The organism is Runella sp. R0.1_18 (assembly GCF_057652155.1).
The window spans coordinates 353,543-468,885 of the sequence record NZ_JBYFCK010000003.1; the positions used below are offsets into that span (position 1 = coordinate 353,543).

The following is a 115,343-nucleotide window of genomic DNA, read 5'->3' on the forward strand; positions in this document are numbered from 1 at the left end:
TCACCTAAGTAAGTAAATAATTTCTTTTTGCGGTTTTATAAATAATAACCTATCGTGTTCGCTGAAGGATAGGTTTTCAAGCGGTTTTTTAATTCTCCTTTCATGTTTAACATCATCACAAAGACTATCAACCTGCCCGATGGTCGTATCATTACAATTGAAACAGGAAAGCTTGCTCGTCAAGCCCACGGTTCAGTCGTGGTTCGCATGGGTAATGCCATGCTCCTAGCTACAGTTGTATCTAATCCCGAGGTAAGACCTGGTACAGATTTTTTACCACTATCGGTTGATTACCAAGAAAAATTTGCTTCGGCTGGTCGCATCCCTGGAAGTTTCCAGAAGCGCGAAGGTCGTTTGTCAGATCACGAAGTTTTAGTGAGTCGTTTGGTGGATCGCGCTTTGCGTCCTATGTTTCCAGATGACTTTTATGCAGATACGCAAGTCAACGTTTTCTTAATCTCAGCAGATTCAGAGGTTTTACCTGATGCTCTTGCTGCGTTGGCTGCTTCTTCAGCATTGATGCTTACGGATGTACCTTTTAATGGCCCAATTTCTGAGGTACGTGTAGCCAAAATCAATGGTGAATACATCATCAACCCGCCTACATCACAACTGAAAAATGCTACTTTAGACCTTATCGTAGCGGCTTCGGAGAAAGACATCTGTATGGTGGAAGGTGAAATGAACGAAGCCTCAGAAGAGGAAATGGTGGAAGCCTTGAAAGCGGCACATGAAGTAATTAAAATCCAATGCGCAGTTCAAAAAGAATTTGAAGCAGAGGCAGGAAAAACGGAAAAACGCTCTTTTGAGTACGTAGTACACGACGAAGAGCTCCGTGCTAAAGTACGTGAGGCTTGCTACGATAAAATTTATGCAGTAGCCCGCCAAGGCAGTGCAAATAAGCAAGTGCGTAAAGATGGCTTCAAAGCCGTTATTACTGAGTTTTTGGCTAACTTCAAAGAAGAAAACCCAGAAACGTACGACGAAAAAGTAGGTCTTATTAAACGTTATTACCACGATTTGGAGTGGGAAGCGTCGCGTCGTTTGGTGTTGGATGAGCGTACTCGTCTCGACGGCCGTGCCTTGGACCAAATCCGACCAATTATGTGCGAAGTTGACTTTTTGCCTACTCCACACGGTTCGGCTTTGTTTACACGTGGTGAAACGCAATCGTTGACCACCGTAACGCTAGGTACAAAACTTGATGAGCAAATCATTGATACAGCCATGTTTTACGGATATGGCCGTTTCTTGTTGCATTATAACTTCCCAGGCTTTTCAACGGGTGAGGTAAAACCAAACCGCGGCCCAGGTCGCCGCGAAGTGGGTCACGGAAATTTGGCGCACCGTTCGTTGAAAAAAGTATTGCCTCCTGATGAAGAAAATCCATATACGATTCGTATCGTTTCGGATATTTTAGAGTCAAATGGCTCGTCATCAATGGCTACTGTTTGTGCAGGTACACTTGCTTTGATGGACGCTGGGGTGAAAATCAAAGCGCCAGTGGCAGGTATTGCTATGGGCTTGATTACGGACGAACAAGGAAAATACGCCGTACTTTCGGATATTTTGGGCGATGAAGATCACCTTGGCGATATGGACTTCAAAGTGACAGGTACTGAAAAAGGTATCACTGCTTGCCAAATGGACTTGAAAGTAAACGGACTTTCTTACGAAGTATTAGTAGAAGCACTAGACCAAGCTCGCCGTGGACGTTTGCACATCTTGGGCGAAATGAAAAAGGCGATTACGGAAGTTCGTCCAGAACTCAAACCACAAACACCTCGTGCGGTAGTAATTCAAATTGCGCAAGACCAAATCGGTGGTGTTATTGGGCCAGGTGGAAAAGTGGTTCAAGAAATTCAGCGCGTATCTGGAGCAACCGTTACTATCGAAGAGCGTGATAGCATGGGCTATGTAAGCATTTTTGCAAACAATGCCGATAGTATGGACATTGCCGTAAAACGCATCAAAGGTATCGTGGCGATTCCAGAAGTTGGTGAAGTTTATACTGGAACTGTCAAAACACTTCAACCTTTTGGCGCCTTTGTAGAATTTATGCCAGGCAAAGATGGTTTATTGCACATTTCCGAGATTACGTGGGAGCGTTTAGAAACCATGGATGGGGTTCTTAATGTTGGTGATGAAGTACAAGTTAAACTTGTAGAACACGATAAGAAAACAGGTAAATTCCGCCTTTCACGCAAGGTTTTACTACCAAAACCTGAAGGATTTGTAGAAAGACCACCCCGAGAAGATCGCGGTGATCGCAACGATAGAGGCGGAGATCGTCGTCGTGATGACAATCGTCGTCGCGATAAGTAGATTTTTGTTTTTTTAACTTAAATTAGAAAGTAAAAAATCAACTTTTGATTCGCTTTTTACGTTACACTCTTGTAATAGTACAAAGCACCAAAGTAAAGATAGATGAGACAGCTTAAAATTAGTAAGCAGATAACCAACCGCGAAAGCCAGTCGCTTGACAAGTATTTACAAGAGATTGGTAAGGTGGATTTGCTAACTCCTGATGAGGAGGTGACTTTGGCGCAGCGAATTCGAGAGGGAGACCAACAAGCTTTGGAACGACTTACCAAAGCTAACCTTCGATTTGTGGTATCTGTAGCAAAACAATACCAAAATCAAGGTCTTTCGCTTGGTGATCTTATCAATGAAGGAAACTTAGGTTTGATTAAAGCCGCTCAACGCTTTGACGAAACCCGTGGTTTTAAATTCATCTCGTACGCTGTATGGTGGATTCGTCAGTCAATTTTGCAAGCGTTGGCCGAACAATCTCGTATTGTCCGCCTTCCACTCAACCGTGTTGGGTCATTAAATAAAATATCGAAGACATTCTCAGATCTTGAACAAAAATTTGAGCGTGAACCATCACCCGAAGAATTGGCCGAAGTATTGGATATTTCAGCCAATGAGGTTGTGGACACACTCAAAATTTCTGGCCGTCACGTTTCGATGGATGCGCCTTTTGTTCAAGGAGAAGAAAATAGCCTCCTCGACGTTCTTGAAAACGACATGGAAGAAAAGCCTGATCAAGGGCTTATCAATGATTCTCTTCGGAAAGAAGTTGCTCGCGCACTATCAACGCTCACTCAGCGTGAGTCGGATGTGATTGCGCTTTATTTCGGATTGAACGGAGAACATCCCATGACGTTGGAAGAAATCGGAGAGAAATTTAATTTGACCCGCGAACGCGTTCGCCAAATCAAAGAAAAAGCAATTCGTCGCCTACGACATACTTCACGCAGCAAAGCGTTGAAGACGTACCTCGGTTAAAAGACGTACATACATTTCAAAAAAAGCCACTCAACAGTGGCTTTTTTTGTACCTTGTTCCAACCTTTTACCGCAAAAAAAAGTCATACTAAAAAAATATGGCTATGAAAAAGACAATGAAAGCATTTATGGTTGGCTGTTTGGTCGCAGTGCTGGGAGCTTGCGAAAGCCAAAACGTAGAACAAAAAGCCCAAAAGTTAGAAAATGATGAACTTGCAGGGACTTGGGTGTTGAAAAGTATCCTACTGGGCGATATGATGGATTTGCCATGTGGCATCCCCAATGAAGGAAAGTTTGAGCCGATCACGCTGGAATTGACTACAACCAAAGACGAAACTGGGGCTGTTCTATTATTAAATGGTCGCTCGTCGGTGAACCAGTATTCTGGTAGTTATGCGTTAGAATCGTACGACGAAACTACCAAAACTGGCAAACTTAAAATGTCTCCAATTGGAAGTACAAAAATGGGAGGATCACCCGAGTTGATGCAGTGTGAATCCCGCTATTTTTTATTATTAGGCCAATCGGTTGATTTTCAGTTGAGTACTGCCAATGGGAAACAGCAACTTGAGTTGGGGGTTTTGAGTACGCAGAAATCGGCGGCATCCATCGGAGGAAAAGGAAATTTTTTGATTTTTGAAAAACAATCCAAATAGGTGGAACAAGAAGCCTGGCTTCGTCATTTTGCTAGGTCAGGCTTCTTTATGAACTTAAACATACCATTCGAGCACTTTGGAGTGCAGTTCATGGATTACCCATTTTGAAATGTAGGGGAGAAGGTAGTTTTGTAAGGTAATTTTAATTTAAAACGCCTTATGAAACGAATTACACCCCTCTTAGTTGTTTCTTTGCTGATTCTGTTCGTTGCTTCTTGCGAACAAAAAAACATTCTTGAGCCTGTTACCAGTATCCCTGACCAAGCACACGCAAGTACGCGCACTGATATTCTTACCAAAAAACAGTTGGAAGAACGGATGGCTGCCATTGCCCTTAAAAACAACGACGAATTTGATTGGCGTTTGGCAGATGATGTCATGATTTATTCTGGGCTTAAACACGCCAAAGACGGAAATGTCTTGATGATTGGCTACAAATTACCCACAATCAAAGGCGATTACAGCTGGGATTTGAACCAAAGCGCGACCAAAGATTGGTTGATGGTTCGAGAAAAATTACTCAACATTGCTTTTGAAGAAGAGCAAAAATCCAATCCTAAGTTGAAGAGTCCTAGCGACATTTTAGTGGCTGCCAGTAAAGAAATGCCGAATTTTGATTTGCGCATAACAGCGTTAAGTACCATTCAAAAATTGCGGGAAACTGGGCTTATCCGTTATATGGAACCTACGTTTGTTCCCGATGATTACATTGGTTCGGAAAAAGGACAGGCCAAGAGTGGAGGCGGTTTTGGATGTGGAGATAATACAGGAGTTCATGGACTTCAAATAAACGAAGATTATTATTCGCCCCCCCAATACCCTTTGCGCAAAGTCTCATGGCAGCTACGTGACCATAATATGCAATTTGCTTGGTTTTTAAATGCCAATGGCTATTCTCAGACAGCCAACAAACGATTCACCATTGCGTACATAGATACAGGGTTATCGTCGTTACAGCCTATTATGAACCAAAACTTTGACGATGGCGATTCCCAAGGTCGTTTTGTGGCTAGTTTCAGTACGTTGCCCAATGGCCGTGGGGGAGTAGTATCGCCCGAAGATGTGTGTGGGCATGGTACGGCCTCGGCGTCGATTGGTACTTCGCCTTCGTACGATAATAAATTGCTAGGAGTGGCCCACAAAGCCAATTTAGTATCGGTCAAAGCCTCTCATGATGTTTTGTTCTCTGAATGGTCGGAGTATCGAGGTGCTGCGGATGCTTTTTCTGGCCTTGCACGTACAACAGTAGATGTTATCAGTATGTCGATGGGGACGGTTTTAGTGCCTCAGTTAGCGAATGTTGATGGAACGTATCGAATGTCGGTCAATTCCATTCGGGATGGCGTGATGCTTGCAAAATTTAACAACAAAATTATCTTTTGCGCGGCAGGGACGATACCGCCAGCGGTAGGAACGGTGATGGAAAATTTACCAAGGTATCTACAACATCTTGATATTCGCCGCCAAATTATCTTTCCAGCTTCTATGAATGATGCGGTGTATGCGGTAACAGGAGTACAGCGCCAAGTAGATAATAATAATTATGGACTAGGTTTACGGCAGTATTCAAATATCACTACTTGCACTTCGTGTTGTTATCATAATGACGTTGACTTTGGGGTCGTAATGCAAAAACGAACTGGCGCTTCAAAGGTTATTTTATCCCTACAAAACGCTAATAATGATATTCCTTCAAATTTTGGAGGTTCATCGTCGGCCACGGCTACGATGTCGGCGATGGTAACGGCGGTTTGGTCGAAGTATCCTACCTTAAATAGTACTGAAATCATGAATCACGTCAAAAATTACTGCACGCACAATGGGGTTCTACATCCTAAAATTGGGAACGGAATGCTGGATATGTTTGAAGCAACTCGCTATTCACAGCCTGCGCGTTAGGTGAGCGGTTCAAAAAGATTTTCGGAAACTTCTATCTGTAGAAAGGTAGAAGTTTTTACTTTTAAGGAAAATCGACACAAATGGCTTGGATTATCGATACTCGTCTGAATAAGAATATCTTACAAATATTGTTTTGGGGAACCATTTGGATGCAATATGGTTGTACGCGGCCCTCGCCTCCTGTATATGCAGGTGCTAAAATGAAAGGCGTTAATCTGGTTGCGCCGCCAGAACCGATTGATTCTTCCGTTTTTGTACCCTTACGTTCTATTAATGCGGAATGGGTGGCGGTGGTTCCCTACGGTTTTTGTCGCGAGAATGAGCCACATTTTTACTTTAATTCCAACAAAATGTGGTGGGGAGAAACCACGGAAGGGATAGCAAAAACGATTGAGCTGGCCCATAAAAATGGCCTAAAAGTAATGCTCAAACCCCACGCGTGGGTGGGCAGAGGTATGTACACCGGCGATTTTGATTTAAAATCAGAGGCTGATTGGCAAATCTTTGAAAAAGACTTTGGTAATTACATTTTGACCAATGCGCGAATTGCGGATTCTTTAAAAGTGGAATTGTTGTGCATCGGTACTGAAATGGACAATTTTACCCAGAAAAGGCCTGATTTCTGGAAAAATCTAATCAAAGAGATTCGGACAATGTATCACGGACAAATTACGTACGCCGACAATTGGAACCATTATCCCAAAAACCCGTTTTGGAATGAACTCGATTTTATCGGAATAGACGCTTATTTTCCCTTATCTTCTGAAAAACACCCGAGCATAGCAACTTTGCAAAAAGGTTGGAAGGCACATTTGAATGAACTAGAAAACTTTGCGGGAAAACACCAAAAACCTATTTTATTTACTGAAATTGGCTACAGAAGTGTTGATTTTGCGACTGAGAAGCCGTGGGAGTCGCATGACGAAAAACCCGAAAATTTAACATTACAAGCCGATGCATACCAAGCATTTTTTAATGAAGTGTGGCCGAGAAAATGGCTCGCGGGTGCTTTTGCTTGGAAGTGGTTTTTACAACAACCCAAGCGGCAGTTTCACCGTGATACGTTTTCTCCACAATTTAAACCTGCCGAAACTATACTCCAAAACGCCTTTGGAAAACGGTAATTTATGAGGGCATTTTTCGGTCTTTCACGACCAAATATTGCTCATTTTCGAGGGGTAAATAGCCATATTCATACACAAAAACGTACGTAGCACCTTTTTGGGTGGTTCGGGTACTGGTAAAATAAGTAAAGTCAAAACCTTCTCTCAGCAACGCACTTTTGGAGATTTTTCCCTTGTCATCTTCTTTGCAGGCCTCCTCCAAGATTCGGCGATTTTTACGGAGTGTGTTATTGATGTTCCGAACAAAATTGTTGGAGTCCGAATTGAGTTTGTTGTTATAGGCATTTCGGCAAGCATCCGAACAAAACTTTTTGTCGGAACGTCCCATTATTTTTTCTCCACATTCTAAGCAGGCTTTCATTGCTCTTGTCGTTGTTTCTTTTGCAATATACACATACTTATCCGTTTGTAAACGGTTACAAACGTTTTTATCCAACTAGAAACGCGTACGAACCGAATCGAGTAGCGACGAGGCTGCACCTTTGTATCGTCGATTGAGAGACAGTTGACAAAACAAAATCAAATCACTCAAATACAAACTTTTAGGAACATGAACAAGGTAACATTAACAGGCAACGTAGGTAAAGATTTGAACGTACGTACATTTGAAAACGGAAAGTTGGCGTCTTTTACGATGGTGACCAAGGAAACCTACAAGAATCGTAAAAACGAAGACGTGGAAAGCAAAACGTGGCACAACCTCGTAGCGTTTGGCAAAGTGGCGGAGGTATGCGAACGCTTGATTACGAAAGGGAAAAAAGTGTCGGTAGAAGGAAAACTGAATTACCGCTCGTACAAAAACAAAGAAGATAAAACCGTCTATGTGACCGAAATTCAGGTCTATAAAGTGAACGAAGTAGAATAAATGGAAATGTCGAGTGCAGAGTGCAGAATGTCGAATAAAAAATTAGCCATTAACTATTCGACACTCTGCACTCTGCATTCGACACTCAAATTAATGGGCTTTTTCCACTGCGTGGCCGCCGAATTCGTTGCGAAGTGCCGCTACAACTTTGCCCGTAAAGGTATCATCTTGTTGTGAGCGATAACGCATCAACAATGAAAGTGCAATCACTGGCGTTGGAACACCCATGTCGAGCGCCGTTTCCAGCGTCCATTTTCCCTCACCCGAAGAGTGCATCACCCCTTTGATGGCATCTAATTTAGGGTCTTTTGAAAAAGCCTTTTCGGTCAGTTCCATCAACCAGCTGCGTACCACTGAACCGTGGTTGAATACGCGCGCAACCTGTTCTAAATCAAGGTTATAGTTTGATTGTTCCATGACTTCAAAGCCTTCTGCAATGGCCTGCATCATGCCATACTCGATGCCGTTGTGAACCATTTTGACAAAGTGGCCACTTCCTGGACCGCCTGCATGAAGCCAACCATTGGGAAGTGAAATGTCGTTAAAAACAGAAGCGCAATAGTTGAAAACTTCATCTTCCCCGCCAATCATGGTACAGGCACCGTTTAATGCACCGTCCACACCGCCGCTAGTGCCGCAGTCTAAGTAATCAATTCCTTTGGCTTTAAGGTATTTATATCGACGTATTGAGTCGTTGAAGTTGGAATTGCCGCCGTCAATAATGATATCACTGGCAGATAAAAATGGAATCAACGTCTCAATGCAGTCATCAACGGGCTTTCCCGCAGGAACCATCAGCCATATTACCTTTCTGCCATTGAGCTGTTGACAAAGTTCTTCCAGACTGAAGGCAGGAGCAATACCTTCAAGAAGAATATTTTTGACGTTTTCAGTTGCTACATCGTACGCAACTACTTCATAACCGTGACGATGCAGGTTAAGGGCCAAGTTGTAACCCATTTTGCCAAGACCAACAAATCCAATTTGCATTAAAGATGACGTTTTATAAGTGGATAGATGAGTGGGAAAGGCAAAAATAGGAGTATAGTTACTCAATCCCCACTCATCAGCAGTTAAAATTATTTATCCCACCAAACTTTTGTGTCCAAATCGTCAGCTCCTTGGCGAGCAATGGCCTCTTTCACGTTAACCGTATTGGCTGAAATCTCCGAGTTAGGATAGGTCAAACGTTTGATAAATTCTCCTTTAATGCTCTTTCCTGGAAATGGGTTAGGTGCAAGTTTAGGAAAACCGCTCCGACGGAAGTTAGCAAAGGCTTCTGGGCCGTTCAAGAACGAAGCTACCCAATATTGCGTGTTGATTTGTTCTAAAGCAGTGGCTGCAACATACGGATTTGCTTTCAAATAGGTGTCAATATCTGCTGCTGCTACCGCTGAGTTTGCGTCAAACAGTGCCATTTGTTCCATGTGCAGACGCACACCACGGTTGTAGTACGTTTCGGCGCTGGTACCCGTTACCCAGTTTCTTTGTGCTGCTTCGGCCAACAAAAGCTGTGTTTGTGCTGCTGTTACTAAAAACGATGGTGCAGTCATTTTGACCATACGGGTACGGTCAACTTGCGTAAAATCGTAGAAACTAGCCAATTTGTTTTTCGTTACTTCGGCCGAAATGGTGTTGTTGTCAAATCCTAATGGCATACCAATTTGGACGGCTGGGTCGGTTGAAGCGCGCGAAGCTACTTGTTCTGGCCCTGATTTGGCCCCCACGTAACGCACTGCAATGGACTTGAGGCGTGGGTCGTTGGTTTTTTTGAGGTAATCCACAAAAGGTGCAGCAAGGTAAATATTAGCTGCTTCTGTGGCATTCAACATGTTTCCAATCCCATTCACGTAGTTAGCGTCGTGTTTAATGATCGCGTTATCAGCGTTTGATTCCATCACACCGCCTTGCAATGCCTTGGCAACCACTTGTTGGGCTTGAGCTGCGTCCACCTTACTTAAACGCATTCCTGCACGTAGTAGTAGCGAATTGCCATACTTTTTCCAAAGGGCAATATTTCCCGCAAAAAGTACATCGGCAGATTCAATGGCCTTAGTCGCATCTAGGGCAGCGGTAGCATCCGTCAATTCCTTAATAATGCCTGCATAAACAGCTTGTTGAGTGTCATATTTGGGTAAAAATATTTGTTCAGTGTAGCCTTTTTCTGCCTGACTGTAAGGTATATCGCCGTAAGAATCAGTCAGAATCATGTACGCATTGGCTTGGATAATGCGGGCCATGTTGTACAAATTGCTTCGTGTAGCCACCGACTGCGTTTGATTGATAACATCTTGTGAGTTACGAATCACGTTGCGGTAGTATTTTTGCCAGTTTTGAACGGTATTGTCGCGGCTATCTTGGTTGAAGTTAGCGCCTGTAAGTACCCCAGAGTTGGGTGAAACCATTTGCTGTACAATGCCCATTTCGTAGATAACTGAACCCGTCGTAAAGGCTGAGTTGACGGTCGCATTGTTCAAAATAAACACTGGGTTGACCGAAAGCGCGGCGGTTTTGTTGATATTCAGTTCGTCAAAACCTTGGTCGCAACTTACCATTCCGACAACAGTTGCTGCCCAAAGTGGGAGTAAAAGGGCTGATTTTTTTAATATACGTTTCATTGTTCGTTTCTTTTTTAGTGTTTCCGAAAGCTTGGTGATAAGCCCCCTTCAGGGGATATTAAAACTTCGCATTAAGGTTAAAACCAATACTGCGAGTGGTTGGCAAACCAGTTGATTCCATTCCGACAAGGTTGTCTGACGAATATCCGAATGAATCTGGATCAATGTTGTCAACCCACTTCTTAATCAGGAATACATTGTTGGCAACTGCACTAAGCTTTAGGTTTTTAACGGGGAAGTTTTTCGGCAAAAAGCGGGTAAAATCGTATCCTGCTGTGATTTGGCGAAGTTTCCAGAAGCCACCATCGTAAATAACTGGTTCGATAAGTGCAAGTGAGCGCACTACTGACCAATAATCTTGAACAGGTGCTTTTACGGTATTTGTCTCACCTTTGGCATTGACACCTACACCTAACACACCACCTTCGCGGCCTACTAGGGTCATTTTGTGCAATCCGTGGCGTACTGCGTTGAAGTTGGTACCTGAAAGCATCATGTTCCCAAGTTTGAAATCAACCAAGAATGATAGGTTAATGCCTTTGTAATTGAAGGAGTTGTTGATACCACCGTTCCATTTTGGTAGGGCAGAGCCGTACGAAATGAGGTCGTCGGTGCGAAGCGGGATACCGTTGCCACCAAACATCATTTGTCCGCTGGCATCACGCTTAAAGCCGAAACCATAAATCTGACCCATTTCTTGACCAACCACTTGACGAAGCTCGCCGTTGAATACGTGGGTGCCCACTGTGATACGTTCGCCTGGGGTGTCTGTCAACAAACTCAATACTTTGGTTTTGTTGTATGAACCATTAAGGGTTAAATCCCACTGGAAATTAGGGGTTTTAACGGGAACTACATTCAACAACATTTCAAAACCACGGTTTTGGCTTTTTCCACTGTTGATAAGGGTCGTAATAAAGCCCGAAGCATCCGAAATTTGCGCCGAAACGATTTGGTCATTGGTAATTTTGTTATAGATCGCAGCATCCACTGAAACGCGGCTATCAAACAATTTAAGCTCTAACCCAAGTTCGGTTTCTGCTGTACGCATTGGGCGGAGGTTGGCATTTGGAAGGGTCGTTGTTCCTGAAGAACCACCCACAGGCTGCCCGCCGAAGAGGTTGGCATTGATACCGTAAAACAAGTTGTTTGAGTAAGGGGATACGTCGGTATCGCTTCCCACTTCAGCATAAGCAGCGCGGAGTTTTCCAAAGGTGAGCCAAGTAGGAACACTGTTGAATGCTTGTGAAAATACAAAACTACCCGAAACTGACGGATATAAAATGCTTCGGTTGGCGGGAGAAAGGGTTGAAAACCAGTCATTACGCACTGTAGCATTGACAAACAAAACATTTTTGTAAGAAAATTCGGCTGAACCATACACCGAGTTAACGGCACGTTCCGAAAGCCCATAAATAGGGTCTTTTACCCGCCCGTTCATCACTGTGTATAAACCTCTTACGACAAAGTCTTGTACTAGAACGCTGTTTAAATCCGAACGGCGGTACATTTTGTTTCCACCCACGTTGAAATCAAATCCAAAATCACCAAACTTTTGTGTCCCAGAAATCAAGATATCCGTGTTTATCTCTCTGAATCGTCTTGACTCTTGGGTATATGTCCCATTCACAAAACCAGCTGGCGCGGCGGCAATGGAAGCTTGTCCTGTTGGGAAGTTGTTGTAATCTTGATCGCGCGACCAATAATCTTGCCCCACACGACCTTGTACAAACAACCAAGGAAGCAGGTTGTATTTTACCGAAATGTTGCCAAAAATACGGTCACGGACAATATTCTGAAACTGTTCAGAAAGAGTAAAGTATGGGTTGGTACGGTTTTGGAAACGCGAGTAAATGAACTCATTTCCTGCGGCGTTGAATTTCTTTGCCTCTAACAAATCCAACGGCATTGAATTGGCTAAGTTGTAAAGCGCTGTTGGAATTGAGTTATCTTGGTTAGCGATGTTTGGTGGGTTTTTGTTGTCCTCGTGCGAATAGTTGATGTTTCCCGAAAAGCTCAACTTTTTTGATAACTCGTAAGAATACCCAAGGTTAATAGTTTTGCGGTTGAACGAGTTGTTAGGCACAATCCCCTTGCTGTCCATGTTGGCAAACGAAAGGTTAAAACCACCCTTCTCACTGGCTGACGACAGGCTTACGGTGTTGGTGAAGTTTGAACCGTTGCGGAAAAACTTACGAATGCGGTTGTAAACAGGCTCGTAAGGAACGGTTACGTTATCAAACAATACTTGCGTCATACCTGGTTGGAATTTCTCACCAAACGACCACTGACCCGAGGTTGGGTTGGGAGTCGTTGGACGAACGCCGTTTTCACCTTGGCCGTATTCGTACTGATAATCCGTAAAATCAAGCGGCGTTTCGTTGGTGTAGTTGCTATTATAGCTTACGCCAATACCTTTGCCACTTCCCTTTGTTTTGGTTGTGATCATCAATACCCCGTCTTTTGCCCGTGAACCGTAAAGAGCTGCGGCAGTGGCGCCTTTCAAGACCGTCATACTCTCGATGTCGTCAGGGTTGATAGAAGACAAACCGTCTCCACCATCCGAGGTGTTTCCCCCTCCACGAACACCAATTGAGTTATCAGCAGCGGCATTTCCTGGGTTAGTACCGAAGTTAGTGTTGTCAATTGGGATACCATTGACGACAATCAACGGGTTGTTTTGTCCTGAAATTGACGACTGCCCGCGAATCCGAATTTTGGAAGTACCCGCTGGCCCCGTACCTAGTCCCGAAATATTTACCCCTGCAATTTTCCCTTGCAATGAGTTTATAAAATTGGGCGTACGGTTTTCGGTAAGCGCGTCGGCGTTGATAGTTGCTGTTGCATAACCAAGCTTTTTTGCTTCTTTTTTGATACCCAAGGCCGTCACTACGACTTCGTTGAGGGCCTCGGCACTTTCGGCAAGCGAAATGTCAATGCGCGTTTGGTTCCCTACTGAAATTTCCTTTGAACCATAACCAATAAAGCTAAATACAAGGGTGGCGTTATTGGGAACAGAAAGGTTATAATTTCCGCTACCGTCGGTAGATGTTCCTGTGGTACTTCCTTTTACAACAACTGAAACTCCTGCGAGGGGAGATTTGTCGGCGGAATTTGTCACCGTTCCGCTAATTCGATTTTGGGCCCAAAGTGTGGTTGTGAGTGCCAGAAAAGTCATCATTACTAAAATGACTTTGGGCAAGAGTAGAAATTTTCTCATCTTCATGTTAAATTGTTGGTAAGTTAAAAGGGTATGTTGAACAGTACTGATAGGATAAAGAACTGAGTGCAAAAAAATAGCAGAGTAGTGCAAAAAACTTCTACGAATGGACGATGTTGGATTTTGTAATATTTTGATGATTTATTTAAAAAATTTAATAAATAGGTTTTCTATAAATGAATAAAACCACACTGACCCACCTTCCTTCTTCCGAGTTTTCCCACATCAGGGAATTGGTTCGTGTTAAAAATCAGACAGTTAAGCTGAATGATTGGCCTGTGCAAGTAAGAGGTGGAATCTATATTTTGTGTGTATTAGAAGGGAAATATGAGTGGATAATTGAGCACCAACGCTACGTTTTATACCCCAACGACGTGGTTGTTTTATGCCCTTGGCAGCAGCTTGGGAGTCCCACAAATACATTAGAAATTGGAAGTTTTGTTTGGCTAAAACTAGAACCAGCCATTTTTGAGCCTACAAAAGAGTTACAATTAGGCAATTGGTCGGCGATTCACGAGAACGAACAAAAACTAATGGGGCGTCTCATGGGTACGCACGCCCCGATGGTGCTGAACCAGCTAAAACAGGTCAATGAACTGATTACAAAAATTGAGCAAGAGCTCAAACAGCTAGAGTTTGCTTACCAAACCCGTGTGAATCAATTGCTGGATGAGCTGCTAGTAACGATTGTACGGCAGCAAAGCCAGCAACAAAACCAACGACGCGATTTTTCGCAGGCATTTGAACAGCTCGAAAAAATGCTTCGACAAAGTTTGGATCACCCTTGGACAGTGGAGGAAATGGCGACTGTCGTAGGGCTAGGAAGTACGGCTTTTACCGAAAAAGTAAAAGCGTATTCGGGCTTTTCTCCGCTTAACTATTTGATAAACATTCGTATTGCAGAGGCAATGCGCCAACTCCGCCAAACCGATAAAAGCTTGACTGATATTGCCCTTGATACAGGCTTTTATTCATCCCAACACTTTTCTACGACCTTTAAGAAACTAACAGGCTATACCCCTGGGCATTATCGAAAGCGCCAAACGGGGGGCAACTAAATTTATTTATATCATAAATCTATATGGAGTGTGTCATAACAATTGATATTGGTACAACAAAAGTCAAAGCATCGGCATTTGATTTTTCAAATAATTTGATTGGGGCGCGGCAAGGGTCGTACCCAACATTTCATCCGCAGCCTGATTACAGCGAGCAAGATCCTGAACAAATATTTTTGACTGTTTTGTACGCGTTAAAAGGACTAATTAACGATGAACTTTCCAAAAAATATCGTCCAGTAGCCCTGGTTTTTAGTGCTTCGATGCACAGTGTATTACCTATCGACAAACACGGCGTACCGCTTCGTAATGCAGTCATTTGGGCTGATAACCGAGGGCGTGATGAAGCGACTACCCTTAAAAATTCTGAACTAGGGGCGAAGTTGTACGACCAAACAGGCACCCCGATTCACCCCATGTCGCCTTTGGTCAAAATTCGGTGGTTTGGGACAAACTCCCCAACGGCTTGGTTTGAAAAAGTCTTTAAGTTTATTTCTATCAAAGAGTATATTGTTTATCAATTGACGGGGCAGCTGGTTGTTGATCATAGTTTGGCGTCTTCCACAGGCTTATTTAATATTCATCATTTGTCTTGGGAAGCATCGGCGCTTGATTATATAGGAATAAAAACCCAGCAGTTGTCAGAACCAGTAGCCATTGATTTTGACGAACTTAAACTTAAAAAAGAATACCTGCGGCTATTCCGCTTACCCAATACCCTCAAAGTAATTGCGGGGGCGAGCGACGGCTGTTTGGCAACGCTTGGGGCAGGCGTAGTCACAGAAGGAGACGCTACCATTACCATTGGGTCGAGTGGTGCTGTACGGGTGGCAGCTAAACAGGTGTTGGTGGACGAAAAACAGCGTTTTTTTAACTATATTCTCACCGAAGGAACCTACATTTCGGGTGGGCCAACCAACAACGGAGGTGTGGTTTTTGAATGGTTTGTGCAGCAATTTGGCACCTCAGGACTCCATTTTGACATGGACTACGCCGTCCAGCAATTGTTGATGGAAGCCGAACGTGTTCCAGCAGGAGCTGGGGGACTTTTATTTTTGCCTTATCTGTTAGGCGAACGTGCCCCGTTGTGGAATGCCAATGCCCGAGGTGCTTATATGGGAGTAAATATTACGCACGAACGTCGGCATTTTATTCGGGCAACCGTCGAAGGTATTGTGTATGAGGTATATAGTATTGGTAAGTTACTGCAACAATACCGTTCGATTCAAAATCTGTACATCAACGGGGCCTATGCTACCCTGCCGTTGTTTGCCCAAATTCTGTCGGATGTATTTGGGAAAACGGTCTATATCAATGACAAACACGACAGTGCAAGTGCAGGTGCAGCACTGTTGGCGTTGACGAAGCTTGGGAAATATGAAGACTTAGTAGCAGCTGCTCAAACCATCAAATCGGTAGAGACGTATTCGGCCAATGATAAAAACCACCATCGTTATGGGCAATTTTCTGAAATTTTTGACCGATTGAGCCATAAATTGGCCGATGATTTTGACGCATTGGTGGCTTTGCAAGGGTAATTGTGAGTTGGCATGATTTATGATAGATACTGTTGAGTGTTTATAACTAATCATGTCAACCTCAACGACCCATGAAAAAATTAATCATCTCTTTTTTGATTGTCATTGCTACCATCATTGCCGTTTGGGGGCAAGATTCGCTCTCTGTTTCGTCAAAATCTGAGTGGCGAGTCTCAGCCGAAGGCAAAATTGAGCGCCTAGCCAACGGAAATTGGGCGGCAGCTTCGGTTCCTACTTCGCAAACATTTTCCTCTTTGTACCTGCTTTCGGCGGATTTTGGCTGGGCTGTGGGCAAAAATGCGACGATGCTGCGTTGGGATGGTGAACTGTGGAGCGAAGTATTGGTTTTTGCCAACGAAGATTTGAACTCTGTGTTTTTGTTGAGTCGTGAAGAAGGTTGGGCTGTGGGGAACAAAGGCACCATTCTTCGCTGGAACGGCATAAGTTGGGAAGAAGAAGTCGCGCCAATTACCGAAAATTTAGTCCGAGTAGAGGCAATTCCGACGGGTGGTGTGCAGATTTTCGCCGAAAATGGCGCAATCCTCCATCGTTTTGGGAAAAATTGGCAACTCCAACCCGCCGCCACCGCTCCTTTGAGTGCCGTAAAATTGTCTGCTTCTGCCAAGCACGTTGAATAAGGCGTTATTTTAAGAAATTTTTAGCTTCTTTGAGCGTACCCTTGTATTCTGCCAAATCACTTACGATTTTGTAGTACTCCGTGGCTTTTCTTTTATCTCCTGCCCGAATGGCAATTCGGGCCAAACCTGCATAGGCAAAAGCATGATATTCTTTGGTATATTCCTCGTCACGTGGCTGACGAATGGCCGTTAAGTACAACCGTTGGGCAGCTTGGTCGTTGCGTGAGTGTTTTTCCAAGTACATCCCCTCCAATGTGTGTGACACGAGCGAAAAGAAAGGTTCGTTGCGCTTTTTAAGTTTTTCAAGAAAAGGTTCTGCTTCATCATATTTTCCTAAAAGCAACAACGCCTCGGTGTGTTTCATCAAAAAAATAGGGTTATTGGGGTATTTCTCTACGAGATTTTCCAAGTAGCTATTGGCTTTGTCGTAACGTTGCTCGTGTTTGAGATAAATACGGGAAAGATAGAACGAAGATTCGGTGCGTGTAAACATCCCTTTTTTGGACGCAATATCCATTTGACGAAGCCCTTCCTCGCGGTTTCCGTCTTTGAAAAACAGCACAACGGGTTTAACGATTGGATGATCTTCGGGGTAACGAATCATGTAGTAGTTGTAGAGGCCAGAGGAAAAGTAAAACTCAGGATTGTGGTTCATGTATTTGAATCCTGCCATGACATAATCGTAGGCTTTTTTTGCTTCACTTGCAGCCTTCATCTTCTCGTCATTGTAGTTGTGAATCAACGCAATATAGCCATGACCAGCCATTGAGAAAAACGCAGCTTCGGGACGTGTTTTTTCGTTTTTTTCTAACACTTTTGCTTTGGCAATACATTCCTCAAGGAGTTTTGCGTACTGCCCACTCATGGCTTTATTGTCTTTTACGGGTAAGTATTGCCACTGCATTTGCATGGCTTTGAGCATGGCATTCACGGGGTGGTTGGGGTATTTGGCCCGTATTTGACGAGCAACGGGTTCTACCGCCGCAAATTCATAATTGTAAATATGGTCGATGGCTTCCAGTACCAATTCTTGCGTGGGCGTATCGTATAAAATTTGTGCGCGAGCAGGAAGTTGAGGAAAAGATAATAAGATGAATAAAAAAACAACCAATTGAGTCACTACTAAGAACATTCGTTTCATGGAGCTGTACCTGCGAAATAGATAGAAAATGCTATTTTTGGGCGTTGGGTTAGAAACCTTTCGCTTTGGTTCTAACGTTAGACAACCAACAAAGAGTTTATTAACTTCTGTTTTTTTGATAGATAATTATTTTCAATGATTCACTACGACCATTTTACCCTTGACAACGGGCTCAAAGTATTTGTCCACGAAGACCACACAACTGCTTTGGCTGCTGTAAATATTCTCTACAATGTGGGTTCTCGCGATGAAGAGGAAAAACGTACTGGTTTTGCTCACTTGTTTGAACATTTAATGTTTGGGGGGTCGAAAAATATTCCATCCTACGACGAACCTCTTCAAACGGTGGGTGGAGAAAACAATGCGTTTACCTCAGCCGATATTACCAATTATTATATTACGCTGCCAGCCGTCAATCTTGAGACTGCCTTTTGGTTAGAATCCGACCGAATGATGAGCCTTTCTTTTGACCCAAAAGTACTTGAAATTCAACAAAAAGTGGTGGTGGAAGAATTTAAACAGCGGTATTTGAACCAACCCTACGGCGACGTATGGCTAAAACTTCGGCCGTTGGCTTATCAAGTGCATCCGTATCGTTGGGCTACGATTGGCAAAGAAATAAGCCACATCGAAGATGCTACGATGGACGATGTCAAAGCGTTTTTCTACAAATATTATTTGCCAAACAATGCCATCATGGTTGTGGCAGGGGATGTCACTGTTCCACAAGTGAGAGCATTGACCGAAAAATGGTTTGGTTCTATTCCTGCGGGTGAGCAATACGTACGCAATTTACCCTTGGAACCCGTTCAAACTGCTCCTAGATTTTTGGAAACTGAAGCCAAAGTGCCCCTAAATGCGCTGTATAAAACGTACCACATTCCTGGGCGTTTTGAGGACGACTTTTACACGGCAGATTTGTTAAGTGATATTTTAGGAAGAGGAAAATCGGCGCGTTTATACCAAAAACTACTGAAAGAAAGACAGGTATTTTCAAATATCAACGCTTACAATACTTCTTCCATTGACCCAGGTTTGTTAGTAATTCAAGGAAATCTCAACGCTGGAGTAACGTTGGACGAAGCCAATACCGCCGTGGAGGAAGTTTTGCAGGAGTTAGTAGAAATTGCGTTGGATGAAAAAGAATTGGCAAAAGTGAAAAACCAAGCGGAGTCAACATTGGCGTTTTCGGAAGTTGAATTACTCAATCGTGCCATGAACTTGGCCTATGCCGCCAACGCTGGCAATCCTGATTTAGTCAATCAAGAAGCGGCTAAAATTCAGGCAGTAACGGCCAAAGATATTCAAGAAATGGCCCAAAAAGTACTTTCTAAAAACAATTGCTCAACGATGTATTACCGCGCTGTAAACTAAAAAAACGTATGAAATATAGAATTGGACAAGGCTACGACGTGCATCAATTGGAGGAAGGGCGTGATTTTTGGTTGGGTGGTATTAAAATTTCCCACACCCACGGAGCCAAAGGGCACTCAGATGCTGATGTAGTTTGTCACGTACTTTGCGATGCTCTGCTTGGTGCAGCCAATATGCGCAATATTGGGTACCATTTCTCAGACAAAGACCCCCAATGGAAAGGCGTAGATAGCAAGTTGTTGCTGGCAAAAGTCATGGAAATGATTCGGGAAAAAGGCTACGAAGTTGGAAATGTTGACGTGACCGTTGTACTTCAAGAACCCAAACTCAATCCACACATTCCGACGATGAAGGAATGCCTTTCGAAGGTAATGGCCATTGATATTGAAGATATTTCCATCAAAGCCACGACTTCTGAGCATTTGGGGTTTGTTGGCAAAAAAGAAGGCATTGCCGCCCATTGTGTTGCGTTGATTTATCGTGAACTCTAGTTTTATGATGAATATGTTGAATAATACAATTCAAAATCTGGCTTTAGAATTTAAGGAAAAACTTGGCGAACGTTATGGTGAGCGATATGCTATGTTTGAAGAAGCGAAAGTTTTTGTAACACAAATTGAAAGTTATCTAAATTCCTTGACACAAAAATAATGATGAAAAAACACTTCACCTTTCTGTATTTATTGGGATCACTTACCGCCGTGGCCCAGACCAACGGAGGACAAATTGAGCAACCTCTGGGTTTTGAAGAGTACGACCCCGTCTCGACGCTGAAAGTATCAGAACATAAGCTTACCCGTTCTAAATACCCTTTTATCGACATTCACAACCACCAATACAGCATGTCAAACCAAGATTTGTCAAAATTGGTGGCAGATATGGATGCACTAAATATGGGCGTAATGGTCAATTTGAGCGGGCGCGGATGGTCGCAGCAATGGGAAGAAGGGACAGCGACCATAAAGGGGATGCTCGACAACGTAAAAAAGAACTATCCCAAGCGTTTTATGGTGTTCACCAACCCTGAGCTAAAAGGTGTGGGTTCGCCTGGCTACGGTGAAAGAGCCGCTAAACAAGTTGAGGAAGATGTGAAAGCGGGAGCGGTAGGGATGAAAGTATATAAAAGTTTGGGTTTCAGTGGAATAAAAGATACCGATGGAAAACGCGTTGCCGTAAGTGACCCACGACTAGACCCTATCTGGGCAAAGTGCGGTGAACTTGGTATCCCCGTCATTATTCACACGGCCGACCCTAAATCGTTTTGGGATCCCCTCGATCGTTATAACGAACGTTGGTTAGAGCTTAAAACCCATGCAGGACGCAAACGTGGGAACAATGACCCCGTTCCGTTTGATTCATTGATGAAAGAACAACACGCGGTTTTTGCTCGTCATCCCAAAACCAAGTTCATCAACGCCCACATGGGTTGGTATCCTAATGACCTTAAAAAGTTGGATAGTTTGATGACCCGTTTTCCTAATATGTACGTAGAAATTGGCGCTGTTATCGCCGAATTGGGGCGCCAGCCCCGTGCAGCCAAGCAGTTTTTTGTAAAATGGCAGGATAAAATTCTTTTTGGAAAAGACAGCTGGGTACCATCTGAGTACGCTACTTATTTCCGAGTATTGGAAACGGAAGATGAGTATTTTCCCTACCATAAAAAATACCACGCTTTCTGGCGCATGTACGGAATGGGGCTACCCGACGAAGTATTGAAGAAAGTGTACTACAAAAATGCCATCAAACTCATCCCAGCGATAGATAAATCTCAGTTCCCTGACTAAAATTCGACACTCGACCATGTCTCAAACCCTTGCCTCCGTCCAGACTTTGCTCCAAACTCGGGGATATATTGCGGATGAATACGTCGCAATGTCGGTCTATTTAGCCATGAAACTCCGCAAACCTTTACTCATCGAAGGACCTGCGGGGGTAGGCAAAACGGAGATTGCAAAGGTGATGGCGCAGGCACTGGAAACGGAACTGATTCGTTTACAATGTTACGAAGGACTAGATGCTAACCATGCTATTTACGAGTGGAATTACCAACATCAGTTGTTGTATTTGAAGGTAGCCTCCCAACCCCCAAAAGGGGAGAATCACGAAGACTCGCCTTTTAGCGCTTGGGAGGCTGATTTATTTAGCGAAAAATTTCTGTTAAAACGACCGCTGTTAAAGGCGTTGACGCAGCCGAAAGCCCCTGTGTTATTGATAGATGAGGTGGATCGGGCTGACGAAGAATTTGAAAGTTTTTTACTGGAAATGCTGTCGGATTGGCAAATTACAATTCCTGAAATTGGTACAATAAAGGCGACGCATATTCCACACGTGATTTTGACAGGAAACCGTACCCGTGAACTATCGGAAGCTCTTCGGCGGCGTTGTTTGTATTTGTGGATTGATTATCCACCGTTTGAAAAGGAACTAGCGATTGTCAAATCGAAAGTGGAACAAATTGACGCAACCCTTGCACGTCAGATTACCGCCTTTATGCAAGAGCTTCGTCAACAGCGACTTAACAAAGTGCCAGGCATCGCTGAAACCCTTGATTGGGCTGAAGCTTTGGCGGGAATGCACATCCAACACCTCGAAAAATCGTTGGTGGAGTCAACCCTTGGCGTAGTGCTAAAAGATTGGCAAGATATTCGTCAGACCCAGTTAAGTTTGTCGGAGCTTTTTGAGAAAGTAGGAATCAAGTCGAAGTGGGAGGATGCTTAGGTGTTGTTTAACCCGATAAAATCGCCCATTTTTGTGCGTAAAATTTGCGATTATCATGCAACTTTCATTAAAGTTTTACCCGCTGATTGGCGCCGACTGAGAGCCGCAGATAACGCAGATTAATGGGTTCATGAAGTCCTTTTTCAGCGTTAATCTGCGTTTGGATTATTCTGCGGGTGAAACAAATGAAATTATTTACTTAACAATGTACTGAATCAATTATAAAAAATGCAAAAGAAAATCGTTCGCGTAGGCGATATTGAGTGCGGAACCGATGAGTTGTTCTTGATTTCGGGGCCATGTGTCATTGAAGACGAGAAAATTATGATGACCGTGGCGGAACGTTTGAAAGAAATTTCGGAACGTTTGGGAATCAAAATCATTTACAAGTCTTCGTTTATGAAAGACAACCGCAGTAGCCTAGACTACTACATGGGGCCAGGGTTGGATGAAGGTATGCGTATTTTGGCAAAAGTAAAGGAGCAATTTGGCTTCACACTTTTGACCGATGTACACTATCCCGAACAATGTGCTCCCGTAGCGGAAGTGGTTGATGTGCTTCAAATCCCTGCGTATTTGTGTATGCAAACGACCCTCGTGGTAGCTGCTGCCAAAACAGGTAAAGTGGTGAATTTGAAGCATGGTCAGTTCTTGGCACCTGAGAACATGAAGCACCCTGTGAAAAAAATTGAAGATAGCGGCAATGACCAAATTATCTTGACAGAACGTGGTTATACGTTTGGTTACAATGATTTGATTGTGGATCCACGTAGTTTCTACCACATGAACAAGACGGGTTACCCTGTGGTGTTTGACGTGACCCACGCCATTCGTAAGTATGGTATTCCGTCGAAAGACAGCAAAGGAGGCGCGCGTGAGTATTTACCCGTATTGGCACGTGCAGGCGTGGCCGCAGGGGTAGATGGTCTTTTTGTAGAAGCGCATACCTGCCCGTCGGAGGCACTTTGCGATGCCGCTAGTCAGTTGGATATTAACTATTTAGAAGAATTTTTGAAGCCGCTTATTGAGCTTCACAACGTAGAAGTAAAATACCGTCCTTCGGCCCAAGAATTAGGCTAATAAAACCAAACCTCACAGGTAGCTATCTCAGGTAGAAACCTGTGAGGTTTACTTTTTAAAATAGTTATTTTTTAGAAAAGACTCACTCGTTCCGATGCCCTTTCGGAGGCCAAACGAAGCTGAAATTGTTTGGGTGTTTCACCCACTTCTTTCTTAAATAGGCGCACAAAATAGGAGTAATCTTCATAGCCTAAATAATCGGCAACGGCATTCACTGAAGTATCGCTGTGGACCAGCATTCGTTTGGCTTCGATGATGATACGGGTCAAAATCAATTTCCCTGTACTTTGATTGAGGCTTTGCTGACAAATCCTATTTAGGTGGCGAGTGGTTATGTTCATGGCATCCGCGTATTCCTTGGGAAGTTTTAGAGTCCTGAAATTTTCTTCAATCAATTTTTCCAATTTTTTGATTTGAACGTAATTGTGAGAGTAATAATCGCCTACAGGGCGATTGTCAGTATAAACGCGCGCCAATTCGATATAAAGCACATCTATCAGTGAGATAATTTTTTGGGATTTGAACGGACGTTCGTACTTTGATTCCTCATAAATCCATTGAAAAATAGGGGAGAGGATGGCTTGCTCTACCGATGAAAGATAGACAACGGGGTAGTTGGTCTGCAGGTAAAAAAAAGGAAAATCGCTTATTTTTCGGGTTAAAAACGCATTGTTATAAAAACCTTCGGTATGAAAAATAACAAACCCGTCGGCATCATCTGATAAATTCCAACAATGCACTTGACCAGGAGTAAGTAAAAACAAGCTACCTGGTTGTACGGGATAGGTTTGGAAATCAATTTCGTGCGAGCCTTCTCCAGAAGTAAAAAAAACTGTTATGTACGTACTGTGTTTGTGGGGGTGATTGACAAATTGGTGGGTAGCTAGGTGTTTTTTCAGGTTATTGACATACAACACCTTTGAGAGGTCTGCTTCGGTAAACTCTGTGATGCCATAAATAGGAATATCTTTCATGTTTATTTCAATGATGTCTGTATTGTCCTATTTTTTGCTACAAAAGTAAACCAAATCTTTCTGTCCTTGACCGTATTTTTGTATTTCAAAAAACAAATACAACCATGTCACTCATTCACGTCGTTCAAAATAAGTGCCCCAAATGCCACCAAGGTCAGGTTTTTTCAACCAGCAACTTACTAACATTTCGCCCTGCGACGATGAAAGAAAGTTGTGCGCATTGCGGGCATAACTTTAGTAAAGAGCCTGGGTTTTATTGGGGGGCTATGTACGTTAGTTATGCCCTTGCTACCTTCGAAATGGCCATAGTTTATGCCATTTGCATCCTGGTATTCAAGTTTGACGCCTTGGCCATCTCCAACTTAATAGCGAGTATCGTTGTCGTTTTGGGATTATTTCCGTTCAATTTCAGAATGGCGCGCTTACTTTGGCTTTATTTGTTTTCGGGTGTTGTGGAATAAAGAGCTATTGATTGGCGTATTTGTCCCATTTCTCCAGCACTGTCCTAAAATCCTCTGGCAATTCAGAATCAAACTGCAACCATTGTTTGGTACGAGGATGCACAAAGCCCAGCGATTTGGCGTGAAGTGCCTGCCGAGGCATAATTTGCAGACAATTATCGACAAAAGCCCGGTAGCTTCCGCTCGTCGTTCCGCGTAAGATTTTATCGCCGCCATAGACAGGATCACCGAAAAGCGGATGGCCCAAAAATTGAAAATGCGCCCTGATTTGGTGCGTCCGCCCCGTTTCTAGTTTGCATTTGATGAGTGATACATATTTATAGGTAGCAAGTACTTCGTAGTGGGTAACGGCGTGTTTGCCCTGACTTCCATCGGTATAAACGGCCATTACTTTACGGTCGCGGGCGCTTCGGCCAATGTGCCCCACAATTGTCCCTTTTTCTTCTTTGGGAATCCCCCAAATGATGGCATAATATGTGCGCTCCGTGGTGTGTTCAAAAAACTGTCGGGCCACGTGTGCCATCGCATATTCGGTTTTTGCAATGACCAAAAGCCCCGATGTGTCTTTGTCGATTCGGTGGATCAGGCCAGGACGCGCTTCTCCGTTTCGCCCCGTAGGTAAATTTTCAAAATGATATAAAAGTGCATTGACCACCGTTCCGTTCCAATTGCCGTAGGCAGGGTGTACGACCATACCTGCGGGTTTGTTGAGTACCAGTACTTCGGGGTCTTCGTAGGTGATTGAGAGTGGAATATTCTCGGCCAAAATCTCCGTAATCCTCGGCGGATGCGGCATCGCAACCGTTATAATATCAAACGGTTTTACTTTATAGCTTGACTTTACAGGTTTATCATTAACTTTGACCGATTCAGTCTCAATCGCATTTTGAAGCTTAGTCCGTGTGACTCCCGAAAGATGATGCTTGAGGTAGTGGTCGATGCGCATCAAGGTCTGACCTTTATCGGCGACAATGCGGTGATGTTCGTAATATTCTTCTTCCTCGTCTTCGTTGGGGGGGAGCTGATTTTCTGACATTGAATTTTTTGTTATTTTTCGCAATAAATTCCCAAGGCTCACGTTTCTTGGGCGGTAACTACTCTAACTAATTAACAAACATTATGGACTACAATCAAGGACAAAAGAATGACCGCAAAAGCCTGCTCCTTGCTGCACTAGCGATTTTAGCGCTGCTCAACGTGGTGTTAATTTATTTTTTCTACAAAGAACGGGAAAAGAATAAAGAACAAGAAACGGTGATTGCGGCAAAAACCGAGGAAGTCGTGGCTACCAAAATGAAACTTGACTCAATTTCAGCTCAACTAGACCTGAAAATCGCTGAAATTCAGCAATTAGGAGGACAAGTGGATTCACTGATTACATTGAAACAACAACTTGACCGCGATCGGGCTGCGTTGAAAAATTCAGCAACAGCGGCCTCAGTGGATGTGTCAAAATACAAACAAAAAATAGCCAACTACGAAGCAATTTTGGCCCAAAAAGACCAAGACATTGCAAAGTTGAAAGAAGAGTTGGGTATTGTAACCGCTCAGAATCAAGAACTTTCAAGCAAAGTGTCGGGGCTTGAGGGCGAAAAAGCGAATCTACAACGTACGTTTGAAGATTCGGTGGGTAATTTGAGTACCAAAAACAAAGAACTCGCTGATAAAGTAACGATTGCCTCTGCGTTGAAAGCCGAAAAAATTGAAGTAAACGCAGTTTCTTCAAAAGGTAAAGAACGCGACGGTGGAAGCTACCGCGCAAAACGCATCGACAAGTTGAAAGTAGATTTTGATTTGGCGGGTAATCCAATTGCGAAAAACGGAAACCGTGACGTTTATTTGAGAATTCTTGACCCTGAAGGAGCAGTTATGGCAGACATGGCGACGGGTTCAGGAACGTTTTTGTACAGTGGCCGCGAGACTGTATATACCGCAAAACAAGCACTAAACTACAGCAATGACGGTTCACAAGGGTCGATCATTTACTCAAGAGCAGGTGTTCCGTTGAAAAAAGGCGAGCACACGATTGAGTTGTACTGTGAAGGTTTTCGCATCGGTACTACGACTTTCAAAGTCAAATAAGCAGGAAGTTTCGCAAGAAATTTTAACTTTGCACTAAATTTTAAACTTTTTTCACCAAATTTTTGTAGAAAATTCAACTATTCGTTAGTTTTCGCATCAAACACAAGATTACCATAATTTAATTATTGAATGGCTCAACAACAACGCAGACCTTTTCGCCCAGTAAGACAAGAAGAACCGTATCGTATTAATGAACGTATCCGTGTACCACAAGTGCGGATGGTTGGAGAAAATGTTCCACAAGGAATTTTTGATATCCAACAAGCACTTAAAATGGCGGAGGAACAAAACTTAGACTTGGTAGAAATTTCGCCAAATGCTGTTCCACCTGTTTGTAAGGTCATTGATTACTCAAAGTTCAAATACGAGCAAAAGAAAAAGCAAAAGGAAATCAAAGCCAATGCTCAGAAAGTAGTGATTAAAGAAATTCGCTTTAGTCCAACGACTGATGATCATGATTACGATTTTAAATTGAAACATGCCCTTAACTTCCTCAAAGAAGGAGCCAAAGTGAAAGCGTATGTGCAATTCTCTGGTCGTGAGATTGTGTTTAAAGATCAAGGTTACAAACTCCTTGAGCGTTTTGCCAAAGCATTGGAAGAGGTGGGGAAAGTAGAACTTGAACCAAAATTGGAAGGTAAACGCATGAGTATGATTTTGACGCCCAAGGCGTTGAAAAAGTAGTTGCGTATCATCTATATCTTTAAAAAGCGTGGGTCCATTTCGGTCTCACGCTTTTTTTATAACTGATAAAAATGGCTTCGTACAACACACTTCATCAATGGGCTCGTAAGGCTTGCTGGTTATGCCTTGCCTTGATGGCTCTGGGTACTGCAATGGCCCAACCTAATGCTCAAAAACTCGCTACCCTCGACTCCTCTTTAACCCTACTCCATCAACGTGGTATGTTGAATGGGACATTTTTGGTCGCCAAAGAAGGAAAAACGGTCTATAAAAAAGCGTTTGGAACGGTAGCTGCCAATGCTACTCAATCCTTAACAACGGCCTCTGCCTTCAACCTAGCTTCGGTGTCAAAGCAGTTTACGAGCATGATGATTATGATGCTCAAAGAAGAAGGAAAGCTCCAATACGATGATAAGCTCAAACAACACCTGCCAGATTTTCCCTACGATACCATTACGATTCGGCATTTGTTGAACCACACCCACGGGTTGCCCGAGTACTTCGATTTGGCAACGCAGTACAACACTACACTTGATACCTTAACAAATGAAGGGGTGTTAAAATTGCTCAAAAACCACCGCCCACCGTTGCAGTTTCAACCCAATTCCCAATTTTCGTACTGCAATACGGGGTATATTTTGTTGGCATACCTAATCGAAAAGTTGACTACAGAACCTATTCAGCGCTATTTTGAACGGAAAATTGTGCAACCCCTGGGATTAAAAAACACCTACATTTACACCCTTACCATGCCCAAATCGCCCGAAAATAGGGTATATGGCTCCAAACGAGTAAATGGAAAATATGTATCCAATGATTTGATTCGATTAGATGGAGTTTGGGGAGATGGAAATGTGTATTCGTCGGTGGAGGATTTATTGGTGTGGGAACAGGCGCTGAATACGGAAAAGCTGGTGAAAACAGCAACATTAAAGGAAGCTTTTACGCCTGCGACGCTCAATGATGGCTCAAAATCTTGGTATGGATTTGGTTGGGGATTAGACAAAGACGGTAGAAAAATTTCACATACGGGAGGCTGGGTTGGTTTTCAAACGATTATTGAACGGCTCCTAGCACCGCAATGGACGTTTATTGCCCTCACGAGTTCGGAAGATGGAACGGCGATTCGGGTAGCGCAACAGATTTTAGAAGGAAAAATAGCCAAACTCCCAACTACCGAACTGATTACCAACGCCAAAATAGTGGATGGAACGGGCATAGCTTCTTATGCGGGTGCTGTTCGTATCAAAAATAACCGTATTTGGGAAGTTGGTGATTTACAGCCTTTTGTGGGAGAAAAAGTGACCAACGCCAATGGATTGGTGTTAGCCCCTGGGTTTATCGACGCCCACAGCCACCATTTCGGAGGACTAGAAAGTCGCCCTGATGCCGAAGCCTTGGTGAGTCAGGGAATTACGACCATTGTGATTGGGCAAGACGGAAGTAGCTACCCGATAGACACCCTGCAAAAACGAATGAAGCAACAGCCCGTGGCAGTTAACGTGGCGACATATACAGGACACTCGACCCTACGTGCCAAAGCGATGGGGGCGAAAAGCTTGTTCCGAACCGCTAAAACAGACGAAATTGAGAAAATGAAGCTCGACCTCAAAGCCGAAATGGAAAAAGGTTCTTTGGGGTTAGCGACGGGCTTGGAATATGAATCAGCTTTTTTCTCCAACCGTGATGAGGTGTTGCAATTGGCCAAAGTTGCTGCCAAAGCGGGCGGCAGATACATGAGCCACATTCGTAGCGAAGACATTGGGTTTGATGAGGCGTTGGACGAAATCATTGAGATTGGACGGCAAACCAAAATGCCCGTCCAGGTTTCTCACATCAAAATAGCCAAACGCGATCAGTGGGGGCGTTCGCGGGAAGTGTTGGGGACATTGCAAAAAGCGAGAGCGCAAGGAATTAACATCACAGCCGACTGTTATCCCTACGATTTTTGGAATTCGACCTTGCGGGTGTTGTTTCCAAAACGGGACTATACCAACACCGAAAGCGCCGAATTTGCCGTAAATCAATTATTTGACCCCTCTGGTTCAGTATTGGTGAGGTATGCCCCCAACGCCGCTTATGTAGGTAAAACAATATTGGCTATCTCGCAAATGAGAAACGAAACAACGTCTAAAACGCTCATGGGGCTGATTGCGGAAGCGGCTGATTTTGACGAAAAAAATCCTGATTTTAAGGGAAGTACGGAAACAATCATGGGTAAATCAATGAGCGAGAGCGACGTGGCTAATTTCCTCGCTTGGCCGTTTACGACCATTTGTTCTGATGGTGGTTGGGGTGGGCACCCGCGTGGATACGGGGCATTTACTCGGGTGTTGGGACATTATGTCCGTGACAAACAACTCATGTCCCTAGAAACGGCGATTCAGAAAATGACTTCCTTGACGGCAGAAAATTTGGGCCTTCAAAATCGTGGGCTCATTCAACCTGCTTTTTATGCTGACTTGGTATTGTTTGACCCCAATCGAGTCAATGGCAATGCGTCCATTCAAAACCCAACGGCGTTGTCTTCGGGCATCGAACGGGTTTGGGTAAATGGAGAAGAAGTGTATCACGCCCAAAAATCGACGGGGAAGCGGTCGGGGGTGTTTGTTGGGAGGTAAGGCCAAACTAATTTTTCGTTGAATGTTTTTTGAATTTAAAAAAGAGCTAAATTTGTAACCAATATATAATGTTTTATAATTTGGTTATGGATGAATTTTTGACACTCTCTGAAACAGCTGAATTGCTTGGAAAAAACAAAGAAACCCTAAGACGTTGGGATAGAGAAGGAAAATTGTCAGCCGTAAGAGAGCCTATGAGCAACTATCGTGTTTACAGAAAAACGGAAGTTTTAGAGTTATTCTCTGATTTTGTCCATTTGGATACCCGTGATGCGGTTTCTAATTATGTTTCGCCCCAAAGAGACTATAAAGTTTTGGAGTTATTTGCAGGCGCTGGTGGGTTGGCCGTAGGAATGGAACAGGCAGGTCTTAAATGTGTTGCCTTGAATGAAATAGATAAATTCGCTTGTTCAACCTTGCGTAATAACCGCCCAAATTGGAGAGTTCTGGAAGGGGATATTAAGAATTTTGACTTTTCAGAATTTAATGGACAAGTAGATGTTGTTACGGGTGGTTTCCCGTGCCAAGCATTTAGTTACGCAGGGAAAAAACTGGGATTAGCAGATGCGAGAGGAACGTTATTTTATGAGTTTGCTCGTGTAGTAAAAGAAACTAATCCATTGATCTGTATTGGAGAAAACGTAAGAGGATTATTGAGTCACGATAACGGAAAAACCCTTCAAGGAATGATTTCAATTTTAGATGAAATTGGATATAGGGTTGTTCCTGTTCAAGTTTTAAAAGCCATTCATTACAAAGTTCCGCAAAAAAGAGAGCGGTTGATTTTAGTTGGCGTAAGAAAAGATATTGAAACAGAATATCTGTACCCAAAACCATACAAGAAAATATATAATCTAAAGGACGCTTTGAAACAAGGTGAGCTGTTTGATTGTGATGTTCCAAAGTCAAGCGGAGCGAAATATCCGATGAGTAAAAAGGCTGTTTTAGATTTAGTACCACAAAAAGGTTATTGGCGTGATTTACCGCTTGAAATTCAAAAAGAATTTATGGGAGGCAGTTTTTATTTAGGAGGTGGTAAAACAGGAATTGCTAGAAGAATTGGTTGGGACGAACCCTGTTTAACACTTACTTGCAGTCCGGCTCAAAAACAAACGGAACGTTGTCATCCCGAAGAAACTAGACCATTCACCGTGCGTGAATACGCTCGTATTCAAACTTTTCCAGATGATTGGGAATTTGCTGGTTCTTTAGCGCAACAGTATAAACAAATTGGAAATGCAGTACCAGTCAATTTGGGTCGTGAAGTTGGGTATTCTATTGTTAAGTTTTTAAATGAATATCATAACTCATTAAAACCCCAGTAATAACTGTAGTTTTCAAACGTAATTTGGTCAAGAATCGAACGTTTTGACTCGTCTATTTCAGATTTTATTTCATCTAATGCGGAATTTTCGGCTACGATATTGTCCGCATTTACAGCGTTGAGGTAGTCTTTTATTGCTAATGGCAATGCTTTATACAATTGAAAAAGGGCATTAGGTTGTCCAGACAAAAGGGCATAAAATTGGTCACCAGAAATTTTAAATACCCGACTATGGCTATATTCTTTTCCATTGATTTCGCCTTTCCAATGTTCATTAAAGCTTCCTTTTGACAAGATTTGAACCCAGTAACATTTGGCTTTTTTGTAATCGTCTGCGTATCGAGCTAGTTTTTGGAATAACGCTTCAGACGAACTACTATTCATCGTATTATGCTTGTTTTTGATGTCAGCGAATAGTGTATTATCTGTTGCTTTAATATCAAACCCACTTAAATTTCCAATTTCGTAGCCATTTATTCCACCTAAAATTTGCTCATGGAAAGTACCAATAGAATTGTTAATGGACTTATCTATTTGTCTTAGAATTTCAGATTGAATTAAATCTTCTTGGTTGATACCATTAAATTGAGCATCAAAAGTCAGTTTAATGGTATCAACTTTGTTACTATAAAAGCTCTTTTTTGTAATATTATTTTTGGCTTTCAAGTAAGAGCTATGTAAATTTTGGATGCAATTGAGCAAATGCTCGTCAGAAATAAAGTCAACGTATTGGTGAGCCATATCAGTAATTTGAAAAACTAAGCCACCAAGTTACATTTTTTGGGAGAAATTGTCAAAATCGAAAGCTGTCGTCAGAAAAAGCAATAAGTTATGAACATTGAAGATTTTTTAGTTTTGCATAATGGAAAGGCAAAAACTATGGATGTTTTTGAAGCTCTTGAGTCTGATTCCAAAATAAGCCAAAAAGACATAGAGTTCGTCGAGAGAGACATTGGTTGTAAACTCCCCAAGAAATATATTGATTTTTGCTCATTATTTGGTGGTGGCTATTTCGGCTTCACAATTATTCACTCAATGGATAGGCAAAGCGATTGGTACATAGATACTGTTTTTAAAAAATTCAAGCATTATTTACCAAATGGCTACATCCCGTTTTCTGACGACCAAGCAGGAGGGCTTTACTGCTTTAGAGTTATTGATGGTATATCGTTAGACAAAGTTTTTTATATTGATGCTAATGGCAAGGTTCTAAGTACTGAATATGAAGATTTCTTAGATTATATAGCGGATAATGCCTATTCTTTTTAGCCAATAGGTTAAATTTGATGATACATTAGTCTGAAAGTACTACAGATTTAAAAGAGATTGATAACTCTTAATTTTATGTAATTTGTAATGATTTTTTCTTTGAGTTTGAGCCGATTTTCTAATTGGTTATCTTTACCTTCACGAGTATTACCTTCAAAATATATTGGGCATTAAAAGCACATTTAAAATGGACAAATTAGCAGCATTAATAAAAAAATATGGGCCTTTTTGTGATGTAGTCATAGAAAGGTTAAATTATAAGCTCGAATACATTGAAAATTTAATCGAATTAGAAGTAATTGCAAGAAATATTGAGCATTCTAATTTTAACGTATATGAAAATATTTTAATCAAATTTAATAAAATAAAGGAATTCAAGTTTTACGAATCTATGGGGTCTACTAATCATATTACTGTATTAGATTGTAATATTCTAAGAATAAATGGCTTATACGTTTTTGATTTTATTCCTTGGGGTGAAAATTTGACGGATTTAGATGATATAAGGAAATCTAATTTTTATATAATTTGTGAAGATTTTGAATTTACAAGTTCCCCTGTTGTTCGGGCTGTTCCGAATGAAGATTAGCGTAAAAGTTGTGCGATATTTGCAATCCCAGCTCGTCGTAGTGTTCGGCCTCCGTTGTGCGTAGTCTTCAAGACTACGCACCAAGAATAAACAAAGTGTCTGTGACACGGTAAGTGCCTAAAAAGTGTCTCAAAACGAGGTAAAAGTTCTTTGATACAAAATAGTTAATTTTAGAAGACTACCCGTGTGGTAGTGAGTGGGCAAGGCGAGGTACTCCAACGGAATGATTATTACGCTTTTGGATTAGCCATTGATGCCGTAGATAGAGGGGGCAATCTAAGACCTAAAATGAAGAATCCTTTATTGATTGTCAACCAATAAAGGATTCTGTAATGTCTGACTATATTTACCAAACCTTCTTCAAATTCGAAATCGTTTCGATGGGGTCTTGGGCGTTGAAAACAAAGCTACCTGCGACCAGCGCTCTTGCACCTGCGTGGTAGAGGAGGGGAGCATTTTCTTGGTTGACACCACCATCTATTTCTATTATGGCTTTACTTCCCTGCTTCTCAATCAATGCCGCAGCTTGGCGTACACGCTCGTAGGTACGTTCGATGAATTTTTGCCCACCAAAACCTGGATTGACGGACATAATCAGTACCAAGTCCAAATCGGCAATGACGTCTTCAAGAACGCTTACGGGCGTATGAGGGTTAAGTGCAACCCCTGCTTTGGCTCCTAAGTCCTTGATTTGTTGAATAGTACGGTGAAGATGCGGGCAAGCTTCGTAATGAACCGTCAATACTTCGGCTCCTGCGTCACGAAAGGCAGCTAGGTAGCGCTCTGGTTGCACAATCATTAAATGGACGTCCAACGGTTTTTGAGCGTATTTTTTGATCGCAGCCGTAACGGGTAATCCAAACGAAATATTGGGTACAAACACGCCGTCCATGATGTCAATGTGAATCCAATCAGCTTCGCTCGCATTGAGCATTTCAACATCGCGTTGGAGATTAGCAAAGTCGGCGGCCAAAACCGAAGGGGCAATAAGGGGAGAAGTCATGAAAAAAGAAATCTTGATTTTGGCCGCAAAGTTCGCCTTTTTTTTAAGAAATCTGGCTCATTTCCCAGCCCAAAATTGCCTTTTTTCGGGTAATGCCCCAGCGATAGCCCCCAATTCCCCCGACTTTTTGCAAAACTCGATGGCAAGGAATGAGATAGGCAATGCGGTTACTTCCAATGGCAGTTCCTACGGCCCGATGGGCATTGGGTTGACCTATTTGCTTGGCAATTTGTTCATAACTAGCTAGATGTCCTTTTGGAATGGATAGTAAAGCTTCCCAAACTTTGATTTGAAAATTGGTGCCGCGCAACAGAACCGTAATGGGTTGTGTCATATCACGCGTAACATCAAAAATCTGATTGACCGTAGATTGGGTGATTTCAGGCGCGTAGATCCAGGTTGCATTCATCCATTCCTGTTGGAGCGAATGGGTGAGCGGTTCGGCTTCCTCCTCCTCCAAAAACCTTAATTCCATCACCCCCCGAGCCGTGACTGCAATGAAACAAGCTCCGAAAGGCGTTTCGTGGATGCCGAAGTGGATGGTAAGCCCTTCGCCTTTGTGTTTAAACTCAGCGGGAGTCATGGCTTCATAGGTTACAAACAAATCGTGCAGGCGACTAGTGCTAGATAAGCCTGCTTCGAGGGTAGTATCAAGAAGGCTAGCCGACTGGGCGAGGCGTTCTTTGGCAAATTCTTTGGTTAAAAAACGTAAGAATCGCTGCGGACTTGTCCCCGCCCAACGGCTAAAAAGTCGGTTGAAATGAAACTCCGACAACGCTACGTGGTCAGCCATTTCGGCCAATGACGGTTGTTGATGAAAATGAGTTTCAATAAAACGAATTGCTTTTTCAATTCGATGATAATCAATGTTTTGCTGTTCGCTGATAGTGTCCATTTCTGGGGAGATTTCTTTCAGCAAAAATAGGTAGAAATCAGCATTGCATTCAATCCGAATCTTGCTCAATTGGTCTCATTGGTCGGTCGAGTCACTCAGCTCGTAGCGCACGTAAGGCGCGGAAGTATCGGCAACCATTAGGCTTTTTTTCTGGGTTTTGTTTCGACTTCGGAAGGTAGGTTGTTTGTAATTATTGGGCTGACTTTTAACGGATTTGACCGAAAAAGTAATCCCGCCTACCTGTTTTTTACTCATCTGAATCTGTTTCTGTTCTTTGTACGACAAGTGCGGCGAAAAGACAAAAGGTACTTTGTCCACCCTAATGGTGGTTTTGGGGTTGTTTTGTGGCGAAGGATAATTATTGCGGTCTTCTTTGTTGTGTTGTGCGTTACTGAAATGGGAATTTAGAACCCACAACAAACACATAACCGCCATGCTTCGACATGGAGTTAAGGTACGCTTCATGATGGTACTTGTTCTGTTTGGAATACACTACTTAAAGTACCAAAGATAAGCGGAATTACCTGTTTTACTCAAAAAAAGTACTTAATTTTTGTTTACGTGCCATGCGCATAATAGACTCCGAATTGTTGTAATTTGCTACATCTTCCAGCGGAACCCATACCAAGTTTTTTGATTCATTGTTGATTCTCAGGGGTATAGATTTATTGGCACGAAGCATGAAACGGATGTCGTAGTGAAAATGGGCGGAATCTTTGGCGTTTGCAGGGATTAAGTGAACATCCACATCATAGATTGAATGAGACACCACTTCAACAGATGCCAAACCCGTTTCTTCTTGTGCTTCCTTAATCGCTACTTGTAAAATGTCCCATTCGCCATCGGCGTGGCCACCTGGCTGAAACCAGCGGTCAAGTTTTCGGTGGTGCATCAGTAAGACAAAATGCCCTGTTTCGTCCACTACCCAAGCAGAACCTGTGATGTGACCAATCTGGAGTGAGCGTTCAAAACAGGCAGGATTCTGTTTTACAAACTCAATGGTTTCGAGCCACATGCGTTGTTCTTCGGTGTCGGTGGGTTGGTATGCTTGGAGGAGTTGAAGGAGTGGAGTACGGTTCATACGTTTGTTAAAATTGCACAATATTCAAGGACGAAGGTATGGAATCTATCACATTCTTTTCCGTATCTTCGCCTCGAAAATTTCCCAAATTTATCTATTAAAATACCTAAAAAGATGAAAAAATCGTTGGTAATCACCGCTTTAACTTTTGTTGGCGGTATGGCTATGGCCCAAATCCGTACCCCACAACCTAGTCCAGCAGCGACAGTGATGCAAACTGTAGGAGTCACTGACATTACAGTAAAATACTCTCGTCCAGCCGTAAAAGGCCGTGAGGTATTTGGTAAACTTGTTCCTTATGGTCAGTTTTGGCGTACGGGTGCTAACCAAGCAACGGCCATTGAATTTTCAACTGATATTATGTTGGATGGTAAAACCGTTCCAGCAGGTAAGTACTTCCTTTATAGCATTCCAAATGCTGATGCGTGGACGGTAATTATCAATAAATCAGCCGCAACTGCGCCAGAACAATACAAGCAAGCAGACGACGTAGCCCGTATATCGGTAAAGCCTGAGCAAGCAGCCATGACGGAATCGTTTGAAATTGGTTTTTCCAACATTACTGACTCTACTGCAAACTTAGACATCAAATGGGACAAAGTAAAAGTAAGCCCATTGTTGGCCATTCCTACGACTAAGATTGTGGAAACAGCCATTGATAAAGCTGCGGAAGCAAGTGCTAACAACATGAATGCGGGCGCAACGTATTTGTTGGGCAAAGGAAGCAATCTCCAAAAAGCCCTTTCGATGGTCAACCAAGCGGTAGCTTACAAAGAGACATTCCGTAACGTTTGGACTAAAGCCCAAATTTTGGCCAAGTTGGGTAACTTTGCTGAAGCAGCACCGTTGGCGAAAAAAGCGTTGGATTTGGGCCAGTCGAGCAACGATACTTCTTTCCCATTCTTTAAAGATGCTATCGAAAAAGGCGCCGCTGAGTTTGCCTCAAAAATTCCAGTGCCTGTGTTGCCTACTAAGAAGAAAAAATAAAACGTTCATTGTTTAACAGAAAAGCCCCGATTTGGTCGGGGCTTTTCTGTTTGGGAACAGTTGATAAAAATAATTCCCTTCTGCTAATTCCGACGTGCTATTTCGTCACGAATTTTAGCTGCTTTTTCGTATTCTTCGTTGTTGAGAGATTGCTCCAACACTTTGTGAAGCTCTTCTAAACTCATGTTTTTGATTTGGTCAGTCCACGAACGTGGCTTTGACGACTGTACAATTTCTTCTATAGGTTCGTCGGCGTCAGACTGTGAACCAGAGGTGATGCCTGCTTCCGACAAAATGGTTTCGTACGTATAAATGGGCACATTGAAACGCAGTGCAATGGCTATGGCATCAGAAGGGCGTGCATCAATCACCGTATCACGAATGCCATCAGTGCATTGCAAACGAGCGAAGAAGATGCCTTCTTTTAGATCCGAAATGATAATCTCACTGACTGAATAATTGAATGCCTTTGCAAACGACTTGAACAAGTCGTGGGTCATGGGACGATTGGGCTGGATTTTTTCTATTTCTATCGCAATGGCTTGCGCTTCAAACATCCCAATAATAATCGGTAAACGACGGTTCCCGTATTCTTCTCCCAACACCAAAGCAAACGAACCAGTTTGGGATTGGCTCGGGGAAAGCCCCAAAATTTCAAGTTTTATTTTTTCCACTATGATAAATGCTAAAGCACGGCTTTTTTTAGGACACAAAAATAGTAAACCTGCGGGGATTTGAAAAGGCTTTCTTTTCTCCCGCAGGTTTGTAACATTGGAACTTTCGACGAAGTTTCAAAATAATAAAAGACAAGTAGCAAATTTCAGAATGGCAAGAAGTAAGGGGCAAAGAGTAAGTCTGCATTTGCCTACTTACCTTTTGCCCCCTTACTTCTTGCGTCTTATTTACTTTCTTTCACCGCTTTGGTCAAGCGAGGTAAAATGTCAAAAACATCACCTACGATGCCGTAATCGGCGGCTTTGAAGAATGGCGCTTCGGGATCTTTGTTGATGGCCACAATCACTTTGGATGAATTAACACCTGCTAAGTGCTGAATAGCCCCCGAAATTCCGCAAGCAATGTACAAATTAGGTGCCACTTTGATACCTGTTTGGCCAATGTGCTCGTGGTGAGGACGCCAGTCAAGGTCAGAAACTGGTTTTGAACAACCCGTAGCGGCACCAAGTGACTGTGCCAAGTCGAGAAGCGGTTGCCAATGTTCAGGGCCTTTCATTCCACGTCCACCCGATACCACAATGTCGGCTTCGGTTAGCGACAACTCGCCGCTGGCTTTTTCTTGGCTTACTACTTTGGCTACAAAATCGCCACTGCCAAGGGCAGGAGAGAAGCCAACAACCTCGGCACTTCCGCTGCCAGCAATGGCCTCAATGGCATTTTTCTTAATACCCAAAATTTTGATTGCTCCTTTTACCGCGACCGTTGCAAAAGCTTTTCCTGTATAAATACTGCGTTTTACTTTAAAACCGTCGGTCAAATCGGGCAGCTCAGTTACTCCTGATACAATGCTTGCCCCTAATTTAGCGGCGGCACGTGCCCCCATCGAATCACACAAACCTGATTTTGGCAGAATAACTACCTCGGCTCCTTCCTGCTGAACTGCGGCGGCCAATACCGAGGCGTAAGCCATGGCATTTTCAGTGGCTAATTCTGAGGCGTTTGCGTGCAAAACCTTGCTGGCACCGTACGCACCTGCGGAGGCCAATTCCGACGTTTCGGCATTGCCAATGGCCAATACTGTGGCGGTAGTTCCTTTTACTTTGGCAATTTCTGCGCCGTATGCAACGGCCTCCAAAGATGTTTTTTTGATACTACCGTTATCGAGTTCTACAAATATTAATATTGACATGATTTTGAAGCCCCCTAACCCCCGAAAGGGGGACTTTAAGTTTATGTTTTATAGCTCCCCCATCGGGGGGTGGGGGGCTATTACAACACCTTCGCTTCTGTTTTGAGCAATGAAATGAGGGTTTCCGCTTGGTCGGCAGGAATCATCTTGCAAGCACCTTTAGGGGCGGGCAAGGTGTATTTGTCCAAGGTCGCAAGCTCGTCAACGGCCACTGGTTCAACCACTTTTAGGGGCTTCGTACGGGCAGTCATAATGCCACGCATGTTAGGGATTTTCCACTCAGCGATGGGCTCTTGGCAACCAAGTACCAAAGGAAGCGGTGCTTCCAAGTTTTCTTTACCTCCTTCAATTTCACGGGCAAACTTGGCGGTTGAACCTTCAATGTCAAGTTTCATGACAGGAGAAAACGACGGAATACCAAGCATTTCGCCCACCAAACTATGAACAACGCCGCTGTTGAAATCAATGGATTCGCGTCCCATCAAAATCAAATCATAGCCGCCTTCTTTGGCAACGGCCGCAATTTGGGCAGCGGTAAAGTAGGAATCTTGTGGGTCGCAATTGACACGAATGGCATCGTCGGCACCAATGGCCAATGCTTTGCGGATTTGAGGGTCACTTTCAGCTTCGCCTACGTTTAAAACGGTGATGGTTCCTCCCAGCTTTTCTTTCAATTCAACGGCTCTGGCAAGGGCGTAGTCATCGTACGGGCCGATGATGTACTGCACGCCTGCTTTGTTAAATTTAGTGTCATTGTCGGTAAAACTGATTTTGGCCGTTGTATCAGGTACGTTGGTAATGCAAACTAAAATTTTCATGTGCTTCGTCGGGATTATTTGAAATATAACTTTAAGGAGATTTATTTTGTTGGTGCAAATATATAAAGCACAAGGTTTAAAAATAGTATGCTTGCATAATAATTTTTTATGAACAATAACCGACTCGAATTACTGCTTCAATTTTACGAAGAAGATTCTCAAGACCCTTTTAATGCGTATGCGTTGGCGATGGAATATCTAAACAAAGACACTTCAAAGGCCAAAGTCTATTTTGATATGTTGCTGGACGAGCATCCTTCGTATTTACCAACGTATTACCATGCTGCGGCGTTGTATGCGGCCCTCGAAAACCTCGAACGAGCTGAGGCATTGTACCAAAAAGGGATGGAATTGGCTCTCCAACAACAAAATACCAAAACATACCAAGAGCTACAACGCGCACACCGCCAATTTTTGGATGAACAAGAAGACTGGTAAAGCGCATCAATCTGGAAAGAGAACTCCCTTAAAGTTTGTTAAACTCTGCCACTTTGTCAGTTTTGTCGTCTATAATTTATACCTTTGTGGTTCAATTTTTTTTTAACGAATTATTGGAATGATTACCTCAACACTAAAAATATTGTCGGAAAGCGATAAAGAGGCGTGCGAAGTCGTGAAAGTGAGTGAAGAAGAATTGGCAGCAGGTAAAAAACGGCTGTTTATCGAAAGCTATGGCTGTCAGATGAATTTTTCGGACAGCGAGATTGTCGCCGCAGTCATGCGAAATGCTGATTTTGCCACTACTTCTTCGGAAGACATGGCCGATGTCGTTTTCTTAAATACCTGTTCAATCCGTGATAACGCTGAGCAGAAAGTTAGAAACCGATTGAAACACCTCAACACATTGAAGAAAAAACGCCCAGGTATGATTGTGGGGGTGTTGGGATGTATGGCAGAACGCCTAAAAACCAAGCTCTTGGAAGAAGAGAAAATTGTGGACATAGTGGCAGGCCCCGACTCATACCGCGATTTGCCACGGTTGGTTGAGGAAGCAGAAACGGGCCAAAAAGCAGTAAACGTATTTCTTTCTCGCGAAGAAACTTATGCCGATATATCACCTATTCGCCTCAATTCCAACGGAATCACGGCTTATATCAGCATCATGCGTGGATGCGATAACATGTGTAGCTTCTGCGTAGTACCTTATACCCGTGGACGTGAGCGTAGCCGTGATCCTTTTAGCGTAGTTCGTGAAGCAAAACAACTCTTCGATGAAGGCTACCGTGAAGTAACGCTTTTGGGCCAAAATGTGGATTCTTATAAGTATAGCCCCCCAACTCCCGATGGGGGAGAAGGGCAAATGGTGAATTTTGCGCAATTGTTGGAAATGGTCGCGACCATTAGCCCAGATTTACGCGTACGTTTTAGTACTTCACACCCTAAAGATATTACCGATGACGTACTTTGGACGATGAAAAAGTACGAAAACATCTGTAAATACATTCACTTGCCAGCGCAAAGTGGGAATAGCCGCGTGTTGAAAATCATGAACCGCACGTACGACCGTGAGTGGTACATCCAAAAAATTGACCGTATTCGTGAAATTTTAGGGGTAGATTGTGGTATTTCAACGGACATGATTACGGGTTTTTGTTCTGAAACGGAAGAAGAACACCAAGATACGTTGACGCTGATGGAGTACGTAAAATATGATTATGCGTACATGTTTGCTTACTCAGAGCGCCCAGGAACACCTGCTGCTAAGAAACTTAAAGATGACATTGCGGAGGACGTAAAAAAACGCCGTTTGCAAGAAGTGATTGCGGTACAATTGCAGCACTCAGGCGAGCGTAATCAACTGGCCGTGGGTAAAACCCATAAAGTGTTGGTAGAAGGGCCATCGAAGCGCTCGGATGATTTCTTGTGTGGCCGCAATGACCAAAATAAAGTGGTAGTATTCCCGAAAGAAAATTTCAAAAAAGGAGACTACGTACAAGTGTTAGTAACAGAATGTTCGTCGGCTACTTTGATTGGCCATGTGGTAGAAACAGTTTAGGATACAATGACAAACCCTGAAATTCAATCCATTAAAAACCGTTTTGGCATTATCGGGAATGCGCCTGCTCTCAACTACGCCCTTAACGTAGCGATGCAGGTAGCTGCCACCGATTTGACGGTGCTTATAACGGGAGAAAGTGGAAGTGGGAAAGAGTCGTTTTCTAAGATTATTCACAATCTTAGTTCACGTAAACATGGCCCATTTATTGCCATCAACTGCGGCGCAATTCCCGAAGGAACCATTGACTCTGAGTTGTTTGGCCACGTGAAAGGTTCGTTTACGGGAGCTATTGAAGACCGTAAAGGATATTTTGAAATTACCAATGGTGGTACAATTTTCTTAGACGAAATTGCAGAAATGCCCGTAGGGACCCAAGCACGTTTATTGCGCGTATTGGAAAACAAGGAATTTATCCGCGTGGGGTCATCGGCAGTACAAAAAACCGATGTTCGTGTGGTAGCGGCAACAAACGTTAATTTGATTGACGCAGTGCAGCGTGGTAAGTTTCGGGAAGATTTGTATTATCGACTCAATACAGTGCCCATTGCGGTGCCACCCCTTCGCGAACGTGGAAGCGACATCGACTTGTTGTTTCGAAAATTTACCTCAGATTTTGCAGAACGGTACCGAATCGCACCCGTGACGCTTACGAACGAAGGGAAAGAAATGCTAATTAGTTATAATTTCCCAGGGAATATTCGTCAGTTAAAAAACATTGCCGAGCAAATCCAAATCTTAGAAGCGGAAAATAAAGTACCAATTACGCCGCAAGTTTTGGTAAAATACTTACCCAATTACGCATCAACGACGCGCTCGATGACGTTTTTAGGAGCAGGAGGTAACAATGCCGCAGCGGGAGAATCATTTAATGAGCGGGAATTGCTGTACAAAATTTTGTTTGACATGCGCCGCGACATGAATGACCTCAAGAAGCTGGTATTGAAGCTGTTGAGCGGCGATGCCCACCACGGAGAGATTTTACGCGAACATGGTAGTCTATTTAGTAGTATAGAAGCCGACACGCAGCCTTTATCAGAAACCACGAAACTGTTGCCAAGCGGAACAGCCCTCAACGCATCCACAACGCAGCATTCATCTGGGCCAATGTCGAATAATACGCCCAATATTATTCAGATTTCCCCTTACGATAGCATTGAGAATGAGGTAGTGGATATTTCTCACGAAACAGCGGAGGATGAGTCGCTCTCCTTGGAGCACAAAGAGAAAGAGATGATTGTGAAGGCTTTACAACGCAGTGCTGGCAAACGAAAATACGCAGCTCAAGCCCTTGGGATTTCAGAACGAACATTGTATCGTAAGATAAAACAGTATGATATTGAAGAAGATTAGTTTTCTGTTGCCTGTTTTGGGTTTTCAGTTTGGTGTTTCCCGTTTAGTGTTTAGTGTTTCGGGTTTAGTGTTTCGGGTTTCGGGTTTCAAACTCCAAACCTCAAACCGTAAACTTCAAACTCTAAACCCCAAACCAAAAACCCTAAACCTACTACTCCTAACGACCCTTTTATTGGCGTTGTCAGGTTGTTATTCTTTTAGAGGAACAACTCTTTCCCCCGATATTAAAAGTGTGACGATTACTAACTTTACAATGGGCACAGCAGGGGGGCCAGCCAACATGGCGTTGCAGTTCAATGAAAAAATGAAGGAGTATTACCAGCGTAATACCAGTTTGGCGTTATTGCCGCTAAACGGCGATTTGCAGTTGGAGGGGTCTATAACAGCCTATGAAGTTACTCCTGCGGCACCCACTGCCAATGACCAAGCGGCCTTAAACCGACTTTCTATTACCATTCAGGTAAAGTTTACCAACAATAAAGATGAAGAAAAGAACTTCGATCAAAGTTTTTCATTCTTCAAAGATTTTCCTCAAAGTCAGACACTAAGCCAAGTGGAAAGCCGACTTGTACCCCAAATTTTGGATCAAATTGTCCAGGATATTTTTAATAAGTCGGCAGGAGACTGGTAGGTTTTGTATAAAACGACCCCATATATGAGTAATCGTTACGTAAAAGAATCATTTTCGTACTGGACGTCGCATCCAGACGATATTACAGAGGCTGACATTCCTCACCTCAATGAAGCATCCGATTTGTACCCTTATTGTCAAACATTACGGGTATTGATTGCCAAAGCAACGGCACTTCATCAGCCAGAAGTGGCGGAAGTTCCTATTCAGAAAGCCGCAGCGTATTCAATAAGTCGAAATACATTGCGAAAATTAATCCAAAACGAATTTCAATGGTCGCCCAATCTCAAGAGTAAAAAATTTGAAAATGTCTTGTGGCCAGCTGATTATCAGAAAAAGGAAGTGGAATCATTGGCAAAACCCCGATGGAACTTGCCTGAATTACCAAAAATTAGCCTTTTTGACGAACCATTAGATTCATTACAGCAGAAAACATTGATGCCAGAATTGCCACCTATTGACGACACGACATTGCGCGAGAACGTACTACAGAATGATTTAGAACAGATTGAGAGTTCAACAGCCGAAGAAAATGTAAAGTTAGATCGAGAACTTGAACGCCAAATTCAGATGGATATCATTGATAGTTTCATCGAAAATGAAGCCCGAATTGGTCCCATCCGCGCTAATTTGAACGATGTAGTTAATGTTGAGCCTGAAGATCTTGCCAAAAAGCGAAACTCCACTGTAAAAAGAGAGGTAGTAAGCGAAGGGATGGCGAGAATCATGGTGCGGCAAGGAAAAATTGAACGGGCCATTGAAATATACGAGCAACTGATGTTGAAAAAACCAGAAAAAAAGGCGTACTTTGCCGAAAAGATAAAAGACTTAACCACGGAGTAGCAAGTGAAAGGTCAATCTTGAACTAGAAAACTCATAACTGAAAACAAAAAAATGTTTACCGTATTTATCGTTGTAATTGCTATTATCGCTGTATTGTTGGTTTTAATCGTATTGGTTCAAAACTCAAAAGGAGGCGGTTTAGCAGGAGAATTTGGAGGAAGTGGGGCAAGCCAAATGTTTGGTGTAAAACGTACAACTGACCTTTTGGAACAAATCACTTGGGGATTGGCAGGTGCGATGGCTATTTTGGCGTTGGTTTCGCATTTGTTCATCGGTGAGCCTCAAGCAGCAGGTGGAATCAAGAGCGTAAACGTAGAGAAAGCGAACCAACGTTCGTTGCCTGCGGCTCCCGCGCCTACAACGCCTGCTCCAGCAACTACACCAGCTCCTGCACAACAACCAGCGCAGAAATAAGTCAGTGCTGTTGCTTCCAATCGGAAGCCCAAAAAGCTCGAAGAAACCATTCTTCGAGCTTTTTTTGTGGATTATTGTTGGTTTTAGCCCCAAAAAGCATGGTTTGTTAATGCTTTTAAACGTCAGTCCTTCTTTGAAGGTGACTAATATTTCATTGTTAGCAGTGTTGTTTAGGTACAGGAATAATTCGGAGCATAACTGTTGAAATTAGGCGTAAGCGCTAAGGTAACTTTGGAGTGTCCCCCAGTATTTGTGGGGAAGGGTGATACGGACTCCATCAATTTGGCAATAAACCACTTTCCTAAACAAAGAAGTTTTGAGTTCCCAGTGGCGTAATTGGTGCCAAGGAAGTAGCAAGGGTGTATGACCGATTTGAAAAAATGGCATTATGTGCAAATACAATCCTTTTTCGGTAAAAGCGATTCGGAGTAAGTTGTTGTAACTGACCAATCCTACCCGCCCACTTACGTTGGTATAAAAACCTTCGTAGAGGGGAGGCGCGGCGTACTGGCTCGCTAAATTTTGCCAACCGCTAAAGTGAGAAAAACCAAAAACGATGGCCGACCACAGGGCAGTAAAAAAGAGGCAAAACGCGATGATGATACCAACAATGAACAATGCCATTTCCATGAGTTTAGCTGGCGATTCGGTGGGCACGTTGAAAAAAATGATACACTTGCTGAAACACTTTGCGTTTACGGCGCGCAATAGGTAGGCACAACCCATTTTGAAGATGAACTTCGTATTCAGGAAAATCACAAGACGTAATCGAATCAAGATTGACCAAAAACGATTTATGAATGCGGGCGAAAGAATGGGTCTTTAGTTCTTGGTTGTATTCTTTTAAGGTTTTAGCTACTAGAAAACGCCGCCCGTCTTTTAGGTAGATATTGCTGTAGTTTACATCACTTTGGATATATAGTATCTGAGTGATTGGAATACTGACAAAGCGATTCAGGTAGGGCAACGTGAGTTTGGGAATGGAAACTTTCCGCTGAGGAGGGGTTTTTACAAGCAGAGGCAAAGGCGGATGAGTGAGCGCGTTCATAACTTCAAGGGGTTTTGTTTTTTGATGACTCAAAAATAAATTGGACAAAACCCCCGAAAAACTACCGATGAATAACTGGTAGCATCTGTAAAAAGGTGGCGGACTTGGATGTATTTTTGGTAATTTGCTACTTTGGGGATTGTTCTAAATAGTGATTGGAAAAACATGCGTCTTAAAGGCGGGCTTTTGTTGTATTTGCTAGGGTGGAGTATCCCGTCGCTGTTTGCGCAGGTGTTTCAAAATGCTTGGGTGGAAAACTTTGACAACCGAAACGGCCTTTCCCAAAATACAGTGTGGAGCATTAGCCAAGATAGTCGGGGTTTTCTTTGGGTAGGTACCGACGATGGACTTTTACGGTACGACGGGTATCAGTTCAAACCCTATCGGGCACAGATTGGCCAATCAGTGGTGGGGCTTCCCAGCAATAGTATTCGGCAGTTATTCCACAACGGCGATGAGTACCTTTGGGTAGGGACTCGGAATGGCATTGCTCAGCTCAATATATTGACGGATTCTATCCGTACGTTTTTGCCAAACGTTAGAATACGAAAAATCCTGCCAGGCGCAAAAGGGAATCTTTGGGTATGTAGTAACAAAGGTCTTTATTTCCTAGATACCAAAAGCAAACGTACCTACTGCAAAATTCCTCACCTTAACATACTAAATGCTGCACAGCTTGATACCAACAGGCTATTGATTTCTACCAGTGAAAACTATTGGTTGTTGGACGTCAAAAAAAACAAGTACAAGATAGTCTCTTTTGGGCTGACTTCCGATAAAGACATTCGTCCGATGCAAGTATATAATAATTTGATTTGGATAGGGGTCGAAAATGAAGGCGTTTGGGTTTTTGATAGTCATTCCCTGAAATTGGTGAAAAAGTATTCTTTACGAACTCTCTTTCCTGAGCTTCTTACATTTCCAATTCGGTCGATGACAATTGGCAAAAACGGGAGATGTTGGTTGAGCCTACAGTCGGGGTTGGTTTGTTTGGATACCAAAACCGAAAAAATGGATTTTCTGCCGTCCGATTTGACGTACCAGCGCCTCAACAGCCTCAAAGGGGCGCCGCTCAACGATATTTTTGAAGATAATTCGGGCTTAGTATGGGTGGGAAGTAATAATAGTGGGCTGAACAAAATAAATCTTCGATTGGGTAAATTTCGGACGATAAATCAAGATAATGGGCTGAATTACAACTTCGTTTTGTCTTTTGCCGAAGCGGGCGACAATCTGTTGGTAGGAACAGATGGAGAAGGAATCAACGTTTGGAATAAGAAGACAGGAAAAGTGAGGGTAAGTAAGCCAGAAACAGCAGGCCAAAACCAACTCTATGCCCTGACTGAGGTAGAGTCGGGCCTGTTTTGGGGGGCAACGGGCAATGGCTTGGTGCAGTATGATGCCTCAAAAGGAAAGTTTACCGCACCTTCGCTTGCGTGTAAGCCAGCGTTTGATACGCTCCAATCAACTGCCATTCGGACGATTTATATGGATAGTCGAAAGCGGATTTGGATGGGGACAGCCAGAGGGTTATTTACATTTGACTATCCGACAAAAACGTTTCGTTTTTGGGCCAATGGAAGCGGATACGACGATTTGATAAACTCATTTAAAGAAGATTCAAAAGGAACAATTTGGATTGGGAGAGGTGTAGGCCTGCAAAAATATTCGCCTATAAATGAGACGATTGAGCCTGTGCCACTGGTGATACCCTCCACTAATATAGAGGTGGGGGACGTGAGTAGTGTCAACCTAAGTAGTGATTCAGTTCTTTGGATTAGTAGTTATCGGGTAGGTTTTGGGAAATACAATCCGTTGTCTAAGCAATTTAAGCTATATACCACCGACGACGGCCTGCCAAACAGCATTGTGTATGGTTCGTTGGTGGATGACAATGGTCAAGTGTGGATGAGTACCAACATGGGGCTGGCACGGTTTAATCCTAAAAATGAGACTTTTACGACTTTTGATGTACACGATGGAATTCAAAACAATGAGTTTAATGGGGGAGCGTACTTTAAGTTAGCCTCTGGCGAGATGGCGTTTGGGGGAGTTAATGGCTTTACTATTTTCCAACCTTCTGGGTTACAACGCCGTGGTAGTTCTTCACCTGTTGCCATAACAGAAGTAAAAGTGATGAATCATTCGGTGAATATTTTTGGGAAAGGTATGATCGAAACGAGCTATACAGAAAACTTTTTGTCGTTTGAATTTGCCGCGCTAGATTTTACTTCACCCCAAAAGAATCAGTATGCGTACCAATTGGAGGGAGTTGATAAAAATTGGATATACAGCGGAAACCGTCATTTTGTGAGCTATTCGCAAATTCCTCCAGGAGAATATGTTTTTAAGGTAAAAGCGAGCAATTCGGACGGAGTTTGGAACGAAACCCCACTGACGCTGAAAGTACGAGTGACCGCTCCTTTTTGGACAAAAGATTGGTTTAGATTTTTGGCGATTATGGCGGGTGTTGCGGCTTTGGTGGTGTTCTTCACGGGAAGAATACGACGTATTCAGGAGAGAGAAAAAGAAAAAGCTATGCTCAATCGTCAGATTGCAGCCTTGGAAATGAAGGCGTTACGGGCGCAAATGAACCCCCATTTTATCTTTAATTGCCTCAATTCCATCAATAATTTCATTTTACATGACCAAAACCACCAAGCGTCGAAATACCTCACCAAGTTTTCAAAATTGATTCGGCAAATTTTGGACAATACCGATATGCCACTTCAGCCCATCGAACGAATTGTAACTTTTATGAATCTTTATGTTGAGTTAGAACAAATGCGTTTTGGGAAAAATAAGTTTGATTTTGAAATTAAAGTAGATTCCCGCTTGGAGGCCCACGAAACCGTTTTTCCCACCATGATGATACAACCTCACGTCGAAAATGCCATTTGGCACGGACTGATGCACCGCACGGAACAAGGTAAAATTATCCTCTCGTTTCATCGAGAAACTACAACGTTGGTTTCGTGTACCATTGAAGACAACGGGGTTGGGCGGGTAAAGTCAAAAGAAATAAGTAAACAATTGTCGCCCAGCCGAAAATCCAAAGGGACTCAAAACGTACTCGAAAGCATCGAAACCTTTAACCGTCAGTACAATACCGAAGGAGCCAAAATCATCATCGACGATTTGTACGACAAAACGGGTGAGCCTTCAGGAACAAAAGTAAAAATAGTTTTGCCAGACATTGCTCAAATCAAATTATGTTAAAAGCGCTCATCGTTGACGACGAACTCATGGGGTGCCAAGCCCTTAAAAAACTCCTCGAACTGTATGCCCAAGACATTTACGTTATGCAGTTTTGCCATTCGGCCGACGAAGGTGCCCGCGCCATTCAGGTGCTGAATCCTGATTTGGTTTTTTTGGACATTCAAATGCCTGGTAAAAGCGGATTTGACATGCTCGATGGCCTCGAACGGATTGATTTTGAGGTGATTTTTACCACAGGATTCGACCACTATGCCGTAAAAGCCTTTAAAATTGGGGCAGTTGATTATTTATTAAAACCTATTGATGGCGACGAACTTGAAGCCGCTATTCAACGGGCCGCTGAGCGTATAAAAACCAAAAAATCATCGGCTCAAAATGTAGAAATACTTTTGCAAAACCTTCGAGGAGGGCAGTCGGAGAGTATGCAAATGGCGCTTCCGACGCAAGAAGGGATTTTTTACGTACCAATTCGGGAAATTATTCGCTGTGAATCAGATGCGAATTACACCATTTTTCACTTTATGGGTCGAAAAAAAATAATGGTATCCAAGAACTTAAAAGAATACGAAGAATTGCTAAGCCCGTATGGCTTTGTACGGGTTCATAATCAGTATCTTATCAATTTGCGGCAAGTGCAGAAATACATAAAAGGGGAGGGAGGAACGGTAGTGATGAACGACGATGCTCAGATTGAAGTCGCCCGCCGTCGAAAAGAGGTATTTTTGGCAGAGTTGTCGAAATTGACCATTCGATAACCCGCTTTTTGTTGTTAAAACGCCAAATACGTCGTTGTTTTGTAGCCGAATCAACTAGCTAAAGACATGAACCAAGTTTCGTATTGGCTTCATTACACCATTTTAGAAAACAAAATCAGCGATTTACTTTGGTTTGTAGGCATACTGGGTTTAGGAATCATCCTTCGGCGTGGACTTTCCTTTACCGTGAGTCGTACGATTTACCGTTTTATCAAAAGTGAGGCTGGCAATATCCCCGTGGCGGAATTTGTGCGTCTTACTCGCCGTCCTTTTGAGGCGCTTATCACCCTTGTTATTTTATATTCGGCCTTTTATCACCTCAAAGTGCCTTCCGAATGGAATTGGGCTTCACCTGAAAAATTTGGCTGGCGGATGATATTGGAGCGCGTTTATCAAACAATGTTGTCGGTCGCCATCGGCTGGTTAGGAATTCGTTTGATAAAGTTTATTTCCTTGATATTCAAGCAGCAAGCTGCCGAAACGCCCTCGGCCTTAGATGACCAACTCGTTCCTTTCTTCAAAGACATTGCCATCATTTTTTGGACACTGACGTGTTTTTTTGTCATGCTCCACAAAGTATATGAAGTGAACGTTTGGGCACTAATTACCAGTTTGGGAATTGGGGGAGTGGTGATTGCATTGGCGGCCCGCGAAACGCTCGAAAATCTTATTGCTTCGATAACCATCATGCTCGAACGCCCTTTTTTGGTGGGGCAATCGGTGGTGTTGGATAAGATTTCGGGAGAAGTAGAACAAATTGGGTTTAGAAGCACGCGCGTTCGTTCGGACGATGGCAGTTTGATAACCGTTCCCAATCGTTTGATGGTGACCCAAGCCCTCGAAAACGTCTCACAACGGACCCACCGACGCGCTAAGTATTATGTTCGGTTGGCTTATGATACACCTTCAGAAACCATTGAAAAGATCATCGAGGAAATTCGTGAGTACTTGCTTTCTGAGTACATCACTGGGTCGAAAGAACCCACCGTGCGGTTAGAACTTTTGAGTGAAAGCTCGTTGGACGTAGTAGTAATTTACCACGTGGGTACGTCTGTTTGGAAAGAATTTATGCGGGTAAAAGAAGAAGTGAATTTCAAAATTTTAGAAATCGTGCGCAACCAAGGCGCTACTTTTGCTTTTCCAAGTCGTGCTTTGTTTGTGAGAGGAGTGGAGCACTTATCGCAGGACTAACTCACTCAAGGGATAAACGTTTTAGTAACTCCTCCTTATAGGTCGCACCAATAGGGAGGAGTTTTTGTTGAATTTCAACTTGGTTTCCCACGATGGCTTCTAAAAATTCCAACTGAATAATGTATGATTTATGAATACGTAAAAAGTGCGGCGTTGGTAAGAGTGTTTCAAGGTTTTTGATGGACTGGAGCGTAATAATGCGTTGTTTATCAGTGGTATAGATGCTGACGTACTCCTTGAGGCCTTCGATGTACAAAATGTCTTCGTAGCGTACTTTTACCAGTTTCCCGTCCGACTTTACAAAAAAATGCTCCGATGTCGTTGAAGGTGTTTCTGTAACGTTAGCTTTAGGTTGCTGTCGAAACCGAACGAAGTCGGCGGCTTTACTAACGGCTTGCACAAATCGTTCAAACGAAAAGGGTTTTAGTAAATAATCGACCGCATTGAGGCGAAACCCTTCCACGGCATGTTCAGAGTACGCCGTTGTAAAAACAATGGCAGGTTTTTGTTGCAACGTTTGGACAAAATCTAAGCCATTCAAATGGGGCATTTGAATATCTAAAAATAAAACATCGACTGATTCTGTTTTGAGTCGATGAAACGCTTCCAAGGCATTTTCACACGTACCGACAAGGTTTAACTGCGGAACTTTACGTACGTATTCTTCCAATAAAAGACGAGCCATGTATTCATCGTCAACAATTAGGCAGTTCATGAGTAAAGAAATTGGTAGTTTTGGAGGATGAATGGTAAAATGGACTAAAACCGAAGAAGTAAGCTAATCTTAAAATGAGACGAGTTTTGTTCGGTGGCTAGATGATGCCGTTCGGGGTAAATAAGTGATAAACGTTGCCGAACATTTTGCAGTCCAAGCCCCCCTACTTTGTCCTTACTTGTGCTATCTCCAACGCTATTTTCAACTTTAAACAAAAGTTCATTTGGGTCAATTTTAAGGAGAATCTTGATAAATCCTCTGGGATGATTCAGGTTGCCGTGTTTAAAAGCATTTTCGATAAAATTGACAAAAAGCATGGGTTCTATCTGTAAGTGAGGGGCTTGGTTACTTATCTCAAACTTGACTTTGGGTCGGTCGGTTGGGTTAAGTACCTGAAGTTCAACGTAATCTTGTAGGTACTCAATTTCCTTTTGAATGGCAACTTTAGGGGCATCGCAGTCGTATAGCATGTACCGCAACATCCCCGACAGTTTGAGAATCATTGGGGCGGCCAAGTCTGATTTGAGGTAGGCCAATGAATACACATTGTTGAGGGTATTGAACAAAAAGTGTGGATTGATTTGAGACTTCAAAAAACGCAATTCTGAGTTTAGCTGAGCAGTTCGAAGCTCATTTTCAAGCTGCATGGTTTTAATGCGGTCTTCCAAAAGCCTAAAAAGAGAGCTGAGAACCCAAATACTTAAAAAGGAAAAAGCGATAAAAATTAAGCGTAAAGGTAAAATGGTCGTAACCGTAGATACAATGTAGGAAGGAAGGTTTTGTTCAATCAAATAGCGAATGAAAGCCAATCCAAAGAAGCACAAAATCGAAACCGAAAAATAGTAAAAGTATTTTTGGTTGAGGAAAAAACGCGGGATGAGCCAAAACCAATTAAAATACGCAAAAGAGACGTGAAGTACTAGCCCCAAAAAAACGCGCGTTTGGGCAGACCAAAATGGCATGATTTGCCCAAACGTGTACGACAGCACCAAAATATAGGTTAGCCAAAAGGCTACATGCCAAACCCAGCGATATTTTTCTGTGAATAAAATCATGTTCGAAAATACGGGCAAAATCAATTTTTATGCGACTTTTTCAACGAAAATGCACTTTTCTTCTACGAAAACTCCCTCACCTTCAATTTACTGCTAATTCGTTTGCAACTGCTGGGAAAGCTCTCAAGAAACTTAAAACTGTGAGTTGATTGAAAAAAGGGAGGGGTTGGTTGAATTGTTTTCGGTAGCCCAGCGGCATCCCCCAATTTTGGAGCATCAAACAAAACAAATCGTTTACTAAAACGCAGCAATGCTTCAACTTAAAAAACTCCAATCATGAAACGGTTTTCAATTGCAGCCCTTCTTACCGCTACTCTTTTGACGTCTTGCAACAAAATTGACTCGGTCAACATTCAGCCAACCGTCGATTTTTCTCAAATGGAAAAAGCCATGCAGCAAAATACAAAAGTGCAGGCTTCACTCCAAAATGTGACAAAAATGGTCAATGATATTATGGACAGGGCAAAAGTAAACGGCCGCACTATCGAAAATAACCAAGTGCCTACCTGTGCTACGATTCAAGCCGATGCCAAAATTAAAACCATTTCGGTCGATTTTGGAGCGGGGTGTACAAGTCCGTACGGTACAGTGAAAGGCTCCTTAACGATTGTTTATTCGGGTACTTTTGGTCAAACTGGAGCCACGATTACGGTGAAAATGAATAATTTAACCCTAGGTGATGTAACCATGAATGGTACCTTCGCGGTGGCTGATTTTAAGTTGAATGCGGCTAATACGCTCGATTACAAAATCAACGTAACTGCCCTCAGTGTCACCACGTCGTCGAGTAGTGTGACTACGACCGTCGCTTTGGCCCAAACCTGGAAAAACTTCCTAACCCCAGCTACGTCAGACGATGAAATTTCGACCTTGATGACGGGTAGCTTCAAATCAGGGGAGGTAGATTATTCCGTAGAGACGACCTCTGCAATGATCACCAAAGGGTCTTGCGAAACCAACGTGCCCGTTAGTGGGGTCGTAAAGCTGTCCTCCAATAATGTAACTGGGACGTTAGATTACGGCTTAGGTATGTGCGATACCGAAGGGACGTTGACAGTGGCAGGCCAATCAAAAACTATTCAATTAAAGTAATCAACCATAAACGTTATAACCATGCAGAACCTATTTTTTGTAGCTTTAGTAGGAATGGTGGTTTGGGGGAAATGGAGCGATGAGTGCGAAGCCTTATTAATGAAGGCGCGCGCTCACAAAGAACATTACGAACGAGTCGAAGCCATTAAGTACTATGAGCTAGTCCTCGGAATTCAATCCTAGGCATCCCGAAAGTTGGGGAGTATTGGCCAGTTGGCATTTCAAGATGACGACTCTTAATACGTTTGAAAAAATGGTAGTAGGTGATGCCGCCAAGCTAGCTAGTTTAACGGAAGGGTTAAAAGCAGTAGAAAAGGCGATTGAGCTCAGACCTTCCAATCTGAAATTCTATTTGTTAGCGGCTCGCTTTTGCGATGAATTACAACAAACTCCCGCCCGAAATGGGTACCTGAAAAAAGCCCTTGCCTTGAAACCAATGGCGTGGGAAGATGCACAAATTCAAGAAGAGTGTCGTGCGTTGTTAAAAAAATAAATTCGAAACAACTACTTATTAATCAGTCATGGAAACATTTCAAGAAGTCGATATTTTGAGCCGTTTTTCGCTCACCTTTTTCTTTCAGTTGGTTCGTTATGTCTTGGTAGCAGGAGGAGCGTATTGGTTATTTTACCACCTCAAACGCCACGAATGGTTGTACTTTAAAATTCAACAAAAATTCCCCAAAGACAAAGATGTTCGTCGCGAGATAGGTTATTCGCTGGTGACGATGGTTATTTTTTCGGTAGTTGGGCTGTTGATTTATTTTCTGCGAAAAGAAGGCCTTACCCAGATTTACATGGAAATAGAAAGCTTTGGGTGGTTGTATTTTGGGGTAAGTATCATTTTGGCAATTTTTTGGCACGACACCTATTTTTATTGGACGCACCGAATGATGCACCATCCTAAATTATTCCGTTATTTCCACAAAGTACATCATCTGTCGCACAATCCCACCCCGTGGGCCGCGTTCGCCTTTCACCCCTTAGAAGCAGTAGTCGAAGCAGGCGTTCTTGTGTTTATGGTGCTTTTGATACCGATGCATCCTCTAGCTATTTTGGTATTTTTAATTTTTATGGTGGTAATGAATGTACTTGGCCACACGGGTTACGAAGTATTTCCTCCCCATTTTATTCATACTTGGTTTGGCCGTTGGCAAAATACTCCGACTCACCACAACATGCACCATCAGTTAGGGAAAGGAAACTACGGACTGTACTTTAATTTGTGGGATCAGTGGATGAATACCAATTTTAAACACTACGAAGCTACTTTCGAGAAAAATGCGTTAAGGAGGACTACCACTTCTGAAGCCAAGCCGCTAAGTCCATCAGCCAAGCTACTCCCACATGAACAATAATGCCGCCCCAGATACTTCTAGTTTGAAGGGCTAACACACCAAGAATATAACCTCCGAAAATAGAGCCGATGGTTTCACCTAGGGGCTTCCCAAAATGTAAAGAAGCATAACAAACGACCATTGGAATGATGACTCCTCGACCTAAAAATTGAGCCATTCCAATGGTTAAAAATCCTCGAAAAAGCCACTCCGTAATGCAGAAATCAAAACCATAACAAACCTCATAAAATAAGGTAGTAACCCAAGGAGCTACCCCAAAAAACTCATCGGCGTTAGAGCCTTTGTAGGAAGGGTAAGAGCGCAAAAAATCAGGTTGAAACGAAGCCCAACTAATAAGGGGAACCATAAAAATAACCAAAAGTAAGTAGGGCTTTACAACGAACCATTGGGGGCGTAGTCCGTAAAAATAAGAAGGCTGCTGCTCAATGAAATAATAAAAGACTGAAAAGGGAAGTAAGACTGTTAAAACCGAAAAAAGGTTTGACAAACAGTGGAAAGCAAAGATGTAAATTTGTCCATCAAATAGCTCTTTACTCCATTGGTTGTACGCATAAAAGCCGCCGTCTAAACCCAGCACTCCCAAAATAAATAGACTATACAGCCAGAAATTGGGTGTACGCAGTGCGGAGGTTTCTTTTTTGCAAAGGGTATAAATAAAAACGCCTCCGTAATAAGCGAAGGCGTATAATAAAAAATACCAGAAAATGCGAATAGGGTTGCCACGATAACTATCAATGATGCCCCGTTCTAAATTTATACGGTAATTGATGGCAATAATTACCATTAAAAAAACAGCCGTAAAACCATACGTTTTAGCATCAAAATCAGCTTTTACGTGCTCTTTAAGGCTGTTCCAGATTTTATTCATGACAAATTGCGCCCAGCTTCAACAGCATTGCGAACGCTTCCGTGGGCATCCAACAGCGCTTGTGCTTGTTCGGGGGTTATGTGTGGCAATTCCTCTCGTACCATTCGGATGGCGCGCTGAACGAGTTTAAAATTAGTCATTTGCATATCCACCATTTTGTTGCCTTGCACGCGTCCAAGTTGAATCATGACCGAAGTGGAAATCATATTGAGGGCTAATTTTTGGGCCGTTCCTGATTTCATGCGCGTACTACCAGTAACAAACTCGGGGCCTACGACGATTTCGACGGGATATTCGGCCGCAGCGGCTACTTTTGAGCCTACATTGCACACAATACACCCCGTTAAAATTCCAGCATTTCGAGCTTGATTGAGCCCACCAATTACATACGGTGTACGGCCCGAAGCAGCAATGCCAATCAATGAATCTAGTTCGTCAATATCATAGGCTTGGAGGTCAATCCAAGCTTGATTGGGGTCATCTTCGGCATTTTCGACGGCTTTGCGGATGGCACTGTCGCCGCCCGCCATGATACCGATAACCAAATCAAAAGGTACGCCGTAAGTTGGGGGACATTCTGAGGCATCTACCACACCTAAGCGACCACTTGTTCCTGCACCAATGTAAAAAAGGCGACCACCTTGTTTCATTCTAACGACGATTTGCTCAACCAATGCCTCTATTTGAGGAATGGCTTTTTCGACGGCGTGAGGAACTGTTTTGTCTTCGTTGTTGATGTTAGTGAGCAACTCCCGAACACTCATCTGGTCGAGGTTGTCATAATGTGAAGTAGATTCTGTCGTAGATAGCATGATTTTTAATGTCGAGACTTATTTTAAATGTGCTAACACCGTGATACCGCCCGTTGTTTTTTCTTCAAGATTTACTTTAATATCAGCATCAAGTGGTAAGTAAATATCGACGCGTGAGCCAAATTTTATAAATCCCATTTCGGACCCTTGGCTTACTTGTTGACCTTCTTTTACGTACCAAACAATGCGTTTTGCTAAGGCACCTGCAATTTGACGAAAAAGTACTTCAACTCCGTTGGGTGCTTTTATAACGGTAGTTGTGCGTTCGTTTTCTGTACTAGATTTGGGATGCCACGCTACCAAGTATTTGCCTGGGTGGTATTTGAAATAGTTAACCACGCCAGCAATGGGGTTCCAGTTGATATGGACATTGATGGGTGACATGAAAATAGAAACTTGCCGACGTGGGCCTTTAAAGTATTCTGTTTCAACCACTTCTTCAATGACTACCACTTTGCCATCACAAGGGGCGATTACGTGGTTGGGATGAATGGGCGTAATCCGCGTTGGTTTACGGAAAAATTGAACAATAATAAAAAAGAAGACGAGTGATACCACAAGCCAAGTGGTTGTTAGCCATTCGATTTCGCCTATAAAGTAGCGCAAGAGCCAATTGGTAATTAATACAAATGCGCCTGCTAAACCGATACTAGCGAAACCTTCTTTATGAATTGTCATACGTACGGGGTTTTTAGATAAACGTTGCAAAAGTAGGCAAACCGCTTCAATTTTTCTATCTTTACTTTATCATCAAAGCGACAATTGTATGACAGCTAGATAAAAAGGGCAAGTTACAATTAGTAACTTGCCCTTCTGAATGATGGCGTATTTTAAAGGAAATACTAATCTATTATCTAATAACCACCACGGTACTTATAGGTACTTGCTACTTTGTCGATAGCAACAATATAAGCCGCAAGTCGCATGTTTACTTGGTATTTTTGAGAAGTAGCATACACGTTTTCAAAAGCATCTTTCATAATGCGATCCGAGCGGCGGTTGATGCGTTCGAGGTTCCATTTGTAACCAATACGGTTTTGAACCCATTCAAAATATGAAACCGTAACACCGCCCGCATTGGCTAAAATATCGGGAACAACCATAATTCCCTTTTCATTGATGATGTCATCGGCACTGGCAGAAGTAGGCCCGTTGGCACCCTCAACAATCATTTTAGCTTGGATATACGCGGCATTGTCGTGGGTAATTACATCTTCTTTGGCCGCAGGGACCAGTACATCTACTGGAAGCGAAAGGAGTTCTTCGTTAGTTATTTTATCTGCCTCCTTATAACCCTCCATAATGCCACCATTTGCTGCGCGGTACTTCATGGCATCCTCAATGTCGATACCTCGGGCATTGAAATAACCGCCCGAAATATCACTAATGGCTTGGACTGTTACGCCGCGTTCGTGCATAAGCGAGGCAGCATACATACCAACGTTTCCAAAACCTTGAACGGCGGCCGTTGCTCGGTACGGATTGATGCGCATTTTTTCCATGGCAGCCAGTGCCGAAACCGTTACGCCACGGCCCGTTGCTTCGGTACGGCCAAGTGAACCACCCAACACGAGCGGTTTGCCCGTTACGACACCGTGAACGGTCATACCCATAGCTTTGGAGTATTCATCCATCAACCACGCCATTTCGCGGGGGCCTGTCCCCATATCGGGGGCGGGAATGTCTTTATCGGGGCCAAAAACATCAAGCATCGACAAGGTGTAAGCGCGCATGAGGCGTTCGATTTCACCTGCGGACATCGTACGAGGGTTGCAAGCAATCCCTCCCTTTGCCCCGCCGTACGGAATATCCACTACAGCACATTTCCAGGTCATCCAAGCTGCAAGGGCACGCACTTCATCAATGTTGACGGCCATATCAAATCGAATACCTCCTTTGGCAGGGCCAAGGATGGTAGAGTGAATGACACGATAACCTTCAAAGACTTTGATTTGGCCATTGTCCATCGTAACGGGAAGACCGACTACGACCTGTTTGCGGGGGACTTTGAGAATGTGGTACATTTCATCGCTAATACCAAGGAGTTCGGCCGCTTTGTCAAAACGCGACATCATCGACTCCAATGGATTCTCCTTATCTTTGATAGGAGCAGGCTCAATGTAAGTCATAATTTTAAAGAAATCTGATTATTTGGAATGTTCGTTTGATGAAAAAATCTCAGTACACAAGAAACGTCTGAGCTTCTTGGCGCAAACTTACTATTATTACAACAAAAAATACAAAAGGATAGTTTTTTCTTGATATAGTGCAATTTGCTGGTGTAAAATGAAATAGAACTCTTTATGAAAAGGTTGAAATAGTCTATAGGTTCTTGGGGTATTATCCAAATATTACTTGGTATTTATTGGAAAACATAAAATCGACAAAAAATAAGTTTTTATTAAACGGTCGTAAAAATGGTTTGACAGAACCGAATAAAACGTATTTTTGCGGCTTAATTGACTTCCGCCATTAAGTTGTACCCCAAACCAAGGAGTTTTATTATGTCAGCACAGGAAGAAAAAAAACGTTACTCTGAAGAAGAGTTGAAGGAGTTCGAAGAAATCATCAACACAAAACTTGACGTTGCGCGTAAAGAATTGGCGTACATTAAGGACACATTAAGTCGCAAAAATGACAGTGGTACCGACAATACTGGTGCAGCGACCAAATTGATGGAAGATGTGGACACAAGCGAGCGGGAGCAAATGAGCCAATCGGCTGGTCGTTTGCAAAAATTTATTACGCAGCTTGAAAACGCACTTATTCGCATCAAAAACGGTACGTATGGCATTTGTATTGATACTGGAAAATTGATTCCAAAGGAGCGACTACGCGCAGTGCCACATACGCAACAAACGATTGAAGCAAAACTTCGTCGCGTATAATCGACGCGCGAAACGAGTGAATAAGTAGAGGCGACAAAGCCATTTTTCTTGCCAAAAAGCAAGGACGTGGTTTTGTCGCCTTTATGTTCGTGCTTGACTACTTAAAAATGGCCTCACGTTTCTGCATCTTAGCCTGAAATGCTTCCATTAAGTCGTCCGATAAAAGCATGGCGGCATTCCACGTAGCCATGTACTCTAAGCCATCGGCTACAGAATGGTCACGGCTGTAGTTCATAATGGCTTTAGTCCCTCTGATGGCTAACGGTGACTTGGCCGCGATTTGTTGAGCTACTTTCATCACTTCGGTGTACATTTCTTCGGCACTTGGGTAAGTTCGGTTGACCAGCCCAATGCGTTCTGCTTCCATTCCTGCTACATTTCGACCCGTAAATGCCAATTCCCGTGCTATTCCTGGAGGAATTATTTTGGGTAAACGCTGTAAAGTTCCTAAATCTGCCACCATGCCCATGTCAATTTCTTTGACGGTAAAATACGCATCATCGGTGCAGTAGCGCATATCGCAAGCACTTATAATATCCACTCCACCACCAATACAGCCTCCTTTGATGGCCGCAATGACGGGTTTACTGCACTGCTCGATGGCATTGATAGGGGATTGTAGGGCCAGAATTTTTTTGCGAAGTTGTTCTCTTTTTCTCCCTTCACAAGGTTGTGATAATTGGGCTACGTTCATCAGAAGCTCCAGGTCGATTCCTGCGCAAAAATGCTTGCCGTGCCCACTTAATATGATTACCCGGATGTCGTTGTTGTCATCCAATTCTTCAAAAAGTGCCTTCATTTCATTCCAAGCCTTTTGATTTAGGGCATTGGCACGTTCTGGGCGGTTAATATAAACCCAAGCAATTGAATCCTCAATACGAAGGTCGAAAGTTTCTAAGGTTGTCATGAGTCGAAAAGGGCTTATTTTACGAAAATAAATGGTATGCTTGCATACTATATTACAAACCTACGCAACTAATTTTTGATTCAAAAAGATTTGGAGTAAAATTGTAGAGTTAAAACCCACTTACTACGTCTGATGAATTTTGAAACCTTAGTCATTAATAGTACACGGTACCACGATGCCAATGCCAGTGCGGTGGTTCCACCTATTTATTTGTCAACTACCTTTGAGCGTGAGCCCGATAGTAGTATTCCGCACGGACATATTTATACCCGAGCCAGCAACCCCAACCGAAATTCATTGGAAAATGCCTACGCGATATTGGAAGGTGGGGAAGTTGGGATGGCTTTTGCGTCGGGTCAAGCGGCTACGGCTACTATTTTTCAGTGTCTTTCTCCCAATGACCACGTCATTGTCCCTGACGATGCTTACTATGGAACTCCCGCTTTATTGCAGGAAATCATGTCCGTTTGGGGGTTAAAATACACTAAAGTGGACATGAGCGATTTAGCAGCGATTGAAGCGGCTTTTTTGCCAAATACCAAATTAGTATGGATTGAAAGCCCGTCGAATCCCCAACTCAAAATTACTGACATTGCGGCGGTAGCTGCTCTCGCTCGACAAAAAGGCGCTTATACCGTTTGTGACAATACATGGGCAACCCCCGTGTTACAGCGTCCGATTGATTTGGGCTGTGATGTGTCGATGCACTCAGCTACCAAATACTTTGGGGGCCACAGCGATTTGTTGAGTGGTGCATTAATTTTTAAAGAAAATGGGCCGTTGGCCGAAAAAGCGCGAATGATTCAGGCTTTAGGTGGGGCTATACCTTCGCCGTTTGATTGTTGGTTGGTTTTGAGAGGACTTAAAACTTTGCCTTTGCGGGTGCGGCAGCAAACGTCGAATGCGGCACAGCTGGCCGAATTTCTGAGTGCGCATCCTGCATTGGAAGCTGTTCATTACCCTTTTTTGCCTAGTCACAGTGGAGTAGCAGTGGCCAAAAAACAAATGAGTGCGGGGGGAGCGATGATGTCGATTCAAGTGAAAGGAGGAGAAGAGGCGGCATTGGCCTTGAAAAGCAAAGTAAAAGTGTTTATTAGGGCCACGAGCTTGGGAGGAGTAGAAAGTTTGATTGAACACCGAGCGACGGCGGAGGGAGTTCATTCAGTGAGTCCTAAAAACCTGCTTAGAATTTCGGTAGGGCTAGAACACATTGATGATTTAATTGCGGATTTAAAGCAAGCATTGGAATAATTTTAACAAATTGATAATCAGCAAAAAGGGCGTTTTTAAGCGCTCTTGAGCTTATTTTTATGATTTTTTCTGAGAAAAAACTTGACAAAGTTGCGTAATAGTCCTACTTTTGCAATCCCAAACGACGAGTAAGGGAAAAACAAAGAGAGATGGCAGAGTGGTCGAATGCGGCGGTCTTGAAAACCGTTGACTGTAACAGGTCCGGGGGTTCGAATCCCTCTCTCTCTGCACAAGCCTGTAAATCACCGATTTACAGGCTTTTTTTGTGACTAAATTTATTGAGAGAAAATATTTTAAAATTGTACTTGACAGATTAGAATAAAGTTTCTACTTTTGCAATCCCAAACGACGAGTAAGGGAAAATAAAGAGAGATGGCAGAGTGGTCGAATGCGGCGGTCTTGAAAACCGTTGACTGTAACAGGTCCGGGGGTTCGAATCCCTCTCTCTCTGCACAAGCCTGTAAATCACCGATTTACAGGCTTTTTTTGTGCTATTTATTTCCGCATTTATGGCTAGATGGTGAGAATAAAACAAGTATTCGAACTTAACTATCTTTCTGCTTTTATTCTCAGTGCCCAGGGTAACAGAAGCAAAAAAGGTAGAGCGTTTCCGTAGTTTAGCTGGTCGTAATCAGCCCCTAAGTGAATATTTTTGTAGTAAGATGTTAGACGTTTTTGATAATTGCACTCCGACTGAATATACCAAGCGACATCACCAATCATAGCCGATAAAAACCATTTTTCCATCAAGCGAGCAGTACGTCCGTTGCCATCGGCAAACGGGTGAATCTGTGCCATCCGAAGGTGAATCTGTGCTGCAAAATAGAAAATCTCGTTGTGGGTTAAATCTTGGTCTATTAGAAATGCAATATCAGTAAATAACCGCTCCATTTCGGATTTGAGAATGGTTTCGTTAGCTGCTCTATAGACCACTTTTTCAGTTTGAAGGTTATAGACACTAGCGGGTTTGTCGCGATACTGGCCCTGGTACATTGGGTTGTTATGAAGGATAGTATGCGACAGTACCTTGTGGATTCTCAACATGTTCTTTTCGTTCAGGTTGAGCTTTTGAGCCATTTTGTAGGCATTGATAAGGTCTTCTATTTCACGAATAGGCTTGGTTTTTCGTAGCCCCATTTCCTGATGACGATAGTAGTCATTGATACTAATGGGGTTGCCTTCTATTCGGCTTGAAAAAATTGAACTTGAAACCAAGTATGAAAATGAATCTAAAGAAGGTTCAACTTTTCGGAGCGTAGCTATGTGCTTATGAATGGTAAGTGGTTGCCTATCACGGTAAAAGGGTAAATATTCAGGTTTGAGTATTTGCAACTGATTAAACTGGCTCATCGTCCTAAAAAGGTGAATTAGGCGCTAAAAATAAGGTTTTTGCAGGTAGATTGCTAACCCTAAGCAGATTGATGCACGTCAGACATTGTAAAAACACAAAAATGGCAGCTAAAGAATCAGCGGTGTCAATTACTACAGCCTACCGTTTTGGTCTCAACCTTGGCTGACGAAGGCAAAATCGTCCCATTCTGGAAAAGCACAGACTTCTTGGCATTGAAAACTGCTTTTATCGCTGGATTTACGGGTTTGTTGACTATTATTCTGCCGTTTGTTTCAAAAAGATACGTTTTGGAAGTCAGTGGAATATCTATGACAATGTCACTGGTAGGGCATTGGTATTCGTAGGCACCTGCGTCGGGACGGAAATTTTTAATCCGTGTTTTCCCCGCTAAATCTTTACTGCCTGCGGAGTCTGTTACAACGGAAGAAAGGTCGCTGAAGTCGTACGCGGGGGATGACTCAGAATTGAGCCGAAAATTACCACTAGCCACATCTTGAAAAAGGGGATTGGCGGAACGTGAGCTTTGGTCTTTTGATTCGTTGGTTTTAAAATTGGGGAGACCATAACTGTCGCGTTTTTCAAACATAAAATGAGGGTTATTGGTAAAGGTGGAGTGCCAAATATTAAAATCGGAGCTCAACCCAATGACAAAGCTTGCGGCGGGTTGCCAGCTATTCAAGAGTTTAGAGCGTCTGTTGATGGATGAGTAAAAGATATTGTTTCGGATAACGCAGTTTTCTGAGTAGTCCAAATTAAGTTCGCCGTAATCTTGGGGCGATGTCTCAGAAGGTTCTAGTAATGAACCGTTAAAATTGTTGGCGCAGGTATTATTGATTATCCAACAGTCTTTGATGCGTCCATTTTTACACCACGAAGTTTCCTTACAACCGCCTAAGCCAATTCCTCCTCGGGAGTTATTGTAAGCCAGGTTATTGCGAATGATTACCTTTTCGGCGGCAGCATTGACGACACTAAATTGGTTTTCGCAATTGATTTGAAATCCTCGTTGACCGTTTCGGCAGGTATTTTGTTCAACCACAATATTCTTACCCCCATCAACATAAATGCCTGCGGCCAAGGCGATGGTGCTTTTGCAGTTTTCGACCAGATTGCCACGTATGATGCCGTTGCGAGCTTGGGAGTTGGAGGCGGAACTGTTACACCAGTTGTAAAAACCAGCGGCTACAATCCCAATATTTCCAGTGTTATTGATATGGTTATTACTGGCAAGGAAACCATCGACATTTCCGACAAAGGTCAATGCTTCGCTTACTCCAGTACGGCAATCAAAAATCGAACAACTATCGACTACCATAGCATTGATTGGGGTGCTTGGGTGGCTTCCACAAACTACGAGGGGGTTGAACCCTGCGTTAGGGGATGCGTAGAATTGACTGAATTTACATTTCTTTAGTTCAAGGTGGTGGGACGTGCCTTCTATTTTGATTCCCCAGGCACTACCCGTCAGATTTTTAAAATGAAATCCCTTGATTCTAAGGTAGTTTTTGCTGCTAATAAGTACAAAATAAGCTGCTGTGGCATTGCCGTTAAAGACTGGTTCTTCGTTGGCATAGTTAAGAAATTCGATGTACTGATTCGCGTTGCCCGAATTTGGGAAATTGATGTAGGTTTCGTTATAAGTACCTCCTCTAAAATATACTTTGTCGCCAGCAGTGGCAGTACTACATGCTTTTGCGAATGTCCGCCAAGGCGTATTGATGTTGGTGGGGGTAGCGGAGGCATCGTTCCCACTTGGGGAAACGTAAAAAATACGCTGCGCTTGGGTGTTGCTTACCCATATAAGTGCTATAAAAATGGAGAGGAAGCTTTTCATTGGCTATTAGATTTAGAGTTGAGACAATAGAGTTGATAGTAAGTAATTACGCAAAATTAGTTGAGACTTTCCAAGTTTATGACTCTTCAGACTATCAATAGTATAAGCCTAAAACTTGGAAAGTCTATTTTTGCACAAATACTTAAATTAAATCTTTTATTAGTTGAAGTCAATTTATCAAGCGGCAATTTTTGGTTGAGAGGTATATGTTTTAGGTTGAATCCTGTATCTTGCTTTTTTTTCCATCTAACCTATTACTTTACCTTCTTTTCATGAAAGAATCACTGGCGGCACTGGATTTCATACGCCTCAATTTTTCTGCCGAAAGTTCGGCCGTTGTCAATATTGCCCTTGGGTTAATGATGTTTGGGGTGGCACTCGACATCAAACCGCATCATTTTCAGACGCTTATCCAAAATCCGCGTCAACTCTTGGCGGGAGTGCTAAGTCAGGCAGTGGTGATGCCTGCGGCTACATTTTTGTTGGTCATGGCTTTGGGCGATAATATTACGGTGGGAGTTGCCTTGGGGATGATTTTAGTGGCGGCCTGCCCAGGGGGAAATATTTCCAATTTTATTACTTCGCTTGCCAAGGGAAATGTAGCGCTGGCAGTTAGCCTGACGGCCATAAGTACGATGTTGGCGGTCGTTATGACGCCCTTCAATTTTACTTTTTGGGGAAACTTGTACGCCCAAAGTAGCTCGTTGGTGCGGCCGTTGTCGCTCGACTGGCGAGAGTTGCTCAAGTCGGTATCTATGATTCTTGGCTTACCAATGGTGCTGGGAATGCTATGTTCTTATTATTTACCCAAAGTTGCTGCCTTTCTGCTCAAACCATTTCAGGTGTTGTCTTTGTTGTTTTTTGTTGCCTTGGTGGTCATTGCTTTTACACAAAACTTAGATATTTTCTTGAACCACATTGGTTTCGTATTTGTGGTGGTTTTGCTTCAAAATACGCTCGCAATGGTTACAGGCTACGGAATGGGCGCCGTCTTTGGGCTTTCAAAACAAAACCGAAGAACGCTCAGTATCGAAACAGGCATTCATAATTCGGGACTTGGACTGGCCTTATTGTTCAATCCCGCCGTATTTCCTGTGGATTTACCTTTGGGCGGAATGGCCATTATTGCAGGGTGGTGGAGTATTTGGCATATTTTGGCAGGAACGTCGATTGCATTTTATTGGAATAAAAACAACGCATAATATACCTAAACATGACCACATCAGCTATTTCAGTAGGGGTAGTTGGACTAGGGCTTATGGGGTGCAGCATTACTACTTGTTTGCTAATGGCAGGACATAAAGTAGTGGCGGTTGCTCCCTTGCCTTTGGATGTTCCAACTGCACAACCGCGTATTCATGAACACCTTCAAAAATCGCAAGCGGAAGGATTGACTACCTTTGCGCCCGAACACTTTTTTGCTCAATTAACGATTACGGAAGACTATCAATTGTTGGCTGATTGTGCGTTGGTTATCGAATGTACGCTGGAAAGTTTGCCTATAAAAAAATCGGTCTATGAAAAAATTGAGGCTGTTGTCTCAAAAGAAGCGATTATAACGAGCAATACCTCGGCCATTCCCATCAGTATTTTACAAAAAGAAGTAGCTCACCCTGAGCGGTTTCTGGGGCTACATTGGGCCGAGCCTTCGCATACGACTCGCTTTTTGGAAGTAATTTGTGGGGATTTGAGCGATGTGTCAAAAGGGGAGTGGTTGTACGAAGTTTCGCAAAACTGGGGCAAAGAGCCTACGTTGGTTCGCAAGGATATTCGTGGGTTTATTACCAACCGCTTGATGTATGCCCTCTACCGTGAAGCTTTTCATTTGGTGGAAAATGGCTACGCGACCGTAGAGGATGTGGACCGCGCTTGTCGAAATAATGCAGGTTATTGGATGACCTTGGTGGGGCCGTTTCGGTGGATGGATTTGACGGGGGTTCCCGCGTATCATACGGTCATGAAGGATTTATTCCCGACCCTCAGCACTACGACCGAGGTGCCCAAATTGATTGATGATATAGTGCAAGAAGGGGGAAAAGGAGTGGCCAATGCACACGGTTTTTATCCGTACTCGGAAGAAGAAGCGCTTTTGTGGAAAAAAACTTTTGAGGAATTTAGCTACGAAATTCGAGCCTTAGCTTTGCGTTATCCTGCCGACGTCGTCAAAAAGAAAATGGAACAAAATGGATAAAAAAAGAGGCTGTCTCAAAAGTCTAACAGTGCCAAATTTTCTTTGTTTTTAACCTCATCCCAACCCTTCCGCTCGGGCGGCCCCGTCCTTTCTGGAGAAGGGCTTAAAAAGTCCCCCTCTACTGAAAGGAGAGGGGGATTTAGGGGGTGAGGTTGAATAGACACAAGAAGCCCCTTTTTATTTGTTTAGATATTTCCTTTTTTGCGTTCCTTCACGGCGAAGTCAACGGCGCGGGCCGTTAGCGCCATGTAGGTAAGTGATGGGTTGACGCACGAAGCGGACACCATACAAGCACCGTCGGTAACGAAAACGTTTTTGCAAGCGTGTACTTGGTTGTTTCCGTTCAATACCGAAGTTTTAGGGTCGTGGCCCATGCGCGCAGTACCCATTTCGTGGATTGCCATTCCGAGCCATGAGCCACGGTCGTACGATTTTACGTTTTTCACGCCCGCTTTTTCAAGCATTTCGGCGGCGTCATTGGCCATATCGACGCGCATTTTCTTCTCATTCTCTTTGAGTTCGGCGTCGAATACTACCAACGGCATTCCCCACTTATCTTTCTCTTTCGGATCGAGGTACATACGGTTTTCGTGGTAAGGCAATGTTTCGCCAAAACCACCCAATCCCATGCTCCAAGGCCCTGGTTTGGTTAATTCTTCTTTGAAGTCAGCGCCAAAGCTCAATTCGGCGACGTTGCGCTGCCAACTAGCACGGCTTCCGCCACCTTGGTAACCAAATCCGCGTAAGTAATCGCGTTTGTCGTTGCCGATGTTGCGGTAACGCGGTACGTAAATACCGTTGGCGCGGCGACCGAAATAATATTTATCGGCATCGCCTTCCCACGTACCACTCGCTCCCGTGCGGAAGTGGTGATCCATGAGGTTATGACCTAATTCGCCGCTGTCATTTCCAAAACCTGTTGGGAAACGATTTGAAGTTGAGTTTAACAATACGGCCGTTGTGCCAAGCGCCGAACCGCAAACAAAAATCAAGTTGGCGTTGAAGATGCGTTCTTCGAGCGTCACGGCGTCAATCACGCGTACGCCCGTTGCTTTTTTCTTGTTTTCGTCGTAAATCAAGTTGGTGACAACCGAGTCGGGACGAAGAGTCAATTTACCCGTTTTCGCGGCCAATGGCAACGTACACGATTGGCTACTGAAATACGCGCCAAACGGACAACCCAAAGCGCATTTGTTACGGTATTGGCAAGCAGCGCGGCCGTTGTCCACCATAAATTGTGTTGGCTTTGTCAAGTTCGCTACGCGCCCGATGGTCATAGTACGGCCAGGGAAATCTTTTTCAATGCGTTTACGAACTTCTTTTTCAACGCAATACATTTCCATCGGTGGCAAAAATTCGCTGTCAGGAAGCTGCGGAAGCCCTAGTTTTTCTCCCGAAATCCCCGCGATTTTTTCCACGTAGCTATACCAAGGGGCAATGTCTTTGTAACGAATCGGCCAGTCAACGGCAATGCCATCTTTGAGGTTGGCTTCAAAGTCGATGTCACTCAAACGGTACGACTGACGACCCCACATAATGGATTTTCCACCTACGATGTTAGGACGGTACCAGTCAAAGCGTTTTACTTCTTTGTACAACGAATCAGAATCGTTCATCCAATACTTTTCCGACATCTCGTTGTAGGGATAATCGCGGCTCAATTTTGGGTGCGTTTCTTTTTGCTCTACAGTGAGGCGACCGTTGTATTTGGTTTGCCAAGGGTCTTTCATGGCATTTTCGTAGCCCGTTACGTGGTCCAATTTATGCCCTTTTTCGAGCATCAAAACGCGTAAACCTTTTTCGGTGAGTTCTTTGGCAGCCCAGCCACCGCTCACCCCCGAACCCACAACGATTGCGTCGTAGGTCATTTCTTTTTGTGCATCTATGTTTAAGTACATTGGAATCTAAATTTAAAACTACTGGATAGATAAATGAGCGTATCAATTCGGCATAGCTCGAATTAAAGCGCCCAGGCTTTTTGTCCTGGTTTCAGCGGAACACATCCTTCAAAACGCCCAGGAATTGGTAAGTACTCAAGCGCTTTTGTGGCGCCCACCTCCGAAGTGAAATATCCTGTCACGGTCAACTCTTTCATGCGCAAGAAAAACGCTTTGTCAGTGGTAGTGAGTGATTTAACCGCCTGAATTTTTTGAGCTGCGTCGAGTTCAACAAAGCTTTTTCCAAAAGAAGAACGGCTATCGGTGTTCAATTTGGTAAGCCCTGCATAGAATTTCTCTTGGTCTTCTTTAGGGAAACAATCGCGCATTACACGCACGATAAATTTCTCAACACCAGCGGCTTTGGCACCTGGGGTAGAAGTGGTTGGGATGATGACATCGGCTAATTCAGAAAGAAAAGCTTCTTGTTCTGCACTCACGGGAACGCTTTCGCCGAAATTCGTTTTTTCTCCGAGCACTCCAGCCATTGCGGGTGCGGAGATCATGCCCCCTAAAAGGAGAGCAACCTGCTGTATAGCATCTCTACGGTTCATGTTTGTATCGGGTGGTTTTGTATTTATAAAGTAAAAGGTAGGAATATCTTACTATTGGTCTGTGCGAAAACAATCACCAAGGGTTATTTTTTTGTAAAGTAATTCCAGGTCGCTTTTCCAATATCGGCAATGATTTTTTCGTTGGTTGCTTCGTTTTCGGTGGAATTGGTGACAAATACACTGATGAAGACAGGGCTGCACGAAGGCAAAATCAGGACTCCTATATCATTAACAGCGGCCGTGAGCCCTTCTTTGTTTGTTCCCGAAGAACCCGTTTTGTGCGCAAGTACCGTTTCAGGAGGAAGTTGGGCTCTAAGGCGGTTTTTACCCGTCTTGGTTCCTTTCATTACTTTCCACAAAAATTCATGGCTTTTGGCAGAGAGCAATTTCTTGGTATTGAAGTAATAGGCCGTCAAAAGTTCATTGGCGGCTTTGGGGGTTGTCCAGTTTTGGTACTGCAATTCCCAGTTTTTTTGCATCACTTGCTCGTTGATTTTGATGGATACGTTCTTAAAACCACGACTCAGCAGGTATTGTTCGACGGCCTGTGGGCCACCGAGTAATTTTAGAAGCAATTCGCAGCCGACATTGTCGCTTTCAGCTACGGTATATTCAATGATTTTTGATAACTCAATGTCGCCGCCGTTGGGGTGAGCATCGCGAAGGGGACTGTACAAATCAGGGATAAGGTCGGCTTTTTCGACCTTGATGGCTTGGTTTAATTTAAACTTACCCTTATCCACTTCCGACAACATCGCTAGTCCAATGTGTAATTTAAAAACGCTTTGCATCGGAAAACGGCCGTTACCGTAAAAGGACAACGTATCAGTGGGCGTAGGCCCTAAGATGGCGACTCCGACTTTTGCTTTTTTACCCGCGACGATTTGGCTGATTTTTTTCTTTAAATCGGGAAGCTGGGCCGAGGCAGTGAGTGAAAAAGTAACAAAAAGAAGAAATGAAAGGCGTAAAAAGGAGGACTGCATAGTTTATGAGTGGGTCAATGTAAACAACACCACGAAACTAGGCAGGAAAATGGAAAATCAAAATTAAAGGAAATTTAGTAATCTGAAGAGCGAGCAATAATTGTGTGATAGCTACCAAGGGCACTCTTTTGTCACCTCGTAGAGGTCTAAAGCGGTTTAATTGGGAAACTACTATTTGTCGGCTGTAAGTTTTTGCTTTACACTTTTGACAAAATCAACTGATACACCTGTGATGTCAGCAATTTGTTCGACACTAAGACTCAACTTTTCAAGTAAGTTGGTAACAAACTTAGTTTGTTCCTGTTCTCGGGCTTTATCTTGTCCAATCAAATAGGCTACATCTCTTTTTTCATCTATATATTTCGCAATGCTATCCATGACAATGTCTTTTAATTTTGATTCCAATTTACGAAGTTGTGCTAACACTCGCAATTGATTGAAATATTTTTTAAACGAGAAGTCTCCATTTGTAGTTTCGTCAAGGCGTTGGATTATATTTTTTAAAGCATTTTCGGGTATTTCTCCATCAAAATTGGCCAAAATAGCCAACACAATTTCCTCGGGTTTGTTCGATTTGAGAAACAAATTGTAGTCTATGGCTTTGATTTCAAGCAAGTTATATTTGAAAGTTAGATTGATACTTTGTAGCTCAGTAGCCATTCTCAGTTTGCTTGTACCTAGATAGATTGCATATTGATGAACGGGTAATTCGTATTTGCGACTTAACATGACGTAATATTCCAACATACGATAAACCATAGTAGGTTCATTAGCCACCTGGAACTCTATTTGAAGTACAAAAGTATTCCCTTGATTATCCGTTACTTTTTTGAGTACATCAGGTTTTCGTTCTTTGGTGTGCTGTACGTCATCGGGAAGCTCTTCCATAAAAATAGCCGTGATACCCAGCACATTTTGCATGAGACTCGGTATTACGGCTTCTATGTTCTCCTTGAAGATTTTGTCGTACTGATTTGCCTGATTTTTGGTCTGCTTCATGCGGCAAAACTAAGAAGAAGCATTTGTTTTTGAAAGATTGGAATAAAGGGGTTTGTAAGGCAATAAGGTAGTTGGTTTGGCACTTGCCGTGTTACTAACACGCTATACAACGGGGGGAAAAAACTCACTTCTGTTGCCCCGAACGCTTTTGGGGTCTAACATCGCCTATTTGGCAACCGAAAAAGCAGTAGAGTTGGCATTTACCGTGTTACAAACACGCTGTAAGATATAAATACGCTTTTTATTGGCCTGTGGAACACCCCGAACAACGAGGGTTAATACCTAACTTAACAGCATTTGTGGAGACACAGACCATGGATTGGGGCGAAGACCTACTTCTGTATGATACGCAACACCACAGGAATACAAAGCGTATTAGAACAAGCAGCAGGCGGTAATGTGCCATAAAATACCTTGCCTCGTAAAAGAAGATCAAGGTTAGGTGTTCCAATCATAAAAACTTGATTGTTAACAGCTAATGGAGAGAAAAATAGATTGGCTTGGTTCGGTATATCGAGTATGTATTTTTTGGTGAAAATCCAGTTATTGCTTACTTTTTGAAATAAAAATATTTGATTGGGACTGACTGTAACCAAGACGTTATTACCTGATATTATAGGATAAATAGGATTCCCGCTATTTGGAGGCAAAGTTATTGTTTCCTTAAGTGCCCATTGATTTGCATCTGTTTCCTCAAAAATATTAAGATTATTCTGCTCATTGATAGTTATGATTGCTTTTGAATTAGGGTCAAAGTTTAAGCCCCTATAATATGATGGCGAGATAGCTGTTTGCTTTTGCCAAATCCCTGACTTATTGTTAAAAACATGTATTTTTGAATTAAAGGGATCGCTTACTACAATATAATTTTTTTCCAAAAATAAAGGTTCGCCAAAGCCATACGGCCCTTTAAAAACAGTATCTTTTACCCAAGTTTCATTGGATAATTTGTAGATGTGAATACTTCCCTGTTGGGTAATATCTGTACTATTTGAGGAAGGTATGCCAATTACCAAAAAGTTGTCATTCATAGCAAAGTCACCACGGCTGTAAGTCATATTGGATGGTAGCTCAATACTTTGGTGTGGGAGTGGATTAGTATCATTTTTTTTGAAAATATCAACCAATGTTGTACCTGTACCACTTGTCCCATCATTGGGCGTTGATTGAAGGAAATTAATTGCAAAGTAGTTATTTGTAATAGTAACGCTCCCAAATCTTGACCCTAAAAAAGGATTGTATTTAGATGGGGTTAAAGTTCTCTGATATATCCACTGACCATTTTGTTTTTTAAACGTATATGCTTTGCCAGAGGGAATATCTAAAGCAGAAGCTACTATGGCATCATCACCATAAATATCCATAGCAGATCCAAATCCATCATATGAGAAATTAGGGTTTACTTCTGGATTTGTGATACTCGCCTTGAGTGTATCAGTAGGGACTTGTGCAAAGGCAGTATAGCCAATACTTATCGTCCAAAAAACGAATAAAAAAAGACCTAAGCGCATAAGAATAACAGGGGGTAAAAGATTGTTAAAATCTATCAAAAATCGTGCTAAATATAGAAAATTGATGGATTTAGTTATTCAAATAACCAGAAATCTACCATCTATGGAGTGGTTTGCGTAAAAAAAGAGAGGGTACAATACCCATCAAAAATTATGCCAAGTTATTGAAGGCAAAACCTAGCTTTCTCACCGAAATCCATTGCAGGAACGCTTGAATTTGGCAGATTTATAATGGTAGGAAATCCCTACCGTTACAATGGTAAAAAAAACAAACAAAACAGCCCCACCTCGCGGCAGGGCTGTTTTGCATTTATAATCATCGATAGCTGCGGTGGTCTGACTATCGTCTGACCGTGTCCCCAAAACTATTTTACTTCTTCAAAGTTGACAAACTCACCTTCTTGGCCGTTGCCAGCGTTGGCATTTGTTTGTTGGCCTCCTGGGTTTGGATTCTGAGGAGCACCCGCGTCAGCACCTGCTGCGTAGATTTCCTGCGAAGCGGCGTTCCAAGCTTCCGTGATTTTGGTCATGGCAGCGTCGATAGCGGCAGCGTTGCGGCTGCTGTGTGCGGTACGAAGCTCTTCCAATGCACCTTCGATGGCCGATTTGTTTCCTGCCGAAAGTTTGTCGCCGTATTCTTTCAATTGTTTTTCAGTGCTGAAAATCATTGAGTCAGCTTGGTTTACTTTCTCAATTTCTTCACGGGCGGCTTTGTCCGCAGCCTCGTTGGCTTTGGCTTCTTCACGCATACGTTGGATTTCGGCGTCTGAAAGACCGCTTGATGCCTCGATACGGATTTTTTGCTCTTTACCCGTTCCTTTGTCTTTCGCCGTTACGTTCAAGATACCGTTGGCGTCCACGTCGAACGTTACTTCGATTTGTGGCACACCGCGTGGGGCTGGTGGAATACCGTCGAGGTGGAAACGGCCGAGGGTACGGTTTTGTGAGGCCATTGGGCGCTCTCCTTGCAACACGTGCAATTCTACCGAAGGCTGGTTGTCAGAGGCCGTCGAGAACGTTTCTGATTTTTTGCTTGGGATGGTCGTGTTTGCTTCAATCAATTTGGTGAACACACCACCCAACGTTTCGATACCCAATGACAATGGAATAACGTCAAGCAAGAGTACATCTTTTACTTCACCCGTCAATACCCCCCCTTGTACCGCAGCACCGATGGCTACTGCTTCGTCAGGGTTTACGTTTTTAGAAGGTTTCTTTCCGAAGAACTTCTCAACTTCTTCCTGAACACGTGGAATACGGGTTGAACCACCTACTAAGATTACTTCGTCAATATCTGACATACGAAGACCTGAGTTGTTCATGGCGCGCTTGCAAGGTTCCATCATGCGTTGGAACAAGCTATCGGCCAATTGCTCAAACTTCGCTTTTGTCAACGAACGTACCAAGTGTTTTGGAATGCCGTTTACTGGAAATATATAAGGTAAGTTGATTTCTGACTGCGTTGAGCTTGACAACTCAATTTTTGCTTTTTCTGCCGCTTCTTTCAAACGTTGAAGCGCCATCGCATCTTGACGGAGGTCGATGCCCTCGTCTTTCTTAAATTCGTCGGCCAACCAGTCGATAATCACTTGGTCAAAGTCATCTCCACCAAGGTGTGTATCACCATCGGTTGATTTTACCTCAAATACGCCATCGCCTAATTCAAGGATAGATACGTCGAAAGTACCACCACCTAAGTCAAAAACGGCGATTTTGATGTCTTTTCCTTGTTTGTCCAATCCGTAGGCCAAAGCCGCTGCGGTAGGCTCGTTGATGATACGTTTTACATCTAAGCCAGCGATGATACCCGCCTCTTTGGTTGCTTGGCGTTCGGCGTCGTTGAAGTAAGCAGGTACCGTAATCACGGCTTCGGTCACTGTTTGTCCGAGGTAATCTTCGGCGGTTTGCTTCATTTTTGTCAAAATGTGCGCCGAAATTTGTTGAGGTGTAAACAGATGCTCACCAATACGCACGCGAGGTGTGTTGTTAGCGCCTTGTTCGACAGTATATGCAACGGTCTTGAGTTCGCTTCCTACTTCTGTGAAGCGCTTACCCATGAAACGCTTGATAGAAGAGATGGTATTGTGAGGATTGGTAATGGCTTGACGTTTTGCAGGAGCACCTACTTTGCGTTCGCCGTTTCCGTTGTCCATAAACGCTACCACCGAAGGGGTGGTACGTGCACCTTCGCTGTTGGCAATTACGACGGGTTCGTTCCCTTCCATTACGGCCACACACGAGTTAGTAGTGCCTAAGTCAATTCCAATTATTTTTCCCATTTGTTGTAAATTTTAAGTGAGCTTTTTAAGCCCGTTTAACAGATTTAGAGAGGGAGGGCTTTTGGCTGTTGCACCCCTCTTACGGGGCTAATATGTACAACGAGTGTGCCAGTGGAAATTTTAAAAGCTAAAAATGACAATTTGGCAGAAAATGCGTCGCTTTGCGTCAAATCGCGGAAAAAGGCATAACGTAAGGATTAGGCTGCCCGTCACATCGTCTTGTTTTGTCAAGCTGTGTTGGGAAAAATAGGCAGTTTTGACAGCCGTTATTCGGGCAAGGATGGTGGATTTACCCAAAACTTTCTCGAAATTTGTGGCACAATTATCCGAACCGAAGATTTTGAAAGGGATTCTGTCAATTATTTGCCTGTGTGTAGCAGTAGTGAGTGTAATAGGGTGCTCAAGCGATACCCGCCAAAGTACCCGTATCCCACCACTGCCGACCGATGATGCCACGCACCGCATCAAAGTTGGAATAGATTACTTAACCACGGTCATCCGAAGAAGTCCCCGTTCGGCTGCTAATTATCACAAACGCGCCGAGCTTTACGTGGCGTTGCGCGATTATGACCGTGCACTCGAAGACATTGAAGAAGCCCTTGACATCAGCCCCAGCAACGGTCTGTTTTTGTTGACCCGCGCTAGGGTATTACGCCAATTAAAAAGATATGACGAAGCTTTGGCCTCTGCCCGACGGGCGGAAGTTTTGCAACAAGATACGCCTGAATTATACGTGTTGTTGGGAGATTTGACCCAACAAAAACGCCAGTTTCGACAAGCAAAATTGTATTTAGCAAAGGCGCTCCAAATGGCTCCCTACGACGGAGAAGCGTATTTTTATACGGGACTCCTCGATGCCCGACAGGGCGACACACTTTCGGGAGTTGCGTTGATGCAGCGGGCTTTGGATTTAAAGCCGCGCTTTCTTCCTGCTTACGTGGAGCTTACGACCATTCATACCCGCTTGAGAGAATACGATCAGGCGAAGGAAATCAACAGAATTGGATTAAAGTACTTCCCCAAAGAATCACAGTTGCACTACGCCCGAGGTGAGATGTATTTCACCCAAAAACGGCTGGACAGTGCTTTGATTAGTTATCGAAAAGCCATTCATTTCGATTCTACCAATTACATGGCTGATTTTTACGCAGGTATTATCTATTTAAAATGGAATAGCATCCCGCAAGCCATCAAGAGTTTTCAAAAGGTGCAGCGTTTCAATCCAAAATATCCGCAAATACATTTCTTATTAGGTACCGCGTATGACCGCGTTGGTAATTTGGACGGTTCTATCGAACAATACAGCCTTGCCGCCGAGCAAGACCCAACCGACTGGCGCTCCAAGGGACGGTTATACCGCGCCCAACAACGTAAAATGTACTTAGAAACCTACGGGACGTTGCCGCCTGTTGCCCCCGAAGCTGTGGCGGAGGCCGAGGATGAAACAACCGCTCCCGAAAAGGCATTAGACCCGTCGCGGGTGCAAATCGAGGTGTTGACCCCGAACCTTCAATTGAAAACAAAGGCAGATACCAGTCGAAACTTCAAAATCAAACCGTAGAGAGGTTGGCAAAATTCAGAAAAAAGCCCAATTTTGCGCCCAAGCAATCCGCGTAGTACAAGTAGTAGATGGTTGTCGTTTAATCGTTCGCCACTGAGGACGTGGATTGTATCTCCAAACAATTTAACAAAATGTCTGAACAAATTAACATTACCTTGCCTGACGGTAGCATTCGTAAGTATGCCGCAGGTGTGTCCAGCATGGACATTGCGCTGAGTATCAGCGAAGGGCTCGCACGTAATGTGCTGGCTGCCAAAGTCAATGGACAAGTTTGGGACGCAACGCGCCCCATTACGTCGGATGCCAACGTCCAATTGTTGACCTGGAACGATACCGAAGGGAAAGCTACTTTCTGGCACTCGTCGGCGCACTTGTTGGCCGAAGCCATCGAAGCGTTGTATCCTGGAACCAAATTCGGAATTGGGCCAGCCATTGAAACTGGTTTCTACTATGACATCGACTTGGGAGGAAAAACGTTTTCTCAAGATGATTTCAAAAAAGTGGAAGACAAAATGCTGGAGTTGGCGCGTCAGAAAAATGACTATAAGCGCAGCGAAGTTAGCAAAGCCGACGCCATTACGTATTTCACCGAAAAGAACGACGAATATAAGCTGGAATTGATTGACGGATTGGAGGATGGTCAAATCACGTTTTACGAACAAGGTAGCTTTACCGACTTGTGCCGTGGACCGCACATCCCTAATACGGGTTTTATCAAGGCCGCCAAAATCATGAACGTGGCAGGTGCCTACTGGCGCGGCGACGAAAAACGTCCGATGCTGACGCGGGTATATGCGGTTACTTTTCCAAAACAAAAAGAACTAGACGAGTACATCCACTTACTTGAAGAAGCAAAAAAACGCGACCACCGTAAGTTGGGAAAAGAACTGGAGCTTTTTACGTTCTCCGAAAAAGTAGGACAAGGTTTGCCGTTGTGGTTGCCTAAAGGGGCGTTGTTGCGTGAGCGTTTGGAAAGCTTCTTGCGTCGGGCGCAAGTACGGGCGGGTTATTCGCCAGTTGTTACGCCGCACATTGGGGGAAAACAATTGTATATTACCTCGGGTCACTGGGAAAAGTATGGGAAGGATTCGTTCCAGCCCATTCATACGCCCGAAGAAGGTGAGGAGTTTATGCTAAAGCCAATGAACTGCCCACACCACTGCGAAATTTATAAATCTCGTCCGCGCTCGTACCGCGAATTGCCGTTGCGTTTGGCGGAATTTGGAACGGTTTATCGTTACGAACAAAGTGGTGAGTTGCACGGACTTACGCGCGTTCGCGGTTTTACGCAAGACGATGCCCACATTTTCTGTCGGGCTGACCAAGTGAAGGATGAATTTAAGCGGGTGATTGATTTGGTTCAATACGTTTTCCGTTCGCTAGGTTTTGAAAATTACAGTGCCCAAATTTCGTTGCGTGATCCCGAAAAACCAGAAAAATATTTTGGAAGCGACGACGATTGGAACAAAGCGGAAAGTGCCATCATCGAAGCCGCAGCCGAGAAGGGATTGAATACCGTGACCGAATTGGGCGAGGCTGCCTTCTACGGCCCTAAGCTCGACTTCATGGTGAAAGACGCTTTGGGACGCAAATGGCAGCTGGGGACTATCCAAGTGGATTATCAGTTGCCACAACGTTTTGATCTCGAATACATGGGTTCAGACGGAGGAAAACACCGCCCTGTAATGATTCACCGCGCGCCGTTTGGTTCGTTGGAGCGTTTTATCGCGATTTTGATTGAAAACACAGCGGGGAACTTCCCACTTTGGTTGTCGCCTGATCAAATTGCGGTATTGCCCATTTCGGAGAAATACCAAGATTTTGCCAACGATGTGTTTTTGCAATTGCAGGAAGCCGATATTCGTGGCTACGTCGATCACCGCGATGAAAAAATTGGTCGCAAAATCCGCGACGCGGAAGTAAACAAATTGCCATACATGTTGATTGTCGGAGAAAAAGAGCAAGAAGAGCGCAAAGTGTCGGTACGTCGCAAAGGCCAAGGCGATTTGGGACAAATGCCTTTGGAAGAATTTATCGCTCATTTTAAGTCAGAAGTGCAAGGAACAATCGCCACATTTGGGTCGTAAAATAACAGTTTGTAAAAATACTTTTTAAAAGGGGCTGTCTCAAAAGTAATAGGTCACAAAATATTCTTTGGTTTTAACCTCATCCCAACCCTTCTCCTTCCATGAGAAGGGCTTTAAAAGTCCTCCTCTCCAGAAAGGAGAGGGGGATTTAGGGGGTGAGGTTGAACAGAGGCCGAAGATAATTTGTTGACACTAGATTTTTGAGACAGCTCTTTTTTTTGATGAATGAAGTTGATGTTTGCGAAAAACTAATAAAAATCTAATGACATTTGTTTCTTAAGATGAGTACCTTAGCACTGAAATGAAGGGTTCTTGCGTTACTTATAAAATGTTCTAAATCGTTCCTCAATATTGAAGTAGCCATGCAAAAAATAATCTACCTAATTTTACTTTTCATCGCCAGTATAGGATGCTCCTATGCGCAACCACAACAAACGCTTGATGCGAATGAGTTGTTTCTAAAACAAAACCCCCAATACCGTTCTACTTTTACCAAAGATGGTGGAAGGTACTTAGTGTTGGATGTGTACCGAATGGGCAAAATTCGTCGCCACCGTTTTTTTGTAGGAGACGAACTGACATTTTCAACCAAAAGTAAACGGAAAAAAAGCAAACAAACCATCGTGGCGGTTTCGGATAGCTCTTTTACCTACTCTACTTACAACGACATCTTGGGAGAATATGAACACACGGAAGTCATGATTTCTGATGTTCATAAAATAAGGCTTAGTCGAAACATTCCTTTTGTAACCCAAGGCGCTGTCATGTTGCCTTTGGCAGGAGGCGTTTTGTTATTGACAGATACTTTTATTACGAAGGGTGGGGTCGATTTTTTGGTTCAGTTTGATCCCAAAACTGCCCTGATTGCGGGGGGGATAGCTTCGTTAGGAATTTTATGCGCCAAGGCCAGTTTTCCTAAGTATCGGGTGGGAGGGAAGCACCAGCTGAAGGTGCTGAAAGTATATTAAAAGTTGTGCCTTCTTCGGCAATGTGCGAATTGGGAAAAACGGCTTGTGCTTCGGTCAAAAACGAATCCACTTCCTTGTAACGCGACGAAAAATGTCCAATCAGCAATTTGCCGACGTTGGCTTTTTTGGCGATGGTCGCGGCTTCACTTGCGGTCGCGTGAAAACGTGCAGAGGCTTGGTGTGCTAAATCATTTTGAAAAGTAGCTTCGTGGTATAAAAGCGAAGCCCCACGAATGATGGGAATAATTGCCTCGTCGTAGCGGGTGTCCGAACAATAGGCATAGCTGCGGGGTGGCGGAGCTGGCAAGGTATATTCAGCCACACTGTAAAGAAGGTTCCCTCCTTCGTCGTAAATGTCTTCTCCGTTTTTGAGTTGCCGTAAATAGTCAAACGGAATCCCGTCCGAAATTTTCTCTTTAATGAGTTTGCGTTTGTGGGGTTTTTCTTGAAACAAAAATCCAGCACAAGGAATGCGGTGACTCAACGGAATGGTAAAGACGGTAAAACAAGGATGTTCGTAAAGTAGCGTAGAGGTAATTGTGTTGGTCTGGGTAAAAATAATCCGAAACTGCAACGGCGTCTGAGAGTATTTAAACTGGAGCGTGAGTACTTCGTCCAGCCCTTGGGGGCCAAACAACAACAAATCGTCGGTGCGCCCACCGAGGTTGAGACTCGACAACAAACCAATCAGCCCGAAGTAATGGTCTCCGTGCAAATGACTAATAAAAATTCCCTTGAGTCGGCCAGGACGTACTTTGTAGTCGAGCAGGCGAAACTGCGTACCTTCTCCGCAGTCAATCAGAAAGTAATCACTTTCGTAGGTGAGTAACTGCGAAGAAGGGTGGCGGTTGAGGGTAGGGGTAGCCGAGCCAGCCCCTAAGATAAGTACAGAGAATGGCATTACGGTTTTTCGCTCTGGGTATAACCGTCCTCGTCCATGTCGTCGTCGTTGAAATCGTCACTTTCGGCGCTGAACTCATTTTCCAAGTCATTCATAAATACGGCGTCGATGCCTTCTTCTACGCTTGGGAGAATGGTGACGTCGCGTATTTTGCCGTCGATGAGCAAATCTACAAAGTCGTCGTTGTCAGAAACCAAGACCATCAACCCAAGTTCACGTGAGCAAAGCATGTTGATTTTTTTGAGAATGCTGATTCCCGCCGAGGTAATACTCGTTGCCGTAGCAAAATTGAGAATCAAGTTATGGAACCCTTCACGGAATAGTCCACGAGCGAGGTTTTCTAACTCAGCCGCCATGTCATCGTCAAAGGCAGACTCGTGAATATTAACTAGGGCGTATTGTTCGTGTTTTTGAATGGTATGTGTCATAAGTCTATAACGAAAAAAACTAAAAATAGGTAAGCTCGTTGAGTGAACGATTAAGACAAAGTTAGCGAACGTGTAACATTTTCTTCAATCCGTGCCAAAATATCTTGCGATTCTGATTTAATAAAAGGCTTTCCCGTTACTTTTTCATAAAGTTCAACGTAACGGGCCGAAATTTGAAGAATCCATTCGTCTGACATTTCGGGGACTACTTGGCCCTCTTTTCCCTGAAAACCGTTGGCAATCAGCCATTCCCGCACAAACTCTTTGGAAAGTTGCTTTTGCTGAATCCCTTTTTGCTGATTTTCTTCATAAACGTCAGCGTAGAAATAACGAGAGGAATCGGGCGTATGTACCTCGTCGATGAGGTAAATAGTGCCGTTGTTAGACCCAAACTCGTATTTGGTATCCACCAGAATCAGCCCTTGTTGGGCGGCCATTTCGGTGCCACGGGCAAAGAGCGCCAAGGCGTATTTTTCTAGTTGTGTATATTCTGCTTCCGACACAATGCCTTTGGCAAGAATATCTTCGCGCGAAATGTCTTCGTCGTGGCCTTCGTGGGCTTTGGTAGTGGGCGTTATGATGGGCGTTGGAAGTTTGTCGTTTTCTTTCAATCCTTCAGGAAGCGTTACTCCGCACAACGTACGTTTTCCTGCTTTGTACTCCCGTGCGGCATGACCCGCTAAGTAACCGCGAACGACCATTTCTACGGGGTAAGTGTCGCATCTTTTGCCGAGGCTGGCGTTGGGGTCTGGAACTTCAAGAAGCCAGTTAGGCACGATGTCGGCCGTTGCGCGCAAAAAATGCTCTGCAATTTGATTCAACACTTGACCTTTGTAAGGAATGGCCCGTGGTAAAATGACGTCAAAAGCCGAAATTCGGTCGCTGGCAATCATGACCACGCAGTTTTCAAAACTATATACATCACGGACTTTGCCGCGGTAAAATCCCGTTTGGTTGGGAAACTGAAAATTGGTTTGAGTGAGAGTTTGCACGCTATGCGTAGTTTTTGGTGGATTTTTCTACCTTATATATTATATACATTACCACTTTCCTTTGGTATCGTCGTTGGCGGTCGTTCGGTGGCGTTGTTGTTGTAAGTACTGAATTTCGGATGCTTTGAGAGATTCCAGAATAATCATGGCTTGTTCTTCACTCATTTTTAAATTTTTGAGCTGTTTCAATAGATTTTTCTTTTCCTCCGTTTGTTTAGCCACTTGCTCTGTTTGGGGCTGGGGCTCATTTTTTTTAGGCGCTACGTTGGGAGGCGTCTGTGTAAGTGCTTTGGTTGCTTTTTCTTTGCCATGATAGCGTTTTTTCAGTAGTTCATAGTTGAACTGTGCTTTATCATTGTCGGGATTAAGTCGTAAACTTTGTCGAAAATAAAACAACGCCTGCGCCGTATCCTTCTGCATGGTCTCGATGACTCCCAGTTGGTTTAAGGCCCTGGATGCCAAAAATGGATTAGACACCATGGAGAGTTTAGCGTAGTATTTTTGGGCATTGCGAAGCTGTTTCAACTGAAAATAAGTATGTGCTAAATTGAGCCGAGATTCTGGTTCGGCAAAAAGCGAAGCCGTCGAAACATTCTGATAGGCTTCCAGCGCATGTTGATAGTCTTTTTCGTTGTAGGCTTGTTGTCCCTCAATTTTTGCGCGGTTACTCCGTGAAATCGTGTCAAACGAACGATTGTCCCAAATCCAAAGCAGTAATGAAAAAAGCAACGACTCAATCATCGGTGGTTGGTCTAGTAAGGCGGTGCAAAGATAACGTTTTTTAATTTTTGGCACAGTTTTGGAGATATTGGGCATATCGCCTTACATTTGATTAGTTTTCCAATTTGAGCGGTTATGTCAAAATCTAAAAAAGGAGTACCTCAACCCATAAAAACACCTCAGAAACAGCAAGTTGAATCAGATTCTTCTTCCGTTTTATCGTCTGAAAGCTTCACTGGAGTAGAAGCAAAAACGCCCATAAATCCCCCAATTAAGGACGAACTTTTTCGTAAAATTTTTTGGGGATTGGCCTTAGTTTTACTCATTGGTATGCCAATTCTTAGTACACAGTACGGAATAACGGCCGATGAATGGGGAAACAAAGCCTATGGCGAACTGTGTTTGGATTATTTTACCAGTTTTGGTGATAAAAAAGAAGCACTTTCTTATGCGCCTCGCGGAGGAGAGGTAATGTATTGTTATGGCCCCACGCTTGACCTAATCTCGGCGGCGATTTACCGCACCACTGGCGCCGATCCGTACCTGATTCGTCACATGTTACTTTCGCTCATGGGCGTCCTTATTTTTGTGGCAACGGGCTTGACGGGGCGGTTACTCGGTGGAAATTGGCGCGCAGGTCTGTTGGCCTTGATTTTTGCGCTTTTCTCTCCGCGTTTGTTTGGCGATTCGATGAACAACCCCAAGGACATTACTTTTGCGGCTGGATATATCCTGACCATTTATGCTTTGATTAAATTTATTCAAGAACTTCCCCAACCTTCATGGAAAACAACCCTGTTGGCCATTGCGGGTATTGGTATCGGTTTGGGAAGTCGCGCGCCAGGTTTGGCGCTGGTGGCTTACGTTCCGTTTTTTGTCGGGGTCGAGGTACTTTTTCGCAAACAAGTGCGTCAAGCTGTGTTTGGGGACAGTGCAGTTTTAAAAAATGTCGCCCTCAAAACGGGAGTAGCTACTTTTGGTGGCTATTTGCTCGGTATTTTATTCTGGCCGTTTGCTTTGGCCAATCCGTTGAAAAACCCGTTGACGGCTTTGCAAACCTTAACCAATTTTCCCATTAGTATAAAAACCTTATTTGAAGGAACAAAAATATACTCAACATCGCTTCCTTGGTATTACGTTCCCAAATACATGATGGTATCTACACCTTTGTATTTCTTACTGGGCGTGTTGGTATTTTTGGTTGCTTTTCCGTTGGCGCGGCGGTATTTCAACCAGCGGTATTTGTTTTTGGTGTTGTTTGTGGCGCTTTTCCCGTGGTTGTACGGGGTATCAAAACACTCGGCTTTTTACAACGGCTGGCGCCATACCACCTTTATTTACCCACCTTTGTTGGCGCTAACGGCGGTAGGCTTTGAATATTTCTTCCGTCGATTGGGCGGCGTAGGACAAAAAGCGCTCGCGGGGGTATTGGCCGTGTTGGTGGCCTTGCCTTTGTGGTTTATGATTAAAAACCATCCCTACCAATATACTTATTACAACGAACTAACGGGCGGTACCAAAGGAGCATTTGCCAATTACGAAACGGATTATTTTGGGGTAAGTACCCGAGAAATCGCCGATTGGATGAAGACCAATATTCCGAACATACAAAAAGATACGGTGGTCATTGCCAGCGATTATTTTGTGCCTTTGAAAGATTATTTTACCGACTATCCCAAGTTGAAAATGGCCTATCGCCGTTATTATCAGCGCTCAGAGTTTGACTGGGATTATGGCGTGTTTTTAACGGGACACCTCAATCCAAGTCACTTCCGAAATGCTGGGGTATTTCCTCCCGCAGGGACCATTCACAAAATTGAAGTCAACGGTGCTACAATTGGGTTGGTAATAAAACGCATCAGTAAAGATGATTTTAAGGGTATTCAGTTGATTAAAGAAGGAAAAATAGCGGAGTCAATTCCGTATTTGGAAAAAGCCCGTCAACTTGACCCCAACAATGAGGTGGTTCGTTTGTACTTGGCCAATGCGTACGTGAACGTGGGTAAGTTCAATGAATCGTTGCAGGAATGTCAAAAAGCCTTGGAAATTTTCCCTGAATATTTGGGGGCGATGACCACCATGGCCATTGCGTACATCAACCTCAATCAAAATGACAATGCGGTATTTATGTTGAACGAAGTGCTAAGTCAAGACCCTACAAACCGTGATGCGGCGCAGTACTTGGCCATCGCCTACGAACGACAGGGCAATACTGCCGCGGCCAACCAAATCAGGGCGCAGTTGCAACAACAACAGTGATGAAGTAATCGTTATTATAATGAAATAAGCCAATCCCCGCTCAGTCATGGGCGGGGATTTTTAATTAGAAATTAAGTATTGAAAATAGGCTTTGTTGCCTCGAAAGGAGTAACTATGTAGGGTCAATTTAATCAATATACACCAATCATTAGTAAACAGCCTAATTGTCAGTCATTTATGAATCGAAAACTTTTTTGTTCTTTCTTTCTTTGTATGCCTTTTTGCGGCCTAGTTGCCCAAAACCTTCAAATTCGCTTACAAGATGGTGCGAAAGCAGCGGTCATCGGGGCAACCCTCCGCTTGGCCGATCGTGCCGATTCTACAAAAAAAATGTACGCCGTGGCCGACACGGCAGGTACGGCCCAATTTAAGGTGACTTTTGGCAAACAGTACTTGTTGGAAGCGACTTCCATTGGTTTTAAGCCTTTTCGGAAATTACTTTCTCCTACTGAGAACCAATCCTCTTTTACATTTTTGATGGAGGCCGACAAAACTACCCTCAATGAAGTAGTGGTCACGGCGCCGAAACCGCTGATTCAACAAGAAGATGATAAAACAATTGTTGATCCCGAACCTTTGGCCAACAGCAGCACGAGTGCGATGGAAGTCATGGAAAAAATTCCTGGCGTTTTTATTGACCCCGACGGAAATATTTATTTAAGCAGTACGACGCCCGCTACGGTCTATATCAATGGCCGTGAGCAAAAACTGAGTACAGCCGATATTGCCTCCTTGCTAAAAAATCTCCCTCCAAACAGCATTGCCAAAATCGAAATTTTACGGACTCCCTCGGCAAGGTTTGACGCCAGTGGCAGCGGAGGGGTGGTCAACGTGATTTTGAAAAAAGGGGTTAAGATTGGGGTCACGGGTAGTGTGAACGCAGGGATGAACCAAGGCCGCTACGGAAATCAGCTACTGGGTGTGACAGTGAATAATAACGACGGCAAAAAAACATCGTACGTTGTGGTAAACTACAACCGCCGTAATTCTTACGACCAAGTGGAAACCGATCGTCCTTTTACCTTAGATTCGCTCTTGAGTCAGCGTTCCTATACCACCACCCCGAGTCAGACCTTTTATACAGGTTTTGGAATGGGCTTTACACCTTCCAAAAAATGGGAGTTTAACTTTGACGACCGCATCTCGTGGAACCAATACCGTTCGTCTGCCGAAAATCACAATGAGATTTCGCGATTAAGTGTCGATAAATTGGTGGTAGAAAACGTCAATCAGTTAGCAAGTAAAACCAAAGCGTTGCTATTTAACCAAGATGTATCGGCCAAGTACAAAATAGATACGCTTGGGTCGGAAGTGACGGCGGAGGCATCGTATAGCTTTTCAACGAATCAAAGTAACCAACTTTTTTCAACTGATTATTTGTTGCCTGCGCGTTTCAGTACGAGTGGTGATGGAGACATTGGCAACGATCGACACGCTTTTAGTGCCCGTACAGATTTTAAATACCTTTTCCCGCAAAAGCTGGTGGTGGAAGCTGGGTTGAAAACAGCTTTTCAGTGGTTTGAGAATGATACCAAGTATTTTAATGTCATTTCAGCAATTCGCCGTGCGGATGTGGTTCGTACGCGTCAATTCGATTATCACGAAAACATCAACGCTGCCTACGTCCAAGGCTCAAAAACGTTTAGTGCTTTTACGTTGAAAGCAGGCGTGAGGCTTGAAACCACTTCTATGGACGGACGCCAACGGATTCCAACGGATACATCTTTCCGACTAAAAAGGGCGGACGTGTTTCCGTACGTGTATTTAAGTCGGCGATTAGCCAAAATTGCAGGTTATGAAATGCGCGGTTACTTGGTTTATCGGCGCTCGATTACGCGCCCCGTCTATGAATACCTCAACCCATCGCAGCGGTATTTGGATCAGTATTTGTTTGAAACGGGCAATCCGACCCTGCGCCCGCAGTTTACCCAAAACATCGAAGCCAACATTAGTGTCGAAGAGCGCCCTATTTTTGCCATTGGAAAAAATTATACCAGCGATATTTTCACGAATGTGGTGTACCAAGACCCTACTAACCCAAGCGTAGCCTTTCGGACGTACGATAATTTAGGTAAGAACGAAGAAACTTATTTTCGGTTGATGGGCGCCATTCCGCCAGGGGGTAAGTACTTTTTTGTCGTAGGAACTCAGTACAATCATAATAAATATGAAGGTTTGTATGAGGGGAAACCACTGACTTTTCAGCGTGGTTCGTGGTCAATTTTTACTTTTCACCAACTCAAACTGGACAATCGCTCAACCCTAAGTCTCAACGGCTTTGTTCGCCTCAATGGGCAATTGCAGTTTTATGAGTTGAGCAACTTTGGTGGGTTGAATATGAACATTAACCGACGGTTTTTTAACCGAAAAATGACCGTAACGATGTCGATGAATGATATTTTCTACACCTTACGAAATGAATTTACGTTGAAGCAAGGAAGTGTAACGGCTTCGGGAATGCGCCAGGGAGATACGCGTCGTTTCGGGCTCAACTTGGTGTATAATTTTGGGATTCGTAAAAAAGAAGAGCGTACGAATATGATGAACTTTGAGTCTTTGGAAAAAAGTGTGAATTAAGTTTAAAACGCTTTTTTTCAAAGAAAGCACTGAATCTTCTAATTTTTTACCCGCAGAAAGGCGCTGAATTAAAAGCGCTGATTTTCGCTGACAAAGGGCTTTATATGGCCATAAATCAGCGTCATCTGCGACTTTCAATCGGCGTAAATCGGCGGGTAATCGTTAAAGAATCCTACTTAACAATATATTCTTAGCAATTTTGCTTAGTTACTTATTGGAGCAATTCTTTAATAATCAATGTCATAAGCGGCTCTGCTTGGTAAGCGGCCGCTAAAATTTTGCTCAATTCGGCCTTTTCAAGGGTTTCGGGAATACACATATCAGTGATGACCGAAATGCCAAAAACGGGGAGATTCATGTGGCGGGCTACAATCACTTCGGGAACGGTACTCATGCCTACGGCATCTGCGCCAAGTTGGCGAAGCAGTCGGTATTCCGAACGGGTTTCGAGTTGCGGACCCGTTACGCTTACATATACCCCTTTGTGCGCCCGAATGTGGTGTAATTCGGCAATTTTGGCCGCTTTTTCGAGCATAGAGGTGTCATAGACTTCGCTCATATCGGGGAAGCGGTCGCCTAATTCGTGGAGGTTGGTACCACGGAGTGGGTTTTCGGGTAAAAACAAACTGATGTGGTCTTGAATCAACATCAAATCGCTGGTTTGGTAGGCAGGATTTAGTCCTCCTGCGGCATTGGAAACAATCAGTTGCTCAATTCCTAACAGTTTCATTACCCGAACTGGAAACGACACTTGTTGCATCGAGTATCCTTCGTAATAATGAAAACGACCTTGCATACACACTACCTTTTTGCCCGAAAGGGTTCCAAACAATAGTTTTCCTTTGTGAGACTCAACGGTAGATACGGGGAAGTGAGGGATGGTCTCGTACGAAATACTTGCTTGAATTGTAATGTCATCGACGAGGCTACCAAGGCCAGTTCCTAAAATAATACCCACTTGAGGTTGAAAATCCTGCGTTTGGTTTTTAAGAAAGTCAACGGCCTCTTGAATGTGTGAAAATTCCATGCGTAAAATGAAAAATAAGTGATGGATGAAGGTCGATAAAATTTCTGTGATTACAAAAAAAGCCGATACCTTCTCAGGCATCGGCTTTTTCGTCAAATGATTATTTTAAGGAATCAATTTCACGGTATGGCAACCTTTAGGGGCGCTAATTTTTGCCATTTGTTTGGTTAACGAGGGCGTACCACCTTTGTTAACTTTAAAAAACTCGACACCGCCACTACGCTGGCCGTAATCGAAATATTCATAAACCGATACGGCTACATTTTCGCCTGTTTTATCAAAAATGATACTTTCTGGGGCAATTCCATCAAGGTCATAATCAGCTACTTTGGTTGCTTTTCCATCTTTAGCTAAAGTTAAAAGCGAGACACTTGCTTTTCCGATGCTACCTGACCAAGGTTGGGCAGAGTTGCCTTTATTGGCAGTAACGAGCATTGTACCATCAGCACTGATGGCAAAGCTTTCAACCCCTGAACCAACGGCTGTTTGAGCAACAATTTTATGCTCTGCTGTCTTAGGATCCGTTGCTGTTGTATTAAACTGAATCGCTACCAACTCGCCCGTGGCTCCGTCTTTCAAATCAGAAACGATAAATAAGCTACCATCTGCGGTAAATGAGCCAGGTCCTGGTTTTCCACTTATTTTTACTGGAGAACCAAATGGTTCAAAGGTTGCGATTTTACTTTGGGCATTGAGTTTTGCTTTGTAGAGCCAAATCTCCTTCGTTTCCTCCACGGTGATTGCAATAAATTCGCCATCAGGATGCCAAGTGACGTCAGTAGCACGCGCATTTTGAAGGTTTAATGGAATCGGCAAGTTACGGGTAGGTAATCCACCAGGGCCAATCTCAAACATCCGTAATTCTTTGGCGGGTTCCTCCGATGTAATGAGTAAATTGCTACCAAGCATATCTACGGCGAGTGGATTTTTGCCAACAGGAGCTTTACGCGCAGAGGGCTTGCCCATGTTTGAAATATCCACAATGTACATGGTACTTCCTGCAGGGAAATCAGTGGCAATGTCTTTCATTACCTTGGCGCTATCGGCGGTTTGTCCTCGGGTTTCGATTACAAAAGCAAACCGACCATCTGAAGTAACTGCGGCCGTGCGTGACCAACCAATGGCAGAGTTAGGGACGGGTGAGCTGCCAATTTCTTGGCCTAATTTTAGTGGTAGTGGATAAACTGTTAAAGCGTCTTTTACGCCAATTTCTTTCAACAGCTTTCCGTCCACTACAGCCGAAGCGGCCATATCTCCGTCAGAGAGGGCCAAAATTCCACGAGCGTTGAAGTTAATGGTGGGTGTTTGGGCAATGGCAGTGGAGGCACTTAATAGCGCTACGCCCAATGTTAAACGCATTTTATTCATGAGTTTTAAGTAATGGTTAACGAGTTATACAATTATTTAAACTAAAAATGAATGCGCATAATACGAAAAAAACCTTTAAAGCACGGAGCTTTAAAGGTTTTTCTTTGCAAAAAAGTGCAATTTATGCAGTTGCTACCGCAAGACGATTAACGTGTTTCGCCAATTTAGACTTGAGGTTACCCGCTTTGTTTTTGTGAATGACATTCTTTTTTGCCAATCTGTCAAGCATAGAAGATACAGTTTTGTACAATTCTGATGCAACAACTTGGTCTTTTGTGTCACGCAACTTGCGTACCATTGTACGTGTAGTTTTGTGTTGGTAGCGATTTCTAAGGCGTTTTGTTTCGTTGGCCCGGATTCTTTTTAATGCTGACTTATGATTTGCCATTGGTTTTATAAAAAAATAATGTATTTCTGTTCTATAAAAGGAGTGCAAAAATAGTCGTTATTTACTAGAGATGCAATTTTTTTGAAGGAAAATTATAGCAAATATTTGACAACGTTAGAAACGACATTAATTCGTGTTTTGTAAGAAGGAAGAACAATTTATGGGCAATGAACCAAGGAATTTATACGTTTTAAAGTTTGTTTTTCGTTCTTTCGCAAAAATAAATCTTGTACGGAAATTTTATCGTACTTTTCGATTTTTACATCCTTATTTACCACATGTTTCTCAAACGCAGCCTTCTATCCCTGTCCCTTTGTGCCCTTTCGTGGGAGGCGATTCACGCCCAAAACACCCTCGGTTATACTGAGGCCGATGTTCACTACCGAAATGGGGTCGAACTTTTTGAAAAATCAAACTATTCGGCGGCCAAACAGGAGTTTCGCTATTATTTGGAAAAACGCCCAGCGTTGCTCAACACCAACGATTACACCGCCGTGACCGCCGAGTACTACACCACCCTGTGTGCGTTGTATGCCGATGCGCCCGAAGCAGAGCTGGCCGTCGATCGGTTTGTGCGCAATCACCCCGAACACCCCAAAGCAGCCCTTATCTACAGTGATTTAGGGAAGTATTATTTTGATCGTGGTGATTACTCCAACGCCATTACATACCTGACAAAGGCATTGGATCGAAGTTCAAACTATTATGCTGCCACCGAAACCCGCTACAAATTAGGGTTGTCGTATTACAGCACGAAGCAGTTTGCACCCGCACTCCGTTATTTTGCGGAAGTCCAACAAGACGCCACCAGCGATTATTTTGCGCCAGCGGCTTATTACGCGGGGGTCATCAATTATCAAAACGGCAAATACGATGATGCTTACCGTAATTTCAAAAACATCGAATCGCATCCGCAGTACAAAATGGATGCTCCCAACTGGATTGTGTCTTCGTTGTACCAGGCCGAGCGATATGATGACTTGATTGCGTATGCCGAGCCGTTGTTGCGCCGCTCACAAGGGGGGGGAGTCAAACTCAATGATGTAGCATTGTACGCCGCAGAAGTATTTTATAACCGTGGAAATTATGCCGATGCCGCTAAGTACTACGCGCAGTATGTACAATTGAAGGGGCGTGAAACCCCCATGCCAGCACCCATTCAGTTTCGATATGGGCATTCATTGTTCAAAACGGGTAATTACCCTGGGGCAGTCGATCAATTAAAAGGCGTAGCCACCCGCAAGGATACCACGGGGCAGTTTGGGTCGTATATTTTGGCCATCAGCCACCTTCAGACCAAGAACCCCCAAGCGGCGTTGACGGGCTTTGACAATGCAGCCAAGTTGAAGTTTAACAAAGTGATTCAAGAAGAAGCGTCTTTCAATCACGCCAAAGTGCAGTTAGAGCTCAACAACCAATCGGCGGCTTTTACGGAATTTCAGGAGTTTATCAAAAACTTCCCGAACAGTGAATACGAAGAGGAGGCTACCAAGCTATCAATCTTAGCTTTGACCAAATCCAACAATAGCGCAGCTGCCGTGGCCTACATCGAAAAATTGAAGAAAATTGACGAGGCGACCAAAGCGGCCTATCAGCGCCAAACCATGAACTTGGGAATTGCTGACTTTAACGCCGAACGCTACGCCCAAGCAATCGTAAACTTTGACAAGTCGCTCAAATATACGCCCGATTCAGAAATTGCGTTGGCGGCTACCTACCAAAAAGGAGAAGCGTTCTCGGCCTTAAACCGCTACGGAGAAGCCATTCCGATGTATCAGCAGTTGATACGGAGCAACCCCACGTCATCCTTTGGCATTCGTAGTTTGTATTCAATGGGGTACGCCTATTACAATACCAAAGACTACAAAGCGGCTGTGACGAATTTCCAACAATATATTACAAAAGGAAAAGGCGTAGGAGAGCCCCAAACGATTGAGGATGCCACCATCCGCATCGCAGATTGTTATTTGACCGATAAAAACTACGCGCAAGCTACCGCCATGTACGACAAAGCCATCAACGATGGCCGTTTAGACCGTGACTATGCTTTGTATCAAAAAGGGTTGATTTTAACCTACCAAGAGAAAGACACGGAGGCAAAAGCGCAGTTTGATAAGGTGATTGCCCAATTCCCTACTTCGCGCTATGCCGATGACGCCTTGTTTCAGTCGGCCAACATTGATTTAGAAAAAGGAAATTACCAAGCGGCCATTCGTGCTTACACACGTTTGGTGAAAGACAAACCACGTAGTTATTTGATTCCGCCTGCGTTGTTGAAGCGCGCCTTGGCTTATAACAACATTCAGGTATATGAAGAAGCCATTCGCGACTATAAGCAGATATTGTCGGAGTATTCAGATGCCCCAGCGGCCAAAGAAGCCCTACTAGGATTACAAGCGACGTTGGAAAACGCAGGCAGAACGGAAGAAATGTCGAATGTATTGGCCGATTACAAGAAGAAAAATCCGCAAAGTACCGAAACGGAAAAATTGGAATTTGAAACGGCCAAAGGTTTGTACGGCGATGGCAAGTACCCTCAAGCCATCAAGGCACTTCAAAGCTTTATCCGCGATTATCCCAACAGCAAATTGGCGACGGAAGCACGCTATTTGGGGGGAGAAAGCTATTACCGCAACAACGATAATGCCAATGCCCTCAAACTTTTTAGCTTGGTTATTTCGGAAGGAGATCAGCGGTTTTCTCCCAAAGCAGCCTTGCGGGCAGGAGACATTGAAGTGCAAAACCAGAACTACCCGCAAGCGGTTCGCAACTTTAATTTGCTCTATGCCCAATCAGATAGCAAAACAGACCGCGTGACGGGCTTAATGCGTTTGATGGATACGTATTTTTCGATGAAAAAATACGATTCAACGGCCTATTACGCACGTGAAGTGATGAATGCAGGAGATGTTATCCCTGGTTCAACCAAAAAAGCGCAGATGCAAATGGCCAAGGTCTATATTGAAAAAGCAGATTACAAAACGGCGGATGCAGAATTGAAAAAAATAGTGGCTGCCAACAAAGACGAATTTGGGGCTGAGGCAAAATACTGGGCGTCAGAATCGTTGTTTCGTCAAGGCAAATTGAAAGAAGCACAGGCGTCGGTGATGGAACTCAACAAACAATACGCCGATTATGAGCGTTGGCGGGTTCGCGCCTTTATTTTATTGGCCGATGTCTATGTAGGGCTAAAAGACCCCGACCAAGCCAAAGCCACTTTGCAATCGGTCATTGAAAACGCCGAAGACAAAGACGCCATTGAGTTGGCCAAATCAAAACTAGCCGCTTTACAATAACCTTAGCACTTAAAAAGAATGAAGAAAGTCCCATCGATAAAACCTCTCCGCTTGCTGGTTGTGGCAAGTTGTTTTTCGCTGCCTGTGTTGGCACAAAAACAATCGGGAGAAATTGACAGCCAAACCTTTGAGATTGAGAAAAAGAAAAAGATTGAGTTGCCCCCCGCCAACCGCCTTTACAACAAACTGCAACCTTTTACCAGTGAGGAGGACAACCGAAAGTTGAATTATGAGTTTCGTACGCCCAAATTAACGCTCGGAACGCCCAAAATCACACCTACGGTATTGTCAGTCAACGGGGAAAACAAAGAAGACGAAGGCGGCAACCTCAATAATTACGTGAAAGTAGGGGGAGGTAATTACGGTAAAATTTACGGAGAAACATTTATTGGTAACAACACCGAAGATTTAGCCTACGACATTCATTTCAAACACTTGTCCAACCAAACGGGCCCCGTTGACGCTCAAAACTCGGCCAACAGCGAAAATCGCCTCAAACTCAACGGGCAGTACATTGGTAATTCGTTTAAATTGGGCGGAACGGCCTTTTACGACCGCGACAACTATTATTTTTACGCCAATCGTTCGGCACCCAACGCCGAAATCTTGAAGGGAAATATCCGTCAAACAATCAACACCTTTGGCGTACAAGTGGGGTTGGATAACATTGACAACAACAAGTTTATTGATTATTCTATCAAGACATCACTGTACCGACTCAGCGACCGTTACAGTGCGGCTGAGACCGATTGGGGTACTAATTTTTCGGGTTCAGTACCCATTACCGAAAACATTTTTGCGTTGTTGAATGCCGATGCTTACGTTTCTCAACGCACCGATGCTGAAACTTTCAAGCGAAATTTGTTCAGTGTCAAGCCAGCTTTTAAATTTTCGTACGATGCCTTTACGGTAACGGCCGCTTTCAAAGCCGTCAACGAAACTGACGACCGCCTCAAAATCAACCGTACCGTTGGCTTCCCGCAAGTAGAAGTGGATGCCGTTCCATTGGCAGGGGTTCACGTATTTGCGGGGTACGGTGGCGATCTCAATCGTAATACCTTGCGCTCGTTGTTGGGCGAAAATCGTTGGTTAGGCCCCAATGTTACCATCGCCAATACCGAACGTAGCCGAGATATTTACGGAGGATTTAAAGGGGAGTTGGGCCCTAGTTTTCAGTTTGAAGGCAAGGTTTCTTACGCAACTTTCAAAAACTTCTACGGCTTCAACAACGATTGGTTGGATAGCACCAAATTTGCGGTTGTATATGATGCCGACTACATCAAAGTGTTAACCGTGTCGGCCCAAGTGGGTTACCAATACCAAAACATCGTTCGCTCAACGCTTCGGGGTGATTTTTATGATTACAACGTCAAACGCCTAGAAGCACCTTGGGGCCGTCCACGTTCGACAGTGACTTGGAATAACTCTTTTGTATTCAGCAAGAAAATGTTTGCCACTATCGACGCCTATTACATTGGTGGGTTAAAAAACAAAAACTTTCAAACAGGCACAACGCACAACCTCAAGTCTATCGTCGATTTAAACCTAAAAATAGATTATTTATTGACGCGTAATTTTTCAGCATTCGCTTCCATCAATAACCTATTAGGTAAGAACTACGAACGCTACTTGTATTATCCGCAACAGGGTCTTAACTTCTTAGCGGGATTGTCGTTTCAGTTTTAGATTATTTTTTTTTGGACGCCATACAGTTCTAATCTAAGCAATTAACGCACTTTATTCGACCTAATTCAAAGCAATAGCCGCACGGGCTATTGCTTTTTTTTTATCTTCTCTGTACCTTAGTACCCAAATCCCCATAAACAGGTTACATAACAAACATGATTTCTGTCCTAGATTACACCCGTAAACTATTGTATGAACATGACTGCGTCGTGCTCCCCGATTTGGGTGGTTTTTTGGCGTATTTTAGTCATGCGTTTTACAGCGAGCAAAACGCCCTTTACCATGCACCGCAGAAGCGAGTAGCGTTCAATGAGGCGTTGAAACTAGACGACGGATTGCTGACTCACTACATGACTATCAACGAACAAATTACGCGGGAGGAAGCCCAAACGCGCATTCGTCAGTTTGTGGAGGAGATCAAAAATACCATCAAAGAAAAAGGCAACTATACGTTGGACGGAATCGGTATCCTTGATACCAACGACGAAGGTAAACTTCAATTTGAACCAACAGTTGATACTAATTTTTACGCAGAAGGCTTTGGCTTAAAGTCAGTTTCGCTGGCACCCGCTGCATCAATTAATGTATCTGGAAAATCCAATGAGGATTGGACTTCTGATGACCGTCCTGCGGAAGAACTAGAACAAGAAATGCCTCGCCGCCGTCGTACTCGAATTGTGATGTACATTGGTGGGGTACTATTGATTGGTACGGTGCTTTTTGCCAGCATCACCCAGCTTCCATCCGAAAGTTTAAAGTCAAGCCTCAATCCTTTTGAATTGGTAACGACAGTGAAAGGGTGGTTAGCAACTGATAAAAAAACTAACACTGTTAAAAAAGAAGAGGTTATAGCGACTGAAAATGCGGTTGTGCCGAAGGAAGAGACTGTTAGTGAGGTAGTTGCTAAAGAAGAACCTCCTGTGGTTATTAAGAAAGAAGAGGCACCAGTAGCAGCAACAAAAGAAACGGCGAAAGTTGAGGAAAAACAAGTTGCTCCTGCTAGAAACCAAGAAACGGTGGTAACACCCGCACCTAGTTCGGATGTAAACGGGGAGTTTTTGGTGATTGCAGGTGGATTTTCTAAAATTGAAAATGCCCGTAACTTGACCGCTAAGCTCCAGAGCCATGGCTACAGCGATGCCACAATTTTGAATCCAGAGCCAAACGATGGTAAACTGATCATTGTATCGGCCATTGCCTGCGAATCATCGGTCAAAGCCAAATCACAAGTAGCGCAAATCAGTCGCTTGGCAGGAGCAAAAGCGTACGTGATTCATAAATAATTTAAGTAGTACATAATAAAAAAAGGGGCTTTTGCCCCTTTTTTTTGTGCTCATATATATTTTACCCTTATTTTGCGTTAATTCAAAAATTACACACATTCACCCATGTCGATACTTGTCAATACGAAAGAAGACAGAGAGCACCAAATGATAGGATTAGCGGGTGCGACTATCATTACCTCTGCGCTTATTACTATTACACTTTTTGTGAAAATTTATCATGCGCTTCCCAAAACGGAAGCAATTGAGTACGTGGAAGTGAATTTTGGAACGGACGATGCGGGTTACGGAAAAATCCAGACCTATAACAAAGCGAGTGATTCGCCTCGGGCTGAAAACGTAAAAAAATCGGATGATACGCCCAAGGTAAAAGCCACGCCTACACCTAAGGTCACACCGCCACCCACGCCTAAAGTAGAAACGCCTAAACCTGTAAAAACGGCACCCGTAAAACCGCCAATTACGAGTAAATTGGAAAGTCCCGTCGAAACAAAGGCAGAAACCAAACCTACCAAAACGGAGTCAAAATCAACGACGCCCGCGCCACCTGCTCCTACAAAACCTGCCCCTGAGCCTAAAAAAGTGGATGAAAGCGCTTTGTTTAAAAAATCATCGGGGAGCTCAAAAGGAAGCAATGGAACCAACGGAACTGCTTCGGGAACAGGAGGAAATAACAATGGTGACAAACCTGGAACGGTAGGAGACCAAGGAAACCCCAAAGGAAGTATCGATGCTGGAAGTCTCTATGGTAAGCCTGGCGGTGCTAAAACAGGCTTGGCCCTCAACGTATCTGGTTGGGGAATGGGTGCTCGTCCGCAAGTAAATGACGACTCTGATGAATCGGGACGGATTGTTTTTGAAATTACGGTGGACGATACAGGCGACATCATCGGCGTGCGGGTAAAAGAATCAACGGTTAGCCAGTCGGTGGTAGAGGTTTATAAACGTGCAGTCAGCCGCATGAAATTGGTACCAAAGTCAGAAAATGTGCCATCCACTTCTAAAGGAACCATTACTTTCAATATCAAGAGTAGATAATTCTTTCCATAAAAAAATCCCTAAAAAGGGAATAAGGGGGCTAAATTGCCCCTTTATTTTTGTTATCCAATGAACTACGAACAAACCATCTCCTATTTGTACAGCCGCTTGCCCGCTTTTCATCGCGTAGGAGCAGCGGCGATGAAAGCAGGATTAACCAACATTACGGCCCTGTGCGAAGCTTTGGGAAACCCACATACCCAATTTAAAAGCATTCACGTGGCAGGCACAAATGGCAAGGGAAGTACTTCACATTTGCTTTCGGCGGTGTTACAATCCGCGGGCTATACCGTCGGATTACACACATCACCGCATTTAAAGTCGTTTACCGAACGCTTTAAAATCAATGGTCAACCGTGTCCGACGCAAACGATTGTGGACTTTGTAGCCAACCACCAAGACCTTATTGAGCGCATACAACCCTCATTTTTTGAAATAAGTGTGGCGTTGGCGTTTGATTATTTTGCCCAACAACGGGTGGACATTGCCATCATAGAAGTGGGTTTGGGTGGACGGCTGGATTCTACAAATATCATCACGCCCATTTTGTCGGTCATTACAAACATCAGTTTCGACCATACTGATTTGTTGGGAGATACCTTAGAAAAAATTGCGGGAGAAAAGGCGGGAATTATTAAACCTCAGGTGCCTGTAGTGATTTCAGAAACTCAGCCTGAGACGGAACCCGTCTTTCGGACCAAAGCCCAAGAATGCCATGCGCCCATTGTTTTTGCTGATCAACAGTACCAAATTGTGGACACCTCGCTATCAGCGGGGTATCGAGAAGTTACTATTAAGTCTATAAATTCAATCATGAAAACCTACAAAATAGATTTACTTGGTATTTATCAGGCTAAAAATCTCTTGGGTGTTTTGCAGGCCGTAGAAGAATTAAGAATGCAAGGGTGGGAGATAAGCGACGCACAGCTAGAAGCAGGTTTGTCTCAAGCTACACTACTCAGCCAATTGAAAGGACGTTGGCAAGTTTTACAACAATCGCCAATGGTGGTGGCTGATGTCGCTCACAATGATGGAGGCCTCAAAGAGACCCTGAACCAACTCCATTACTACGATTACACAGGATTACGTTTTGTACTTGGTTTTGTCAAAGACAAAGACGTAGCTGGCGTACTTGGGTTATTTCCCAAAGATGCTACTTACTATTTTTGTGCTGCTGATTTACCAAGGTCCTTGCCTGCAATCGAACTACAAACCTTTGCGGCCACTTTAGGTTTATTGGGGCAGACGTATCCCTCCGTAAGGGAAGCTTTAAACGCAGCTCTTAGTGAATCTGTATCTACCGATATTATTTATATTGGCGGTAGCACATTCGTCGTCGCTGAGGTTTAACATTAGTCTATATAACCTATTTATAAAATCATAAATACCATATAGGTAGGTTTAAAAGTTTTTATTCAAAATGTGGTTTTTTGTACTTTTGCCATTCGATGAGAATTGATTATACAGTACCACATTACAGTTAACTTTTAAATATTAAAATCTTGAGCCGTCAGAAACTTATACGTTTTGCTGCAAATGCACTGGCTACCAATGTATTAGAGGTAGGAAAACCCTTGTATGAAACCATTAAAGGAAAATGGAACGAAACCTACTTTTTGAATAATAATCCCATCGTGCTTGAATTAGCGTGTGGAAAAGGGGAATATACGGTCGGATTGGCCCAAGTTTTTCCAGATAAGAATTTTATTGGCATTGATGTCAAAGGAGATCGTCTGGCGATAGGCAGTCAGCAAGCTGTTGACCTTGGTTTAAAAAATGTAGCCTTCTTAAGAACGAATGTCGAGTTTCTCCAAAACTTTTTTGAAGCAGGGGAGGTCGCAGAAATTTGGATAACTTTTCCCGACCCGTTCAATATTAAAAAGAGCCTGAGGCGTCGATTAACGCATCCTCACTTTTTGGAAAAATATGTAGCTGTTATCAAAAAAGACGGGCTGTTGCACTTAAAAACGGATAATAGAGAGCTTTTTGACTTTACATTAGAGGAGCTTGCGCAGTTTGGATTTTATGATTTGGTCGCAACTTTTGACCTTTATCAGTCAGAATTACACGCCGAACACTTCGGAATAAAGACGCGTTTTGAGAAAATTTTTACTGAAAAAGGCTTCCCTGTTCACTATTTGAGGGGTCGTTTTTTGAGAAATTAAATGAATCTAAAGGTGCTATCAAACAAGATGCACCCTTTTTATTGTCCATAAATGAATAAATATTCAAATGTGAATAAATTTTCATTTTTAAAAATAAATAATTGATTATCAGTAAGTTATATTTATGTGTTTTTGAGAGAAGGAGTAGGAGAGAGGAATAAAAAAAGGGTCTTTCTCAATGACGAGAGAGACCCTTTAAATGAGAAAATTTCATTACAGTAGAAATCAAAAGCTGATTTTTCTCAATGTAACGAGTGGATTTTGCGAATTATTGAGAAATCAATTGTGCAAAAAACTTAACTGTACGAACTAGCTGGCTTACGTAGCTCATTTCGTTATCGTACCAGCTTACTGTTTTCACTAATTGTTTGTCGCCAACAGTAACAACTTTTGTTTGCGTTGCATCAAACAAGCTACCGAATGAAGTACCGATGATATCGCTGCTTACTATTTCATCTTCATTGTATCCGAAACTTTCGTTGCTAGCGGCTTTCATGGCAGCATTAACTTCCTCAAGCGTTACTTTTTTATTCAAAATAACTGTCAATTCTGTTAAGCTACCAGTGATTGTTGGCACACGTTGTGCACCGCCGTCCAATTTGCCCTTTAGTTCAGGTAATACTAAGCCGATTGCTTTAGCGGCGCCAGTACTATTAGGAACGATATTAGAGGCAGCAGCTCTAGCACGTCTCAAATCGCCTTTAGGGTGAGGAGCATCAAGGGTATTTTGATCGTTTGTGTAAGCGTGAACAGTGGTCATGCTACCAATTTCGATGCCAAAGTTATCGTTTAATGCTTTTGCCATAGGAGCAAGGCAGTTGGTAGTACAGCTTGCGCAGCTAATAATTGTTTCAGAACCATCCAAAATAGAGTGGTTTACGTTGAAAACAATTGTTTTAAGGTCACCAGTAGCAGGGGCACTGATAACAACACGCTTTGCACCTGCAGTAATGTGTGCTTCTGCTTTGGCTTTATCAGTAAAGAAACCAGTACATTCTAATACTACATCTACGTCGTGTGCTCCCCAAGGAATTTCTGCGGGGTTTCTTTGTGCATAGATAGTAACTTCTTCACCATTAACGATAATACTATTATCTGTAGATGTAACAGTTTCGTTGAATTTACCTTGAGCTGTGTCGTATTTTAGCAAATGGGCTAGTACAGAAGGGCTAGTAAGGTCATTAATAGCTACTACGTCAATACCTGGCATGTTGTAAATTTGGCGGTATGCTAATCTTCCGATACGTCCAAAGCCGTTGATTGCTACTTTTACTTTTGTCATTTTGCTTTTTGGTGGTTTAATGGGACATCTTTATTTACTTTCATGGGCAAAGATACTTATTTCTTTTTTATTTGTGTAAGGATTATTTTTTAGTAAAATGACAGATAGTCGGCTTGAGATTTAGTATTAATTAGTAAAAATGTGCTAATATTTAGATGTTTTTTAGTATTTAAACTAATAATTTGCTAAATATTTAGTATATTGGTTAGTAAATTACTAATAATACTACTAAAATAATGATTGTTATACTAAACACAATACTAATTGTACATTTTAGCTAAAAAGGAATATAATACCTGTTAGTAAAAATAGACCGAAACGAATATATACAAATGGGAAATAGAGTAGGAGAGTAAAACAGGCGTAAAATTGGAAAAGAGCGCATTTATGAGTAAATTACAGTATAAACCCAAAAGAAGGTAATAGCATATCCAATCAATAACAATACAATAAACACTGAACAAGGCAAACAAGAACGGCAATACACATAGATGAGCAACAAAATAATATAATCCTATAGAAAAGTACATTTTTATATATTCAAGAAATAAAGTGTCTTATAACCTTAAATAAACCTATATCAAAGGGTTAGATTAATTTAATTGAAGTACAACTTTAATAAGTAATGAAAGAAAAAGTACAAATTGAAGCTGCGTGGGAGAATAGAGAACTCACCAAAGATCCAGAAATCATCAAGGCAGTAGAAACAGTTATTACAGCCTTAAACGATGGAAACATCAGAGTTGCACAACCAACAACAGAAGGATGGCAAGTTAACGATTGGGTAAAGAAAGCAATCCTCCTTTATTTCCCCATCCGTCAAATGGAACTAAAGGAAGCTGGTATATTCGAGTACCACGACAAAATGAAACTAAAAACTGGCTACGACGCTTTAGCCGTACGGGTCGTACCACCAGCTGTAGCACGCTTTGGAGCGTATTTAGCAAAGGGAGTTATTCTCATGCCTTCTTATGTTAATATCGGCGCCTACGTTGACGAAGGCACGATGGTCGATACTTGGGCAACTGTTGGTAGTTGTGCCCAAATTGGGAAGCACGTACACCTAAGTGGGGGCGTAGGAATAGGCGGCGTTTTGGAACCGCCGCAAGCAGCTCCTGTTATTATAGAAGATGGCGCTTTTATTGGTTCACGCTGTATCGTAGTAGAAGGCGCTCACATTGGAAAGCGTGCTGTTTTAGGAGCGGGAGTAACCATTACTGGTAGCTCAAAAATCCTGGATGTGACTGGCGACACAGTCGTCGAATACAAAGGATACGTTCCTGACGATTGCGTGGTTATTCCAGGAAGTTATCCAAAAACCTTTCCAGCTGGCACTTATCATGTACCATGTGCCTTAATTATCGGTAAAAGAAAAGCTAGTACCGACTTAAAAACATCGCTTAATGAAGCTCTCAGAGAAAATAACGTTGCTGTTTAAGCAGGCGAGGAGAGAAGCCGTTAGGCATTATAAAAAAAGAGACACTATAAGTGTCTCTTTTTTTGTGCTATTACCCCATAAAAATTACTGTCGTGTCAGCAAACTCTTTCAATAGAGAGTATTACCTCTGCTATCTTCAGCAATTGTTGACACAAACATAGATGTAATTTACAATGTTTACAAATATATTGTCGTAATTTTTTTGTGAGCACCCGAAAAATAAGTTTTAGAGTATTTACGCTTGATATTGCCATTAATAGCCAGACAATCACCTAAAAACAAGGCAGTTACGCGTATTTACAAGTGTTCACAGAAGTGCACAAAGTTTCGTATGTAAACATATTGTAACCAAAGTCATGTCAACTTCGGTAAACAATATATTACTTTTGTAAACAATATATTTGTTTATTGTTTACGTTTTATTACATTTGTGTAAACAATAAACGTTTACAATTATATGGCAATCTATTCCGATTTTACCGACAATCGCTATTTAAAAAACAATAAAATACGGGTAATACTTGATGAAAATCATTTGAACGCTTCTCAGTTTGCTGACGCGATTGATGTGCAACGTTCTACCATTTCCCACATCTTAGCTTACCGAAATCGCCCAAGTCAGGACATTTTGGAGAAAATAGTGGCTTGGAACCCAAAATACAGCTTCGATTGGTTTAAAACACAGACTCCTGAAGAGGATAAAATAATAGCCAAACTCATTGAAAATCAAGGATATGGAGGCGCAAAACTGCATTCCCAAACCGCGCCAGAATTGCGTGAAAAAGAGAAGCCGAACAAGATTACGGCTACAGTAGATTCTCGTTCCTCACAAATCAAGCAAGAACCTATCGTATCTTCATTTTCCACTGAAGTTTCAAAACCCCGCAAAGCTGTACTTATAACCATTGTTTATGACGATGGAAGTTCGCAAGTCATTCCTGTCGATCCTAACTTCAAGATAAATAATTTACTAAGTCAATAGTTTCAACTTCAATTTCACCCTTTTTATCACGCAAGCGCTTTTGATTTTAACCTTCCCAATAGCTACCAAAAGCGCTTGCGAATCTTGATTTAAAATCTGTTTTATTTGACTTTTAACGCCTATTAAACGCTTAAAAATAGACAGAGATAAATAGAGACACCTTGTACGATTAAATGGCTTAGGAGACACTTTATTGATTATTTGAAAGTCGTCAAACCGAATTGCTTTGCTAAAAAATATTGTTGGTTTTCTCCACGGTGGGAGAACGTCTGGCTGTTTATTATTAAAAAATATTAATATACAGACCAAATAGACTTTAAATTCATAAAACAGTCCAAACTTATCGCAATGCGCTAATTATCAGTACGTTACAAATATTAGTTCCACACATGTTTCACGAACGTTCCACGTGAATACATAACTATCTCATTATCAATAGTTTATTTTTTTTACTTCAAAAGGGTAGAAGAGAGGAGTTTAAGGCCAAGTAACACGCCCCTGAGAACGCAATTGTCGCGCTTGTAGAATTTTGAAGAGATGCGGGTATTTAAAGTTCAATTTATAAAAACCTTGCGAATCAAGTTTGATGTGCTCTGGTAACAATCCAAAAGTATCGGCAGGTAGCAAAACCTCCATTCGTGCAATAGGAACGTTATGCCCATCAATGGTCGAACAAATGGTATAAAGGCACTCCAGGAATCATTCCCTTATTCATAGGATGATGCAATTAGGTTTAGGACGTTAGAGAAGCAGAAATCACAAATCATACCAAATATAAGTTTTTACACCATTATCTCTATTCTATTGTACCTATATAATACTGTTTTATTCTTTATAGAAAAAAATAAATGTATTATAATTTACATTATGTTAAATAAAACAATCGCAATTCTGATATACACCTTAAATACACTGTATTTACAACCTTTTTCTACCAAAACACGTCTTTCATTTACTTTGTAGAAACTAATTTTGAACAATTACATATCCCCATGAAAACCATCATAATCTCCTTATTTTTAGGCATTTTGATAACAGCTTGTAAATCTGATGTAAATCCAAACCGTGTGTTGACAAAAGCAAAACTTGTCAATGCGCTCGCAGTTGATGGTTGTGGCTGGCACTTTGAAGTAAATTTGATAGATGAAATCGGCTCCTATGTCGCCAGCGATGCTTCAAATGAGAAAGTAAACGCCTTAATCTCACAAGCAAGAGATCAATATGGCATTTATGTTTTAGAAGTAGAAATGAGCTTTGAACTGACTGGAAAGAAGAAAAAAGTTATGTGTGGCTGGGGAAAAACTCCTGAATTTGACGAAATTAACATCCAAGAAATCAAGGTTTTACGTTAAACCTCCTCCCCTCCCACACACAAAAAAAGCAGCATCATTACGATGCTGCTTTTTTTATTTTATATGAAGTAAGTGTTGTTTATTTTGCTTCTTCGCAAGCTACTTTCTTTTCTTCAAATTGCTTCAAAATGGTATCCAATTGCTTCATAATCTCTACCACCTGATCTTCTTCCTTGATGGCTTTTGCCTTTACGAAATATGGTTGAGATTGTTTGAATTTACCACATACTTTGGCTTCAATTTCTTTACCTTTCGTGTTGTAGTCTTTCATATCCATCGCATCCACAACTGCCTTCATCTCAACTGCTTCATTGAAATAAAATACGCCCAAATTGAAGAGTGCATCGTAGTTGTTGCCATCAATGGCCAATGCTTTGTCATAAGCTTCTTTAGCAGCTACACGCGCTACATTTTGCTTCGCTGTCAAGTCGGCTAGTTTTGCTGTAACATCACCCAAAGCCGCTACTTCTTCTTTAGCTTTAGCTAGTTCTGCTTTAGCTTCTTCCCAAGCCGCTTTATTTTCTTTTTGCTTGGTTTCTGCTTCAGTTTTTTGACGTTTTAAATCAGCGTTTTTAGGTTGTTTTGCAATCAAACCAGCAATACGCTTAATTTCATCGGCAAACACTTTATCCGTTTCTTCAGCATCTTTGATTTTGCGCTCTACCCCTGCCGTCTTTTTTGAGCTATCTTTCAATTTACGAATTTCAGCTGATGCTACATTCGCTTCGTTGTCATTAATGATACCCAAGTTCAACGGATACTGTGCATTTTTAGGGTCAAGCTCAATCAATTCTTTCAAACCTGCCTTAGCTTCCGTCATTTTGTTCATGTCCAAGTACACATTTACTTGTTCTGATTTAAAAGCGGCTTTACTCGCTGGTAGCGCTATCATTCCTTTTTCGAGGATTTGGAGCGCCTTGTCATTTTTCTTTTCTACCCGATATAGCTGTGCCAATAACGAATAATTGCTGGCATCTTTACCACCTTTGTCAATGTAGCTTTCCATCATTGTGGCCGCTACATCATTTTTTTGGCTCTGCATTGCGCTATATGCTCCATATAGTGGTGCCAATGTATCTTTTGGATTCACTTCTTGGGCTACTGTAAAAAATTTGATAGCACCTGCATAATTCTTCACCTGAAACTTCTCAGCTCCTTGTTTAACAAGCGCTTGTCCCAAGTTCACACCAGAGTCATCTGTACCACCTGTCAAAAACTTTTGGGCTTCTTTGGTTACTTTCCCAGGTTTTGCCGCATCTACCTCTACTGCTTTTTTGAAAGAATCATAGGCTACCATGGCAGCACTTGAGTCCATTTCTGTGTATAAGCGAGCGATTTCATCATAGAGTTTACCGCGATCTAACCAGGTTGAAGATTTCGCAGCCGCCTTTGGATCTGCAATTGCTTTATCACTTTTCTCTTTGTCCTTTTTCTTTTGCTCTAACAAAAGTTTGTCCACCTGTGCCGAGGCAGAAACGGTAAACAATCCGAAAGCAGACATTAAAAACAGCTTCTTCATTTTTGGATTCGTTGTGTTAAGTGTTAAGTTGAAAATTTGTGCAAAAAACGGATACTCGTTAGGTTTATTGTTATTCGGTCGTTTCCGTTGACTCAGAAGTCTCGGTAGTATTGTCAATTATTAATCCTTCTTCTTCCTCCAGTTCTTCTTTTTCAATTCGAGTAACCGATGAAATTTCGTCACTGTCGCTGAGTTTGATAAGGCGAACTCCTTGGGTATTGCGCCCTGCCACCCGAATTTCTTGAACCGACATCCGAATGGCAATGCCAGAACGGTTGATAATCATCAAATCATCGGTTTCACTTACTTCTTTGATGGCGACAAGGTTTCCTACTTTGTCCGTAATGTTGAGGGTAGTTACGCCCTTGGCTCCACGGTTGGTAACCCGATAATCTTCGATAGGCGAACGTTTTCCGTAACCATTTTCTGAAACTACCAAAAGTTGCTTATCGGTGCCGCTTACGCAAAGCATACCAATCGCTTTATTGTTTCCTTCTTCACCCAATTCAATACCTTTTACTCCAGCTGCGGTACGACCCATCGGACGAACGCGGCTTTCGTGGAACCGAACGGCTTTACCTTCTTTTGAGGCAATGACAATTTCATTATCACCATTGGTTAGGGCTACATCCAACAAGCGATCTCCTTCATTGATTGAGATAGCGATGATTCCATTAACCCGTGGTCGTGAATATGCCTCTAGGAGGGTTTTCTTGATGGTACCTGATTCGGTACACATAATCAAGTAATTGTTATTGATGTAATCTGCATCACTCAGCGTACGCACATTGATTACAGCCCGTACTTTATCACCCGATTCAATATTGATAAGATTTTGAATGGGTCGGCCTTTTGATACTTTTGAACCTTCGGGGATTTCATACACTTTTAGCCAATACAGGCGGCCAAACTCAGTAAAAATCAAAAGGTAGTTCAACATAGTTGCTGAAAACAAATGTTCAGTAAAGTCATCGTCTTTGGTAGTAACACCACGAGACCCCACTCCTCCCCTGCCTTGGGTACGGTACTCACTCAAAGGGGTACGCTTCACGTAACCTTGGTGCGAAATGGTAATCAACATTTCTTCATCCGCAATCATGTCCTCATCGGCAAACTCTTCGGCAGCATACTCAATTTTTGAGCGTCTTTCGTCGCCATAACGTGCCCGAAGCTCGGCAAGTTCGTCCTTGATAACTTGGAATTTACGAGGTTCATTCGCCAAAATATCCAGTAAATCAGCAATTAACTTCATCAACTCATCGTACTCAAGAATAATTTTATCACGCTCCATACCCGTCAAACGTTGAAGACGCATATCAAGAATGGCTCTGGCTTGGGCTTCGCTTAAACTGAATTGCTCAATCAAACCATTACGGGCAGTTTCTGGGTCACGGGCACTACGGATAAGGCTGATAACCGCATCTAAATTGTCTAAGGCAATCAACAAACCTTGTAAGATGTGTGCTCGTTTCTCCGCCTCTTTGAGTTCAAATTGCGTACGACGCGTCACGACCTCCAAACGGTGTTCAACGTAGTATTTGATAAGGTCTTTGAGATTGAGCAGTGCAGGACGTCCTTTTACAAGCGCAACGTTATTGATGCTGAACGAAGACTGTAACGGGGTATATTTGTACAAGTGGTTTAAAACAATATTTGGAATACTGTCTTTTTTCAACTCAAATACGATACGAACACCTTCACGGTCTGATTCATCGCGAATGGCTGAAATTCCCTCTAATTTTTTCTCATTAACCAAATCAGCGATACGCTTAATCATATCCGCTTTATTGACCATGTACGGAATTTCAGTCACTACGATTTGCTCGCGTCCCGTTTTGGTTTGTTCAAAAGTTGCCACTGCACGCATCACCACACGACCACGCCCTGTTTCGTAAGCAGAACGAACCCCTTGGTACCCGTAAATAATCGCACCTGTTGGAAAATCTGGTGCTTTGACGTACTGAATCAATTCAGAAACGGTAATATCGTTGTTATCGATGTAGGCGATGGTTCCATCAAGAACCTCGGTGAGGTTGTGAGGTGCCATATTAGTCGCCATACCTACTGCAATCCCTGATGAACCATTGAGGAGTAAGTTGGGTAGTTTGGCGGGAAGAACACTTGGTTCTTCGTCCGAATCGTCGTAATTTGGTTGAAAATTGACGGTATCTTTGTTGATATCCACCAGCATTTCTTCTGCAATGCGCTTGAGACGTGACTCTGTATAACGCATCGCTGCGGGTGAATCTCCATCTAACGAACCAAAGTTTCCTTGACCATCAATCAATGGATAGCGTAACGACCAAGGTTGCGCCATACGAACCATGGTATCGTAAATGGACGAATCCCCGTGTGGGTGATACTTCGCCATTACGTCCCCGACCGTGCGTGCCGACTTTTTGTAGGGGCGATTGTGCAGGAAGCCCGATTCAAACATAGCATAAAGCACCCGTCGGTGGACGGGCTTGAGTCCGTCGCGGGCATCGGGAAGGGCACGCGAGATAATTACCGACATTGAATAGTCAATGTAGGCCGTCCGCATCTCCTCCTCGATGTTAATAGGGATAATGTTGCTGGTGTTTTCTGACATAAATTAAAATTAAATGCTTATATGTACAAAAATACACCAAATACTTTAGATAGGCAAAATTAGCGACGTTTACCCCGTTTTTCGGAGGCTTGGCTACGCTTTTCAGCTTTTGTTCTGGGCATACCAAACAAGTATGGTTTAGGGAAAGTGCCTCTACCGCGCACCACCCGCTTTCCATGACTGTGGTTGTATTTCACTTTGCATCCTTTGATAGGGCACTGACGGTACCAACACCCTTCAAATGTGAGTGCTACAGCAAACATTAAGATAACTAAAGCGGCACTTTTCATGTAATCTTCTTCATCAAAAAGACCAAGATAGTGAGGAGACGTACAAAAACCAAAAAGTTCAGTTGCTCTTTCAGCTCTGAGCTATGGAGGCATTTATTTTAGCAAATCACTTTGTAAGTAGTAAAGCAAAAGTTCTAGCGGAATTCAAAGTAGCCTCGGAAGAGGCGCAACATTTATAGTAGCTGCAGGAGTTTTTTAATTTTTGCCTCGGAGACACATAGCCTGTTGTTTTGTCAGGTTTTCAAACGGAGGCGTTTATTTCAACAATTTTTAAACAAAAAAGGCTACGAAAATTCGTAGCCTTTGCGAGCCCCCAGCTGAGGCGACCCCGCAGCGACCTTCTGATTACAAGCGGCAGGCGTTCCTGGCAGTTGCTCTATCAGCTGAGCTATCCAGGCGTTTATTTCAATAATTTTTAAACAAAAAAGGCTACGAAAATTCGTAGCCTTTGCGAGCCCCCAGCCGGGATCAAACCAGCGACCTACTGATTACAAGTCAGTTGCTCTATCAGCTGAGCTATGGAGGCGTTCCATTATCAAATTTTGGTGTTACCCAAGAGAGATTATCTCGTCGAAAATCTCTTTAGAGCCCCCAGCCGGGATCAAACCAGCGACCTACTGATTACAAGTCAGTTGCTCTATCAGCTGAGCTATGGAGGCATTACATTAGAAATTTTGGTGTTACCCAAAGGAGATTATCTCGTCGAAAATCTCTTTAGAGCCCCCAGCCGGGATCAAATCGCAGGGGCGACCCCGCAGCGACCTTCTGATTACAAGCGGCAGGCGTTCCTGGCAGTTGCTCTATCAGCTGAGCTATGGAGGCGTTCCATTATCAAATTTTGGTGTTACCCAAGAGAGATTATCTCGTCGATATTCTCTTTAGAGCCCCCAGCCGGGATCAAATCGCAGGGGCGACCCCGCAGCGACCTTCTGATTACAAGCGGCAGGCGTTCCTAGCAGTTGCTCTATCAGCTGAGCTATGGAGGCATTACATTAGAAATTTTGGTGTTACCCAAAGGAGATTATCTCGTCGAAAATCTCTTTAGAGCCCCCAGCCGGGATCAAACCAGCGACCTACTGATTACAAGTCAGTTGCTCTATCAGCTGAGCTATGGAGGCGTTCCATTTTTTTCGTGGTGCAAAAGTAGCGTTTTAAATAATACAACGCTACTTTTTTCTAAAAAATTTTAGAGTGCTTCACGAACAATTTTTAGTTGTTGCTTTAAATCAGCGAGTTGCTTTTGGGCAATAATGATTTTTTTCTCGAATTCTGCGCGAACTTTTTCGCCGTTTTTAGAGCGGCCGAAAAATTCAATATTATTTTGCCAAATGGTCAAATCATTTTCAATTTGGGTCATGCGGCGGCGAATATCAGATTCTTTACGCTGGAGGCTACGAGAGTCTCCTTCGTTTGAGTTTGAAGAATCATTATCCATCATCACTTGATCACGCTCTTTTGGCGAAAGTTTACCAATAGCGCTTACATACGAATTAACAGCGTCGATGTAACGTTTGTTAATCGCTTGCATGTCTTTCTTAGGCACAAATCCGATGCTTGACCATTCTGATTTGAATGCATTCAATTCTTTCAAATTAGCGCCTTCGTTTTTAGCACCTGCCTCTATCTTTTCGCACAATGCCTGCTTCAAGCTCAAGTTTTCGGTAAACTCACGCTCAATCTCAGAGTTTTTGGCGCGCTTACGGTCAAAATACGCATCACATGCTTTTTTGAAACGTTCAAAGATTGAATCTTTGAACTTCTCAGGAACTTGCCCAATTTGCTTCCATTGTTTTTGTAACGCAATTACTTTATCCGTATTTGCCGACGAATCTTCGGAAGTTTCTATGATAGCCTCAACCGCCTCGCACAACTCGGTTTTTAATTTCAAGTTTTGCTCCCGCTTAGCTTCTAACTGACGGAAAAACTCGCCTTTGTTGTGGAAAAAAGTTTTAAGTGTTGCCCAGAATTTTTTGCTCAACTCGCGACCTTCTTCACGAAGCATTTGCCCTTTTGTATTCACCCACTGTTCTTGCAAGGCCACCACTTCTTTGGTTTTTTCATTCCATTCGTTGATGCTGCTTGATGTGAATGAAGTATAAGGAACGAGCGTTTCGTATATTTTCGATTTTACTTCATAATTCTGAGCCAACACGTGTTTCTGCGCATCAGCTTGGGCACGACGAGCATCGTGAATAGCATCCAAAGCCAACTTTAAACGTTGCCATAACACTTCTTGCTCCGCCTTTGGGCCTGGACCAATGTGCTTGTATTCGTCAAAGTGCGCATTTGCCTCTTCCAAGACGGCTTTAGACAAGGTCGTGTTTTCGAGCGACTTCGCCAAAGATTCTACTTTTTCTACGAGTTCGGTTTTTTGTTGTAAGTTTTTCTTACGGTCAAGCTCCTTCAACTCATAGTAAATATTACGATTACTGTAGTATCGGTCAATTAACGCGTGGAATGTTGCCCAAAGCGTGCTGTTGTGTGGCGACGCAATGTTTCCCGCAGCTTTCCATTCGTCCTGAATTTTTTTAAACTCTTGCCAGCTTGACCCAGGATTTGTTGTATTGCTCTCATCGTTTTCTACCAATTCGCGCAAGCGTTGGAGCAACTGAGTTTTTGAGGCAAAATTTTTATCCTTCGATTTTTCGAGGTCCTGGAAGTAATGATTTTTTACGTCCTTAATTTGGCGATACAGCGCATCAAATTGCAACGTCAGTTCGTCAGGTTTGAATTCGAAGCCGTCTTCAGACTCGTTTTCAGCCAAATATTTTTTTAAGGCTTCCTCACGCTCTGTTTTTTTACTTTGGTCAAAATGGACCTTCGCTTCTTTCAATACCTCATCGGTACGTTTAAAATCAGCAGGTTTTGCATTTTCGCCTTTGGCCAATGCAAGCTGACTTTCCAACAAACTAACAAAGTCTTTTCTGCTTAGTTGACCATAGTCAACTACCTGTTCATCAGCCACTTCTAACGCTTCCATGGCCTCTACACTCGCTTGAGTGAGTTGTTCGCTTTCGCTAAGTTCTGCTCCGTCGTTAATCATCGTAAATTTGGTCGTAATCGCTTAGATTTGCAAAAATAATAATTATAGCCGTTTTTCGGTGTTTTAAAGCCTGTTTTTCATTTATAGTTATTTTTCTTCCAAATGGATAGTTCAACAATTGCTCATCTTCGCAAAGATTATACGCTAAACGGGTTGCGTAAGGAAGATGTTTTAGAAAACCCAATTGATCAATTTAAGCGTTGGTTTGCCGAAGCATTGGCCTCTCAAGTCGTTGAGCCAAATGGAATGGTTTTAAGTACCATTGGTCGGGATGGGTATCCCCACGGTCGTGTTGTCTTATTAAAAGATGTGGACACGCGCGGTTTTAGTTTTTATACCAATTATCTTAGCCATAAAGGCGACGATTTGGCCCAGCACCCTGTCGCTTCTCTTACTTTTTGGTGGCCCGAACTAGAACGACAAGTTCGTATTATTGGGAAGGTTGAAAAAGTAGATTCGGCAGAGTCTGATGCTTATTTTGCTATTCGACCACGTGGGAGTCAGATTGGGGCTTGGGTTTCGGAACAAAGCCAAACAATCGCCAACCGAGAGGTGTTAGAAGAAAAATTGGCGGCGTTAGAAGCACAATTTTCCGACCAAACCATCCCTCGTCCGCCGCATTGGGGTGGATACCGAGTGCTTCCTCATCAAATTGAATTTTGGCAAGGACGCCCTAGTCGTCTTCACGACCGTTTATGCTATACTTATGAATCAAATGAATGGAAACTAGAAAGACTTTCTCCTTAGCAAAAAATGTATCAATTATACCTATTTAATCACTAAAAAGTATGCCTTACAAAACTCCTAAAGACCTCACTAGAATCGGAGTCTTTTATGACGGAAATTATTTTTTACACGTAAGTAATTATTATAACTACACGCACGAACGCCGCAGTCGTATTAGTATTAATGGCTTACACGATTTTATTCGACAAAAAGTAGCAGATTTAGAAGGAAGCACCCCCAGGCTCTGCCAGATTGTTGATGCCCACTATTTTAGGGGTCGTCTGACAGCAGGAGAGGCCAGCCAACGGGGTGATTTGCTGTATTATGAGCGGGTTTTTGACGATATTCTTATGTCTGAAGGAGTTACGACCCATTACTTGCCCGTCAGAAGTGTGCTTGGCAAAAAATACGAAAAAGGAATTGATGTTTGGTTGGCACTCGAAGCGTTTGAGATGGCTTTTTACAAACGTTTTGACATTTTAGTCCTTATTGCGGCCGATGGCGATTACGTTCCTTTGGTACGTAAATTAAATACGCTTGGCACGCGCGTTTTGGTATTGGGTTGGGATTTTGAATATACCGATGAAGAAGGTAATCGCTTTTTTACGCGTACCTCCCAAGACCTCCTCTCGGAAGTTACCTATCCTATTGCCATGCACGACATTATCAATGGCCGCAACGAAGCCCTCACCAATCAGCTGTTTGTACCTCGAAACAAAATCAAGTTTTTCCCTAAACAAGAAGAAAATTCAGCTGTAGATGGCGAGCAGGCTAATGAACACGATGGCTCACCCGAAGAAGGAATCAGAGATTCTTCCGAAGCGCTAGAATTTGACCCTGAGCAACGTCAAGAGAGCACTATCTTGTCATTAAAGGATGGTTTTGGGTTTATCAAATACCCTCCTAACAATGTATTTTTTCATTATACGAGTCTTCGCGAATTTGATTTTAATGACCTCACTGTCGGCGACCGCGTACAGTTTACCCTTGAAGAAAAAGAAGGTGGGCGTGCTGTGGGTTATGACGTTTTTGTCTTAGAAGCATTCAAACATCTTCATCCATTGAGTAGCTAATTTTACTTTCCAAGCGCCCGAGACTTTCTGTATTTTCGGGCGCTTTTTTTAGGCTATTTTTCACTCAGTCTTCTTACCATTTCATAACAAGCCCGACTGTTATGATAGGGACATTTCCAGAAATTTATTTTGTCGCCTTTGATTGTTGTCAATTCGGGCGTCACCGACCCATACCATTCTCCACGCTGGCTATCAATGAAGTATTTTTTTATAAACGCCCAGCTTTTTTCCGCCTTCTCTTTAAAATGAGTTTCTTTGGTTAGCTGGTACGCATTATAAAAACCCACCATTTGTTCTGCCAATACCCACCAACTGCGTTCTTGATTGAGGTGATTGGTCGCAGGGTCAAATTCGTAATGCAAAGCACCATCCTCTCCCAGTCCAGTACAGGCTGCTGTGGC

The 115,343-nt window shown here is 43.0% G+C and carries 100 protein-coding genes and 5 tRNA genes (1 of these 105 cut by a window edge); 58 read left to right on the top strand and 47 right to left on the bottom strand.

Translation table 11 applies throughout. The annotated features are described in order from the left end of the window. The first annotated feature begins 102 nt into the window (after positions 1–102). The 5 genes from pnp (at position 103) to AC23P2_RS06890 (ending at position 6,969) form a co-directional block, all read left to right on the top strand. Entirely contained in the window at positions 103–2,325 is a 2,223-nt protein-coding gene (gene pnp, locus AC23P2_RS06870) for a polyribonucleotide nucleotidyltransferase (protein ID WP_487772504.1), read from the top strand. 102 nt (positions 2,326–2,427) lie between these two features. Continuing rightward, positions 2,428–3,291 (top strand): sigma-70 family RNA polymerase sigma factor, encoded by an 864-nt coding sequence (locus AC23P2_RS06875; protein WP_013930257.1) that lies wholly within the window; start codon positions 2,428–2,430, stop codon positions 3,289–3,291. Positions 3,292–3,394: 103 nt separating this feature from the next. After that, complete coding sequence (locus AC23P2_RS06880) at positions 3,395–3,946, top strand: META domain-containing protein (RefSeq protein ID WP_487772505.1); 552 nt, start codon at positions 3,395–3,397, stop codon at positions 3,944–3,946. Positions 3,947–4,105: 159 nt separating this feature from the next. Further along, positions 4,106–5,845 (top strand): S8/S53 family peptidase, encoded by a 1,740-nt coding sequence (locus AC23P2_RS06885; protein WP_487772506.1) that lies wholly within the window; start codon positions 4,106–4,108, stop codon positions 5,843–5,845. 80 nt (positions 5,846–5,925) lie between these two features. Beyond that, positions 5,926–6,969, top strand: coding sequence for a glycoside hydrolase family 113 (locus AC23P2_RS06890; protein WP_487772507.1), 1,044 nt, complete (start codon positions 5,926–5,928; stop codon positions 6,967–6,969). Position 6,970: 1 nt separating this feature from the next. On the opposite strand, the gene AC23P2_RS06895 is transcribed toward AC23P2_RS06890, so the two are convergent. Then, positions 6,971–7,330: a hypothetical protein gene (locus AC23P2_RS06895; protein ID WP_487772508.1), complete on the bottom strand. Its 360-nt coding sequence runs from the start codon at positions 7,328–7,330 to the stop codon at positions 6,971–6,973. A gap of 189 nt (positions 7,331–7,519) precedes the next feature. Here AC23P2_RS06895 and AC23P2_RS06900 point away from each other — a divergent pair, with 189 nt between their 5' ends. Continuing rightward, positions 7,520–7,834, top strand: coding sequence for a single-stranded DNA-binding protein (locus tag AC23P2_RS06900; RefSeq protein ID WP_472486616.1), 315 nt, complete (start codon positions 7,520–7,522; stop codon positions 7,832–7,834). Between the two features lie 90 nt (positions 7,835–7,924). Here AC23P2_RS06900 and gnd read toward each other — a convergent pair whose 3' ends face one another. From gnd to AC23P2_RS06915, 3 genes are all read right to left on the bottom strand, one after another. Continuing rightward, entirely contained in the window at positions 7,925–8,824 is a 900-nt protein-coding gene (gene gnd / locus AC23P2_RS06905) for a phosphogluconate dehydrogenase (NAD(+)-dependent, decarboxylating) (protein ID WP_487772509.1), read from the bottom strand. A gap of 89 nt (positions 8,825–8,913) precedes the next feature. Further along, complete coding sequence (locus AC23P2_RS06910) at positions 8,914–10,452, bottom strand: SusD/RagB family nutrient-binding outer membrane lipoprotein (RefSeq protein ID WP_487772510.1); 1,539 nt, start codon at positions 10,450–10,452, stop codon at positions 8,914–8,916. A 58-nt stretch (positions 10,453–10,510) separates the two neighbouring features. Continuing rightward, positions 10,511–13,672, bottom strand: a complete 3,162-nt coding sequence (locus AC23P2_RS06915) for a SusC/RagA family TonB-linked outer membrane protein (RefSeq protein WP_487772511.1) — start codon at positions 13,670–13,672, stop codon at positions 10,511–10,513. A 176-nt stretch (positions 13,673–13,848) separates the two neighbouring features. Between AC23P2_RS06915 and AC23P2_RS06920 the strand changes: the two genes are divergently transcribed. The 3 genes from AC23P2_RS06920 (at position 13,849) to AC23P2_RS06930 (ending at position 16,906) form a co-directional block, all read left to right on the top strand. Then, positions 13,849–14,730: a helix-turn-helix domain-containing protein gene (locus tag AC23P2_RS06920; protein ID WP_487772512.1), complete on the top strand. Its 882-nt coding sequence runs from the start codon at positions 13,849–13,851 to the stop codon at positions 14,728–14,730. A 23-nt stretch (positions 14,731–14,753) separates the two neighbouring features. Further along, positions 14,754–16,268 carry a gluconokinase gene (locus AC23P2_RS06925; protein ID WP_487772513.1) on the top strand — a complete coding sequence of 505 codons (1,515 nt, stop codon included), beginning with the start codon at positions 14,754–14,756 and terminating at the stop codon, positions 16,266–16,268. A 71-nt stretch (positions 16,269–16,339) separates the two neighbouring features. Continuing rightward, the gene (locus AC23P2_RS06930) at positions 16,340–16,906 is read left to right on the top strand and encodes a beta propeller repeat protein (RefSeq protein WP_487772514.1); all 567 of its coding nucleotides are present in this window, start codon (positions 16,340–16,342) and stop codon (positions 16,904–16,906) included. 4 nt (positions 16,907–16,910) lie between these two features. Here AC23P2_RS06930 and AC23P2_RS06935 read toward each other — a convergent pair whose 3' ends face one another. Then, entirely contained in the window at positions 16,911–18,047 is a 1,137-nt protein-coding gene (locus AC23P2_RS06935) for a tetratricopeptide repeat protein (protein WP_487772515.1), read from the bottom strand. Positions 18,048–18,182: 135 nt separating this feature from the next. On the opposite strand from AC23P2_RS06935, the gene AC23P2_RS06940 reads away from it, so the two are divergent. The 6 genes from AC23P2_RS06940 to kdsA all read left to right on the top strand — a co-directional run bounded on the left by AC23P2_RS06940 (position 18,183) and on the right by kdsA (position 23,219). Beyond that, the gene (locus AC23P2_RS06940; protein WP_487772516.1) at positions 18,183–19,421 is read left to right on the top strand and encodes a M16 family metallopeptidase; all 1,239 of its coding nucleotides are present in this window, start codon (positions 18,183–18,185) and stop codon (positions 19,419–19,421) included. An 8-nt stretch (positions 19,422–19,429) separates the two neighbouring features. Then, complete coding sequence (ispF, locus tag AC23P2_RS06945; RefSeq protein WP_487772517.1) at positions 19,430–19,912, top strand: 2-C-methyl-D-erythritol 2,4-cyclodiphosphate synthase; 483 nt, start codon at positions 19,430–19,432, stop codon at positions 19,910–19,912. A gap of 4 nt (positions 19,913–19,916) precedes the next feature. Further along, positions 19,917–20,072: a hypothetical protein gene (locus tag AC23P2_RS06950; RefSeq protein ID WP_487772518.1), complete on the top strand. Its 156-nt coding sequence runs from the start codon at positions 19,917–19,919 to the stop codon at positions 20,070–20,072. Between the two features lie 2 nt (positions 20,073–20,074). Next, a complete protein-coding gene (locus tag AC23P2_RS06955) occupies positions 20,075–21,205 on the top strand; it encodes an amidohydrolase family protein (RefSeq protein WP_487772691.1) in 1,131 nt (376 codons plus the stop codon). A gap of 16 nt (positions 21,206–21,221) precedes the next feature. Further along, positions 21,222–22,139: an AAA family ATPase gene (locus AC23P2_RS06960; RefSeq protein WP_487772519.1), complete on the top strand. Its 918-nt coding sequence runs from the start codon at positions 21,222–21,224 to the stop codon at positions 22,137–22,139. Between the two features lie 228 nt (positions 22,140–22,367). After that, the gene (gene kdsA / locus AC23P2_RS06965; RefSeq protein ID WP_487772520.1) at positions 22,368–23,219 is read left to right on the top strand and encodes a 3-deoxy-8-phosphooctulonate synthase; all 852 of its coding nucleotides are present in this window, start codon (positions 22,368–22,370) and stop codon (positions 23,217–23,219) included. 71 nt (positions 23,220–23,290) lie between these two features. On the opposite strand, the gene AC23P2_RS06970 is transcribed toward kdsA, so the two are convergent. After that, positions 23,291–24,193 (bottom strand): helix-turn-helix transcriptional regulator, encoded by a 903-nt coding sequence (locus tag AC23P2_RS06970; RefSeq protein ID WP_487772521.1) that lies wholly within the window; start codon positions 24,191–24,193, stop codon positions 23,291–23,293. 104 nt (positions 24,194–24,297) lie between these two features. Here AC23P2_RS06970 and AC23P2_RS06975 point away from each other — a divergent pair, with 104 nt between their 5' ends. Next, positions 24,298–24,654: a DUF983 domain-containing protein gene (locus AC23P2_RS06975; RefSeq protein ID WP_487772522.1), complete on the top strand. Its 357-nt coding sequence runs from the start codon at positions 24,298–24,300 to the stop codon at positions 24,652–24,654. Between the two features lie 4 nt (positions 24,655–24,658). Here the strand turns inward: AC23P2_RS06975 and AC23P2_RS06980 are convergent, their stop codons facing one another. Next, entirely contained in the window at positions 24,659–25,690 is a 1,032-nt protein-coding gene (locus AC23P2_RS06980) for an RluA family pseudouridine synthase (RefSeq protein WP_487772523.1), read from the bottom strand. 83 nt (positions 25,691–25,773) lie between these two features. Here AC23P2_RS06980 and AC23P2_RS06985 point away from each other — a divergent pair, with 83 nt between their 5' ends. The 4 genes from AC23P2_RS06985 to dcm all read left to right on the top strand — a co-directional run bounded on the left by AC23P2_RS06985 (position 25,774) and on the right by dcm (position 31,366). Further along, complete coding sequence (locus AC23P2_RS06985; RefSeq protein WP_472490711.1) at positions 25,774–26,736, top strand: hypothetical protein; 963 nt, start codon at positions 25,774–25,776, stop codon at positions 26,734–26,736. A 129-nt stretch (positions 26,737–26,865) separates the two neighbouring features. Then, on the top strand, positions 26,866–27,420 hold the full coding sequence (gene infC / locus AC23P2_RS06990; protein ID WP_051397838.1) for a translation initiation factor IF-3: 555 nt from the start codon (positions 26,866–26,868) through the stop codon (positions 27,418–27,420). A 71-nt stretch (positions 27,421–27,491) separates the two neighbouring features. After that, positions 27,492–30,041, top strand: coding sequence for a serine hydrolase (locus AC23P2_RS06995; protein WP_487772524.1), 2,550 nt, complete (start codon positions 27,492–27,494; stop codon positions 30,039–30,041). A gap of 68 nt (positions 30,042–30,109) precedes the next feature. After that, on the top strand, positions 30,110–31,366 hold the full coding sequence (gene dcm / locus AC23P2_RS07000) for a DNA (cytosine-5-)-methyltransferase (protein ID WP_487772525.1): 1,257 nt from the start codon (positions 30,110–30,112) through the stop codon (positions 31,364–31,366). On the opposite strand, the gene AC23P2_RS07005 is transcribed toward dcm, so the two are convergent. Then, entirely contained in the window at positions 31,342–32,106 is a 765-nt protein-coding gene (locus AC23P2_RS07005; protein WP_487772526.1) for an Eco47II family restriction endonuclease, read from the bottom strand. The two genes, dcm and AC23P2_RS07005, sit on opposite strands and share 25 nt — an antisense overlap. A gap of 90 nt (positions 32,107–32,196) precedes the next feature. On the opposite strand from AC23P2_RS07005, the gene AC23P2_RS07010 reads away from it, so the two are divergent. Next, a complete protein-coding gene (locus AC23P2_RS07010) occupies positions 32,197–32,634 on the top strand; it encodes an SMI1/KNR4 family protein (protein WP_487772527.1) in 438 nt (145 codons plus the stop codon). A 187-nt stretch (positions 32,635–32,821) separates the two neighbouring features. Next, on the top strand, positions 32,822–33,223 hold the full coding sequence (locus AC23P2_RS07015) for a hypothetical protein (RefSeq protein WP_487772528.1): 402 nt from the start codon (positions 32,822–32,824) through the stop codon (positions 33,221–33,223). Between the two features lie 346 nt (positions 33,224–33,569). Here AC23P2_RS07015 and rpe read toward each other — a convergent pair whose 3' ends face one another. The 4 genes from rpe to AC23P2_RS07035 form a co-directional block, all read right to left on the bottom strand. Further along, on the bottom strand, positions 33,570–34,226 hold the full coding sequence (gene rpe / locus AC23P2_RS07020; RefSeq protein ID WP_487772529.1) for a ribulose-phosphate 3-epimerase: 657 nt from the start codon (positions 34,224–34,226) through the stop codon (positions 33,570–33,572). Positions 34,227–34,269: 43 nt separating this feature from the next. Then, positions 34,270–35,121: a bifunctional transcriptional activator/DNA repair enzyme AdaA gene (locus AC23P2_RS07025; protein ID WP_487772530.1), complete on the bottom strand. Its 852-nt coding sequence runs from the start codon at positions 35,119–35,121 to the stop codon at positions 34,270–34,272. A gap of 75 nt (positions 35,122–35,196) precedes the next feature. Further along, positions 35,197–35,586, bottom strand: a complete 390-nt coding sequence (locus AC23P2_RS07030) for a hypothetical protein (RefSeq protein ID WP_487772531.1) — start codon at positions 35,584–35,586, stop codon at positions 35,197–35,199. A gap of 64 nt (positions 35,587–35,650) precedes the next feature. Further along, entirely contained in the window at positions 35,651–36,202 is a 552-nt protein-coding gene (locus AC23P2_RS07035; RefSeq protein ID WP_487772532.1) for an NUDIX hydrolase, read from the bottom strand. A gap of 114 nt (positions 36,203–36,316) precedes the next feature. Here AC23P2_RS07035 and AC23P2_RS07040 point away from each other — a divergent pair, with 114 nt between their 5' ends. Further along, positions 36,317–37,189, top strand: coding sequence for a DUF2911 domain-containing protein (locus AC23P2_RS07040; protein WP_028525457.1), 873 nt, complete (start codon positions 36,317–36,319; stop codon positions 37,187–37,189). Positions 37,190–37,272: 83 nt separating this feature from the next. On the opposite strand, the gene AC23P2_RS07045 is transcribed toward AC23P2_RS07040, so the two are convergent. The 3 genes from AC23P2_RS07045 to AC23P2_RS07055 form a co-directional block, all read right to left on the bottom strand. Continuing rightward, entirely contained in the window at positions 37,273–37,863 is a 591-nt protein-coding gene (locus AC23P2_RS07045) for a bifunctional nuclease family protein (RefSeq protein ID WP_028525458.1), read from the bottom strand. Between the two features lie 224 nt (positions 37,864–38,087). Next, a complete protein-coding gene (locus tag AC23P2_RS07050) occupies positions 38,088–39,053 on the bottom strand; it encodes an electron transfer flavoprotein subunit alpha/FixB family protein (protein ID WP_487772533.1) in 966 nt (321 codons plus the stop codon). A gap of 80 nt (positions 39,054–39,133) precedes the next feature. Then, positions 39,134–39,871, bottom strand: coding sequence for an electron transfer flavoprotein subunit beta/FixA family protein (locus tag AC23P2_RS07055; protein ID WP_487772534.1), 738 nt, complete (start codon positions 39,869–39,871; stop codon positions 39,134–39,136). Between the two features lie 108 nt (positions 39,872–39,979). Between AC23P2_RS07055 and AC23P2_RS07060 the strand changes: the two genes are divergently transcribed. From AC23P2_RS07060 to secG, 6 genes are all read left to right on the top strand, one after another. Further along, positions 39,980–40,309 (top strand): tetratricopeptide repeat protein, encoded by a 330-nt coding sequence (locus AC23P2_RS07060; protein ID WP_487772535.1) that lies wholly within the window; start codon positions 39,980–39,982, stop codon positions 40,307–40,309. Positions 40,310–40,427: 118 nt separating this feature from the next. After that, on the top strand, positions 40,428–41,867 hold the full coding sequence (miaB, locus tag AC23P2_RS07065) for a tRNA (N6-isopentenyl adenosine(37)-C2)-methylthiotransferase MiaB (RefSeq protein WP_487772536.1): 1,440 nt from the start codon (positions 40,428–40,430) through the stop codon (positions 41,865–41,867). 6 nt (positions 41,868–41,873) lie between these two features. Next, the gene (locus AC23P2_RS07070; protein ID WP_487772537.1) at positions 41,874–43,220 is read left to right on the top strand and encodes a sigma-54 interaction domain-containing protein; all 1,347 of its coding nucleotides are present in this window, start codon (positions 41,874–41,876) and stop codon (positions 43,218–43,220) included. Then, entirely contained in the window at positions 43,207–43,851 is a 645-nt protein-coding gene (gene lptE, locus AC23P2_RS07075) for an LPS assembly lipoprotein LptE (protein WP_487772538.1), read from the top strand. Before AC23P2_RS07070 ends, lptE begins: the two co-directional genes overlap by 14 nt. A 24-nt stretch (positions 43,852–43,875) precedes the next feature. After that, positions 43,876–44,694, top strand: a complete 819-nt coding sequence (locus tag AC23P2_RS07080; protein WP_487772539.1) for a hypothetical protein — start codon at positions 43,876–43,878, stop codon at positions 44,692–44,694. A 51-nt stretch (positions 44,695–44,745) separates the two neighbouring features. Next, complete coding sequence (secG, locus tag AC23P2_RS07085; protein ID WP_487772540.1) at positions 44,746–45,108, top strand: preprotein translocase subunit SecG; 363 nt, start codon at positions 44,746–44,748, stop codon at positions 45,106–45,108. Between the two features lie 207 nt (positions 45,109–45,315). Here the strand turns inward: secG and AC23P2_RS07090 are convergent, their stop codons facing one another. Then, positions 45,316–45,732, bottom strand: a complete 417-nt coding sequence (locus tag AC23P2_RS07090) for a hypothetical protein (protein WP_487772541.1) — start codon at positions 45,730–45,732, stop codon at positions 45,316–45,318. A 10-nt stretch (positions 45,733–45,742) separates the two neighbouring features. Beyond that, positions 45,743–46,156 (bottom strand): LytR/AlgR family response regulator transcription factor, encoded by a 414-nt coding sequence (locus AC23P2_RS07095; RefSeq protein ID WP_487772542.1) that lies wholly within the window; start codon positions 46,154–46,156, stop codon positions 45,743–45,745. Positions 46,157–46,321: 165 nt separating this feature from the next. Here AC23P2_RS07095 and AC23P2_RS07100 point away from each other — a divergent pair, with 165 nt between their 5' ends. From AC23P2_RS07100 to AC23P2_RS07110, 3 genes are all read left to right on the top strand, one after another. Continuing rightward, entirely contained in the window at positions 46,322–49,375 is a 3,054-nt protein-coding gene (locus AC23P2_RS07100) for a ligand-binding sensor domain-containing protein (protein WP_487772543.1), read from the top strand. After that, a complete protein-coding gene (locus AC23P2_RS07105; RefSeq protein ID WP_487772544.1) occupies positions 49,369–50,130 on the top strand; it encodes a LytR/AlgR family response regulator transcription factor in 762 nt (253 codons plus the stop codon). The genes AC23P2_RS07100 and AC23P2_RS07105 overlap by 7 nt, the downstream gene beginning before the upstream one ends. Before the next feature lie 66 nt (positions 50,131–50,196). Further along, on the top strand, positions 50,197–51,321 hold the full coding sequence (locus tag AC23P2_RS07110; protein WP_487772545.1) for a mechanosensitive ion channel family protein: 1,125 nt from the start codon (positions 50,197–50,199) through the stop codon (positions 51,319–51,321). Position 51,322: 1 nt separating this feature from the next. Here the strand turns inward: AC23P2_RS07110 and AC23P2_RS07115 are convergent, their stop codons facing one another. Both AC23P2_RS07115 and AC23P2_RS07120 read right to left on the bottom strand, forming a co-directional pair. After that, positions 51,323–52,036, bottom strand: coding sequence for a LytR/AlgR family response regulator transcription factor (locus tag AC23P2_RS07115; protein ID WP_487772546.1), 714 nt, complete (start codon positions 52,034–52,036; stop codon positions 51,323–51,325). Positions 52,037–52,080: 44 nt separating this feature from the next. Continuing rightward, positions 52,081–53,091: a sensor histidine kinase gene (locus AC23P2_RS07120; RefSeq protein ID WP_487772547.1), complete on the bottom strand. Its 1,011-nt coding sequence runs from the start codon at positions 53,089–53,091 to the stop codon at positions 52,081–52,083. Positions 53,092–53,367: 276 nt separating this feature from the next. Here AC23P2_RS07120 and AC23P2_RS07125 point away from each other — a divergent pair, with 276 nt between their 5' ends. Genes AC23P2_RS07125 through AC23P2_RS07140 form a run of 4 tightly spaced genes read left to right on the top strand, consistent with a single transcriptional unit; the run spans position 53,368 to position 55,538 of the window. Then, positions 53,368–54,183: a hypothetical protein gene (locus tag AC23P2_RS07125; RefSeq protein ID WP_487772548.1), complete on the top strand. Its 816-nt coding sequence runs from the start codon at positions 53,368–53,370 to the stop codon at positions 54,181–54,183. Between the two features lie 21 nt (positions 54,184–54,204). After that, positions 54,205–54,366 carry a hypothetical protein gene (locus AC23P2_RS07130; protein ID WP_487772549.1) on the top strand — a complete coding sequence of 54 codons (162 nt, stop codon included), beginning with the start codon at positions 54,205–54,207 and terminating at the stop codon, positions 54,364–54,366. Between the two features lie 43 nt (positions 54,367–54,409). Next, a complete protein-coding gene (locus AC23P2_RS07135) occupies positions 54,410–54,676 on the top strand; it encodes a hypothetical protein (protein WP_487772550.1) in 267 nt (88 codons plus the stop codon). A 28-nt stretch (positions 54,677–54,704) separates the two neighbouring features. After that, complete coding sequence (locus AC23P2_RS07140) at positions 54,705–55,538, top strand: sterol desaturase family protein (RefSeq protein WP_487772551.1); 834 nt, start codon at positions 54,705–54,707, stop codon at positions 55,536–55,538. Here AC23P2_RS07140 and AC23P2_RS07145 read toward each other — a convergent pair. From AC23P2_RS07145 to AC23P2_RS07160, 4 genes are all read right to left on the bottom strand, one after another. Then, on the bottom strand, positions 55,477–56,406 hold the full coding sequence (locus AC23P2_RS07145) for a CPBP family intramembrane glutamic endopeptidase (protein WP_487772552.1): 930 nt from the start codon (positions 56,404–56,406) through the stop codon (positions 55,477–55,479). The genes AC23P2_RS07140 and AC23P2_RS07145 overlap by 62 nt on opposite strands. Further along, on the bottom strand, positions 56,403–57,218 hold the full coding sequence (murQ, locus tag AC23P2_RS07150; protein ID WP_487772553.1) for an N-acetylmuramic acid 6-phosphate etherase: 816 nt from the start codon (positions 57,216–57,218) through the stop codon (positions 56,403–56,405). Before murQ ends, AC23P2_RS07145 begins: the two co-directional genes overlap by 4 nt. A gap of 18 nt (positions 57,219–57,236) precedes the next feature. Further along, entirely contained in the window at positions 57,237–57,896 is a 660-nt protein-coding gene (locus AC23P2_RS07155) for a phosphatidylserine decarboxylase family protein (RefSeq protein ID WP_028525475.1), read from the bottom strand. Positions 57,897–58,072: 176 nt separating this feature from the next. Next, positions 58,073–59,347 carry a Glu/Leu/Phe/Val family dehydrogenase gene (locus tag AC23P2_RS07160; RefSeq protein WP_487772554.1) on the bottom strand — a complete coding sequence of 425 codons (1,275 nt, stop codon included), beginning with the start codon at positions 59,345–59,347 and terminating at the stop codon, positions 58,073–58,075. A 375-nt stretch (positions 59,348–59,722) separates the two neighbouring features. Here AC23P2_RS07160 and AC23P2_RS07165 point away from each other — a divergent pair, with 375 nt between their 5' ends. Then, entirely contained in the window at positions 59,723–60,106 is a 384-nt protein-coding gene (locus AC23P2_RS07165; RefSeq protein ID WP_487772555.1) for a TraR/DksA family transcriptional regulator, read from the top strand. 97 nt (positions 60,107–60,203) lie between these two features. Here AC23P2_RS07165 and AC23P2_RS07170 read toward each other — a convergent pair whose 3' ends face one another. Beyond that, positions 60,204–61,013 carry a crotonase/enoyl-CoA hydratase family protein gene (locus tag AC23P2_RS07170; RefSeq protein WP_487772556.1) on the bottom strand — a complete coding sequence of 270 codons (810 nt, stop codon included), beginning with the start codon at positions 61,011–61,013 and terminating at the stop codon, positions 60,204–60,206. 132 nt (positions 61,014–61,145) lie between these two features. Between AC23P2_RS07170 and AC23P2_RS07175 the strand changes: the two genes are divergently transcribed. From AC23P2_RS07175 to AC23P2_RS07185, 3 genes are all read left to right on the top strand, one after another. Further along, positions 61,146–62,264 (top strand): trans-sulfuration enzyme family protein, encoded by a 1,119-nt coding sequence (locus AC23P2_RS07175; protein ID WP_487772557.1) that lies wholly within the window; start codon positions 61,146–61,148, stop codon positions 62,262–62,264. Positions 62,265–62,407: 143 nt separating this feature from the next. Next, positions 62,408–62,492, top strand: a tRNA-Ser gene (locus tag AC23P2_RS07180). A 138-nt stretch (positions 62,493–62,630) separates the two neighbouring features. Continuing rightward, positions 62,631–62,715: transfer RNA gene (locus tag AC23P2_RS07185), tRNA-Ser, on the top strand. Positions 62,716–62,813: 98 nt separating this feature from the next. Here AC23P2_RS07185 and AC23P2_RS07190 read toward each other — a convergent pair. Together AC23P2_RS07190 and AC23P2_RS07195 are read right to left on the bottom strand one after the other, a co-directional pair. Continuing rightward, the gene (locus tag AC23P2_RS07190) at positions 62,814–63,614 is read right to left on the bottom strand and encodes a Fic family protein (protein ID WP_487772558.1); all 801 of its coding nucleotides are present in this window, start codon (positions 63,612–63,614) and stop codon (positions 62,814–62,816) included. A 125-nt stretch (positions 63,615–63,739) separates the two neighbouring features. Then, entirely contained in the window at positions 63,740–65,449 is a 1,710-nt protein-coding gene (locus tag AC23P2_RS07195; RefSeq protein WP_487772559.1) for a right-handed parallel beta-helix repeat-containing protein, read from the bottom strand. Between the two features lie 272 nt (positions 65,450–65,721). On the opposite strand from AC23P2_RS07195, the gene AC23P2_RS07200 reads away from it, so the two are divergent. Then, positions 65,722–66,651 (top strand): bile acid:sodium symporter family protein, encoded by a 930-nt coding sequence (locus tag AC23P2_RS07200; RefSeq protein ID WP_487772560.1) that lies wholly within the window; start codon positions 65,722–65,724, stop codon positions 66,649–66,651. 11 nt (positions 66,652–66,662) lie between these two features. Continuing rightward, positions 66,663–67,640, top strand: coding sequence for a 3-hydroxyacyl-CoA dehydrogenase family protein (locus AC23P2_RS07205; RefSeq protein WP_487772561.1), 978 nt, complete (start codon positions 66,663–66,665; stop codon positions 67,638–67,640). Between the two features lie 185 nt (positions 67,641–67,825). On the opposite strand, the gene AC23P2_RS07210 is transcribed toward AC23P2_RS07205, so the two are convergent. The 6 genes from AC23P2_RS07210 to dnaK form a co-directional block, all read right to left on the bottom strand. Next, complete coding sequence (locus tag AC23P2_RS07210; RefSeq protein WP_487772562.1) at positions 67,826–69,538, bottom strand: GMC oxidoreductase; 1,713 nt, start codon at positions 69,536–69,538, stop codon at positions 67,826–67,828. Positions 69,539–69,600: 62 nt separating this feature from the next. Beyond that, positions 69,601–70,131, bottom strand: a complete 531-nt coding sequence (locus tag AC23P2_RS07215) for a gluconate 2-dehydrogenase subunit 3 family protein (protein ID WP_487772563.1) — start codon at positions 70,129–70,131, stop codon at positions 69,601–69,603. 83 nt (positions 70,132–70,214) lie between these two features. After that, positions 70,215–71,114 (bottom strand): class A beta-lactamase, subclass A2, encoded by a 900-nt coding sequence (gene bla / locus AC23P2_RS07220; RefSeq protein WP_487772564.1) that lies wholly within the window; start codon positions 71,112–71,114, stop codon positions 70,215–70,217. A 171-nt stretch (positions 71,115–71,285) separates the two neighbouring features. Next, a complete protein-coding gene (locus tag AC23P2_RS07225) occupies positions 71,286–72,113 on the bottom strand; it encodes an RpnC/YadD family protein (protein ID WP_487772565.1) in 828 nt (275 codons plus the stop codon). A gap of 332 nt (positions 72,114–72,445) precedes the next feature. Then, a complete protein-coding gene (locus AC23P2_RS07230; RefSeq protein ID WP_487772566.1) occupies positions 72,446–73,624 on the bottom strand; it encodes a hypothetical protein in 1,179 nt (392 codons plus the stop codon). 365 nt (positions 73,625–73,989) lie between these two features. Further along, on the bottom strand, positions 73,990–75,903 hold the full coding sequence (gene dnaK / locus AC23P2_RS07235; RefSeq protein ID WP_487772567.1) for a molecular chaperone DnaK: 1,914 nt from the start codon (positions 75,901–75,903) through the stop codon (positions 73,990–73,992). A gap of 256 nt (positions 75,904–76,159) precedes the next feature. On the opposite strand from dnaK, the gene AC23P2_RS07240 reads away from it, so the two are divergent. The 3 genes from AC23P2_RS07240 (at position 76,160) to AC23P2_RS07250 (ending at position 80,519) form a co-directional block, all read left to right on the top strand. After that, positions 76,160–77,464 (top strand): tetratricopeptide repeat protein, encoded by a 1,305-nt coding sequence (locus AC23P2_RS07240; protein ID WP_487772568.1) that lies wholly within the window; start codon positions 76,160–76,162, stop codon positions 77,462–77,464. A 131-nt stretch (positions 77,465–77,595) separates the two neighbouring features. Continuing rightward, positions 77,596–79,551 (top strand): threonine--tRNA ligase, encoded by a 1,956-nt coding sequence (thrS, locus tag AC23P2_RS07245; protein WP_183972900.1) that lies wholly within the window; start codon positions 77,596–77,598, stop codon positions 79,549–79,551. 362 nt (positions 79,552–79,913) lie between these two features. Further along, positions 79,914–80,519, top strand: a complete 606-nt coding sequence (locus tag AC23P2_RS07250; RefSeq protein ID WP_487772569.1) for a hypothetical protein — start codon at positions 79,914–79,916, stop codon at positions 80,517–80,519. On the opposite strand, the gene AC23P2_RS07255 is transcribed toward AC23P2_RS07250, so the two are convergent. The 4 genes from AC23P2_RS07255 to AC23P2_RS07270 are packed head-to-tail and all read right to left on the bottom strand — an operon-like array spanning position 80,467 to position 83,635. Then, complete coding sequence (locus AC23P2_RS07255; RefSeq protein ID WP_487772570.1) at positions 80,467–81,420, bottom strand: ribonuclease Z; 954 nt, start codon at positions 81,418–81,420, stop codon at positions 80,467–80,469. The two genes, AC23P2_RS07250 and AC23P2_RS07255, sit on opposite strands and share 53 nt — an antisense overlap. Beyond that, entirely contained in the window at positions 81,420–81,848 is a 429-nt protein-coding gene (locus AC23P2_RS07260) for an STAS domain-containing protein (protein WP_487772571.1), read from the bottom strand. The genes AC23P2_RS07255 and AC23P2_RS07260 overlap by 1 nt, the downstream gene beginning before the upstream one ends. Before the next feature lie 50 nt (positions 81,849–81,898). After that, positions 81,899–82,840, bottom strand: a complete 942-nt coding sequence (locus AC23P2_RS07265) for a phosphoribosylaminoimidazolesuccinocarboxamide synthase (RefSeq protein WP_487772572.1) — start codon at positions 82,838–82,840, stop codon at positions 81,899–81,901. A gap of 48 nt (positions 82,841–82,888) precedes the next feature. Further along, entirely contained in the window at positions 82,889–83,635 is a 747-nt protein-coding gene (locus AC23P2_RS07270; protein WP_487772573.1) for a tetratricopeptide repeat protein, read from the bottom strand. Positions 83,636–83,695: 60 nt separating this feature from the next. Between AC23P2_RS07270 and AC23P2_RS07275 the strand changes: the two genes are divergently transcribed. Beyond that, a complete protein-coding gene (locus tag AC23P2_RS07275; protein ID WP_487772574.1) occupies positions 83,696–85,819 on the top strand; it encodes a tetratricopeptide repeat protein in 2,124 nt (707 codons plus the stop codon). A gap of 177 nt (positions 85,820–85,996) precedes the next feature. Next, positions 85,997–88,396, top strand: a complete 2,400-nt coding sequence (locus AC23P2_RS07280; protein ID WP_487772575.1) for an outer membrane beta-barrel protein — start codon at positions 85,997–85,999, stop codon at positions 88,394–88,396. 211 nt (positions 88,397–88,607) lie between these two features. Here AC23P2_RS07280 and AC23P2_RS07285 read toward each other — a convergent pair whose 3' ends face one another. The 3 genes from AC23P2_RS07285 to rpsT form a co-directional block, all read right to left on the bottom strand. Beyond that, positions 88,608–89,423 carry a purine-nucleoside phosphorylase gene (locus tag AC23P2_RS07285; RefSeq protein WP_487772576.1) on the bottom strand — a complete coding sequence of 272 codons (816 nt, stop codon included), beginning with the start codon at positions 89,421–89,423 and terminating at the stop codon, positions 88,608–88,610. A gap of 105 nt (positions 89,424–89,528) precedes the next feature. Further along, complete coding sequence (locus AC23P2_RS07290; RefSeq protein ID WP_487772577.1) at positions 89,529–90,791, bottom strand: lactonase family protein; 1,263 nt, start codon at positions 90,789–90,791, stop codon at positions 89,529–89,531. A gap of 121 nt (positions 90,792–90,912) precedes the next feature. Beyond that, on the bottom strand, positions 90,913–91,179 hold the full coding sequence (gene rpsT, locus AC23P2_RS07295; RefSeq protein ID WP_472490790.1) for a 30S ribosomal protein S20: 267 nt from the start codon (positions 91,177–91,179) through the stop codon (positions 90,913–90,915). Between the two features lie 278 nt (positions 91,180–91,457). Here rpsT and AC23P2_RS07300 point away from each other — a divergent pair, with 278 nt between their 5' ends. The 6 genes from AC23P2_RS07300 to trmB all read left to right on the top strand — a co-directional run bounded on the left by AC23P2_RS07300 (position 91,458) and on the right by trmB (position 100,647). Continuing rightward, positions 91,458–94,475 (top strand): tetratricopeptide repeat protein, encoded by a 3,018-nt coding sequence (locus AC23P2_RS07300; RefSeq protein ID WP_487772578.1) that lies wholly within the window; start codon positions 91,458–91,460, stop codon positions 94,473–94,475. Between the two features lie 18 nt (positions 94,476–94,493). After that, on the top strand, positions 94,494–96,161 hold the full coding sequence (locus AC23P2_RS07305) for a TonB-dependent receptor (protein WP_487772579.1): 1,668 nt from the start codon (positions 94,494–94,496) through the stop codon (positions 96,159–96,161). A 155-nt stretch (positions 96,162–96,316) separates the two neighbouring features. Next, positions 96,317–97,444 (top strand): HU domain-containing protein, encoded by a 1,128-nt coding sequence (locus AC23P2_RS07310; RefSeq protein WP_487772580.1) that lies wholly within the window; start codon positions 96,317–96,319, stop codon positions 97,442–97,444. Between the two features lie 105 nt (positions 97,445–97,549). Continuing rightward, positions 97,550–98,482 carry an energy transducer TonB gene (locus tag AC23P2_RS07315; protein ID WP_487772581.1) on the top strand — a complete coding sequence of 311 codons (933 nt, stop codon included), beginning with the start codon at positions 97,550–97,552 and terminating at the stop codon, positions 98,480–98,482. A 69-nt stretch (positions 98,483–98,551) separates the two neighbouring features. Beyond that, positions 98,552–99,832, top strand: a complete 1,281-nt coding sequence (locus tag AC23P2_RS07320; protein ID WP_487772582.1) for a bifunctional folylpolyglutamate synthase/dihydrofolate synthase — start codon at positions 98,552–98,554, stop codon at positions 99,830–99,832. Positions 99,833–99,984: 152 nt separating this feature from the next. After that, a complete protein-coding gene (gene trmB / locus AC23P2_RS07325) occupies positions 99,985–100,647 on the top strand; it encodes a tRNA (guanosine(46)-N7)-methyltransferase TrmB (protein WP_487772583.1) in 663 nt (220 codons plus the stop codon). Positions 100,648–100,915: 268 nt separating this feature from the next. On the opposite strand, the gene gap is transcribed toward trmB, so the two are convergent. Continuing rightward, positions 100,916–101,929, bottom strand: a complete 1,014-nt coding sequence (gene gap, locus AC23P2_RS07330; protein WP_122930549.1) for a type I glyceraldehyde-3-phosphate dehydrogenase — start codon at positions 101,927–101,929, stop codon at positions 100,916–100,918. 625 nt (positions 101,930–102,554) lie between these two features. Here gap and AC23P2_RS07335 point away from each other — a divergent pair. The 3 genes from AC23P2_RS07335 to AC23P2_RS07345 all read left to right on the top strand — a co-directional run bounded on the left by AC23P2_RS07335 (position 102,555) and on the right by AC23P2_RS07345 (position 105,701). After that, positions 102,555–103,367, top strand: coding sequence for a 2,3,4,5-tetrahydropyridine-2,6-dicarboxylate N-succinyltransferase (locus AC23P2_RS07335; RefSeq protein ID WP_487772584.1), 813 nt, complete (start codon positions 102,555–102,557; stop codon positions 103,365–103,367). A gap of 457 nt (positions 103,368–103,824) precedes the next feature. Further along, positions 103,825–104,349 (top strand): helix-turn-helix transcriptional regulator, encoded by a 525-nt coding sequence (locus tag AC23P2_RS07340; protein WP_487772585.1) that lies wholly within the window; start codon positions 103,825–103,827, stop codon positions 104,347–104,349. Positions 104,350–105,341: 992 nt separating this feature from the next. Beyond that, positions 105,342–105,701, top strand: a complete 360-nt coding sequence (locus AC23P2_RS07345) for a hypothetical protein (protein WP_487772586.1) — start codon at positions 105,342–105,344, stop codon at positions 105,699–105,701. A gap of 79 nt (positions 105,702–105,780) precedes the next feature. Here AC23P2_RS07345 and AC23P2_RS07350 read toward each other — a convergent pair whose 3' ends face one another. The 6 genes from AC23P2_RS07350 to AC23P2_RS07375 all read right to left on the bottom strand — a co-directional run bounded on the left by AC23P2_RS07350 (position 105,781) and on the right by AC23P2_RS07375 (position 113,143). Continuing rightward, positions 105,781–107,220 carry a tetratricopeptide repeat protein gene (locus AC23P2_RS07350; RefSeq protein ID WP_487772587.1) on the bottom strand — a complete coding sequence of 480 codons (1,440 nt, stop codon included), beginning with the start codon at positions 107,218–107,220 and terminating at the stop codon, positions 105,781–105,783. 70 nt (positions 107,221–107,290) lie between these two features. Beyond that, positions 107,291–109,810 carry a DNA gyrase subunit A gene (gene gyrA, locus AC23P2_RS07355; protein ID WP_487772588.1) on the bottom strand — a complete coding sequence of 840 codons (2,520 nt, stop codon included), beginning with the start codon at positions 109,808–109,810 and terminating at the stop codon, positions 107,291–107,293. A 743-nt stretch (positions 109,811–110,553) separates the two neighbouring features. After that, a tRNA-Thr gene (locus tag AC23P2_RS07360) sits at positions 110,554–110,626 on the bottom strand. A 60-nt stretch (positions 110,627–110,686) separates the two neighbouring features. Then, positions 110,687–110,759: transfer RNA gene (locus AC23P2_RS07365), tRNA-Thr, on the bottom strand. A 386-nt stretch (positions 110,760–111,145) separates the two neighbouring features. Next, positions 111,146–111,218 (bottom strand) — tRNA-Thr (locus tag AC23P2_RS07370). 68 nt (positions 111,219–111,286) lie between these two features. Continuing rightward, positions 111,287–113,143, bottom strand: coding sequence for a DUF349 domain-containing protein (locus AC23P2_RS07375; protein WP_487772589.1), 1,857 nt, complete (start codon positions 113,141–113,143; stop codon positions 111,287–111,289). A gap of 102 nt (positions 113,144–113,245) precedes the next feature. Between AC23P2_RS07375 and pdxH the strand changes: the two genes are divergently transcribed. Both pdxH and AC23P2_RS07385 read left to right on the top strand, forming a co-directional pair. Beyond that, positions 113,246–113,890 (top strand): pyridoxamine 5'-phosphate oxidase, encoded by a 645-nt coding sequence (gene pdxH, locus AC23P2_RS07380; protein WP_487772590.1) that lies wholly within the window; start codon positions 113,246–113,248, stop codon positions 113,888–113,890. 41 nt (positions 113,891–113,931) lie between these two features. Then, positions 113,932–114,942, top strand: coding sequence for an NYN domain-containing protein (locus AC23P2_RS07385; protein ID WP_487772591.1), 1,011 nt, complete (start codon positions 113,932–113,934; stop codon positions 114,940–114,942). A gap of 53 nt (positions 114,943–114,995) precedes the next feature. Here the strand turns inward: AC23P2_RS07385 and AC23P2_RS07390 are convergent, their stop codons facing one another. Beyond that, a protein-coding gene (locus AC23P2_RS07390) for an AGE family epimerase/isomerase (RefSeq protein ID WP_487772592.1) crosses the window boundary here: on the bottom strand, positions 114,996–115,343 show its 3' portion. It continues 828 nt past the right edge of the window; only the last 348 of its 1,176 coding nucleotides appear in the window; the start codon falls outside the window, past its right edge; the stop codon is at positions 114,996–114,998.

Bases quoted from the DNA above. Each gene is read 5' to 3' on its own strand.
- AC23P2_RS07225 (WP_487772565.1), bottom strand. From the start codon at position 72,113: ATGAAGCAGACCAAAAATCAGGCAAATCAGTACGACAAAATCTTCAAG.
- AC23P2_RS07160 (WP_487772554.1), bottom strand. From the start codon at position 59,347: ATGACTTACATTGAGCCTGCTCCTATCAAAGATAAGGAGAATCCATTG.
- AC23P2_RS06875 (WP_013930257.1), top strand. From the start codon at position 2,428: ATGAGACAGCTTAAAATTAGTAAGCAGATAACCAACCGCGAAAGCCAG.
- AC23P2_RS07315 (WP_487772581.1), top strand. From the start codon at position 97,550: ATGTCGATACTTGTCAATACGAAAGAAGACAGAGAGCACCAAATGATA.
- AC23P2_RS07015 (WP_487772528.1), top strand. From the start codon at position 32,822: ATGGACAAATTAGCAGCATTAATAAAAAAATATGGGCCTTTTTGTGAT.
- AC23P2_RS07145 (WP_487772552.1), bottom strand. From the start codon at position 56,406: ATGAATAAAATCTGGAACAGCCTTAAAGAGCACGTAAAAGCTGATTTT.
- AC23P2_RS07375 (WP_487772589.1), bottom strand. From the start codon at position 113,143: ATGATTAACGACGGAGCAGAACTTAGCGAAAGCGAACAACTCACTCAA.
- infC (WP_051397838.1), top strand. From the start codon at position 26,866: ATGGCTCAACAACAACGCAGACCTTTTCGCCCAGTAAGACAAGAAGAA.
- AC23P2_RS07210 (WP_487772562.1), bottom strand. From the start codon at position 69,538: ATGTACTTAAACATAGATGCACAAAAAGAAATGACCTACGACGCAATC.
- AC23P2_RS06895 (WP_487772508.1), bottom strand. From the start codon at position 7,330: ATGAAAGCCTGCTTAGAATGTGGAGAAAAAATAATGGGACGTTCCGAC.
- rpe (WP_487772529.1), bottom strand. From the start codon at position 34,226: ATGACTTCTCCCCTTATTGCCCCTTCGGTTTTGGCCGCCGACTTTGCT.
- pdxH (WP_487772590.1), top strand. From the start codon at position 113,246: ATGGATAGTTCAACAATTGCTCATCTTCGCAAAGATTATACGCTAAAC.
- AC23P2_RS07035 (WP_487772532.1), bottom strand. From the start codon at position 36,202: ATGAACCGTACTCCACTCCTTCAACTCCTCCAAGCATACCAACCCACC.
- secG (WP_487772540.1), top strand. From the start codon at position 44,746: ATGTTTACCGTATTTATCGTTGTAATTGCTATTATCGCTGTATTGTTG.
- AC23P2_RS07095 (WP_487772542.1), bottom strand. From the start codon at position 46,156: ATGAACGCGCTCACTCATCCGCCTTTGCCTCTGCTTGTAAAAACCCCT.
- AC23P2_RS07140 (WP_487772551.1), top strand. From the start codon at position 54,705: ATGGAAACATTTCAAGAAGTCGATATTTTGAGCCGTTTTTCGCTCACC.
- gnd (WP_487772509.1), bottom strand. From the start codon at position 8,824: ATGCAAATTGGATTTGTTGGTCTTGGCAAAATGGGTTACAACTTGGCC.
- AC23P2_RS06880 (WP_487772505.1), top strand. From the start codon at position 3,395: ATGAAAAAGACAATGAAAGCATTTATGGTTGGCTGTTTGGTCGCAGTG.
- AC23P2_RS07260 (WP_487772571.1), bottom strand. From the start codon at position 81,848: ATGACACATACCATTCAAAAACACGAACAATACGCCCTAGTTAATATT.
- AC23P2_RS06955 (WP_487772691.1), top strand. From the start codon at position 20,075: ATGAAAAAACACTTCACCTTTCTGTATTTATTGGGATCACTTACCGCC.
- AC23P2_RS07320 (WP_487772582.1), top strand. From the start codon at position 98,552: ATGAACTACGAACAAACCATCTCCTATTTGTACAGCCGCTTGCCCGCT.
- AC23P2_RS07030 (WP_487772531.1), bottom strand. From the start codon at position 35,586: ATGAAGCGTACCTTAACTCCATGTCGAAGCATGGCGGTTATGTGTTTG.
- AC23P2_RS07280 (WP_487772575.1), top strand. From the start codon at position 85,997: ATGAATCGAAAACTTTTTTGTTCTTTCTTTCTTTGTATGCCTTTTTGC.
- AC23P2_RS07090 (WP_487772541.1), bottom strand. From the start codon at position 45,732: ATGGCATTGTTCATTGTTGGTATCATCATCGCGTTTTGCCTCTTTTTT.
- dcm (WP_487772525.1), top strand. From the start codon at position 30,110: ATGTTTTATAATTTGGTTATGGATGAATTTTTGACACTCTCTGAAACA.
- AC23P2_RS07055 (WP_487772534.1), bottom strand. From the start codon at position 39,871: ATGAAAATTTTAGTTTGCATTACCAACGTACCTGATACAACGGCCAAA.
- AC23P2_RS07345 (WP_487772586.1), top strand. From the start codon at position 105,342: ATGAAAACCATCATAATCTCCTTATTTTTAGGCATTTTGATAACAGCT.
- rpsT (WP_472490790.1), bottom strand. From the start codon at position 91,179: ATGGCAAATCATAAGTCAGCATTAAAAAGAATCCGGGCCAACGAAACA.
- AC23P2_RS07070 (WP_487772537.1), top strand. From the start codon at position 41,874: ATGACAAACCCTGAAATTCAATCCATTAAAAACCGTTTTGGCATTATC.
- AC23P2_RS07190 (WP_487772558.1), bottom strand. From the start codon at position 63,614: ATGAGCCAGTTTAATCAGTTGCAAATACTCAAACCTGAATATTTACCC.
- AC23P2_RS07200 (WP_487772560.1), top strand. From the start codon at position 65,722: ATGAAAGAATCACTGGCGGCACTGGATTTCATACGCCTCAATTTTTCT.
- AC23P2_RS06900 (WP_472486616.1), top strand. From the start codon at position 7,520: ATGAACAAGGTAACATTAACAGGCAACGTAGGTAAAGATTTGAACGTA.
- gap (WP_122930549.1), bottom strand. From the start codon at position 101,929: ATGACAAAAGTAAAAGTAGCAATCAACGGCTTTGGACGTATCGGAAGA.
- ispF (WP_487772517.1), top strand. From the start codon at position 19,430: ATGAAATATAGAATTGGACAAGGCTACGACGTGCATCAATTGGAGGAA.
- dnaK (WP_487772567.1), bottom strand. From the start codon at position 75,903: ATGGGAAAAATAATTGGAATTGACTTAGGCACTACTAACTCGTGTGTG.
- AC23P2_RS06950 (WP_487772518.1), top strand. From the start codon at position 19,917: ATGATGAATATGTTGAATAATACAATTCAAAATCTGGCTTTAGAATTT.
- AC23P2_RS07125 (WP_487772548.1), top strand. From the start codon at position 53,368: ATGAAACGGTTTTCAATTGCAGCCCTTCTTACCGCTACTCTTTTGACG.
- AC23P2_RS07215 (WP_487772563.1), bottom strand. From the start codon at position 70,131: ATGAACCGTAGAGATGCTATACAGCAGGTTGCTCTCCTTTTAGGGGGC.
- AC23P2_RS07025 (WP_487772530.1), bottom strand. From the start codon at position 35,121: ATGGACACTATCAGCGAACAGCAAAACATTGATTATCATCGAATTGAA.
- AC23P2_RS06890 (WP_487772507.1), top strand. From the start codon at position 5,926: ATGGCTTGGATTATCGATACTCGTCTGAATAAGAATATCTTACAAATA.
- AC23P2_RS06885 (WP_487772506.1), top strand. From the start codon at position 4,106: ATGAAACGAATTACACCCCTCTTAGTTGTTTCTTTGCTGATTCTGTTC.
- murQ (WP_487772553.1), bottom strand. From the start codon at position 57,218: ATGCTATCTACGACAGAATCTACTTCACATTATGACAACCTCGACCAG.
- AC23P2_RS07110 (WP_487772545.1), top strand. From the start codon at position 50,197: ATGAACCAAGTTTCGTATTGGCTTCATTACACCATTTTAGAAAACAAA.
- AC23P2_RS07250 (WP_487772569.1), top strand. From the start codon at position 79,914: ATGCAAAAAATAATCTACCTAATTTTACTTTTCATCGCCAGTATAGGA.
- AC23P2_RS06985 (WP_472490711.1), top strand. From the start codon at position 25,774: ATGGACTACAATCAAGGACAAAAGAATGACCGCAAAAGCCTGCTCCTT.
- AC23P2_RS06925 (WP_487772513.1), top strand. From the start codon at position 14,754: ATGGAGTGTGTCATAACAATTGATATTGGTACAACAAAAGTCAAAGCA.
- kdsA (WP_487772520.1), top strand. From the start codon at position 22,368: ATGCAAAAGAAAATCGTTCGCGTAGGCGATATTGAGTGCGGAACCGAT.
- gyrA (WP_487772588.1), bottom strand. From the start codon at position 109,810: ATGTCAGAAAACACCAGCAACATTATCCCTATTAACATCGAGGAGGAG.
- pnp (WP_487772504.1), top strand. From the start codon at position 103: ATGTTTAACATCATCACAAAGACTATCAACCTGCCCGATGGTCGTATC.
- AC23P2_RS07335 (WP_487772584.1), top strand. From the start codon at position 102,555: ATGAAAGAAAAAGTACAAATTGAAGCTGCGTGGGAGAATAGAGAACTC.
- AC23P2_RS06960 (WP_487772519.1), top strand. From the start codon at position 21,222: ATGTCTCAAACCCTTGCCTCCGTCCAGACTTTGCTCCAAACTCGGGGA.
- AC23P2_RS06930 (WP_487772514.1), top strand. From the start codon at position 16,340: ATGAAAAAATTAATCATCTCTTTTTTGATTGTCATTGCTACCATCATT.
- AC23P2_RS07340 (WP_487772585.1), top strand. From the start codon at position 103,825: ATGGCAATCTATTCCGATTTTACCGACAATCGCTATTTAAAAAACAAT.
- AC23P2_RS06935 (WP_487772515.1), bottom strand. From the start codon at position 18,047: ATGAAACGAATGTTCTTAGTAGTGACTCAATTGGTTGTTTTTTTATTC.
- AC23P2_RS07130 (WP_487772549.1), top strand. From the start codon at position 54,205: ATGCAGAACCTATTTTTTGTAGCTTTAGTAGGAATGGTGGTTTGGGGG.
- AC23P2_RS07080 (WP_487772539.1), top strand. From the start codon at position 43,876: ATGAGTAATCGTTACGTAAAAGAATCATTTTCGTACTGGACGTCGCAT.
- AC23P2_RS06995 (WP_487772524.1), top strand. From the start codon at position 27,492: ATGGCTTCGTACAACACACTTCATCAATGGGCTCGTAAGGCTTGCTGG.
- AC23P2_RS06970 (WP_487772521.1), bottom strand. From the start codon at position 24,193: ATGAAAGATATTCCTATTTATGGCATCACAGAGTTTACCGAAGCAGAC.
- AC23P2_RS07175 (WP_487772557.1), top strand. From the start codon at position 61,146: ATGAATTTTGAAACCTTAGTCATTAATAGTACACGGTACCACGATGCC.
- AC23P2_RS06915 (WP_487772511.1), bottom strand. From the start codon at position 13,672: ATGAGAAAATTTCTACTCTTGCCCAAAGTCATTTTAGTAATGATGACT.
- AC23P2_RS07205 (WP_487772561.1), top strand. From the start codon at position 66,663: ATGACCACATCAGCTATTTCAGTAGGGGTAGTTGGACTAGGGCTTATG.
- thrS (WP_183972900.1), top strand. From the start codon at position 77,596: ATGTCTGAACAAATTAACATTACCTTGCCTGACGGTAGCATTCGTAAG.
- AC23P2_RS06975 (WP_487772522.1), top strand. From the start codon at position 24,298: ATGTCACTCATTCACGTCGTTCAAAATAAGTGCCCCAAATGCCACCAA.
- AC23P2_RS07310 (WP_487772580.1), top strand. From the start codon at position 96,317: ATGATTTCTGTCCTAGATTACACCCGTAAACTATTGTATGAACATGAC.
- AC23P2_RS06940 (WP_487772516.1), top strand. From the start codon at position 18,183: ATGATTCACTACGACCATTTTACCCTTGACAACGGGCTCAAAGTATTT.
- AC23P2_RS06910 (WP_487772510.1), bottom strand. From the start codon at position 10,452: ATGAAACGTATATTAAAAAAATCAGCCCTTTTACTCCCACTTTGGGCA.
- AC23P2_RS07100 (WP_487772543.1), top strand. From the start codon at position 46,322: ATGCGTCTTAAAGGCGGGCTTTTGTTGTATTTGCTAGGGTGGAGTATC.
- AC23P2_RS07275 (WP_487772574.1), top strand. From the start codon at position 83,696: ATGTCAAAATCTAAAAAAGGAGTACCTCAACCCATAAAAACACCTCAG.
- miaB (WP_487772536.1), top strand. From the start codon at position 40,428: ATGATTACCTCAACACTAAAAATATTGTCGGAAAGCGATAAAGAGGCG.
- AC23P2_RS07050 (WP_487772533.1), bottom strand. From the start codon at position 39,053: ATGTCAATATTAATATTTGTAGAACTCGATAACGGTAGTATCAAAAAA.
- AC23P2_RS07155 (WP_028525475.1), bottom strand. From the start codon at position 57,896: ATGACAATTCATAAAGAAGGTTTCGCTAGTATCGGTTTAGCAGGCGCA.
- AC23P2_RS07165 (WP_487772555.1), top strand. From the start codon at position 59,723: ATGTCAGCACAGGAAGAAAAAAAACGTTACTCTGAAGAAGAGTTGAAG.
- bla (WP_487772564.1), bottom strand. From the start codon at position 71,114: ATGCAGTCCTCCTTTTTACGCCTTTCATTTCTTCTTTTTGTTACTTTT.
- AC23P2_RS06920 (WP_487772512.1), top strand. From the start codon at position 13,849: ATGAATAAAACCACACTGACCCACCTTCCTTCTTCCGAGTTTTCCCAC.
- AC23P2_RS06980 (WP_487772523.1), bottom strand. From the start codon at position 25,690: ATGTCAGAAAATCAGCTCCCCCCCAACGAAGACGAGGAAGAAGAATAT.
- AC23P2_RS07170 (WP_487772556.1), bottom strand. From the start codon at position 61,013: ATGACAACCTTAGAAACTTTCGACCTTCGTATTGAGGATTCAATTGCT.
- AC23P2_RS07135 (WP_487772550.1), top strand. From the start codon at position 54,410: ATGACGACTCTTAATACGTTTGAAAAAATGGTAGTAGGTGATGCCGCC.
- AC23P2_RS07120 (WP_487772547.1), bottom strand. From the start codon at position 53,091: ATGATTTTATTCACAGAAAAATATCGCTGGGTTTGGCATGTAGCCTTT.
- AC23P2_RS07290 (WP_487772577.1), bottom strand. From the start codon at position 90,791: ATGAATAAAATGCGTTTAACATTGGGCGTAGCGCTATTAAGTGCCTCC.
- AC23P2_RS07300 (WP_487772578.1), top strand. From the start codon at position 91,458: ATGTTTCTCAAACGCAGCCTTCTATCCCTGTCCCTTTGTGCCCTTTCG.
- AC23P2_RS07350 (WP_487772587.1), bottom strand. From the start codon at position 107,220: ATGAAGAAGCTGTTTTTAATGTCTGCTTTCGGATTGTTTACCGTTTCT.
- AC23P2_RS07010 (WP_487772527.1), top strand. From the start codon at position 32,197: ATGAACATTGAAGATTTTTTAGTTTTGCATAATGGAAAGGCAAAAACT.
- AC23P2_RS07040 (WP_028525457.1), top strand. From the start codon at position 36,317: ATGAAAAAATCGTTGGTAATCACCGCTTTAACTTTTGTTGGCGGTATG.
- AC23P2_RS07385 (WP_487772591.1), top strand. From the start codon at position 113,932: ATGCCTTACAAAACTCCTAAAGACCTCACTAGAATCGGAGTCTTTTAT.
- AC23P2_RS07285 (WP_487772576.1), bottom strand. From the start codon at position 89,423: ATGGAATTTTCACACATTCAAGAGGCCGTTGACTTTCTTAAAAACCAA.
- AC23P2_RS07115 (WP_487772546.1), bottom strand. From the start codon at position 52,036: ATGAACTGCCTAATTGTTGACGATGAATACATGGCTCGTCTTTTATTG.
- AC23P2_RS07105 (WP_487772544.1), top strand. From the start codon at position 49,369: ATGTTAAAAGCGCTCATCGTTGACGACGAACTCATGGGGTGCCAAGCC.
- AC23P2_RS07305 (WP_487772579.1), top strand. From the start codon at position 94,494: ATGAAGAAAGTCCCATCGATAAAACCTCTCCGCTTGCTGGTTGTGGCA.
- AC23P2_RS07195 (WP_487772559.1), bottom strand. From the start codon at position 65,449: ATGAAAAGCTTCCTCTCCATTTTTATAGCACTTATATGGGTAAGCAAC.
- AC23P2_RS07060 (WP_487772535.1), top strand. From the start codon at position 39,980: ATGAACAATAACCGACTCGAATTACTGCTTCAATTTTACGAAGAAGAT.
- AC23P2_RS07005 (WP_487772526.1), bottom strand. From the start codon at position 32,106: ATGGCTCACCAATACGTTGACTTTATTTCTGACGAGCATTTGCTCAAT.
- AC23P2_RS07255 (WP_487772570.1), bottom strand. From the start codon at position 81,420: ATGCCATTCTCTGTACTTATCTTAGGGGCTGGCTCGGCTACCCCTACC.
- AC23P2_RS07230 (WP_487772566.1), bottom strand. From the start codon at position 73,624: ATGCGCTTAGGTCTTTTTTTATTCGTTTTTTGGACGATAAGTATTGGC.